This window comes from Stenotrophomonas sp. As-7 (assembly GCF_030291015.1).
In the GTDB taxonomy this organism is placed as follows: domain Bacteria; phylum Pseudomonadota; class Gammaproteobacteria; order Xanthomonadales; family Xanthomonadaceae; genus Stenotrophomonas; species Stenotrophomonas lactitubi.
In genome coordinates, this window is sequence record NZ_CP127405.1 from 760,277 (window position 1) to 872,384 (window position 112,108).

Annotated in this window: 107 protein-coding genes, 1 pseudogene and 1 riboswitch (2 of these 109 cut by a window edge); of the genes and pseudogenes, 57 read left to right on the forward strand and 51 right to left on the reverse strand. The window is 67.0% G+C overall.

Going from position 1 to position 112,108, the window contains the following annotated elements; translation table 11 throughout:
- From mraY to lpxC, 9 genes and pseudogenes are all read left to right on the forward strand, one after another.
- Positions 1–90, forward strand: the end of a protein-coding gene (gene mraY, locus QP457_RS03425) for a phospho-N-acetylmuramoyl-pentapeptide-transferase (protein WP_025876592.1). It extends 996 nt beyond the left edge of the window; 90 of the gene's 1,086 nt are visible here — the last part of the coding sequence; the start codon falls outside the window, past its left edge; its stop codon occupies positions 88–90.
- Positions 90–1,409, forward strand: a complete 1,320-nt coding sequence (ftsW, locus tag QP457_RS03430) for a putative lipid II flippase FtsW (protein ID WP_099820300.1) — start codon at positions 90–92, stop codon at positions 1,407–1,409. Before mraY ends, ftsW begins: the two co-directional genes overlap by 1 nt.
- The gene (murG, locus tag QP457_RS03435) at positions 1,406–2,494 is read left to right on the forward strand and encodes an undecaprenyldiphospho-muramoylpentapeptide beta-N-acetylglucosaminyltransferase (RefSeq protein WP_205406051.1); all 1,089 of its coding nucleotides are present in this window, start codon (positions 1,406–1,408) and stop codon (positions 2,492–2,494) included. Before ftsW ends, murG begins: the two co-directional genes overlap by 4 nt.
- 40 nt (positions 2,495–2,534) lie before the next feature.
- Positions 2,535–3,971, forward strand: a complete 1,437-nt coding sequence (gene murC / locus QP457_RS03440; protein ID WP_089238777.1) for a UDP-N-acetylmuramate--L-alanine ligase — start codon at positions 2,535–2,537, stop codon at positions 3,969–3,971.
- Positions 3,968–4,930, forward strand: coding sequence for a D-alanine--D-alanine ligase (locus tag QP457_RS03445; RefSeq protein ID WP_205406052.1), 963 nt, complete (start codon positions 3,968–3,970; stop codon positions 4,928–4,930). The genes murC and QP457_RS03445 overlap by 4 nt, the downstream gene beginning before the upstream one ends.
- Positions 4,927–5,604: pseudogene (locus tag QP457_RS03450) on the forward strand (cell division protein FtsQ/DivIB); the annotation flags it as partial. The gene QP457_RS03445 and the pseudogene QP457_RS03450, both read left to right, overlap by 4 nt.
- A gap of 68 nt (positions 5,605–5,672) precedes the next feature.
- Positions 5,673–6,908, forward strand: a complete 1,236-nt coding sequence (ftsA, locus tag QP457_RS03455; RefSeq protein ID WP_025876580.1) for a cell division protein FtsA — start codon at positions 5,673–5,675, stop codon at positions 6,906–6,908.
- Positions 6,909–7,069: 161 nt separating this feature from the next.
- Positions 7,070–8,305, forward strand: a complete 1,236-nt coding sequence (gene ftsZ / locus QP457_RS03460) for a cell division protein FtsZ (protein ID WP_025876577.1) — start codon at positions 7,070–7,072, stop codon at positions 8,303–8,305.
- A gap of 192 nt (positions 8,306–8,497) precedes the next feature.
- Positions 8,498–9,409, forward strand: a complete 912-nt coding sequence (lpxC, locus tag QP457_RS03465) for a UDP-3-O-acyl-N-acetylglucosamine deacetylase (RefSeq protein WP_025876575.1) — start codon at positions 8,498–8,500, stop codon at positions 9,407–9,409.
- 280 nt (positions 9,410–9,689) lie between these two features.
- Here lpxC and QP457_RS03470 read toward each other — a convergent pair whose 3' ends face one another.
- Positions 9,690–10,139: a DUF721 domain-containing protein gene (locus QP457_RS03470; RefSeq protein WP_162292002.1), complete on the reverse strand. Its 450-nt coding sequence runs from the start codon at positions 10,137–10,139 to the stop codon at positions 9,690–9,692.
- Positions 10,140–10,151: 12 nt separating this feature from the next.
- Between QP457_RS03470 and QP457_RS03475 the strand changes: the two genes are divergently transcribed.
- The 3 genes from QP457_RS03475 (at position 10,152) to QP457_RS03485 (ending at position 15,137) form a co-directional block, all read left to right on the forward strand.
- Positions 10,152–11,105 (forward strand): M23 family metallopeptidase, encoded by a 954-nt coding sequence (locus tag QP457_RS03475; RefSeq protein WP_099820294.1) that lies wholly within the window; start codon positions 10,152–10,154, stop codon positions 11,103–11,105.
- 264 nt (positions 11,106–11,369) lie between these two features.
- Positions 11,370–14,087, forward strand: coding sequence for a preprotein translocase subunit SecA (secA, locus tag QP457_RS03480; protein WP_180166757.1), 2,718 nt, complete (start codon positions 11,370–11,372; stop codon positions 14,085–14,087).
- Positions 14,088–14,183: 96 nt separating this feature from the next.
- The gene (locus tag QP457_RS03485; RefSeq protein WP_205406053.1) at positions 14,184–15,137 is read left to right on the forward strand and encodes a Nudix family hydrolase; all 954 of its coding nucleotides are present in this window, start codon (positions 14,184–14,186) and stop codon (positions 15,135–15,137) included.
- A gap of 132 nt (positions 15,138–15,269) precedes the next feature.
- Here QP457_RS03485 and QP457_RS03490 read toward each other — a convergent pair whose 3' ends face one another.
- Positions 15,270–15,848, reverse strand: coding sequence for a DUF4124 domain-containing protein (locus tag QP457_RS03490; protein ID WP_205406054.1), 579 nt, complete (start codon positions 15,846–15,848; stop codon positions 15,270–15,272).
- A 41-nt stretch (positions 15,849–15,889) separates the two neighbouring features.
- Complete coding sequence (metF, locus tag QP457_RS03495) at positions 15,890–16,717, reverse strand: methylenetetrahydrofolate reductase [NAD(P)H] (RefSeq protein WP_089238795.1); 828 nt, start codon at positions 16,715–16,717, stop codon at positions 15,890–15,892.
- Between the two features lie 203 nt (positions 16,718–16,920).
- Between metF and QP457_RS03500 the strand changes: the two genes are divergently transcribed.
- From QP457_RS03500 to QP457_RS03510, 3 genes are read left to right on the forward strand one after another with little or no spacing between them, the layout of a single operon-like run.
- On the forward strand, positions 16,921–17,856 hold the full coding sequence (locus QP457_RS03500; RefSeq protein ID WP_205406055.1) for an alpha/beta hydrolase: 936 nt from the start codon (positions 16,921–16,923) through the stop codon (positions 17,854–17,856).
- A gap of 37 nt (positions 17,857–17,893) precedes the next feature.
- Positions 17,894–18,943 carry a histidine kinase gene (locus tag QP457_RS03505; RefSeq protein WP_205406104.1) on the forward strand — a complete coding sequence of 350 codons (1,050 nt, stop codon included), beginning with the start codon at positions 17,894–17,896 and terminating at the stop codon, positions 18,941–18,943.
- A complete protein-coding gene (locus tag QP457_RS03510) occupies positions 18,940–19,671 on the forward strand; it encodes a LytTR family DNA-binding domain-containing protein (protein ID WP_205406056.1) in 732 nt (243 codons plus the stop codon). The genes QP457_RS03505 and QP457_RS03510 overlap by 4 nt, the downstream gene beginning before the upstream one ends.
- Positions 19,672–19,692: 21 nt before the next feature.
- Here the strand turns inward: QP457_RS03510 and QP457_RS03515 are convergent, their stop codons facing one another.
- Genes QP457_RS03515 through QP457_RS03525 form a run of 3 tightly spaced genes read right to left on the reverse strand, consistent with a single transcriptional unit; the run spans position 19,693 to position 22,795 of the window.
- A complete protein-coding gene (locus QP457_RS03515) occupies positions 19,693–20,982 on the reverse strand; it encodes a HAMP domain-containing sensor histidine kinase (RefSeq protein WP_205406057.1) in 1,290 nt (429 codons plus the stop codon).
- The gene (locus tag QP457_RS03520) at positions 20,979–21,653 is read right to left on the reverse strand and encodes a response regulator transcription factor (RefSeq protein WP_205406105.1); all 675 of its coding nucleotides are present in this window, start codon (positions 21,651–21,653) and stop codon (positions 20,979–20,981) included. Before QP457_RS03520 ends, QP457_RS03515 begins: the two co-directional genes overlap by 4 nt.
- 17 nt (positions 21,654–21,670) lie before the next feature.
- Positions 21,671–22,795, reverse strand: coding sequence for a type 1 glutamine amidotransferase domain-containing protein (locus tag QP457_RS03525; protein WP_205406058.1), 1,125 nt, complete (start codon positions 22,793–22,795; stop codon positions 21,671–21,673).
- Positions 22,796–22,900: 105 nt separating this feature from the next.
- Between QP457_RS03525 and QP457_RS03530 the strand changes: the two genes are divergently transcribed.
- Together QP457_RS03530 and QP457_RS03535 are read left to right on the forward strand one after the other, a co-directional pair.
- Positions 22,901–23,458 (forward strand): DUF3228 family protein, encoded by a 558-nt coding sequence (locus QP457_RS03530; protein ID WP_205406059.1) that lies wholly within the window; start codon positions 22,901–22,903, stop codon positions 23,456–23,458.
- Between the two features lie 138 nt (positions 23,459–23,596).
- Positions 23,597–24,223 (forward strand): TonB family protein, encoded by a 627-nt coding sequence (locus tag QP457_RS03535; RefSeq protein WP_205406060.1) that lies wholly within the window; start codon positions 23,597–23,599, stop codon positions 24,221–24,223.
- 91 nt (positions 24,224–24,314) lie between these two features.
- Here QP457_RS03535 and QP457_RS03540 read toward each other — a convergent pair whose 3' ends face one another.
- From QP457_RS03540 to ahcY, 5 genes are all read right to left on the reverse strand, one after another.
- A complete protein-coding gene (locus tag QP457_RS03540) occupies positions 24,315–24,809 on the reverse strand; it encodes a hypothetical protein (RefSeq protein ID WP_205406061.1) in 495 nt (164 codons plus the stop codon).
- Positions 24,809–25,282, reverse strand: coding sequence for a Cys-tRNA(Pro) deacylase (ybaK, locus tag QP457_RS03545; protein ID WP_205406062.1), 474 nt, complete (start codon positions 25,280–25,282; stop codon positions 24,809–24,811). Before ybaK ends, QP457_RS03540 begins: the two co-directional genes overlap by 1 nt.
- Before the next feature lie 171 nt (positions 25,283–25,453).
- Positions 25,454–26,824: a peptidoglycan-binding domain-containing protein gene (locus tag QP457_RS03550; RefSeq protein ID WP_205406063.1), complete on the reverse strand. Its 1,371-nt coding sequence runs from the start codon at positions 26,822–26,824 to the stop codon at positions 25,454–25,456.
- Between the two features lie 50 nt (positions 26,825–26,874).
- Positions 26,875–27,642: a lysozyme inhibitor LprI family protein gene (locus QP457_RS03555; RefSeq protein ID WP_240196676.1), complete on the reverse strand. Its 768-nt coding sequence runs from the start codon at positions 27,640–27,642 to the stop codon at positions 26,875–26,877.
- 245 nt (positions 27,643–27,887) lie between these two features.
- Complete coding sequence (ahcY, locus tag QP457_RS03560) at positions 27,888–29,333, reverse strand: adenosylhomocysteinase (protein ID WP_180166765.1); 1,446 nt, start codon at positions 29,331–29,333, stop codon at positions 27,888–27,890.
- Between the two features lie 36 nt (positions 29,334–29,369).
- A riboswitch (S-adenosyl-L-homocysteine riboswitch) is annotated at positions 29,370–29,452 on the reverse strand.
- A gap of 123 nt (positions 29,453–29,575) precedes the next feature.
- On the opposite strand from ahcY, the gene QP457_RS03565 reads away from it, so the two are divergent.
- Positions 29,576–32,092 (forward strand): prolyl oligopeptidase family serine peptidase, encoded by a 2,517-nt coding sequence (locus tag QP457_RS03565; protein WP_205406065.1) that lies wholly within the window; start codon positions 29,576–29,578, stop codon positions 32,090–32,092.
- Between the two features lie 232 nt (positions 32,093–32,324).
- The gene (gene ppc / locus QP457_RS03570) at positions 32,325–35,036 is read left to right on the forward strand and encodes a phosphoenolpyruvate carboxylase (RefSeq protein WP_205406066.1); all 2,712 of its coding nucleotides are present in this window, start codon (positions 32,325–32,327) and stop codon (positions 35,034–35,036) included.
- A gap of 67 nt (positions 35,037–35,103) precedes the next feature.
- Here the strand turns inward: ppc and QP457_RS03575 are convergent, their stop codons facing one another.
- Together QP457_RS03575 and metK are read right to left on the reverse strand one after the other, a co-directional pair.
- Positions 35,104–35,610 (reverse strand): acyl-CoA thioesterase, encoded by a 507-nt coding sequence (locus QP457_RS03575; RefSeq protein ID WP_089238821.1) that lies wholly within the window; start codon positions 35,608–35,610, stop codon positions 35,104–35,106.
- 185 nt (positions 35,611–35,795) lie between these two features.
- Complete coding sequence (gene metK / locus QP457_RS03580) at positions 35,796–37,007, reverse strand: methionine adenosyltransferase (protein WP_089238823.1); 1,212 nt, start codon at positions 37,005–37,007, stop codon at positions 35,796–35,798.
- 313 nt (positions 37,008–37,320) lie between these two features.
- Here metK and QP457_RS03585 point away from each other — a divergent pair, with 313 nt between their 5' ends.
- The 3 genes from QP457_RS03585 to QP457_RS03595 all read left to right on the forward strand — a co-directional run bounded on the left by QP457_RS03585 (position 37,321) and on the right by QP457_RS03595 (position 41,017).
- Positions 37,321–39,030 carry a lysophospholipid acyltransferase family protein gene (locus QP457_RS03585; RefSeq protein WP_205406067.1) on the forward strand — a complete coding sequence of 570 codons (1,710 nt, stop codon included), beginning with the start codon at positions 37,321–37,323 and terminating at the stop codon, positions 39,028–39,030.
- Positions 39,027–39,827, forward strand: coding sequence for a UDP-2,3-diacylglucosamine diphosphatase (locus tag QP457_RS03590; protein WP_205406068.1), 801 nt, complete (start codon positions 39,027–39,029; stop codon positions 39,825–39,827). Before QP457_RS03585 ends, QP457_RS03590 begins: the two co-directional genes overlap by 4 nt.
- 155 nt (positions 39,828–39,982) lie before the next feature.
- On the forward strand, positions 39,983–41,017 hold the full coding sequence (locus QP457_RS03595) for a metal-dependent hydrolase (protein ID WP_205406069.1): 1,035 nt from the start codon (positions 39,983–39,985) through the stop codon (positions 41,015–41,017).
- 90 nt (positions 41,018–41,107) lie between these two features.
- Here the strand turns inward: QP457_RS03595 and QP457_RS03600 are convergent, their stop codons facing one another.
- From QP457_RS03600 to QP457_RS03615, 4 genes are all read right to left on the reverse strand, one after another.
- Entirely contained in the window at positions 41,108–41,935 is an 828-nt protein-coding gene (locus tag QP457_RS03600; RefSeq protein WP_205406070.1) for a class I SAM-dependent methyltransferase, read from the reverse strand.
- A 10-nt stretch (positions 41,936–41,945) separates the two neighbouring features.
- On the reverse strand, positions 41,946–42,941 hold the full coding sequence (gene dusB / locus QP457_RS03605) for a tRNA dihydrouridine synthase DusB (RefSeq protein ID WP_099820273.1): 996 nt from the start codon (positions 42,939–42,941) through the stop codon (positions 41,946–41,948).
- 164 nt (positions 42,942–43,105) lie between these two features.
- Positions 43,106–43,531 carry a hypothetical protein gene (locus QP457_RS03610; protein ID WP_205406071.1) on the reverse strand — a complete coding sequence of 142 codons (426 nt, stop codon included), beginning with the start codon at positions 43,529–43,531 and terminating at the stop codon, positions 43,106–43,108.
- A gap of 112 nt (positions 43,532–43,643) precedes the next feature.
- Entirely contained in the window at positions 43,644–44,561 is a 918-nt protein-coding gene (locus QP457_RS03615) for a LysR family transcriptional regulator (RefSeq protein ID WP_180166772.1), read from the reverse strand.
- Positions 44,562–44,654: 93 nt separating this feature from the next.
- On the opposite strand from QP457_RS03615, the gene QP457_RS03620 reads away from it, so the two are divergent.
- Entirely contained in the window at positions 44,655–45,839 is a 1,185-nt protein-coding gene (locus QP457_RS03620; RefSeq protein ID WP_205406072.1) for an MFS transporter, read from the forward strand.
- Between the two features lie 97 nt (positions 45,840–45,936).
- On the opposite strand, the gene QP457_RS03625 is transcribed toward QP457_RS03620, so the two are convergent.
- Both QP457_RS03625 and QP457_RS03630 read right to left on the reverse strand, forming a co-directional pair.
- Positions 45,937–46,902 (reverse strand): ribokinase, encoded by a 966-nt coding sequence (locus tag QP457_RS03625; protein ID WP_205406073.1) that lies wholly within the window; start codon positions 46,900–46,902, stop codon positions 45,937–45,939.
- A gap of 25 nt (positions 46,903–46,927) precedes the next feature.
- Positions 46,928–48,226, reverse strand: a complete 1,299-nt coding sequence (locus QP457_RS03630) for a nucleoside transporter C-terminal domain-containing protein (RefSeq protein WP_205406074.1) — start codon at positions 48,224–48,226, stop codon at positions 46,928–46,930.
- Between the two features lie 193 nt (positions 48,227–48,419).
- Between QP457_RS03630 and QP457_RS03635 the strand changes: the two genes are divergently transcribed.
- From QP457_RS03635 to QP457_RS03665, 7 genes are all read left to right on the forward strand, one after another.
- The gene (locus QP457_RS03635; protein ID WP_205406075.1) at positions 48,420–49,391 is read left to right on the forward strand and encodes an aldo/keto reductase; all 972 of its coding nucleotides are present in this window, start codon (positions 48,420–48,422) and stop codon (positions 49,389–49,391) included.
- A 197-nt stretch (positions 49,392–49,588) separates the two neighbouring features.
- Complete coding sequence (locus tag QP457_RS03640) at positions 49,589–49,783, forward strand: hemin uptake protein HemP (protein WP_005412278.1); 195 nt, start codon at positions 49,589–49,591, stop codon at positions 49,781–49,783.
- Positions 49,784–49,935: 152 nt separating this feature from the next.
- A complete protein-coding gene (locus tag QP457_RS03645; protein WP_205406076.1) occupies positions 49,936–52,122 on the forward strand; it encodes a TonB-dependent hemoglobin/transferrin/lactoferrin family receptor in 2,187 nt (728 codons plus the stop codon).
- Positions 52,123–52,126: 4 nt separating this feature from the next.
- Positions 52,127–52,729 (forward strand): Hemin transport protein, encoded by a 603-nt coding sequence (locus QP457_RS03650; protein WP_205406077.1) that lies wholly within the window; start codon positions 52,127–52,129, stop codon positions 52,727–52,729.
- A gap of 72 nt (positions 52,730–52,801) precedes the next feature.
- Positions 52,802–53,737, forward strand: a complete 936-nt coding sequence (locus tag QP457_RS03655; RefSeq protein ID WP_205406078.1) for a DUF6607 family protein — start codon at positions 52,802–52,804, stop codon at positions 53,735–53,737.
- Positions 53,738–53,960: 223 nt separating this feature from the next.
- Entirely contained in the window at positions 53,961–54,491 is a 531-nt protein-coding gene (locus QP457_RS03660) for a hypothetical protein (RefSeq protein ID WP_205406079.1), read from the forward strand.
- Positions 54,492–54,514: 23 nt separating this feature from the next.
- Positions 54,515–54,883 (forward strand): hypothetical protein, encoded by a 369-nt coding sequence (locus QP457_RS03665; RefSeq protein WP_205406080.1) that lies wholly within the window; start codon positions 54,515–54,517, stop codon positions 54,881–54,883.
- A gap of 86 nt (positions 54,884–54,969) precedes the next feature.
- Here the strand turns inward: QP457_RS03665 and QP457_RS03670 are convergent, their stop codons facing one another.
- Together QP457_RS03670 and QP457_RS03675 are read right to left on the reverse strand one after the other, a co-directional pair.
- A complete protein-coding gene (locus tag QP457_RS03670; RefSeq protein WP_205406081.1) occupies positions 54,970–57,483 on the reverse strand; it encodes an FtsX-like permease family protein in 2,514 nt (837 codons plus the stop codon).
- Positions 57,480–58,127 (reverse strand): ATP-binding cassette domain-containing protein, encoded by a 648-nt coding sequence (locus QP457_RS03675; protein WP_180166838.1) that lies wholly within the window; start codon positions 58,125–58,127, stop codon positions 57,480–57,482. Before QP457_RS03675 ends, QP457_RS03670 begins: the two co-directional genes overlap by 4 nt.
- 75 nt (positions 58,128–58,202) lie before the next feature.
- On the opposite strand from QP457_RS03675, the gene QP457_RS03680 reads away from it, so the two are divergent.
- From QP457_RS03680 to QP457_RS03690, 3 genes are all read left to right on the forward strand, one after another.
- Entirely contained in the window at positions 58,203–58,850 is a 648-nt protein-coding gene (locus tag QP457_RS03680) for an arylesterase (RefSeq protein WP_205406082.1), read from the forward strand.
- Between the two features lie 90 nt (positions 58,851–58,940).
- Complete coding sequence (locus QP457_RS03685) at positions 58,941–59,654, forward strand: response regulator transcription factor (RefSeq protein WP_002811889.1); 714 nt, start codon at positions 58,941–58,943, stop codon at positions 59,652–59,654.
- Positions 59,655–59,804: 150 nt separating this feature from the next.
- Positions 59,805–61,076: a HAMP domain-containing sensor histidine kinase gene (locus tag QP457_RS03690; RefSeq protein WP_205406083.1), complete on the forward strand. Its 1,272-nt coding sequence runs from the start codon at positions 59,805–59,807 to the stop codon at positions 61,074–61,076.
- 354 nt (positions 61,077–61,430) lie between these two features.
- Here QP457_RS03690 and QP457_RS03695 read toward each other — a convergent pair whose 3' ends face one another.
- Entirely contained in the window at positions 61,431–62,129 is a 699-nt protein-coding gene (locus tag QP457_RS03695) for an SGNH/GDSL hydrolase family protein (RefSeq protein WP_205406084.1), read from the reverse strand.
- Positions 62,130–62,354: 225 nt separating this feature from the next.
- Here QP457_RS03695 and QP457_RS03700 point away from each other — a divergent pair, with 225 nt between their 5' ends.
- The 10 genes from QP457_RS03700 (at position 62,355) to QP457_RS03745 (ending at position 70,311) form a co-directional block, all read left to right on the forward strand.
- On the forward strand, positions 62,355–62,750 hold the full coding sequence (locus tag QP457_RS03700) for a diacylglycerol kinase (RefSeq protein WP_025877898.1): 396 nt from the start codon (positions 62,355–62,357) through the stop codon (positions 62,748–62,750).
- A gap of 32 nt (positions 62,751–62,782) precedes the next feature.
- Entirely contained in the window at positions 62,783–63,532 is a 750-nt protein-coding gene (locus QP457_RS03705; protein ID WP_100463001.1) for a TerC family protein, read from the forward strand.
- A gap of 218 nt (positions 63,533–63,750) precedes the next feature.
- The gene (locus tag QP457_RS03710) at positions 63,751–64,911 is read left to right on the forward strand and encodes an MFS transporter (RefSeq protein ID WP_205406085.1); all 1,161 of its coding nucleotides are present in this window, start codon (positions 63,751–63,753) and stop codon (positions 64,909–64,911) included.
- Positions 64,912–65,481: 570 nt separating this feature from the next.
- Entirely contained in the window at positions 65,482–66,102 is a 621-nt protein-coding gene (locus QP457_RS03715) for a LemA family protein (RefSeq protein ID WP_025877902.1), read from the forward strand.
- Between the two features lie 3 nt (positions 66,103–66,105).
- A complete protein-coding gene (locus tag QP457_RS03720; protein WP_205406086.1) occupies positions 66,106–66,990 on the forward strand; it encodes a TPM domain-containing protein in 885 nt (294 codons plus the stop codon).
- Positions 66,990–67,484: a TPM domain-containing protein gene (locus QP457_RS03725; RefSeq protein WP_205406087.1), complete on the forward strand. Its 495-nt coding sequence runs from the start codon at positions 66,990–66,992 to the stop codon at positions 67,482–67,484. Before QP457_RS03720 ends, QP457_RS03725 begins: the two co-directional genes overlap by 1 nt.
- 84 nt (positions 67,485–67,568) lie before the next feature.
- Positions 67,569–68,456: a prolipoprotein diacylglyceryl transferase gene (gene lgt, locus QP457_RS03730; protein ID WP_100551599.1), complete on the forward strand. Its 888-nt coding sequence runs from the start codon at positions 67,569–67,571 to the stop codon at positions 68,454–68,456.
- Complete coding sequence (locus tag QP457_RS03735) at positions 68,453–69,247, forward strand: thymidylate synthase (protein ID WP_180166789.1); 795 nt, start codon at positions 68,453–68,455, stop codon at positions 69,245–69,247. The genes lgt and QP457_RS03735 overlap by 4 nt, the downstream gene beginning before the upstream one ends.
- A complete protein-coding gene (locus QP457_RS03740) occupies positions 69,244–69,807 on the forward strand; it encodes a hypothetical protein (RefSeq protein WP_180166790.1) in 564 nt (187 codons plus the stop codon). Before QP457_RS03735 ends, QP457_RS03740 begins: the two co-directional genes overlap by 4 nt.
- Before the next feature lie 12 nt (positions 69,808–69,819).
- A complete protein-coding gene (locus QP457_RS03745) occupies positions 69,820–70,311 on the forward strand; it encodes a dihydrofolate reductase (RefSeq protein WP_205406088.1) in 492 nt (163 codons plus the stop codon).
- A 93-nt stretch (positions 70,312–70,404) separates the two neighbouring features.
- Here QP457_RS03745 and QP457_RS03750 read toward each other — a convergent pair whose 3' ends face one another.
- From QP457_RS03750 to QP457_RS03795, 10 genes are all read right to left on the reverse strand, one after another.
- On the reverse strand, positions 70,405–71,049 hold the full coding sequence (locus QP457_RS03750) for a DUF1287 domain-containing protein (protein WP_205406089.1): 645 nt from the start codon (positions 71,047–71,049) through the stop codon (positions 70,405–70,407).
- Positions 71,046–72,089 carry a symmetrical bis(5'-nucleosyl)-tetraphosphatase gene (locus QP457_RS03755; RefSeq protein ID WP_205406090.1) on the reverse strand — a complete coding sequence of 348 codons (1,044 nt, stop codon included), beginning with the start codon at positions 72,087–72,089 and terminating at the stop codon, positions 71,046–71,048. Before QP457_RS03755 ends, QP457_RS03750 begins: the two co-directional genes overlap by 4 nt.
- A gap of 15 nt (positions 72,090–72,104) precedes the next feature.
- The gene (gene apaG / locus QP457_RS03760) at positions 72,105–72,488 is read right to left on the reverse strand and encodes a Co2+/Mg2+ efflux protein ApaG (RefSeq protein WP_025877914.1); all 384 of its coding nucleotides are present in this window, start codon (positions 72,486–72,488) and stop codon (positions 72,105–72,107) included.
- A 13-nt stretch (positions 72,489–72,501) separates the two neighbouring features.
- On the reverse strand, positions 72,502–73,305 hold the full coding sequence (gene rsmA / locus QP457_RS03765; RefSeq protein WP_089238873.1) for a 16S rRNA (adenine(1518)-N(6)/adenine(1519)-N(6))-dimethyltransferase RsmA: 804 nt from the start codon (positions 73,303–73,305) through the stop codon (positions 72,502–72,504).
- The gene (gene pdxA, locus QP457_RS03770) at positions 73,302–74,282 is read right to left on the reverse strand and encodes a 4-hydroxythreonine-4-phosphate dehydrogenase PdxA (RefSeq protein ID WP_205406091.1); all 981 of its coding nucleotides are present in this window, start codon (positions 74,280–74,282) and stop codon (positions 73,302–73,304) included. The genes rsmA and pdxA overlap by 4 nt, the downstream gene beginning before the upstream one ends.
- 3 nt (positions 74,283–74,285) lie before the next feature.
- Complete coding sequence (locus tag QP457_RS03775) at positions 74,286–75,629, reverse strand: peptidylprolyl isomerase (RefSeq protein WP_099820249.1); 1,344 nt, start codon at positions 75,627–75,629, stop codon at positions 74,286–74,288.
- Positions 75,626–78,106 (reverse strand): LPS-assembly protein LptD, encoded by a 2,481-nt coding sequence (gene lptD / locus QP457_RS03780; protein WP_286041188.1) that lies wholly within the window; start codon positions 78,104–78,106, stop codon positions 75,626–75,628. The genes QP457_RS03775 and lptD overlap by 4 nt, the downstream gene beginning before the upstream one ends.
- An 89-nt stretch (positions 78,107–78,195) precedes the next feature.
- Entirely contained in the window at positions 78,196–79,134 is a 939-nt protein-coding gene (locus tag QP457_RS03785) for a histone deacetylase family protein (protein ID WP_100551605.1), read from the reverse strand.
- 6 nt (positions 79,135–79,140) lie between these two features.
- Positions 79,141–79,695, reverse strand: coding sequence for a cob(I)yrinic acid a,c-diamide adenosyltransferase (locus QP457_RS03790; RefSeq protein ID WP_180166797.1), 555 nt, complete (start codon positions 79,693–79,695; stop codon positions 79,141–79,143).
- An 8-nt stretch (positions 79,696–79,703) separates the two neighbouring features.
- The gene (locus tag QP457_RS03795; RefSeq protein ID WP_180166798.1) at positions 79,704–80,288 is read right to left on the reverse strand and encodes a hypothetical protein; all 585 of its coding nucleotides are present in this window, start codon (positions 80,286–80,288) and stop codon (positions 79,704–79,706) included.
- Positions 80,289–80,397: 109 nt separating this feature from the next.
- Between QP457_RS03795 and ubiH the strand changes: the two genes are divergently transcribed.
- Positions 80,398–81,603 (forward strand): 2-octaprenyl-6-methoxyphenyl hydroxylase, encoded by a 1,206-nt coding sequence (ubiH, locus tag QP457_RS03800; RefSeq protein ID WP_205406093.1) that lies wholly within the window; start codon positions 80,398–80,400, stop codon positions 81,601–81,603.
- Positions 81,600–82,781 carry a UbiH/UbiF family hydroxylase gene (locus QP457_RS03805; RefSeq protein ID WP_205406094.1) on the forward strand — a complete coding sequence of 394 codons (1,182 nt, stop codon included), beginning with the start codon at positions 81,600–81,602 and terminating at the stop codon, positions 82,779–82,781. The genes ubiH and QP457_RS03805 overlap by 4 nt, the downstream gene beginning before the upstream one ends.
- A 236-nt stretch (positions 82,782–83,017) precedes the next feature.
- Here QP457_RS03805 and QP457_RS03810 read toward each other — a convergent pair whose 3' ends face one another.
- The 5 genes from QP457_RS03810 to QP457_RS03830 all read right to left on the reverse strand — a co-directional run bounded on the left by QP457_RS03810 (position 83,018) and on the right by QP457_RS03830 (position 87,785).
- Positions 83,018–83,416, reverse strand: coding sequence for an EF-hand domain-containing protein (locus QP457_RS03810; protein WP_205406095.1), 399 nt, complete (start codon positions 83,414–83,416; stop codon positions 83,018–83,020).
- Complete coding sequence (gene rlmM / locus QP457_RS03815; protein WP_205406096.1) at positions 83,416–84,483, reverse strand: 23S rRNA (cytidine(2498)-2'-O)-methyltransferase RlmM; 1,068 nt, start codon at positions 84,481–84,483, stop codon at positions 83,416–83,418. Before rlmM ends, QP457_RS03810 begins: the two co-directional genes overlap by 1 nt.
- Positions 84,467–85,027, reverse strand: a complete 561-nt coding sequence (locus QP457_RS03820; protein ID WP_033830398.1) for a nucleoside deaminase — start codon at positions 85,025–85,027, stop codon at positions 84,467–84,469. The genes rlmM and QP457_RS03820 overlap by 17 nt, the downstream gene beginning before the upstream one ends.
- 96 nt (positions 85,028–85,123) lie before the next feature.
- Positions 85,124–85,855: a DUF6348 family protein gene (locus tag QP457_RS03825; RefSeq protein WP_205406097.1), complete on the reverse strand. Its 732-nt coding sequence runs from the start codon at positions 85,853–85,855 to the stop codon at positions 85,124–85,126.
- 181 nt (positions 85,856–86,036) lie between these two features.
- A complete protein-coding gene (locus QP457_RS03830; RefSeq protein ID WP_205406098.1) occupies positions 86,037–87,785 on the reverse strand; it encodes a glutamine--tRNA ligase/YqeY domain fusion protein in 1,749 nt (582 codons plus the stop codon).
- A 196-nt stretch (positions 87,786–87,981) separates the two neighbouring features.
- Here QP457_RS03830 and QP457_RS03835 point away from each other — a divergent pair, with 196 nt between their 5' ends.
- The 3 genes from QP457_RS03835 to QP457_RS03845 all read left to right on the forward strand — a co-directional run bounded on the left by QP457_RS03835 (position 87,982) and on the right by QP457_RS03845 (position 90,532).
- Positions 87,982–88,245 carry a DUF2007 domain-containing protein gene (locus QP457_RS03835; protein ID WP_089238899.1) on the forward strand — a complete coding sequence of 88 codons (264 nt, stop codon included), beginning with the start codon at positions 87,982–87,984 and terminating at the stop codon, positions 88,243–88,245.
- A gap of 30 nt (positions 88,246–88,275) precedes the next feature.
- Positions 88,276–88,941 carry a peptide-methionine (S)-S-oxide reductase MsrA gene (gene msrA, locus QP457_RS03840; protein ID WP_205406106.1) on the forward strand — a complete coding sequence of 222 codons (666 nt, stop codon included), beginning with the start codon at positions 88,276–88,278 and terminating at the stop codon, positions 88,939–88,941.
- 676 nt (positions 88,942–89,617) lie between these two features.
- A complete protein-coding gene (locus tag QP457_RS03845) occupies positions 89,618–90,532 on the forward strand; it encodes an IS110 family transposase (protein ID WP_286041606.1) in 915 nt (304 codons plus the stop codon).
- 217 nt (positions 90,533–90,749) lie between these two features.
- Here QP457_RS03845 and QP457_RS03850 read toward each other — a convergent pair whose 3' ends face one another.
- The 5 genes from QP457_RS03850 to ahpC all read right to left on the reverse strand — a co-directional run bounded on the left by QP457_RS03850 (position 90,750) and on the right by ahpC (position 95,742).
- The gene (locus QP457_RS03850; RefSeq protein WP_100551613.1) at positions 90,750–91,706 is read right to left on the reverse strand and encodes a transaldolase; all 957 of its coding nucleotides are present in this window, start codon (positions 91,704–91,706) and stop codon (positions 90,750–90,752) included.
- Between the two features lie 58 nt (positions 91,707–91,764).
- Complete coding sequence (gene rnk, locus QP457_RS03855; protein WP_089238903.1) at positions 91,765–92,169, reverse strand: nucleoside diphosphate kinase regulator; 405 nt, start codon at positions 92,167–92,169, stop codon at positions 91,765–91,767.
- A gap of 123 nt (positions 92,170–92,292) precedes the next feature.
- Positions 92,293–93,258 carry a LysR substrate-binding domain-containing protein gene (locus QP457_RS03860; RefSeq protein ID WP_205406443.1) on the reverse strand — a complete coding sequence of 322 codons (966 nt, stop codon included), beginning with the start codon at positions 93,256–93,258 and terminating at the stop codon, positions 92,293–92,295.
- A gap of 80 nt (positions 93,259–93,338) precedes the next feature.
- Positions 93,339–94,931: an alkyl hydroperoxide reductase subunit F gene (gene ahpF, locus QP457_RS03865; RefSeq protein WP_205406444.1), complete on the reverse strand. Its 1,593-nt coding sequence runs from the start codon at positions 94,929–94,931 to the stop codon at positions 93,339–93,341.
- 247 nt (positions 94,932–95,178) lie between these two features.
- Positions 95,179–95,742 carry an alkyl hydroperoxide reductase subunit C gene (gene ahpC / locus QP457_RS03870; protein ID WP_025877950.1) on the reverse strand — a complete coding sequence of 188 codons (564 nt, stop codon included), beginning with the start codon at positions 95,740–95,742 and terminating at the stop codon, positions 95,179–95,181.
- 330 nt (positions 95,743–96,072) lie between these two features.
- On the opposite strand from ahpC, the gene prmC reads away from it, so the two are divergent.
- Both prmC and pip read left to right on the forward strand, forming a co-directional pair.
- Positions 96,073–96,930, forward strand: a complete 858-nt coding sequence (gene prmC / locus QP457_RS03875) for a peptide chain release factor N(5)-glutamine methyltransferase (protein WP_205406445.1) — start codon at positions 96,073–96,075, stop codon at positions 96,928–96,930.
- Positions 96,931–96,979: 49 nt separating this feature from the next.
- Complete coding sequence (gene pip / locus QP457_RS03880; protein ID WP_180166807.1) at positions 96,980–97,921, forward strand: prolyl aminopeptidase; 942 nt, start codon at positions 96,980–96,982, stop codon at positions 97,919–97,921.
- A gap of 176 nt (positions 97,922–98,097) precedes the next feature.
- Here the strand turns inward: pip and QP457_RS03885 are convergent, their stop codons facing one another.
- A complete protein-coding gene (locus QP457_RS03885; protein ID WP_191078612.1) occupies positions 98,098–98,982 on the reverse strand; it encodes a LysR family transcriptional regulator in 885 nt (294 codons plus the stop codon).
- 106 nt (positions 98,983–99,088) lie between these two features.
- On the opposite strand from QP457_RS03885, the gene QP457_RS03890 reads away from it, so the two are divergent.
- The gene (locus QP457_RS03890; RefSeq protein WP_205406446.1) at positions 99,089–100,507 is read left to right on the forward strand and encodes an MFS transporter; all 1,419 of its coding nucleotides are present in this window, start codon (positions 99,089–99,091) and stop codon (positions 100,505–100,507) included.
- A complete protein-coding gene (locus QP457_RS03895) occupies positions 100,504–101,175 on the forward strand; it encodes a hypothetical protein (RefSeq protein WP_205406447.1) in 672 nt (223 codons plus the stop codon). The genes QP457_RS03890 and QP457_RS03895 overlap by 4 nt, the downstream gene beginning before the upstream one ends.
- A 71-nt stretch (positions 101,176–101,246) precedes the next feature.
- Here QP457_RS03895 and QP457_RS03900 read toward each other — a convergent pair whose 3' ends face one another.
- The 4 genes from QP457_RS03900 to QP457_RS03915 are packed head-to-tail and all read right to left on the reverse strand — an operon-like array spanning position 101,247 to position 104,107.
- On the reverse strand, positions 101,247–102,044 hold the full coding sequence (locus tag QP457_RS03900; protein WP_205406448.1) for an N-formylglutamate amidohydrolase: 798 nt from the start codon (positions 102,042–102,044) through the stop codon (positions 101,247–101,249).
- Entirely contained in the window at positions 102,037–102,591 is a 555-nt protein-coding gene (locus QP457_RS03905) for an NUDIX hydrolase (RefSeq protein WP_100551621.1), read from the reverse strand. The genes QP457_RS03900 and QP457_RS03905 overlap by 8 nt, the downstream gene beginning before the upstream one ends.
- A complete protein-coding gene (locus tag QP457_RS03910) occupies positions 102,588–103,529 on the reverse strand; it encodes a 5'-3' exonuclease H3TH domain-containing protein (RefSeq protein ID WP_100551622.1) in 942 nt (313 codons plus the stop codon). Before QP457_RS03910 ends, QP457_RS03905 begins: the two co-directional genes overlap by 4 nt.
- Positions 103,526–104,107 (reverse strand): nitroreductase, encoded by a 582-nt coding sequence (locus QP457_RS03915; RefSeq protein ID WP_205406449.1) that lies wholly within the window; start codon positions 104,105–104,107, stop codon positions 103,526–103,528. The genes QP457_RS03910 and QP457_RS03915 overlap by 4 nt, the downstream gene beginning before the upstream one ends.
- A 332-nt stretch (positions 104,108–104,439) precedes the next feature.
- Here QP457_RS03915 and QP457_RS03920 point away from each other — a divergent pair, with 332 nt between their 5' ends.
- Together QP457_RS03920 and QP457_RS03925 are read left to right on the forward strand one after the other, a co-directional pair.
- Positions 104,440–106,761 carry a DUF1631 domain-containing protein gene (locus QP457_RS03920; protein ID WP_180166814.1) on the forward strand — a complete coding sequence of 774 codons (2,322 nt, stop codon included), beginning with the start codon at positions 104,440–104,442 and terminating at the stop codon, positions 106,759–106,761.
- A gap of 52 nt (positions 106,762–106,813) precedes the next feature.
- Positions 106,814–107,893 carry an NAD(P) transhydrogenase subunit alpha gene (locus tag QP457_RS03925; protein ID WP_180166815.1) on the forward strand — a complete coding sequence of 360 codons (1,080 nt, stop codon included), beginning with the start codon at positions 106,814–106,816 and terminating at the stop codon, positions 107,891–107,893.
- A gap of 72 nt (positions 107,894–107,965) precedes the next feature.
- Here QP457_RS03925 and QP457_RS03930 read toward each other — a convergent pair whose 3' ends face one another.
- Genes QP457_RS03930 through QP457_RS03940 form a run of 3 tightly spaced genes read right to left on the reverse strand, consistent with a single transcriptional unit; the run spans position 107,966 to position 109,342 of the window.
- On the reverse strand, positions 107,966–108,430 hold the full coding sequence (locus tag QP457_RS03930; protein WP_205406450.1) for a DUF3106 domain-containing protein: 465 nt from the start codon (positions 108,428–108,430) through the stop codon (positions 107,966–107,968).
- A 4-nt stretch (positions 108,431–108,434) separates the two neighbouring features.
- A complete protein-coding gene (locus QP457_RS03935; protein ID WP_205406451.1) occupies positions 108,435–108,761 on the reverse strand; it encodes a hypothetical protein in 327 nt (108 codons plus the stop codon).
- On the reverse strand, positions 108,758–109,342 hold the full coding sequence (locus tag QP457_RS03940; RefSeq protein WP_205406452.1) for an RNA polymerase sigma factor: 585 nt from the start codon (positions 109,340–109,342) through the stop codon (positions 108,758–108,760). Before QP457_RS03940 ends, QP457_RS03935 begins: the two co-directional genes overlap by 4 nt.
- Before the next feature lie 97 nt (positions 109,343–109,439).
- On the opposite strand from QP457_RS03940, the gene QP457_RS03945 reads away from it, so the two are divergent.
- Together QP457_RS03945 and QP457_RS03950 are read left to right on the forward strand one after the other, a co-directional pair.
- The gene (locus QP457_RS03945) at positions 109,440–109,760 is read left to right on the forward strand and encodes an NAD(P) transhydrogenase subunit alpha (RefSeq protein ID WP_089238935.1); all 321 of its coding nucleotides are present in this window, start codon (positions 109,440–109,442) and stop codon (positions 109,758–109,760) included.
- Positions 109,757–111,217 (forward strand): NAD(P)(+) transhydrogenase (Re/Si-specific) subunit beta, encoded by a 1,461-nt coding sequence (locus tag QP457_RS03950; RefSeq protein WP_205406453.1) that lies wholly within the window; start codon positions 109,757–109,759, stop codon positions 111,215–111,217. The genes QP457_RS03945 and QP457_RS03950 overlap by 4 nt, the downstream gene beginning before the upstream one ends.
- Before the next feature lie 157 nt (positions 111,218–111,374).
- Here QP457_RS03950 and QP457_RS03955 read toward each other — a convergent pair whose 3' ends face one another.
- Positions 111,375–111,794: a hypothetical protein gene (locus QP457_RS03955; protein ID WP_099820223.1), complete on the reverse strand. Its 420-nt coding sequence runs from the start codon at positions 111,792–111,794 to the stop codon at positions 111,375–111,377.
- A gap of 121 nt (positions 111,795–111,915) precedes the next feature.
- On the opposite strand from QP457_RS03955, the gene sufT reads away from it, so the two are divergent.
- Positions 111,916–112,108: the start of a putative Fe-S cluster assembly protein SufT gene (gene sufT, locus QP457_RS03960; protein ID WP_025877975.1), read on the forward strand. 359 nt of this gene lie beyond the right edge of the window; the window shows 193 of its 552 coding nt (coding positions 1–193); it begins with the start codon at positions 111,916–111,918; the stop codon falls past the right edge of the window.

Genomic DNA, 112,108 nt, shown 5'->3' on the forward strand with positions numbered 1-112,108 from the left:
GGCTGGCCGGAGCCGCGCGTGATCGTGCGCTTCTGGATCATCTCCGTCGTGCTGGTGCTGATCGGCCTGGCCACGTTGAAGGTACGCTGATGAATGACCTGTCGCACCAGGCAACACGCCTTGAGGCCATCGGTGGCAGCTACGACAAGTGGCTGCTCGGCGCGATGATCGCGCTCACCGGGCTGGGCGTGGTGATGGTCGCGTCCAGCTCGATCGCGTTGATGAGCAGCCCGTTCTACTACCTCAACCGCCACCTGATCTTCCTGGCGGTCGGCATCGTGCTGGCCATCATGGCCGCGCGTACCGAGCTGAAGACCATCGAGCAGTACAACCAGATGCTGCTGCTGGGCTGCTTCGCGCTGCTGGTGGTGGTGTTCGTCCCCGGCCTGGGCAGCAGCGTCAACGGCGCCCGCCGCTGGATCAACCTGGGCATCTCCAAGTTCCAGACGGTCGAAGCGGTGAAGGTGCTCTACATCGTCTGGCTGTCCAGCTACCTGGTGCGCTTCCGCGACGAGGTCAACGCCACCTGGCCGGCAATGCTCAAGCCGCTGGGCGTGGCCGGTGCGCTGGTGGTGCTGCTGCTGCTGCAGCCTGACTTCGGTTCGTCCACCCTGCTGCTGGCGATCACCGCCGGCATGCTGGTGCTGGGCGGGGTGAACATGCCGCGCATGTCGATGCCGGTGGTGATCGGCCTGGTGGGCATGAGCGCGCTGGCGATCATCGAGCCGTACCGCATGCGCCGCATCACCTCCTTCCTCGACCCGTGGGCCGACCAGCAGGGCGACGGCTACCAGCTGTCCAACGCGCTGATGGCGGTGGGCCGCGGCGAGTGGACCGGCGTCGGCCTGGGCAATTCGGTGCAGAAGCTGTACTACCTGCCCGAAGCGCACACCGACTTCATCTTCTCGGTCACTGCCGAGGAATTCGGCTTCCTCGGCACCTGCACGATCGTGGCCCTGTACGCGCTGCTGGTCGGCCGTACGTTCTGGCTGGGCATGCGCTGCGTGGAAATGAAGCGCCACTTCTCCGGCTACATCGCCTTCGGCATCGGCCTGTGGATCAGCATGCAGACCTTCGTCTCGATCGGCGTGAACCTGGGCATCCTGCCGACCAAGGGCCTGACCCTGCCGCTGATTTCGTCGGGCGGTTCGTCGGTGCTGATGACCTGCGTGGCGATGGGCCTGCTGCTGCGCGTGTCGTATGAGCTGAAGCGTGCCGAGCGCCGCCAGGCCGTGCGCATGGGCGCCGCCGACGACGTTGCTGGCCCGGCTCCGGCCGAGGCGCCAGCCGCACCGGTGGCGAAGAAGGTGCCGATGGCCGCCGAACCGGCCGCGGCCGAGTCGGCCGCCGTGCGCGGCACCAGCCGCCTGCAGTCGCGCGTCGAACCTACCTTCGGGAGGCTCGGATGAGCACAGTCCAGAACAACGCCCGGCCGGTGATGATCCTGGCCGGTGGTACCGGCGGGCATATCTTCCCGGGCCTGGCCGTGGCCCGGGTGCTGCGCGCGCGTGGCGTGCCGGTCACCTGGATGGGCGCCGCTGGTGCGATGGAAACCCGTCTGGTTCCGCAGCACGACATCCACATCGATACGCTGGCCATCACCGGTCTGCGCGGCAAGGGCAAGCTGGCCCTGCTGGCCGCGCCGTGGCGCCTGATGCGCGCGCTGCGTGCCGCCGGCCTGATCATCCGTGATCGCCAGCCGCGCGCGGTGGTCGCTTTCGGTGGCTTCGCCTCCGGCCCCGGTGGCATGGCCGCGCGCCTGCACGGCCTGCCGTTGATCGTGCACGAACAGAACCGCGCGCCGGGCCTGACCAACCGCATCCTGTCGCGCTACGCGCGCCGCCTGCTGACTGGTTTCCCGGGCACCTTCGCTGCACGCGAGGAATTCGTGGGCAACCCGGTGCGCGCCGAAATCGCCGCCGTCGCGCCGCCGCAACAGCGGCTGGCTGATCGCAGCGGTCCGCTGCGCCTGCTGGTACTGGGCGGCAGCCAGGGCGCACGCGCCCTCAACAGTGGCGTGCCGCAGGCACTGGCCGCGCTCGGTGCGCAGGTGCCGGTGGTGGTGCGTCACCAGAGTGGCGAGAAGCTGCACGCCGAAGCGGTGGAGGCCTATGCCAAGGCCGGCGTGCAGGGCGAAGTGACGCCGTTCATCGCCGACATGGCCGAAGCCTTTGCCTGGGCCGACTTGGTGGTGTGCCGTGCCGGCGCGTCCACGCTTGCCGAACTCTGTGCGGTCGGCATCGGCAGCGTGCTGGTGCCATTCCCCGCTGCCGTCGACGATCACCAGACCCGCAATGCGGAGTATCTGGTCGAGCGCGACGCGGCCGTGTTGCTGAAGCAGGACGAAACGCTGGCAGACGGCATTGCCGCGCTGCTGCGTGATCTGTCCGAAAATCCCGCCCGCCGCATGCAGATGGCGCAAGCCGCGCGTGCCCTGGCCAAGGTCGATGCCGCCGAGCGCATCGCCGATATCATTCTCGAGGAAGCTGTATGAAGAAGGCACGCTCCAGCGCCTGCCCTGCGCGAGGCCGCGCATGATCCGCCGCCTGCATGACACCAACGATCTGGTGCGCGCGTTCCCGCGCGTGCATTTCGTCGGCATCGGTGGCACCGGCATGAGCGGCATCGCCGAAGTGATGCTGACGCTGGGCTATGAAGTGTCCGGCTCGGACAACGCCGACAACGCTGCCACCCGGCGCCTGGCCGGCCTGGGCGCGCGCATCATGCGCGGCCATTCCGCCGCCAACGTGCTGGGCACCGACTGCGTGGTGGTCTCCAGCGCGATCCGCGAGGACAACCCGGAGCTGATGGAAGCGCGCAGCCAGCGCATCCCGATCATGCCGCGCGCGGCGATGCTGGCCGAACTGATGCGCTTCCGCCGCGGCATCGCCGTGGCCGGTACCCATGGCAAGACCACCACCACCAGCCTGACCGCTGCGGTGCTGAGCGAAGGCGGGCTGGACCCGACCTTCGTGATCGGTGGCCAGCTGCTGGCGGCAGGTGCCAACGCCAAGCTCGGCGGAGGCCAGTGGCTGGTGGCCGAGGCCGACGAGAGCGATGGCAGCTTCCTGCGCCTGAATCCGTTGATGTCGATCATCACCAACATCGATTCCGATCATCTGGAGAACTACGGCAACGACTTCGCCCGCGTGCAGGCGGCGTTCGCCGAGTTCCTGCAGCGCCTGCCGTTCTACGGCCTGGCGGTGCTGTGCATCGACGACCCGGAAGTGGCCGCACTGGCCGCCAAGACCCCGCGCCACGTGATGAGCTACGGCATGAGCCCGCAGGCCGACGTGCGCGCGGAGAACGTGGTGCAGGAAGGTTCGCGCATGCGCTTCACCCTGCGCCTGCCGCAGGGCACCAGCCAGGAAGTGGTGCTGGCGCTGCCGGGCAAGCACAACGTGCTCAATGCGCTGGCCGCTGCGGCGGTGGGTTGGCAGCTGGGTGTGTCTCCGGACACGATCGCGCGTGCGCTGGCCAGCTTCGCTGGCGTCGGTCGCCGCTTCAACGATCTGGGCGAAGTGACCACCGCCACGGGTGCAAAGGTCCGCATCATCGACGACTACGGTCACCATCCGAGCGAGCTGGAAGCCGTGTTCGCCGCCGCGCGCGGTGGCTGGGCCGACAAGCGCCTGGTGGTGGCCTTCCAGCCGCACCGTTACAGCCGTACCCGCGATCAGTTCGACAAGTTCGCAGCGGTGCTGTCGAGCGTCGATGCGCTGGTGCTGAGCGAGGTCTATCCGGCCGGCGAAGAGCCGATCGCCGGCGCTGATTCGCACGCGCTGGCCCGCGCCATCCGTGCGCGTGGCCGCAGCGAGCCGGTGGTTGTCGGCAAGGCGTCCGAACTCGCCACCGTGCTGCCGGACGTGCTGCAGGACGGTGATCTGCTGCTGATGATGGGTGCCGGTGACATCGGCGCCGTCGCCAGCCACATTGCAGTGGAAGGTTTCAAGGCGGAGGGCGAGGCGTGAGCACGCTGACCTTCCCGTCGCTGCGCAGCACCGACCCGGCCGTGTTCGGCCGCGTTGCCGTGCTGCTCGGTGGCAGTTCCAGCGAGCGTGAAGTGTCGCTGGATTCGGGCCGCAACGTACTTGAAGCACTGCAGTCGCGTGGTGTCGATGCGATCGCCATCGATGGCATTCCGGCGCTGGCCAAGGCGCTGGCGGCCGGCGGCATCGATCGCGTGTTCAACATCCTGCACGGCCACAACGGTGGTGGTGAGGACGGCATCGTGCAGGGCCTGATGGACGCGTTCGGCGTGCCCTACACCGGTTCCAACGTACTGGGCTCGGCCTTGAGCATGGACAAGATCCGCACCAAGCAGGTGTGGCTGTCGCTGGGCCTGCCGACCCCGCAGTACCGGAAGGTCGATGCATCGACGGTGCATGCGCTGGCGGCCGAGCTCGGCTTGCCGGTAGTGGTCAAGCCGGCCAACGAAGGCTCCAGCGTGGGCATCAGCCGGGTCACCGACGACGCCGGCCTGGACGAAGCGGTGGCCCTGGCCGCGCGCTACGACGGCCAGCTGCTGATGGAACAGATGGTGGTCGGCGATGAACTGACCGTGGCCATCCTGGGTGATGTCGCGCTGCCGTCGATCCGCATCGTGCCCAAGGGCCAGTGGTACGACTACAACGCCAAGTACATCGCCGAAGACACCCAGTACCTGTGCCCGGGCCTGGATGGTGATGACGAAGAAGAGATCCGCCGCATCGCGCTGGCGGCCTTCCGCGCCGCGGGTTGCCGTGGCTGGGGTCGCGTGGATGTGATGCGTGATCGCGCCAGCGGCCGCTTCTTCCTGCTGGAAGTGAACACCGCGCCGGGCATGACCAGCCATTCGCTGGTGCCCAAGGCGGCCGGGCAGGCTGGCATCAGCTTCGAGGAGCTGGTGTGGCGCGTGCTGGAACAGACCCTGGAGGCATCGCACGCATGAATGCGGTGCTGCGCATCTTCGTCTGGCTGTTGGCCCTGTCGGTGGTTGCACTGCCGGTGGTGGCCGTAGTCAATGGCTGGGTCGGCGCCGAGCGCTGGCCGCTGGCGAAGCTGCGCGTACACGGTGAGTTCAAGCGGGTGCCGCCGGAACAGCTGCAGCAGGTGCTGCTGCCGTATGCACATGCCGGTTTCTTCGCGGTCAAGCTGCAGGACGCGCAGGACGCGCTGGAAAAACTGCCGTGGGTGGAAAGCGCGCAGGTGCGCAAGCAGTGGCCGGACGTGCTGGAAGTGACGCTGGTCGAGCACAAGCCGTTCGCGCGCTGGGGCGAAGGCCGCCTGCTGTCCGAGCAGGGCAAGCTGTTCCCCACGCCGAAGAAGCTGGCCGACCTGCAGCTGCCCGAGCTGGATGGCCCGGACAGCCAGACCGAAGAAGTGGTCAAGCTCTACAACGATTCGCGCGCACTGTTCGCGCCGGCTGGCGTCGATGTGCGCCGGCTGACCATGGACGCGCGCGGCAGCTGGTCGCTGCTGCTGAGCAACGGCACTGAAGTGGTGGTCGGCCGCGATGACGCGCGTTCGCGCCTGCAGCGCTTCGTGCGCGTGCTGCCGCAGCTGGCCAACCAGGCCGCGCCGATCGAGCGCGCCGACCTCCGATATACCAATGGTTTCACGCTGAGCTGGGGCACTCCGGCCGCCCCCGCCAATGCACCGGGCACCCCGGCAAGAAGGACGCAGGAAAGAACATGAATCGCAAGGGTGACAAATCGCTGATCGTCGGCCTGGATATCGGCACCTCCAAGGTGGTGGCGCTGGTGGGCGAGTATTCGCCGGGCAACCCGATCGAAGTGATCGGCATCGGCTCCCATGAGTCGCGCGGCCTCAAGCGCGGCGTGGTGGTGGATATCGAATCGACCGTGCAGTCGATCCAGCGCGCGGTTGAAGAAGCCGAGCTGATGGCCGGCTGCGAGATCCGCTCGGTGTATGCCTCCATCTCCGGCAATCACGTGCAGTGCAAGAACTCGCCCGGCATCGTGCCGATCCGCGACGGCGAAGTGACCTGGGGCGACCTGGATCGCGTGCTCGATGCGGCCAAGGCGGTGGCGATTCCGGCCGACCAGAAGATCCTGCATGCGATCCCGCGCGAGTACGTGCTGGACGATTCGCAGGAAGGCATCCGCAACCCCGTCGGCATGACCGGCGTGCGCCTGGAAGTGCATGCGCACCTGGTGGTGTGCGCGCAGTCGGCCGCCGCCAACATCAGCAAGTGCGTGCAGCGCTGCGGCCTGCAGGTGGACGACCTGGTGCTGTCTTCGCTGGCCTCCAGCGTGGCGGTGCTGACCGCCGACGAGCGCGAGCTGGGCGTGGTGCTGGTCGACATGGGCGCCGGCACCACTGATATCGCGGTGTTCGTGCAGGGTGCGATCTGCCACACCGCCTCGCTGCCGATCGCCGGCGACCACGTGACCAACGACATCGCGCACATGCTGCGCACGCCGACCCCGGAAGCCGAGCAGATCAAGGTGCGCTACGCGTGTGCCCTGGCCCAGCTGGCCACCGCCGAGGAAAGCATCCAGGTGCCGTCGGTCGGTGATCGTCCGCCGCGCCGCATGCCGCGCCACGCGCTGGCGCAGGCCGTGCAGGGCCGCTACGAAGAAATCTTCGAAATGGTGCAGGCCGAACTGCGCCGCTCCGGCTTCGAGGAACTGGTGCGCGCCGGCATGGTGCTGACCGGTGGTGCCTCGAAGATGGAAGGCGTGGTCGAACTGGCCGAGGAAATGCTGCAGATGCCGGTGCGCGTGGGCATCCCGCAGCACGTCACCGGGCTGGGCGAAGTGGTGGGCAACCCGGTGCACGCCACCGGCGTGGGCCTGCTGCTGATGGGCAGCCAGATCGAGCATCCGCGCCGGCCGTCGCTGCCGACCGGTCGCGCTGGAAGCATGTTCAAGAAACTCAAGACCTGGTTCCGCGGCGAATTCTGACGCGGAACCTGCACTACCCGGGCTCGCCCGGCTGCAACACCGGCAATACGACGCAACACCGGCAACACATAACCCACACAGCCGCAACGACGGCATGCAGCACGAAGGCAGGACGCCCGAATGCCCATGCAATCGAAAGCGGATACAACGAGGACACGGACATGGCGCATTTTGAACTGATCGAAAAGATGGCACCCAATGCGGTGATCAAGGTTGTTGGCGTGGGCGGCGGCGGCGGCAATGCCGTGGCGCACATGGTCAACTCGGCAGTGGACGGCGTGGAGTTCATCACCGCCAACACCGACTCGCAGGCCATCAAGAATTGTGGTGCCAAGCTGCAGCTGCAGCTGGGTACCAATGTCACCAAGGGCCTGGGCGCAGGCGCGAATCCGGAAGTCGGCCGCCAGGCTGCGCTGGAAGACCGTGAGCGCATCATGGACGCGCTGCAGGGTGCGGACATGGTGTTCATCACCGCTGGCATGGGCGGTGGCACCGGTACCGGCGCTGCGCCGGTGGTGGCACAGCTGGCCAAGGAAATGGGCATCCTGACCGTGGCCGTGGTCACCAAGCCGTTCCCGTTCGAAGGCCGTCGCCGCATGCAGGTCGCGCTGAAGGGCATCGAAGAACTGAGCCAGCACTGCGACTCGCTGATCACCATCCCCAACGAGAAGCTGATCACCGTGCTGGGTCGCAACGCGACCATGATCCAGGCCTTCCGTGCCGCCAACGACGTGCTGCAGGGCGCCGTGCAGGGCATCGCCGACCTGATCGTGCGTCCGGGCCTGATCAACGTCGACTTCGCCGACGTGCGCACCGTCATGTCCGAAATGGGCCTGGCGATGATGGGTACCGGTACCGCCCGCGGCGATGACCGCGCGCAGGCCGCGGCCGAGTCGGCCATCCAGAACCCGCTGCTGGACGATGTGAACCTGGCCGGTGCCAACGGCATCCTGGTCAACATCACCGCCGGTGCCGACTTCACCATGGCCGAGTTCGACGAGATCGGCCGCACCATCGACGGCTTCGCTTCGGAAGACGCGACCGTGGTGGTGGGTACCGTGCTCGATCCGGACATGCAGGACGAAGTGCGCGTGACCGTGGTCGCCACGGGTCTGAACCGCGTCTCGGCCAGCAAGACCCAGCGTCCGGGCGAGCGTGCACCGATCAAGCTGGTCCGCAACGCCACCACCGGCCAGCCGGAGTTCGGCGAGTTCGACAACGGCGGCGATGCGGTGTCCAAGGCCGTCGGTGGCATGGGCCTGGGCCTGCGTCGGGCCAGCAGCGACAGCGTGGCGGCTTCCACCCCGTCGGCTCCGGCCTCCTCGGCCCCGGCTGCTGCGGAACTGCCGAACGATTACCTGGACATCCCGGCGTTCCTGCGCCGCCAGGCGGACTGATCGACGCTGCCCGGGGCTTGTCCCCCCCGGGTTGCGCCACCATGTCCTGAAAACGCGGGCGCCGGGCCAGGATGGGCCCGGCCGCCCTGCTTCACGCGCGTCCTACCGGCGCGCCGGTGTGTCCTGCCGGCGTTTCAGCCGGGGTAGGGGACCCTGCGTGTTAATCTAATGTGTCACTTCCGGTCGTCCCCCATGATCCAGCAACGCACCCTCAAGAACACGATCCGCGCCACCGGCGTAGGCCTGCACAGCGGTGACAAGGTCTACATGACCCTGCGTCCGGCGCCGGTCAACCATGGCATCGTGTTCCGGCGCGTGGACCTGGACCCGGTGGTGGAAGTACCTGCGAAGGCCGAACTGGTCACCGAAGTGACCCTGTGCACGGGCCTGACCTGCAACGACGCCAAGATCCAGACCGTCGAACACCTGATGTCGGCCCTGGCCGGCCTGGGTGTGGACAACATCATCGTCGAACTGTCCTCGGCCGAGCTGCCGATCATGGACGGTTCGTCCGGTCCGTTCGTGTTCCTGCTGCAGTCGGCAGGCATCGTGGAACAGGATGCGCCCAAGCGCTTCATCCGCGTGCTGAAGACCGTGGAAGTGACCGAGGGCGACAAGATGGCCCGCTTTACCCCGTACGAGGGGTACAAGCTGGGCTTCACCATCCAGTTCGACCACCCGATGATCCCGGCCAAGCAGTCGCGCCAGGAAATCGAGTTCTCGACGATGGCCTACACCAAGGAAATCTCCCGCGCGCGCACCTTCGGCTTCATGCGCGATCTGGAATACATGCGCGAGCGCAATCTCGGCCTCGGCGGTTCGATGGACAACGCCATCGTGCTCGATGAGTTCCGCGTGCTCAACGAAGACGGCCTGCGCTACGCCGACGAATTCGTGCGCCACAAGATCCTCGATGCGATCGGCGACCTCTATCTGGCCGGCGGCCAGGTGCTGGGCGCCTACGAGGGCTTCAAGTCCGGCCACGCGCTCAACAACAAGCTGGTGCGGGCGCTGATGGCCGATGCCACTGCCTGGGAATGGGTCACCTACGACTCGCCGGCGGTGCCGGACCCGGTGGTGTACGCCACGCCGGCCTATGCCTGATTTTGCAAGTTGTTGAATTTTAATGCAAAAACGCCGCCTTCCAGGGCGGCGTTTGCGTTTCCGACGTTCCGTGAGGCGCTGGCGCAGCCGGTGACGCGACGGCCGGGCCGAAGTCACGGTTTTGTGAACCTGTTGGATCGGAAGCCTGAATTTAACGTTGTTTTAACAACAATCTAACGACTGCCCCACCGGGGCCAGCTAGGATGCGACCCGGCCCCCGAAATGTTTCACGCTGCGGTGACACGCGCGACGGGGAGTGGAGCAGGACGCTCCGCTGCTTTCAGGTTTCCCGCTTCGGTTTCGAAGGAAGGTCCTGCAGAGCTGCCAAGGCGTCGCGTAGCCCTTTGTGCGTGGCGGCTGAAACTGCGTGGGGTCCATTCCGGTTGTCGAGCGCTGGGGAGCGCGTGGGAGTGGGAGACGCAGTCTTGACGGTCACCTTGGTGGCCTTCAGCCCGATGGACCGGGCCGCGTCGAGCAACTGGGCTTCGGCAAGCCGCAACTTGGCATGCCAGACCGGGGACTCGACGAGAAAAACGAGGTGTTCCCCGTCCACATTGGCCAGCCGGCAACGGCTGCGCAGAGGTGGCGGCAACTGGGGGCGCAACTGACGGTCCAGCGCGTCGAGCCATAGGGCACGCCGCAGCGGGTTCCCGCTTTTGTCCGCCATCACTACATCCAGGGCCGGTTTCGGTCTGGATGCGGGACGAACGCTGGATTTCGGCTCAGACATGAAAACTCACTGATGGCATTCAAAAAGATCGTAATCAAAACGCGTGAAGGACAGGCCAAATCGGCGCTCACGCGTTTGCGGTTCTACTTCGAGGACCGCCCCCGAGCCCTGCTGGGCAGCGTGCTCGGCGCAGGTTGCATTATCGGCCTTGCCGGCGGCATTGGCGCCAGTGCGCTCAATGATTCGCGCCTGCAGGCCAAGGTCGACCGCCAGGAGGCCGAGCTGGCCAAGGTCCAGCGCGATGCGCAGACCCAGGTCAACGCGCTGGCCGCCCGCCTCGGCGAGCTGCAGGCACAGGCCACCCGCCTGAACGCCCTGGGCGAGCGGCTGACCCAGATGGGCAAGCTGGAAGACGGCGAATTTGACTTCAACGAGACCCCCGGCCTCGGTGACGGCGATGCCGGCGGCCCGACCGCCGACATCCCGGTGAAGGACGTCAACGCCGACTTACAGGTGCTGGAGCAGCGCTTCGCTGCTTCAGGCCGCCAGTTGTCGGTGATGGAATCGCTGATGTTCGACCACCAGCTGCAGCAGAACGCCGTGCCCTCGCGCATGCCGATCCGCAACAGCTATGTCACTTCCGGCTTCGGTACCCGCGCTGACCCGTTCGGTCGCGGTGCTGCCACCCACAAGGGCATGGACTTCCACGCCCGCGTCGGTGACCCGGTGATGGCCGTGGCCGATGGCGTGGTCAGCTTCTCCGGGGTCAAGGGCGGCTACGGCAACGTGGTCGACGTCGACCACGGCAATGGCTACGTCACCCGCTACGCGCACAATTCGCGCCTGGTGGTGAAGGTCGGCGACCTCGTCCGCGCTGGCCAGGAAGTGGCCAAGGCCGGTTCCACCGGTCGTTCGACCGGCGCCCACGTGCACTTCGAGGTGTGGGAGAACGGCAACGTGGTCAACCCGCGCAAGTTCCTCGGCGATGGCGGCAATACCCCGGTCGGCCGCATCACCCGCGGTTGATTGCGACGCCGGGCATGGCCCGGCGCTACCGGCGCGCCGTCGGATCCCGGCGGTAGCGCGGGGCCATGCCCCGCGAGCGCGAAGCGCGGCCGCCAGGACCCCGGTCCCGGCCGCCTGGACGACCGCAAAGGGTTGAAACCCCTGCCGCCCATCCCAAGCTACAATGGGTGTTGCCATCGACAGGGCGCCAGGCGCCCTGTTTCGTTTGCGGCGGACGGATCCTCCCGGAGCCGTGCGGCATTCCCATCCAACCCGGTTCCTTCAATGATCAACAGCCTGCTTACCCGCGTATTTGGCAGTCGTAATGAACGACAGCTGCGCCAGCTCAACCGCATCGTCGCCAAGATCAATGCGCTGGAGCCGGAGATCGAGAAGCTTTCCGACGAGCAGCTGCAGGCCAAGACGCCGGAGTTCAAGCAGCGCATCGCCGGTGGTGAAGCCCTGGACAAGGTGTTGCCGGAAGCCTTCGCGGTCTGCCGCGAGGCCGGTCGCCGCGTGCTGGGCATGCGCCACTACGACGTGCAGCTGATCGGCGGCATGGTGCTTCACCTGGGCAAGATCGCAGAAATGCGCACCGGTGAAGGCAAGACCCTGGTGGCAACCCTGCCGGTGTACCTCAACGCGCTGGAAGGCAAGGGCGTGCACGTGGTCACCGTGAACGACTACCTGGCCCGCCGCGATGCCGCGCAGATGGGCAAGCTGTACAACTGGCTGGGCCTGAGCGTGGGCGTGGTCTACCCGGGCATGCCGCACAGCGACAAGCGTGAAGCCTATGGTTCGGACATCACCTACGGCACCAACAACGAATTCGGTTTCGACTACCTGCGCGACAACATGGCGCTGTCCAAGGCCGACCGCTACCAGCGCGGCCTGCACTACGCCATCGTCGACGAAGTCGACTCCATCCTGATCGACGAAGCGCGTACCCCGCTGATCATTTCCGGCCCAGCCGACGATTCCCCGGAGCTGTACATCCGCGTCAACCGCATCGTGCCGAACCTGGTCAAGCAGGAAGCGGAAGACGGTGAGGGCGACTTCTGGGTCGATGAGAAGGGCAAGCAGGTGCACCTGTCCGAAGCGGGCATGGAGCACGCCGAGCAGCTGCTGGTCGACGCCGGCATCCTCGATGCCGAGACCGAAGGCCTGTACGCGGCGCAGAACCTGACCGTGGTCCACCACCTCAACGCCGCCCTGCGCGCGCACGCCATCTACCAGCGTGATGTGGACTACATCGTGCGCGATGGCGAAGTGGTCATCGTCGACGAATTCACCGGCCGTACCCTGGCTGGCCGCCGCTGGTCCGATGGCCTGCACCAGGCGGTGGAAGCGAAGGAAGGGGTGCCGGTCCAGCGCGAGAACCAGACGCTGGCCAGCATCACCTTCCAGAACCTGTTCCGCATGTACAAGAAGCTGTCCGGCATGACCGGTACGGCCGATACCGAAGCGTTCGAATTCCAGAGCATCTACGGCCTGGAAGTGGTGGTGATCCCGACCAACCGTCCGACCATCCGCAAGGACAGCCCGGACCAGGTGTTCCTCAACCGCAAGGGCAAGTTCAATGCGGTGCTGGCCGACATCGAAGAATGCGCCAAGCGCGGCCAGCCGGTGCTGGTGGGTACCACCTCGATCGAAACCTCGGAAATGCTGTCCGAGCACCTGCGCAAGGCGGGTGTGAAGCACGAAGTGCTCAACGCCAAGCAGCATGACCGCGAAGCGACCATCGTCGCCAACGCTGGTCGTCCGGCCGCCGTGACCATCGCCACCAACATGGCCGGTCGTGGTACCGACATCGTGCTGGGTGGTTCGCTGGAAGCGGAAATCCACGAGCTGGGCGAAGGCGCGACCGACGAGCAGAAGGCCGCGATCAAGGCCGAGTGGCAGAAGCGCCATGACGCGGTCAAGGCGGCGGGCGGCCTGCACATCGTTGGTACCGAGCGCCACGAATCGCGTCGTATCGACAACCAGCTGCGTGGCCGTTCGGGCCGCCAGGGTGACCCGGGTTCGTCCCGTTTCTACCTGTCGCTGGAAGACAACCTGATGCGCATCTTCGCCTCCGACTGGGTGCAGAAGGCCATGCGCATGATGGGCATGAAGGAAGACGACGTCATCGAGGACCGCCTTGTCAGCCGCCAGATTGAAAAGGCGCAGCGCAAGGTCGAGGCCCATAACTTCGACATCCGCAAGAACCTGCTGGATTTCGACGACGTCAACAACGACCAGCGCAAGGTGATCTACGCCCAGCGCGATGAACTGCTTGACGCTGAGTCGGTGAAGGACAACGTCGATGGCATCCGCGACGACGTGATCTTCGACATCGTCGCCCGCTTCGTGCCGCCGAACTCGGTGGACGAGCAGTGGGACCTGCGTGGCCTGGAAGCCACCCTGCAGTCGGACTTCGGCGTGGACATGTCGCTGACCGATCTGGTCAAGTCGCACGAGGAACTGGACGCCGAAGGCATCACCGCCAAGGTGCAGGAACGCATCAACCAGCACTTCGCCGAGAAGGAAGCGGGTGTGGGCGAAGAGACCATGCGCGCGCTGGAGAAGCACGTGATGCTGACCGTGCTCGACCAGAGCTGGAAGGAGCATCTGGCACGCATGGATTACCTGCGCCAGGGCATCTACCTGCGTGGTTACGCGCAGAAGCAGCCGAAGCAGGAATACAAGAAGGAAGCCTTCGAGCTGTTCTCGGACATGCTGGAGAACGTCAAGCGCGAAGTGGTGACCCTGCTGGCCCGCGTGCGCATCCGCAGCGACGAGGAAGTGCAGGCACTGGAAGCGGCCGAGCGCCAGCAGGTGGAAGCCCGCCTGAAGCAGTCGCAGTTCCAGCACCAGGACGCAGGCGGCTACAGCGCCGACGAGGAAGCGGCGCAGGTCGAGGCCGCCCAGCTGCAGCGTGACGAGCCGAAGATCGGTCGCAACGATCCGTGCCCTTGCGGCAGCGGCAAGAAGTACAAGCACTGCCACGGCCAGCTGAGCTGACCCCCGGAGAGCCCCGCGAAAGCGGGGCTTTCCTGTTATGGGCCTTGAAGCGTTCGGCGATTGCGCCGGTGCCCCGGTTTTCGGCATGCTCCCCCCATGCCTTCCCCGAAACGATCGATCCACGTCGTAGCCGCCGTCATCACCGACGCCCGCGGCCGCATCCTGCTCAACCGCCGTACCGAAAGCCGCGACATGGCCGGCCTCTGGGAATTCCCGGGCGGCAAGCGCGAGCCCGGTGAGACCTCCGAACAGGCGCTGGCGCGTGAACTGCATGAGGAGCTGGGCATCGAGGCCGAGGTGGGCGAGTGGATCATGGACGTGCCGCAGCGCTACCCGGACAAGGACCTGATCCTGGAGGTGCGGCACGTACGCAGCTGGAAGGGCAGCCCGCGTGGACGCGAGGGCCAGGCCATCACCTGGGTGGCGCCGGACAAGCTGGCCCGCTATTCCATGCCGCCGGCCGACCTGCCGGTGGTGGCTGTGCTGCGGCAGCCGGACTGCTACCTGATCACCCCAGCGCCGGACACGGATGAGGGTGCCCTGCAGCGTTGGCTCGGCCAGCTGCAGCAGGCGGTCGCTTCGGGGCAGCAACGCATCCAGCTGCGCCTGCCCGCCGAGCATCCGCAGCGGCAGGGCATGATCGAGCAGGCTGTGCGCACGCATCGGCGCGGCGTGCAGTGGCTGCTCAACCGCGATATCGAGCTGGCACGCACCCTCGGCGTCGGCGTGCACCTGGGCAGCGAGCAGCTGCAGTCACTGCAGGAACGGCCGCTGCCGGCCGGGCAACTGGTGGCCGCCTCCTGCCACGATCTTGAACAGCTGTTGGCGGCACAGCGGCTCGGCTGCGATTTCGCGGTCCTGGGGCCGGTGCAGGCTACTGCGAGCCATCCCGATGCAGTGCCGTTGGGGTGGGAAGCCTTCGCCGCGATGCGCGCGCAGGTCTCGCTGCCGATCTACGCACTCGGCGGCATGACGCCGCAGCACGTGGCCGAGGCACGGCGTCATGGCGGGCAGGGCATCGCGGCCATCCGCGGCCTGTGGCCGGCCTGATGCCCTGCACGGGTACCGATCCGACGCCATACAGGGACGAGTAGATCCACGCCATGCGTGGATGAGCAGACCCCCGCCGCGCAGGGACCAGTAGATCCACGCCATGCGTGGATGGCGGTTCCGCAGCACCGCTCACAACGTAATCCAGAAACACCCATATTGCCGCCGCAGCCCAAGCACGGTCGCCGCGCGCGTGGCGCTGCCCGGCAGGGTCTGCTCCAACCGCAACCCGACCGGATGGCGCCGCGCCGTCGGTTCCGATTCCAATTCCGGTACCTGCGCAGCAGTGCCCGCGCCTTCATCCAGATCCTGCCGCGGATACACCGGCACCACATCCACCAGTGGCCGCCGCACCACCGATTCCAGCTGGCCAAGAATCCGCTGTGCGCCCGCATCGGACACCGCGCCCCACAGGTACAGCGAAGAGAGCCGGTTCACATCACCGATGGCGACCGCCGTGTGCAACGCCTGCACCAGTTCACTCAGCCGACGTGGGCAGCTGCTGCCGAGGCTGTCGCGCTGCAGGGTGTTGCCGGAAGGCGCCGGCGGCGGACGCCGGGACTGCGCACCCAGGCTGTCGCAGGGGCGGTCGGTGTAGACACTTTGTCCCTGCGGATCGGTGCAGCGATTCAAGCGCGTGGGTTGCGCCTGTGCGACGGCGCAGACGCCGGGCAGCAGCAGGAGCAGCAACAGGGAGAGGACGAGCTTCATCGACGCAGCGTAGCGCCGATTGCGATAACGCAGCGTACTTTTCAGCCGCGCAGCAACGTCAGTACCGAGACCGTCGGCTTGGCCAGGTTCAACGTGTAGAAATGCAGGCCCGGTGCGCCCCCTTCGATCAGGCGTTGGCACAGCTTGGCTACCACTTCGGCGCCGAAGGCGCGCACCGATTCGGCATCGTCACCGTAGGCCTGCATCTTGCGGCTGATCCAGCGCGGGATTTCCGCACCGCACTGTTCGGAGAAGCGGCGCAGCTGGCTGAAGTTGGAGATCGGCATGATGCCCGGGGTGATCGGCACCTGCACGCCAAGCCGCTGCACTTCGTCGACGAAGTGGAAGTAGGCATCGGGGTTGAAGAAGTACTGGGTGATGGCCGCATCGGCACCGGCGTCGATCTTGGCCTTGAAGTGCTTCAGGTCGAGCAGTGCGTCCTGTGCCTGCGGGTGCGTTTCCGGATACGCGCCCACTTCGATGCGGAAGGCATCACCGTGTTCGGCGCGGATGAAGGCGATCAGTTCGGAGGCGTAACGCATGTCACCAGGGAAGCCCATGCCCGACGGCAGGTCACCGCGCAGCGCGACCAGGCGCCGGCAGCCGATGGCGCGGTACAGCTTGAGCAGCTCGCGGATCTCCTGGCGGGTGCCGCCCACGCAGGACAGATGCGGGGCCGCCTCGAAGCCGTGGTGCTGGTTGAGATGGCGCACGGTCTCGGAGGTGTAGCTGAGGGTCGAGCCACCGGCGCCGAAGGTACAGGACACGTACTCGGGGGCATACGCCTTCAGCTTGGCCGCGGCACGGTCCAGCTGGGTGCGCTGTTCGTCGGTCTTGGGCGGATAGAACTCGAAGCTGATGGCGGTCATGGCAGGGGCAGCGGCGGCGGGTGCGGATCAGTATATCGCTTCATCAAGATGGATGTGCAATAGGTGCGTGAGATCGGCCGTCCCATGCGGGCGACCGTTCGCCCCGCTGACGGGCCGTTGCTCCGTAATCGCAACCGGGGCACCGGAAGCGGAGCCACGCTGGCCCCATTCCCGGCACCACCCACCTGATGAAGGAGCAGACGATGAAGATCTTCCTGGCGTTCTGGTACGCGATGAAGGCAATGGCGCGGCTGGCGTTGGTCGGCATGGCGATGGCGGTGCTTGGCTCGGGCCCGGCCCATGCCACCGCCGTCGACAAGGCCGCCGTTCCAGGCGCAGTGCAGGTCGAGGTGGTCGGCAAGGGGCGTCCATTGCTGATGATTCCCGGCCTGAACAGCAGTGCCGAGGTCTGGCGCGAGACCTGTCTGGCGCTGAGGGACGTGCAGTGCCATCTGGTGCAGCTGCCGGGTTTTGCCGGTGCGGCGCCTGCCGATCCGCGCCCGGCAGATTTCCTGCCGGCGATGCGCGATGAGCTGCTGGGCTATCTGCAGGCGCAGCACCTGCCGAAGGCTGCCGTGATCGGCCACAGCCTGGGAGGCGTGCTGGCGATGCAGATGGCACTGAAGGCACCCGATGCCGTCGGTCCGCTGGTGATCGTGGATTCGCTGCCGTTCTATGCGGCCGTGATGAACCCGCAGGCCACCGCGCAGAACGTGGGGGTGATGGCCGGGCAACTGCGCGAAGGCCTGCTGGCGGCCGATGAGGCCAGCTTCAATGCACGCAACGACGCGACCGCCAAGGTCCTTACCCGCAGCACGCAGCATCTGCCGGAGCTCCAGCGCTGGGGGCGCGACAGTGATCGCACGAGCATGGCTGATGCGATGTACTCCATGCTGGTGCGCGATCTGCGTGAGGACATCGCCGGTATCCACACGCCGGTGCTGGTGCTGGGCAGCTGGGCCGCTTACCAGTCAATGGGTGGTACGGAAGCCAGTACCCGTGCGCAGTTCCAGGCGCAGTACGCGAAGCTGCCGGGCGTGCAGATCGAGATGAGCGCACAGGGCTACCACTTCCTGATGTGGGATGATCCTCGCTGGCTGCAGGCGCAGCTGCGCCGCTTCCTTGCCGCGCATTCCTGATCGTTGCATGCCCTTCCTTCCACCGCTGAGGCTGCCTTTGGACGCAACCACGCCATCCCGCCGCTTCTGGACCCTCAACGCGCTGGCGTGGGCAGGCTATGCGGCGTACAGCCTGTGGCTGGGGGTGCGTATCGGCGGCGGCACGCTGTTCAGCGGCGTGGTGTTGATTTCCCTCAGCATCGCCGTGTCCCTGTGGTTGTGCAGCGGCGCGCTGCGTTCGGTCGCGCTGCGGCAGCGCTGGTGGGATGGCAGTCTGGGCAGCCTGGTACTGAAGCTGGCCGCTGGCGTGGTGGTCGGCGCCAGCATTGCACAGGGGCTGACGGCGGCCTTGCTGCTGCCGGCACTCACCATGGGCTGGGTCCAGTTGCCCGGTGGACATGCCGACTATCAGCTGTCGTCGGTCGTGCTGTACTGGATGAACACCGCCTTGTTCCTGGTGATGTGGACGGGCCTGTGGGCGGGCCTGCATGGCTTGCGCCGCGCGCGCCACAGCGAGCTGGCGCGGTTGCGCGTGGAGGCGGAGCGCAGCGCCCTGGAGCGCGATGCGTTGCGTGCGCGGCTGAATCCACACTTCATGTTCAACGCATTGAACAATCTGCGCGCGCTGATCCTGGAGGACCCCGAGCGTGCCCGCGACATGGTCACCCGCCTGTCGCGCACGCTGCGCCACGCATTGGCCCACAACCGCAGCGAGCAGGTGACCCTGGCCGAGGAACTGGCGGTGGTCGATGACTATCTGGCCATCGAGGGGATCCACTTCGAACAGCGTCTGCAGGTACGGCGGGAGATCGCCGCAGAAGCTGTGCAGGCACAACTGCCTGCAATGGCACTACAGCTGTTGGTGGAGAACGCGATCAAACATGGCATTGCCAGCCGCGCGGGCGGCGGAGAGGTACATATCCACGCGTCGCTGGAAGATGGCCTGCTGCGCCTGCAGGTGGACAACCCGCTTGGCAACGCCAATGAACCCACCCTTGGCCATGGTGTCGGCCTGGCCTACCTGCGTACGCAACTGGGTACGCGTGGCCGTTTCGCCCTGCAGCCGATCGGCGACCGTATGCAGGCCCTGCTGGAGATTCCGCAATGACGGCCGTGCTGCGTGTGTTGATTGTCGACGATGCACGGCTGGCGCGGCAGGAGCTGCGTACGCTGCTCTCGTCGTTGCCGTGGGTGCAGTGCGTGGGCGAGGCCGACGACGTGCCGGCCGCGCGCGAGGCCATCGCCACGCTGGCACCGGACCTGGTACTGCTGGACGTGCAGATGCCCTCCGGCAGCGGTTTCGATGTACTGGACGGGCTGGAAAGGGTGCCCGCGGTGGTGTTCGTCACTGCCTATGACACCTACGCAGTACGCGCATTCCAGGCCAACGCGCTGGACTACCTGGTCAAGCCGGTGGAAGCCCCGCGCCTGCTGGAGGCGCTGGAGCGTGCCCGCCAGCATGTGCAGCTGAATACCGAAGCTCCAAGCGGTCACGGCGCGTTGGGCGCGCACGACCAGGTGTTCGTGCGGGAAGGCGAGCGCTGCTGGTTCGTGGCCGTTGCCGAGATCCGCCGGTTGGTGGTGGATGGCAACTACACGCGGCTGTGGTTCCGCGACCAGAACGCATTGCTGGCCCGCAGCCTGAGTGCGTTGGAAGCGCGATTGCCGCCGGATCTCTTCTTTCGTGCCAACCGCAACACGCTGGTCAACCTGCGGCGCATCCGTGCGGTCACGCCGAGCATCGGCGATGGTTACGATCTGGCGCTGGATGATGGTAGCGAAGTCGAGGTATCGCGCCGGCAGGCACGGGAGCTGCGCGAGCGGATGGCGCTGTAGGCGGTACCACACGGTTGGCGATCATCCCGGCATCGGCAATCCGCGCAGGATCGCCCGCACGCCAAGGGTGTGTCGTTCGATCCGCAGCTGCAGGCCATGGTGATCGCACAGGCGACGCATGATGTCCAGGCCGAGACCGTTGCCCAGGCTGTCTTCGCCTTTTTCAAAAGGGCGTGGATCGGGCCAGTGACCAAGGGATGCGTCGCTGCCGGTGCTGTTGTACACCGACAGTTCGCCTGCTTCCATGCTGATACGCACATGTCCCAACGGTGTATGGGCGAAGGCATTGCCGATCAGATTGGCCAGCACCACGCGCAGAGCCGGCTCCGGCGCGCAGAGCGCCGCATCGTCGGCCAACGTCATCTGCACCTCCACCGGCCGTGCGCCAAGCAACGGCGCCTGTTCAACGATGACCCGCTCCAGCAGTGGCACCAGACGTACCTGCGCGGCGGGGGGCGCCTCGTCCTCGCGGGCCAGGGCCAGCAGTGCCGCCACCGCCTGCTGAAGCTGCAGCGCGGACAGGCGGATATGCTGCAGGTGCTGCTGCCCGCGCTCGGACAGCCCGGGTTCGTGCAGCAACTGGCCAGCGGCGCTGGAAATCACTGCCAACGGTGTGCGCAGTTCGTGGCTGGCATCGCGGGTGAAGGCGTGTTCGCGGGCAACAAAGGCGGCCACCCGGGCGGACAGCCGGTCCACGGCACGCGCCAGCACACCGATCTCGTCATCGTCGAAGTGAGCAGCCAGGGCGGTGTCTTCCCGTGGCAGCAGTGGCAACGCCTCAACGTGCGCCACGAGCGAATACAGAGGGCGCGTGCCACGGCGCGCAAGCCACACGCCCAGCAGGATCGCCAGCAGCACCATCACCAACGCGGTGCCGGCCAGCAGGGCCACTACTTCATCGCGGATCGGGCGCACCGCCAGTTGAGAGCTGACCTCGGCGATCAGCCAGGCAGGCCGTGACGGCGGTGGCGGATCCATGCGTCGCACGTGGTAGTGCCGGCCCTCCTTGCCGCTGAATTCAGAACGCCACGGCTCCTGGGTGAATGTGGTCTGCAGATCGCTTGGGAACGCGCTCGTGTCCTGATAAAGGCGGATGGCCGCATCACCCGGCGCCCGCCATCGACCCGTAGCTGCATGGACGGCGAGCTGCGCCGTCGCTTCACGGGCCAGCTGTGCATTGAAAACGCTGTCTTCCACGGCGTACATGAAGACCAGCGAATACAGCCCGAACACCGCAGCAATGAAGAGGGTGAAGGACGTAAACGCGACGACCAGGCGGCGGCGCAGGCGCTGGATCGGCCGCCGCTTCATGGCGAAGCCTCCAGCCGGAAGCCGACGCCGTGCACGGTACGCAGCATCTCACCGTCGAATGGCCGGTCCAGTACCTGGCGCAGCAGGTACAGATGCGAGCGCAACGGATCGGAGGGAGGCGCTTCATCTCCCCACAGACGTTGCACCAGTTCGCTGCGGGTGACGGTGCGCGGCCAGGCTTCGGCCAGCGCCAGCAGGATGCGTTGTGGAACCTGCTGAAGCTCCAGCGCTGTGCCCGCGCGCCAGGCCTGGCCACTGCGCCGGTCGATGCTCAACGCACCGATCTGCAGCAGGTTCGGTTGACCCACGCGATGGCGCCGGGCGAGGGCAAGGCAACGGGCCAGCAGCTCTGCGTCGTCGAACGGCTTGACCAGGTAGTCGTCCGCGCCGGCAGCGAACCCCTGCAGCTTGTCGTCGATCGCATCGCGTGCAGTCAGCATCAACACCGGCACATGGCGGTCGCTGCATTCACGCAACCGCTGGCACAAGGTGATGCCGTCGATGCCAGGCAATCCCACATCGAGCAGCAGCACGTCCGGTGGTGTTGCCAGCGCCAGCCGCAGGCCGACCTGGCCGTCGGCGGCGAAGTCGACCTGATGGCCCTGGGCCTGCAGCAGGTCGACGATGGCCGAGGCCAGCGGCAGGTTGTCTTCGATCAACAGCAGGCGCAGGCGCTCGGCGTCCATGATCAGGGCTGCATGCGGGCCAGGAGAGCCTTAGCTTCGTCCAGCTGCGGCTGCTTTTCCAGCAGTGCCAGCAACTGCTCGCGTGCCTGGGTCGTCCTGCCGAGGCGCCAGTGCGCATCGGCGATGGCCACGTCCAGTCGCGGTTCCTGCATGTGCGGGCGGGCCAGTTGCATGATGGCCAGTGCATCGGACACCTGAGTGCCGTCGGCTGCGCTCTGCAGCTGCACGTACCCCAACATGCCGATCAGCTCCACATGGAAATCGGTGCTGCGCTCTGCCAGCTGCCGCGCTGCGCTGTCATCGCGCCGCTGCAGGTGCTGCTCGACCAGGGCCATGCTGCGTTCGTCACGCCAGGGCTCGCGCGCTGCAGGAGTGCGACCGCTGGCGCGCACGAAGGCATCGGCGAGGGCCGCGGTTGAGAACGGGTTCTGCCCGGTCAGCAGCCGGCCATCAACCACCACCTTGGGCATCATCAGCGGTGCCTCCTGCCAGTGTGCCCCCAGTTCGCGCATGCGCGGCTCCAGCTGGAAGCTGAACTCCTTCGCCCAGCGCTTGCCGAACTGGGTTTCCTCTTCCTCGGTGAAACCGGTCATCGTCCGGCCCTGCACAAGCGGGCGTCCATTGTTCAGGCGTACCTCCGCCAACGCGGCGGGGCCGTGGCAGACGGCCGCAACGACGCCGCCCTGTTCCCAGATGCTAGCGATGGTCTTCTGCAGGGCGATATCGCGTGGCAGGTCGAACATCGCGCCCTTGCCGCCGATCACCAGCACGCCCTGGTAATCGGCGGCACGAAGCTGTTCTGTGGGAAGCGTGGCAGCCAGTTTGGCAACGGCCTGCTGATCGGCAAGCAGCGCGGCATTGAATGCTTCGGCGGGGTTGTACTTGTCTGCTTCCACGGCACCGCCGCGGGGGCTTGCCACATCGATGGCAAAGCCGTTGCGCTTGAGGATCAACCAGGCTTGGGCGAACTCGTCCATCTCGAAACCGGGACGGCTCTTGCCCTGGTCGCGGCCCTCGCTGCTGACCACCAGCAGCACGCGCGGCGGCTCTGGGGGAGCGGGGGCCGCAACAGCGGTCAACGGCAGCAGGACCAGCGCCAGCAGGTGGCTCGGGTTGAATCGGAACATGCTCGTCTCTCCTGGGGTGTGCGGCGCAGTCTGCGCGGCAGATGTGAAGCAGACTTCAAGCACGCCGGCGGTTAACCTGAGTCCCTGTTCCCGCATCACATCACCATGTCCATCGTCCTCACCGATTTCGCCCGCCCCCGCCTGTTCCCCCGCGTGCCGCGCGGCAACACCATCCAGGACTGCAGCGCCGAGCAGTTCGAGGCGCATCTGAACGCGCATCCGCCGTTGAAGATGCTCGATGGCTACGCGCCGTTCTGCAAACTGTTCGTGTACGAGAACTGGACCAGCACGCGCTGCCTGACGGTGCCGATCACCGAGGCCAACCGCCACCAGCTGCGCAGCGGCTACGAAGCGCGCAACCGCGAGGAACTGCCGGTGCTGGTGCGCTGGTTCGAGGGCGTGGAATCGCCGCGTGCCAACTACCTGGTGGTGATCCTGTACAGCGCCGAGCAGCTGGCGAAGGAGGGATCGCCGATTGCGGCGGACTGGGGCATCGTCGGCTGCATCTACACCGCCGAACCGGAAGAAGTGCCGATGGCACCGATCACGATGATGCGCAATGCGCTGGGTGTGGAGGAAGGTGGTTCGGGCGTGCCGCTGGACCGCGAGGCGTACCAGCACGCGGTGGCATTCTGGGAGAGCAACGCCAACTGGCGGCCGTGAGAACGCAACGTCGCCAAGCGCAGTGCGAGGCCGCCCGGTAGTGCCACGCCATGCGTGGCATCGACAGCGCGTCGGGATGTGAATTCGCGCCGGATGCCGCGCGATACGATGCAGTCTCCATCACAGCAGGAAGCAATGATGATCAGGACGTGGATGCCGTGGGCGTTGGCACTGGGCGCCTTGCTGGGTTCATTCGACAGTTCGGCCCAGCGTTACAATGCGGCCGCGGCATGCGGTGGATTGACGGACGCGACATCCATCCAGGATGTGGGCGTCACCGCGCTGCAGGCACGTGTCCAGCAAGGGCGCTGCACACTGCACGTGGTGGCTGTTGATGTGGACGCATTGGCGCGCCAGCAACGCATGCTGGAAGCGGTGTCGATGGCCGCATGCAAGGCCGCCGTGGAACCGCAGCCATCTGCGCAGCCGCTCTCTCTGGAGCTGCGTATGCCTGCACGTTGTCCGCTGTCGTCCAAGACCACGTTGTTCCCTGCCGCCAGCGGCAACTGGAAGCCCGGCATTCCGGAATATCCGGCTACGGCTGTCCGTGACGGGTTGCAGGGCAAAGTGCGTCTGAGGGCGCTGGTGAACGAGAACGGCCGGGTTGTTGCAGCGGTAGTACGCGTGTCCAGCGGTCACGCGGTGCTGGACACGGCAGCGGCCAAGGGGGTCCGCTCGTGGACCATGCAACGCGACGTGCAACAGCCTGCACTGCCCGCCATGAGTGTGATGGAAGTGCCGGTGACCTTCGCCCTCAACGAATGATGGATGCGCCTGTTTGGCATCCGTAACCGGAACCGGCGCAACCAGCTTGGCGTAGACCCACCTTCGCGGCGGAGCCACGCCATGCGTGGCTTCAATCATCGGCGACCACGATCCACTCCCACCAAGGGTAGTGGTACTCGCGGTCAGTGGCGTCCCATTGCTGGCTGCAGTTTGTGCAGGCCACTCGATGCCGGTCACCCCAGCCGTCCTCGGCCACGCCCAGTTGCAGCAGCTGCACATGCCCCTGTTCAATCAGACGGCGTGGGTCGAAGAACAGGTAGTCCGGATACAGCGCGCACAGGCAGCCGCTGCGTTCTCGCCAATAGCGCAGGCGGCGCAGTGCGGCTTTCAGGTGCACGTCGTTGCTCACCAGCGCACCGCCGAGCTGCATGCCCTGGCAGGCCTGCTCGATCCGTTCGGCATGTGGCGCCAGTGCATCAAGCGTAGCGGCGCTGAACAACCGAGCCAGGCGGCTGCTGGCGGCATGGATACGACTGGCATCGCGCGACAGCAGATCCTGCAGCAGCACGTCAGCCTGCGGATCATCCAGCCGCGGTGGCGGCGATGCGGACCATGGCCAGCGCATCAACGGGCCCTGCCGATCGCGGCGTAATGGCCGCCGGTCAGGCGCAGCAGGTCGGCCGGTGCCAGCTCCACTTCCAGGCCACGCCGCCCCGCGCTGACGTGCAGGGTTGGCAGCGACCGCGCGCTGTCATCAAGGAAACTGCGGAGGCGCTTCTTCTGCCCCAGCGGACTGATGCCGCCAACCAGATAGCCGGTTGCGCGCTGCGCGGTATCGACGGCGGCCATCTCGCATTTCTTGCAGCCGGCGGCTTCGGCCAGTGCTTTCAGGTCGAGCTGGCCGGCCACCGGCACGATCGCCACGAGCAGTTCGTGGGTTTCGGTGCTGGCCAGCAGGGTCTTGAATACCTGTGCCGGGTCCAGGCCCAGCTTTTCGACAGCCTCGCCGCCGTAGGATTCGGCATGGACGTCGTGCACGTAGCTGTGCACGGTATGGGCGATCTTCTCGCGCTTGAGCAGGTTGATGGCCGGGGTCATGGGGGAATCGTAGCGCGGCCTTTCCCTGCTGACTTGACCGAGACTACTGCTGCATCGGCTGGTGATGCGAACCGGCTTTCCGGCATCCCGGGGCGGGAAGCTCATCACTTCCACGATGCCCTGCGGTAGATGGATCCACGCCATGCGTGGATCCACCCGATCCATCGCAGATCAGCGCGACATCGGCTGCTGCGCTTGTGCCTGTTCCTGCGCCTGCCTTTGTGTCTGTTCGGCGTTCAACGCTTCGCTCTGGCGTGTGCTGGACGGCAGGTCCTGGCCGACCGCCTGCGCAAGGTCGATGTAGGTGCGGTGCGCTGCAGGATCACCCAGTTGGCCCTGCACCGCGAATACGCCCTGTCCATCCGGGCGCGCCACTACGGTGTCCACCTGTGACATGCCGACGACCTTGGACTCGTAGGCGACCTGCCCAGCCGCGTTTTCCAGTTGGTTGCGGTCATGGAACAGCGGCGACAGCCCACCCTGGCTGCGCTGCTGTTCAAGGGCTTCCAGTTTCTCCACCACCTGCTGGTAGCGCGGATTGTCGGCGTGCCCGGGCGTGGCCATGCTCGGTGCTGCTGCGGGCGCCGCAGGTTCGGCCTGCTGTTGACGCTGCTGGCTTGCCGCGTCCAGCGCACCCAGGGTGCCGTTGCCGGCTTTGCCGTCCACCGTCAGCTGATGATCGCGCTGGAACTGCTGCACTGCCTGCAGCGTGCCTGGGCCAAAGTGACCGTCGGCCACCAGCGGTGCACCGTCCTTGCCCGTGTAGCCGAGGTCGGCCAGTTTCTGCTGCATGGCCTGCACTTCATCACCCTTTGCGCCGTTTACCAGCACGCCACTACCAGCCTGCGCACCGGGCGTGGTGGGCGAGCCGTGCGAGGGGGCATGGGTCTGGGCGATGCCCAGCTGGCTCATGGCCGTGTCGAAGCGTTCATCACGGCTGGTCACGGCCGCAGGCGACTGGATGCCGTACTTGGTTGCATCGACGAAAGTCTGTACGTCGGCCCGGGTGGGTGGATCGCCGGCCTGGATGGTACCGCCCTGCAGCTTTTCCGCATTGCCGGACAGATAGTTGATGAACTGCGGGCCCATGCTGCCGAACTGGTTGTCATAGTCGGCCATGGCCAGCTGCAGTTCCGGGTTTGCCACGATGGCATCGGCGGCGGCCGGGTTGGTCGCACGCACCTTGGCGATGGCTTCGTCGACGCGCCCGATGGCGCTGTCCAGCTTGGCGTTGGTGAGCTGATCGATGTTGGCCTGCGGAATGGCCTGCAGCTTGGCGTCGAGCGCAGCCAGCTGCTGCGTGCTCAGCCCCCCCTGCTGGGACAGCAGTTCGATGTCACCATTGGTGAAGCCGTTGTCGCGCAGGAAACGCCTGGCCTGGGGGTTGCCGCCGACGTCGAATTGCACCAGGCCGAACGAGTAGGTGCTGGTGCCTTCCTTGGCGTACGCGAAATGGTCCAGATGGCGGGTGTTGCCGCCCAGCTCGGTGTTGAGGAACAGCGTGGACAGCTGCTCGCGGGTGAGGGTGGAATCCGTTGCCATGATGATCGTCCTTCACTGAGGAAAAAGGAGCCGGGCCTGTCCGGCGGATATCAGCCGGCGCAGTGCTGCTGGGTGAAGCCGAGCAGCTGGCGTGTGGCCTCGGTGCCGTAGGCGGCCGGCGCCGGTTCGATGGCGAACTGGCCGACCATCTGGTTGCTGCACAGCTGCACGCTGCGCTTGCCGCTGGCGGTTTCCTGGGTGCAGTTGGCCGCCAGCTGGGCGTTCTGCCCGCCGCCGATGTTGGTAGCCGCCGTGCAGCCCAGCAGGCGACCTTCCTGGCCGTTTTCACCCAGCAGCGTGTTGAAGGTCGCCAGCTGGCTGTTGGGGTCGCGCAGCACCAGCATGTCCACGCACTGCTGCTGGCCGTCGGGTACTTCGCAGGCGTCCTGGTCGACCAGGCCGTCGCGCGTGGCCGACAGCACCTTGAGGCGGTCGGTAAATACCTGTTGCAGGCAGTGCGCGTCGCTGCACAGATCGCGCGTGTGCTGGATCCAGCGCTGCTGCTCGGCCTGCAGCTTGGCCTTGCCGGCGGTATCGAGGGTCTGGCTTGCGGTGGCTTCGGCCTTGGCCAGCTCGCCTTCCTGCTTCAACAAGGCGGGGTCGTTGCAGATCAGGGCCTGCACCGGCGATGCCGAATCGGCGCAGGCGGTGCTGCTGCCGGCGGCCGCTGCCGCAGCGCTGGCCGCCTTGCCGTCGGTGTTGGCCTGTCCGGTGGCTGCTGCAGGCGTCGTGGCCTGGGCATCGCCGGAAGGCGGGGTGCAGGCGGCCAGCAGGGCCACGCAGCACAGGGTCATCAGGGGCTTGATGGTTCGGGTCATACGTTCACTGCTGCGCTGCATGTCTGTCCTTTGATGTCTGCGTCCTGGCGCATGGCCTGCGGGCGGCGGGGGCATGGGTCGAAAATCGTAGCAAGCGGCTTCTTAGGGCTCTGTGACAGGGCGCGCGGATCGGGCTGGCGGGTGCCGGAACGCAGAACGGGCGCCCGAAGGCGCCCGTCCGTGTGCATCCGTTGCTGGGGCCAGAGCCCTTTCCTGCGGAAAGGGATCCGACCCCGCGCACGGCATCAGTAGCGGTAATGATCCGGCTTGAACGGACCTTCCACCGGCACGCCGATGTAGTCGGCCTGTTCCTGGCTCAGGGTGGTCAGCTTCACGCCGATCTTCTCCAGGTGCAGGCGGGCCACTTCTTCGTCCAGCTTCTTCGGCAGCAGGTACACCTTGTTCTCGTAGCTGCCCTTGTTGGCCCACAGGTCGATCTGGGCCAGGGTCTGGTTGGCGAACGAGTTGGACATCACGAAGCTCGGGTGGCCGGTGGCGCAGCCCAGATTGACCAGGCGGCCTTCGGCCAGCAGGAAGATCGCGTTGCCGTTCGGGAAGATGTACTTGTCCACCTGCGGCTTGATGTTGACGTGCTTCACGCCCGGGAAGGCGACCAGCGCATCGACCTGGATCTCGTTGTCGAAGTGGCCGATGTTGCAGACGATGGCCTGGTCCTTCATCGCGCTCAGGTGCTCGATGCGGATGATGTCCTTGTTGCCGGTGGTGGTGACGTACAGGTCGGCACGGCCCAGGGTCGACTCGATGGTGTTGACCTCGAAGCCTTCCATCGCCGCCTGCAGGGCGCAGATCGGGTCGATCTCGGTAACCACGACGCGCGCGCCGTAGGCACGCAGCGAGGCGGCGCAGCCCTTGCCGACGTCACCGTAGCCGCAGACCACGGCGACCTTGCCGGCCAGCATCACGTCCATCGCGCGCTTGAGGCCATCGGCCAGCGACTCGCGGCAGCCGTACAGGTTGTCGAACTTGCTCTTGGTGACCGAGTCGTTGACGTTGATCGCCGGGATCAGCAGGGTGCCGGCCTGCGCCAGCTGGTACAGGCGGTGCACGCCGGTGGTGGTCTCTTCGGAGACGCCCTTCCAGTCCTTGACCACGCGGCCCCAGTAACCCGGGCGCTCCTTGGCCACGCGCTTGAGCAGGTTCTTGATCACCTGCTCTTCGTGCGAGGCGGCCTTTTCGTCGACCCAGGTGCTGCCGTTTTCCAGCTCGTAGCCCTTGTGGATCAGCAGGGTCACGTCACCGCCGTCGTCGACCACCAGTTCCGGGCCGGTCAGGGTGCCGTCGGGAAGGGTGAAGGTCAGCGCGTCCAGGGTGCAGTCCCAGTACTCTTCCAGCGACTCGCCCTTCCAGGCGAACACGGGGGTGCCGGTGGCGGCGATCGCCGCAGCGGCGTGGTCCTGGGTCGAGAAGATGTTGCACGAGGCCCAGCGCACGTCGGCGCCGATGTCCTTCAGGGTCTCGATCAGCACCGCGGTCTGGATGGTCATGTGCAGCGAACCGGTCACGCGCACGCCCTTCAGCGGCAGCTCGGCCTGGTACTTGCGGCGGATCGACATCAGGCCCGGCATTTCGTGCTCGGCGATGTCCAGCTCCTTGCGGCCCCAGTCGGCCAGGGTGATGTCGCGGATCTTGTAATCACCTTCGGTGGAGAAGGTCTTGGCAACAGCATTCATGCAGTAGCTCCGGTTGTGGGCGAGCGGATGCTCGCATCTGGCCGGGCGCCGTTGTTGCAAAGCCACCTGGCCGAGCCTGGCCGGTCTCAGGGGATCCGGTCGCAGCGCCCCTCGGCAGGGGAGGATGCCCATTATATCGCGCCTCCGCTGTGACACAGCGATGACCCAACCATCGGCAGATGGGCGGATGTGCATGGCCTGTTAAGGTCGAGGGCTTCACGCAGCGAACAGGTGGAACAATGATGAGCACGCACGCACGCCGCAACCGGCGCTTGACTGGCCTGGTCCTGTCGATGGCCCTGCTGGCGGTGGTCCCGCAGGCCTTGGCTGCGGCCCCGCAGGCGGCACAGACCCAAGCGCAGGGCGTGACCGGCTATGAGCTGCCCTCGGCCGCACTGCAGGCGGTGGTCGACGCGCCGCGGGCACCGTCGCTGTACCTGTCGCCACGCCGCGACGTGGCCGCGCTGATGCAGATGCCGTCGCTGCCGTCGATCCAGGTGGTGGCGCAGCCGGAACTGAAGCTTGCCGGCCTGCGCATCAACCCGCGCACCTTCTCCGACAGCCGCTTCAGCTTCGGCCAGAAGCTGTGGCTGATGAACGTGGCCGACGGCAAGGAGCGGCAGATCAGCGGGTTGCCGGCCTCGTTGTCGATTGCCAGCCTGACGTGGTCGCCGGACCAGAAGTGGCTGGCCTTCAACCAGGTCGATGCCGCTACCGGTGCCAACGAGCTGTGGCTGGTGGACGTGGCCGGCGGCAGTGCCCGTCGTCTGGTCGCCGGCCTGAACACCGTCCTGGGCAGTGGCTACCAGTGGTTGCCGGACAGCCGTGGGTTGGTGGTGTTCACGCGCCCGGCCAACCTGGGCGCCGCGCCGGCCGCAGATGGCATCCCGACCGGCCCGGCCGTGCAGCAGACCAGCCAGGGCGGGGGCGTGGTCTCCATCCGTACCTACCAGGACCTGCTGAAGAACGAGGCCGACGCGCGCCAGTTCGATTACTACGCCACCACCCAGCCGGTGGAGGTCAGCCTGGACGGGCAGAGCCGTGCCATCGGTGCGGCCGGCATTTTCATGGGCTTTGCGGTGTCGCCCGATGGCCGCTTCGTGCTCAGCCAGCCGGTGCAGCGCCCGTACTCGTATGTGGTGCCGGTGAGCAGTTTCCCGCGCCGCATCGAAGTGCTCGACCGCAGCACCGGCAAGCTGGTGCACACGGTAGCGGTGCGTCCGCTGGTGGAAGGCCTGCCGACCGGCAACGATGCCGAAGTGACCGGCGTGCGTGACATCAGCTGGCGCGGCGACGCCGATGCCACCCTGGTGTGGGCCGAAGCGCAGGACGGCGGCGACCCGAACAGGGAGGCCAAGGTGCGCGATGCGGTGTTCATGCAGGCCGCACCATTCGACACGCCGCCGGTGACCCTGGCCCAGCTCGGCAGCCGCTACGCCGGCATCAGCTGGGGCCGTGGCGACCTGGCCCTGCTCAACGAATCGTGGTGGAAGACCCGCCGCAGCAAGACCTGGCTGATCGCACCGGACAACGCCAGCGCCGATGCCAGGCTGCTGTGGGACCGCGATGCGCAGGACCGCTACGCCGATCCGGGGCGTCCGCTGATGACCAGCGATGACCGCGGCCGCTCGCTGCTGCAGACCACCGCCGATGGTGGCAGCCTGTATCTGGCCGGTGCCGGTGCATCGCCGGAGGGCGACCGTCCGTTCGTTGATCGCTTCGAGGTGGCCAGCGGCAAGGCGACGCGCCTGTTCCATTCGCAGGCACCGACCTACGCTGCGCCGGTGACGCTGCTGGATGCGCAGGCCAGTTCGCTGCTGATCAGCCGCGAGAGCCCGGACGAGCCGACCAACTTCTACGTGCAGTCGCTGGCCGACACCAACGCTGCACCGCGTGCACTGACCCACTTCGCCCATCCGCTGCCGCAGTTGAAGGGTGTGCAGAAAGAGCAGATCCGCTACAAGCGCAAGGACGGCGTGGACCTGACCGCGACCCTGCTGCTGCCGCCGGGATACGACCCCAAGCGCGATGGTCCGCGGCCGCTGCTGATGTGGGCCTACCCGGGTGAGTTCAAGAGCGCCGCAGCCGCCAGCCAGGTGACCGATTCGCCGTACCGCTTCAACGCGATCAGCTACTGGGGCCCGCAGGCGTTCCTGGCCAAGGGCTATGTGGTGCTGGCCAGCCCGTCGATGCCGATCATCGGCGAAGGCGACAAGGAACCCAACGATACCTACATCGAACAGCTGGTCGCCAATGCGCAGGCCGCGGTGGACGAGGTGGTGCGTCGTGGCGTGACCGATCGCGAGCACATCGCCATCGGTGGCCATTCCTACGGTGCGTTCATGACCGCCAACCTGCTTGCGCATACCCGCCTGTTCAAGGCCGGCATCGCCCGCAGCGGCGCCTACAACCGCACGCTGACCCCGTTTGGTTTCCAGGCCGAAGAGCGCAATTACTGGCAGGCGCAGGACGTGTACCAGAAGATGGCACCGTTCAATTACGCCGACCGGATCAAGGATCCGATCCTCTTCATCCATGGCGTGGACGACAACAACTCGGGCACCTTCCCGCTGCAGAGCGAGCGCATGTTCGCTGCGGTGAAGGGGCTGGGCGGCACGGCCCGCCTGGTGATGCTGCCGAACGAGTCGCATGCCTACCGCGCCCGCGAATCGATCATGACCATGCTGGCCGAAAGCGAGCGCTGGCTGGAACAGACCATCGGCCCGGCCGAGCAGGGCAAGGCCAGGAAGAAGCGCTGACGCGCATGACGGCGGCCCCCGCAACGGGGCCGTCTGTGCGGCTGCGCCGCCGCCCGAGCATGGGCTCGGTCGCTACACGGTATGGCGCGTGATGACGTGTAGAGCCGAGCCCACGCTCGGCTGCTTCTGCTGCGGATACGTGCAGATGAAACCATTTCCGCATCGCAGCATCGTGCGTAATCTGGTTTAGGCTTGGGGTCTGGATCCGTTGACCGAGGCCTGTGCGTCGCCGATGAACGAGTACCGCAGCAGTATCGAGTTCGCTTCTCCCGATCTTCCCCTGCGTGACGACGTGCGCCGTCTCGGTGCACTGGTCGGCGACCTGCTGGTCGAGCAGGTGTCGGCCGCTTTCCTCGATGACGTCGAGGACGTGCGTACGCGTGCCATCGCCCGCCGCGAGAACCAGGCGCCGCTGTCCGAACTGGCCGATGGCCTGGCCGGGCGTGCGCCGCAGCAGGCCGAGACCATGGTGCGTGCGTTCAGCACCTACTTCCAGGTGGTCAACATCGCCGAGCGCGTGCATCGCATCCGCCGCCGCCGCGACTACCAGCGCGCCGTTGCCGCCGCACCGCAACCCGATGGCCTGCAGGACGCCCTGCAGCACCTGAAGGCACAGGGCGTTGGCCTGGACGAACTGGCGCAGTGGCTGCCACGCATCGATATCGAGCCGGTGTTCACCGCGCACCCGACCGAGGCCGTGCGCCGCGCGCTGCTGGAAAAAGAGCAGCTGATGGTGGCCAGCCTGGTCGACAACCTCGACGGCCAACGCACCCCCGGCGAAGCCGCCGCCGACGCCGCGCGCTTCCGCATGGCGTTGACCGCATCGTGGCAGACCACCGATTCCTCGCCGGTGCGTCCGACCGTGGACGACGAGCGCGAGCACGTTGGCTTCTATCTGGTGCAGGTGCTGTACCGGGTGATTCCGGTGCTGTACGAATCGCTGCAGCAGGCACTGCGCGATACCTATGGCGAAGAGGTGCCGTTGCCACGCCTGCTGCGTTTCGGCACGTGGGTGGGCGGCGACATGGACGGCAATCCCAATGTGGATGCGCACACCATCCGCAACACACTGGATGCACAGCGCGTTGCCGTGCTGGGCCAGTACCAGAAGGAACTGCTGCAGCTGGCCAGCCTGCTCAGCCAGTCCACCGAACGGGTGGGGGTGAGCGATGCACTGCAGGCGCGTGTCGCGCGCTATCAGCAGTTGCTGCCGCAGGTGCAGTCGCGGCCACGCCATGCCGACATGCCGTACCGGTTGCTCAACGACCGCATGCGCGCGCGCCTGCAGGCCACGCTGGATGATGCCGACGGCGCTTATGCCGGCCCCGACGAGCTGATCGATGACCTGCAGCTGATCCTCGACAGCCTGCGTGCGAACCGTGGCGAACATGCCGGCGGCTTCGCCGTGCAGCGCCTGCTGTGGCGGGTGAAGACCTTCGGCTTCCATCTGGCGCGGCTGGATGTGCGCCAGGAATCGAGCGTGCATGCGCGCGCGCTGGCGGAAGTGTTGGGTGGCGACGCAGCATGGGATGCGTTGGATGCAGCCGGACGCGCACGCCTGTTGGCGCCCCATGCCAGTGGTGAAACACCCTTGCCCGTTGGCGATGATGAGGGCAACCAGCGCTTGGATGCGGTGTTCGCTGCATTGGCCGATGCGCGTGCGCGGCATGGTGGCGACGCGCTGGGCAGCTACATCATCTCGATGGCGCACGACCGTGGCGATGTGCTGGCGGTGCTGGCGCTGGCGCGTCGTGGTGGCCTGGTCGATGACGCCGGCGACGTGCCGCTGGATATCGCGCCGCTGTTCGAAACCGTGGACGACCTCAAGCGTGGCACTGCAACACTGCGCGATCTGCTGGCCGATCCGGTGTACCGCGCGCATCTGCGTGCACGTGACGACGTGCAGATGGTGATGCTCGGATACTCGGACAGCAGCAAGGACGGTGGCATTGCCGCCTCGCGCTGGGGCCTGCAACGCGCACAGGTTGAACTGCTGGAGGTAGCGGCCGACGCAGGCCTGCGCCTGACCTTCTTCCATGGCCGGGGCGGTTCGATCAGCCGCGGTGGCGGCAAGACCACGCATGCGGTCGATGCCTCGCCACGCGGCAGCATCGATGGCCGCCTGCGGGTGACCGAACAGGGCGAGGTGATCCACCGCAAGTACGGCATCCGCGCGCTGGCGTTGCGCTCGCTGGAGCAGGCCACCGGTGCGGTACTGCGCGCCAGCCTGCGCCCGCGCGCCGCCGAGCCGCGCGAGGACGCATGGCGCCCGGTGATGGACGTGGTCGCCGGCTCCAGCAGCGAGATCTATCGGGCGTTCGTCGGCCAGCCGCGTTTCATGGATTACTTCCGCACCGCTACGCCGATCGATGTGATCGAACGGATGACACTGGGGTCGCGGCCGTCGCGCCGGCTCGGCCAGGATGCGGCGTTGACCAACCTGCGTGCGATTCCGTGGGTGTTTGCCTGGAGCCAGGCGCGCGCGGTGATTCCGGGCTGGTATGGCGTCGGCAGCGGCCTGCAGGCGGCGGTGGACGCCGGCCATGAAGCCACGCTGCGCGAGATGGCGCGTGACTGGCCGTTCTTCCGCACGTTCCTGGATGACATCGCGATGGTGCTGTCCAAGGGCGATATCACCATCGCCGAACAGTTCTCGCGCCTGTCAGGCGAGCTGCACGATGCGTTCTTCCCGCAGGTTGAACGCGAACTGGAACTGACCCGGCATTGGCTGCTGGCGCTGATGGAGCAGCAGACCCTGTTGGACCACGACGCGCGGCTGGCGCTGTCGATCCGCCTGCGCAACCCCTATGTGGACCCGATCAGCGTGCTGCAGGTGGACCTGCTGCAGCGCTGGCGCGAAAGCGGGCGCGAGGACGATGACCTGCTGCGTGCGCTGGTGGCCTGCGTGAATGGTGTTTCGCAGGGCGTGCAGAACACCGGCTGACCCGTATCCGCCGGGCATGGCCCGGCGCTACCGGCCTCGGTAGGTGCGGGGCTTGCCCCGCACGCCTTCATTCTTCCGGCGACGGCGGATTCGACGCCAGCAGTTCCAGATGCCGCTGCTCCATTTCCTGGCGCAGCTGGCGGCGGATCAGCGCTGCGGCCTGGCGGCGCTTCTCGTCTGAACTGGCTGGCTGCAGCGACGGAACCGGCGTTGGCCGGCCTTCCTCGTCCACCGCCACCATGGTGAAGAAGCAGCTGTTGGCGTGGCGCACGCTGCGCTTGAGGATGTCCTCGGCCACCACCTTGACGCCGATTTCCATCGACGAGGTGCCGGTGTAGTTCACCGAGGCCAGGAAGGTGACCAGTTCACCCACCGCGATCGGCTGGCGGAACACCACCTGGTCCACCGACAGGGTGACCACGTAGCGGCCGGCATAGCGGCTGGCGCAGGCATAGGCGACCTGGTCGAGCAGGCGCAGGATCGCGCCGCCGTGGACCTTGCCGGAGAAGTTGGCCATCTCCGGCGACATCAGCACGGTCATGGACAGCTGGTGGGATTTGAGTTCGGTCGACATGGAGCGATTGTATCGACGTGGCGTGGCTCGTGTAGAGCCGAGCCCATTGCTCGGCTGCTCTTGGCGCAGACAAAAAGAAAGCCGAGCATGGGCTCGGCTCTACAGGAAGCAGAAGGGCCGCTTGCGCGGCCCTTCTTGAAGGTCAGCCGACTAACAGTCGGCTCTACAGCGGCCCTTCGTCTGTCTTACTTCAGCTTCGCATCGGCGCGCAGGGCGGCGGCGCGATCGGTCTTCTCCCAGGAGAAGGCCGTGGCGTTGACGGTCTCGCCTTCACCGTTGATGTAGCTGAACTCCTTCGGCTTGCGGCCGAAGTGGCCGTAGGCCGCGGTCTGCTGGTACATCGGGTGGATCAGGTCCAGCATCTTGATGATGCCGTACGGGCGCAGGTCGAAGTGCTTGCGGATCAGCTTCTCGATCTTGTCGTCGCTGATCTTGCCGGTGCCGAAGGTGGTGACCGAGATCGAGGTCGGCTCAGCCACGCCGATGGCGTAGGAGACCTGCACTTCGCAACGGTCAGCCAGGCCGGCGGCAACCACGTTCTTGGCAACGTAGCGGGCAGCGTAGGCGGCCGAACGGTCGACCTTGGACGGATCCTTGCCGGAGAACGCGCCACCACCGTGACGGGCCCAGCCGCCGTAGGTGTCGACGATGATCTTGCGACCGGTCAGGCCGCAGTCGCCCACCGGGCCGCCGATCTCGAACTTGCCGGTCGGGTTGATGTGGAACTTGGTGCCCTTGTGCAGCCACTTGGCCGGCAGCACCGGCTTGATGATCTCTTCGCGGACGGCCTCGATGAGGTCCTTCTGCTTGATGCCCGGGGCGTGCTGGGTCGACAGGACCACCGCGTCGATGGCCGAGACCACGCCGTTTTCATAGCGCAGGGTGACCTGGCTCTTGGCATCCGGACGCAGCCAGGACAGCGGCGAGTTGCGCTTCTTGCGGATCTTGGCCTGCTGCTCGACCAGGCGGTGCGACAGGTGGATCGCCGCCGGCATGTAGCTGTCGGTTTCGTTGGTGGCATAGCCGAACATCAGGCCCTGGTCGCCAGCGCCCATTTCTTCCGGCTTCTTGCGGTCAACGCCCTGGGCGATGTGCGGGGACTGCTTGCCGATCAGGTTCAGCACGCCGCAGGTGGCGCCGTCGAAGCCGACTTCGGAGCTGTCATAGCCGATGTCCACGATGACCTTGCGGGTCAGCGCTTCCAGGTCGATCCAGGCGCTGGTGGTGATCTCGCCGGCAACGATGGCAACGCCGGTCTTGACCATGGTCTCGCAGGCCACACGGGCGCGCTGGTCCTGGGTCAGGATCGCGTCCAGCACCGCATCGGAGATCTGGTCGGCAACCTTGTCCGGATGGCCTTCAGAGACCGACTCGGAGGTGAAGAGGTAGCTGGACATCAGGCTTAATATCCTTTGATTCGGATGGAAAGATGGGCGCGAATGATACACGGGGTGCGCCGCCTGTGCATTGTGAACCCGTATGGGTTGCCGGTGGTTAAGGTGTTGTGCCCGGCAGGGCAAGGCCTGGCGGGCATTGCGGGGGCATCGTGCGCAGGCAGTGTTCCACTGGCGTGACCATTGCCGCCCCCGCCGGGCCCGGATGGGCCGGTGCAGGCGCCGTCATCATTCTGCCGCCAAATCGCCATCTGGCTGCCGCGTCCTGGGCGCAGGCTCTCGGCCAACCCGGCCGCCGGGCAGGAGTGGACACGCCATGCAGGAACTCGAACAGCGTCTGCAGCAACGCTATCCCGACTGGTTCCATGGCCGTCGCGGCCAACTGGCCCGGCCCCTGCTGCGCAGCGTCGGACGCTGGTCGCGGCTGGACCGGATCGAAGAGTTCCTGCGCCGCAACGCCAACGTGCGCGGTTTCGACTTCGTCGCCGCCGGACTGGAGTTCATCGAGGGCCGCTACCACGTGGACCCCGCCGCACTGGCGCGGATTCCGGCCACCGGCCGCCTGTTGATCGTGGCCAATCATCCTTCCGGCGCGCTGGATGCCTTGGCACTGCTGGATGCCGTCGGCCGCATCCGCCGCGACGTACGCATCGTGGCCAACGATCTGCTGGGCGCGATCGGGCCGCTGCAGGACCTGCTGCTGCCGGTGCGCATCCTCGGTGGCAAGGTCCAGCGCACCAGCCTGCAGGCGGTGGAGCAGGCGCTGGCGGCCGAGCAGTGCGTGATCGTGTTCCCGGCCGGCGAGGTCTCGCGGTTGTCGCTGCTCGGCATCCGCGATGGTCGCTGGCAGCGGGGTTTTGTCCGCTTTGCCCGTGCCGCCGCTGCACCGGTGCTGCCGGTGCGGGTGGAAGCGCGCAACTCCGCGCTGTTCTACGGCGCCTCGACCCTGTTCAAGCCGGCCGGTACAGCATTGCTGGCACGCGAGATGTTCGCCCGCCGTGGCCGGCCACTGCGGCTGCGCATCGGCGAACCGATGCAGCTGGGGCAGGGTGACCCCGGCGCGCAGCTGTTGGCTGTGCGCCGCGCCGTATACGCCCTGGGGCGCACTACGCCGGTCGCCGAAGGCTGCCCTGCAGGACCCGAGCCGCTGGCCGCACCGGTGCCGCCTGCACAGGTTGCCGCTGGGATTGCCGCTGCCACCGTGCTGGGGCAGACCGCCGATGGCAAACAGATCCTGCTGGCCAGTTGCACGGCTGATTCGCCGTTGCTGCACGAGCTGGGGCGGCTGCGCGAATTGACCTTCCGCCAGGTGGGCGAGGGCACGGGGCGCAGTCGCGACCTGGACGACTTCGACCTGCACTACCAGCACATCGTGATCTGGGACGGCACCGCCCAGCGCATCGCCGGTGCCTACCGGATCATGCGTGGCGCGCAGGCGTTGGCGCGCCGGGGCCTGGCCGGGCTCTACAGTGCCTCCCTGTTCCGCTATTCCGACGATGCCATTCCACGCATTGCCGAAGGCCTGGAACTGGGCCGCAGTTTCGTGGTGCCCGATTACTGGGGCAGCCGCAGCCTGGATTACCTGTGGCAGGGCATCGGCGCCTATCTGCAATGCCAGCCCGGCATCCGTTATCTGTTCGGTGCGGTGTCGATCAGCGCCGCCTTGCCCCGCGATGCGCGCGAGCAGCTGGTGGCCTATTACCAGCGTTACTACGGCGCGGCCGATGGTCGGGTGCAATCGAACCGGCCGTTCCAGTACTTCGCCGCGCCACCGTGCTTCGGTGAACTGGATGCGGCGGCCGCCTTCGACGTGCTCAAGGCCAACCTCGCCGCGCTTGGCACCGGCGTGCCCACCTTGTACCGGCAGTACACCGACCTGTGCGAACCCGGCGGTGCACGGTTCCTGGCGTTCGGCGTCGATCCGGATTTCAGCGACTCGATCGACGGCCTGATCGAAGTCGACCTGCACGCGATCCGGCCACACAAGCGCAAACGCTACCTGCGCGAAGCGGGGATGCCGGCATGAGCACGCTGGCGAACCTGGCACCGCATCGTCGCGCCGTGTTCGTCTCCGATGTGCATCTCGGGTCGCGGCATTGCCACGCCACCGAGCTGGCGCGTTTCCTCGGCACGCTGCGCTGCGAGCGCCTGTACCTGGTCGGCGACATCATCGACCTGTGGTGGATGGCACACCGGCGCGCCAACTGGCGGCAGTCGCACAGCGAGGTCATCCTGGCCCTGCACGCGCTGCGGCGCGCCGGTACCGAGATCATCTACATCCCCGGCAACCACGACGCGTCGCTGCGCCAGGTATGTGGGCTGATGCTGCCGGCGATGCAGGTGCGCCGCCGCGCGATCCACACCACGGTCGATGGCCGCCGGCTGCTGGTGGCGCATGGCGACGACTATGACGGCGTCACCCACTTCGGTGGCCTGCAGGAGCGCTTCGGTGACTGGCTGTACTACCGCATCCTCACCGGCAACCATCTGTTGAACGCGGTGCGGCGTCGACTCGGAATGCGCTACTGGTCGCTGTCCGAATTCCTGAAACGGCAGAGCAGTGCGGCCGAACGCTACATCGAGCGCTTCGTGCAGGCCGGTCTGGATGATGTGCGCCGGCGTGGCCTGGATGGCATCGTCTGCGGACACATCCACCGCGCCGCGCTGATCGAGCGTGACGGTCTGGTCTACGCCAATGACGGCGACTGGGTGGAAAGCCTGACCGCGTTGGCCGAGGACCACGACGGCGCGTTGCGGCTGCTGGACCACAACGGGCAGACACTGGTCGAGCTGCCCGGGGCGCGGTTGTCGCAGGCGGCATAAACCGCTCCTGTAGCGTCGAGCCATGCTCGACGGGCGGGCAAGGTGGTCCCCCTGTAGCGCCGAGCCCATGCTCGGCTGTCGTGGCGCCGAACGAAGCGCAGCCGAGCATGGGCTCGGCGCTACATACACCGCGCGCAACCCGCTAGCATCGGCCGATGGACTCATTGACCCAGATCGTTCTCGGCGGCGCCGTCGCTGCCGCCATCGCCCCGCCTGGACACCGCCGTGCCGCTCTGCTGGCCGGTGCCGCGCTCGGTACCCTGCCGGACCTGGATGCCCTGTGGCTGGGCGTTGCCGCCGCCGACCCGGTGGCGAACATGACCGACCATCGCAGTTTCAGCCATTCGCTGCTGGTGCTGCCGTGGGTAGCCGCGTTGATCTGGTGGCTGTTCAAGCGCTTCGGCAAGGGCAGGGTGGCGCAGTCACCGGTGCGCTGGTTCTGGGCGATCCAGCTGGCGCTGGTCACCCATCCGGTGCTGGATGCGTTCACCGTCTACGGCACGCAGCTGTGGTGGCCGTTGCAGCCGCATCCGGCGATGGGCTCGAGTGTCTTCATCATCGATCCCGGCTACACGGTGTGGCTGCTGCTGGGCTGCGTGCTGGCCTGGTTCGGTCGGGCGCGGCCGTGGGCGGGCAAGGTGCTTGGTGTTGCGCTGCTGCTCAGCAGTGCGTACCTGGGCTGGGGGCTGATCGCCAAGGCCCAGGTCGACCGTGCCGCGCAGCAGAGCCTGGCCGCGATGGGCCTGGGCGACGCGCCGCGGTTCTCGGTGCCGATGCCGTTCAATACCCTGCTGTGGCGGGTGGTGGCGATGACCCCCAATGGCTACGTGGTGGGTGACCACTCGGTGGTGGCCGACCACGCGCCGATGCGTTTCGAGGGGCATCCGTCCAACGTGCAGGCATTGCGCGAAGCGGCGGGAATTCCGGCAGTACAGCGTCTGCAGTGGTTCAACCGTGGCTTCATGCGCGCACAGGTGGTTGAAGGCCGGCTGGTGCTGAGCGACCTGCGCATGGGCCTGGAGCCGGACTACACCTTCAACTTCGCGGTGGCCGAGCAGGTTGACGGCCAGTGGCGCGCGATCGTGCCCGAGCAGCTGCGGGTGGACTACAGCAGCCCGGCCGCGCGTGCCGATGCCGGCCGCCGGTTGTCGGCCATGTGGCAGCGCATCTGGCACGAACCCGAACAGTAGATCCACGCCACGCGTGGATGGGGTGTGCATCGGCGGCGGCAGCCACGCATGGCGTGGCTCTACTGCCTCAATCGGTAGTGCCGGGGCCGCTCAATACACCGTCGCGCGGCCCTGCACGAACGAATAGAAGAACACCGCGTTCGGATCGTTCTGCACCAGCCGGAACTCGCGACGCATGCCCTCCACCGCTTCTTCGTCCACCGTGCCGGCCTGCAGCAGCTGGTCAGCCGCTGACAGCAGCAGCTGTTCCCAGAACGCGATCATCGTCTTGCGACGTGCCGGTTCGCGGTTGTCCAGGTGGATGGTCTTGATCTCGGTGTGCACATCGCGGAAGCCGCCGGCCAGCAGCAGATTGCCCAGCTTGGCGCCGACGAACGGGTCACCGCCATGGTCGTACTGGAAGTCATTGAAGGCCATCCAGTAGCGCCAGATGTGCGGCGAATACGGATCAAGCAGGAACGAGGCATTCATCACCTCGGTGATGTACACCGGCGAGCCCGGGGCGAGTACGCGGCGTACTTCACTCAGCACGCGCGCGGGCGAGGGCACGTGTTCCAGTACCCAGCACAGGAAGGCCGCATCGAAGGTGCGCGCCTCGAACGGCAGTTCGCCGGCATCGGCCTGCTGCAGCGTGTAACGGTCGCTGCACCACGGCGTACGCGCCAGATTCTCGCGTGCGGTTTCCAGCTGGGTCTCGCTCAGGTCCACGCCGGTCACGTGCAGCTCGGGAAAGCGGCGCAGCAGGATCTCGGTCTGTGCACCCACGCCGCTGCCGACTTCCAGCAGGCGCTTTGCGCCGCTGTAATCGATCTGGCCGAAGATGCTCGATTCCAGCAGGCGCGCCTGGGTCATCAGGCGCTGCTGCTCGGTGCCGGAGAACCCGTGCAGGTAGGTCGGGGAAGAAATCGGCGGGGTCATGATGGCGGGCTCAGGCAGCAGAAGACATCGCCGGTTCCCCGGCGATCAGGCGGTCGAAATAGTCGGTGGTCAGTGCGATCTGGCTGGCCGGATCTTCAGCACGGTTGACCACCGCGCGGAACGCGGCATTCTCCGGCCGGTCCTTGGCGTACCAGCCCAGGTGCTTGCGTGCGATGCGCACGCCCTGCGGTTCGCCATAGAAATCGTGCAGTGCGTGCAGGTGGCCGAGCAGGATGTCGCGCACTTCGGCCAGCGACGGCGGCGGCAGTTCCTCGCCGGTGGCCAGGTAATGCGCCACCTCGCGGAAGATCCACGGCCGGCCCTGTGCGGAGCGGCCGATCATCACCGCGTCCACGCCGGTCTGCTGCAGTACGAAGGCGGCCTTCTGCGGCGAATCGATATCGCCGTTGGCGATCACCGGAATGCGCAACGCGGCCTTGATCTCGCCAATCGTGGCGTACTCGGCCTGGCCGGTGTAGTGCTGGTCGCGGGTACGGCCGTGCACGGCCAGGGCGGCGATGCCACTGGCCTCGGCGATGCGGGCGATGACCGGGCCGTTGCGGTGGTCGCAGTCCCAGCCGGTGCGGATCTTCAGCGTCACCGGTACGTCCACCGCGTTGACCACGGCTTCCAGGATGCGCGCGACCAGCTGCTCGTCGCGCATCAGCGCAGAGCCCGCCCAGGCGTTGCACACCTTCTTGGCCGGGCAGCCCATGTTGATGTCGATGATCTGCGCGCCATGGTCGACGTTGTAACGCGCCGCCTCGGCCAGCTGCTGCGGCTCGGTACCGGCAATCTGTACGCTGATCGGCGCCGGTTCACCGGCATGGTCCATGCGGTGGATCGACTTGCGCGTGTTCCAGAAGCGCGGGTCGCTGATGGTCATTTCCGAGGCAGCCAGACCCGCGCCCAGCCGTTTGCACAGCAGGCGGAAGGGCTTGTCGGTGACGCCGGCCATGGGTGCCAGCACGACGTTGGGGGCAATGGAGTACGGGCCGATCTGCATGCGCCCATTGTAGGGCGCGGCCGGCGCCCCGGCGGGGTTGCCGGCCTGCCGGTTCAGGCCGATCCGGACCGACCTCATGCCGCACGGGCATCAGCAGATGCTTGACGGTTGCTTCCGTCGCCCCCAAGGGCAGGCGATGGTGGTCGGCTGGGTGAACCGCTGCCCTACAGGGATTGCCAGGTTTGGGCGGCGCCGAACGCGAACGCCAGCCCGAGGCCGAGGCAGACCAGCGAACTGGCCACCCAGAAGCGCTTGCCGTTGTAGCCGGGGCGCAGCACCGCCAGCACGAACCCCATCGCCGCGCGCAACAGCAACAGGGCAGCGATGCCGGGCAGTACCCAGTGACTGCCGACCATCGGCGCATGCCTTGCTGCCGCCAGCGCATACAGTGCCCAGACCAGCAGCACGGCGGTGATGCCAGTTGTCATCAGTGGCGGCCACCAATGCCCGGCCTCGGCCAGCTGGACCACGCGCCGACCGGCACCGAAGCGCTCATACCAGGGGGCACCGAAAGCGATGCAGCCGATGTGCAGCAGGGCCGCGATGGCACTGCCGGTGGCCGCGACCAGCAGCCAGGGGAATCCGTTCATGTCGCGCCTGAGCAGAGAAGCTGGGCGGATGGTGGGCGAGGGCCAGGGCGCGGGCAATGCGGCAGGCAGTCGCACCTGCATCGACGGCACGACACCACGCGCGGGAGGTGGTTCAGCGCGGTGGATCGATCCGCAGCCCAGCCGCCAGCCGGTCCAATGCCACATCCACGCGCGGTAGCAATTGTCGGCCTTGCGACCACAGCAATCGCAGCGGCAGGCCGCGGCAGTCCAGTTCCGGCAGGATCGAAACCAGGCTGCCGCGTGCCAGTGCGTCATCGAGCAGCCAGGTGGCGAGTTGGGCGATGCCGAAGCCGGCTTCGACCGCCGCCACCTGTGCTTCGGCACTACCGACCACCAGCCGAGCTCGGGCCTGCAGCGGTGCGATGCGCTGCCCGGCATCGGCGACCTGCCACGGCCCAATGCTCCCATCGGCACGGCCGAACAGTACCCCATCATGGTCGGCCAGCTCGGCCGCCGAGCCGGGCAAACCGTGCCGCTGCAGATAGGCTGGTGACGCACAGAAGCGCAGGCATTCGTGGCCAAGCAGGCGGCTGCCGAGGGTGACCGGCAGTGGTTCCGGGCCACCGATGCGTACAGCCAGATCGACGCCTTCCTCGGCCAGGTCGATGAAGCGGTCGCTGAAGGTCACCTGCGGCCACAGCTGCGGAAACTCGGCGGCCAGGTGCAGCAGGATTGGCCAGACCTTCACGCGCCCGAAGGTGGCCGGTGCATCCACCCGCAGGCGGCCCACGGGGGCGTCTGCGTGTGCGGCCAGTACCGATTCGGCATCGGCCAGTTCGCCCATCACGCGGACACAGGTGCGGTAGAAGCCCTCACCGGCTTCGGTTAGGCGCAGGCGCCGCGTGCTGCGCTCGAACAACCGCACTCCCAGCCGTGCCTCCAGCCGGGCAACGGTCTTGCCGATCGCCGAACTGGTCAGGTGCAGGCGCTCGGCGGCAGCGGTAAAACTACCTGCATCGGCGGTGGCGACGAAGGCCTCGATGCCACGCAGCCGCTCGGTGGGAAGCATTGGCGAATATCTGTCCGGAATTGGCCGAAAATATAGCAACAATCGGAATGGATGCAGGGAATAGGCTGTCGACTCCTGACCTGATTCACCTGAATGTCCTCTCTCGATTCTTCACTGGCTCTTGGCCACAGCGTTGCCCGCGCACGCCTCTCGAGCGTGTTGCTGGCAATATCCGCGTTCGTTATCGTCACCACCGAATTCCTGATCGTCGGCCTGTTGCCTGCGCTGGCACGCGACCTCGGCCTGAGCATCGCCCGCGCCGGACAGCTGGTCACCCTGTTTGCGTTCACCGTCATGCTGGCCGGGCCGCCGTTGACTGCGCTGTTGTCGCACTTCAACCGACGCCGCTTGTTCGTGGTCATTCTTGTGCTGTTCGCGGCCTCCAATGCGCTGGCCGCCGTGGCCGAGCAGCCGTGGGTGCTGGCGCTGGCGCGGGTGTTGCCGGCGTTGGCGCTGCCGGTGTTCTGGGGCACTGCCAGCGAGACCGCCGTGCGGTTGGCGCCCGCTGGTCAGGGCGGACGTGCGGTGGCACGGATCTATCTGGGCATAACCGCCGCGATGCTGTTCGGTATCCCGCTGGGTACGCTGGCCGCCGATGCCATTGGTTGGCGCGGCAGCTTCTGGCTGTTGGCCGCGTTGTCGCTGCTGATGGCCGGGGCGCTGGCGCTGTGGATGCCGGCGGAAACGAGCGTTGAACCGCGGCGAGCGCTGGGTGAGCAGGCGCGTGTGCTTCGCCAGCCGTGGCTGTTGGGCAATGTGCTGTTGTCGGTGCTGGTGTTCACCGCCATGTTCGCCGCCTACACCTATCTGGCCGACGTGCTCGAACGCTTGTCACGCGTCCCTGCCGGGCAGGTGGGCTGGTGGCTGATGGGCTTCGGTGTGGTGGGGCTCCTCGGCAATGCACTGGGCGGGCGCTGGGTTGACCGCGCACCGCTGGGTGCGACCATCGCGTTCTGCACGGTGCTGGCGGTGGGAATGCTGGCGAGCGTCGGCTGGGCCGGGCAGGGGGCATTGACAGTCATCGCACTGGCGCTGTGGGGGATTGCGCATACCGCGTTGTTCCCGCTGTGCCAGGTGCGGGTGATGCGAGCCGCGCCGCAGGCGCAGGCGCTGGCCGGTACCTTGAATGTCTCGGCGGCCAACGCTGGTATCGGTCTGGGCGCGCTGCTCGGTGGCGGCGTCATCGAACGCTTCGGCCTGGCCTCGCTGGGCCTGGCTGCGGCCGCCGTGGCGGTGCTGGCGATTGCCGCTGGCCTGTTGCTGCGGCGTTGGCAGTAAATCCACGCGGTGCGTGGATGGAAGACAAAAAAAAAGCCCGGGCATCTGCATGCCCGGGCCCTTCATCCACGCGTGGCGCAGATCTACTTCACTTCATTTACTTCACTTCGGCATCGGCCGGGGTGAAGCGCGGCATTGCCGCGGCCGCGCCTTCCTTCTCGGTCGAGCGGCCGGCGAACTGATTGGCGAAGCGCACGTGGCGGGCGAACGGAGCGTCCGGCACCTGGGCGAGCGAGGCCACCAGTGCACCGTTGAAGGCATCGCCGGCACCGGTGGTGTCGATCGCCTGCACCTGTTCGGCACCCACGCGATAGTACGGCTGGGTGTCACCACGCAGATGCTCGTCGGCATGCGACACGAACACGCCCACCGAACCCAGGGTCACCACCACCGTGCCGTTGCCGACCAGCTTGCGGCACAGCGCATGCAGGCTGGCGCCGTCCAGCGCGGCGACGTCGTTGGCATCCACGCGCTCGCCGACATGACGGCCGAGCAGGGCAGCGAATTCGGTCTCGTTCGGGGTGATCACGTCGGCCAGCTTGAGCAGGCCGATGGTCGAGGGTGCGTCGGCCGGTGCGGTGTTGAGCACGGTGGTGACACCGGCCTCGCGGGCCACGGCCAGTGCCGCTTCGATGGTCTGCACCGGCGATTCCAGCTGCACCAGCACCACCTTGGCGCCGGTCAGCAGGGCCTGCTGTTGCTGCACGAAGTCGGTGCTCAGCGCCGCATTGGCGCCCGGGCCGATGACGATGGTGTTGCGGCCACGGGCATCGACATAGATGCCGGCGGTGCCGGTCGGCTCGCTGCTGGCTTCGGCGATCAGCGCGAAACCATCCTGCGCGGCCAGGTCACGGGCGGTGGCACCACCCGCATCGTCGCCCAGCGCACACAGGAAGCTGGTGTCAGCGCCGGCACGGCAGGCGGCAACGGCCTGGTTGAAGCCCTTGCCACCCGGACCGGTGCTGTAGCGGCCGGCAATGGTCGCACCCGGTGCCGGCAGCGACTCGCACCGCCACACGTGATCGACATTGAAGGAACCGACGACAACGACACTGCTGCTCATAGGGAATCTTTTCTCAAACAAGGGTTCAGCTGAAATGCGTCAGCACGCCGGCGATGGTAGCCGTCATGAAGGTTGCGATGGTACCGCCCAGCACCGCGCGCAGGCCGAACTTGGCCAGATCGTGGCGACGTTCCGGTGCCAGACCGCCGATGCCGCCGATCTGGATCGCAATCGAACTGAAATTGGCGAAGCCGCACAGGGCGTAGGTGGCGATCAGGCGACCTTCTTCCGACAGGCTCATGCCCGGCACCTGGCCATTCACGATCTTCGACAGTTCGGTGTAGGCGACGAATTCGTTGATCACGACCTTCTGGCCGATCAGCGAACCCACGGTGGTGGCGTCGGCCCACGGGGTACCGATCACCCAGGCGATCGGCGCCAGCACGTAGCCAAAGATGGTCGACAGGTCGGTCGGCTTGCCGATCGCAGCCGCCAGGCCGGTGACTTCACCAATCCAGGTCAGCGGCGCATTGAGCAGGGCGATCAGGGCGATGAAGGCCAGCAGCATCGCACCGATGTTCAGTGCCAGCTTCAGGCCGTCACCGGCGCCGGCAGCGGCCGCGTCGATGATGTTGCTGGAGGTCTTCTCCACTTCCATCTTGACAGTGCCGCGGGTCAGCGGGGTACCGGTTTCCGGAATCAGCAGCTTGGCCACGACCAGGGTGGCCGGGGCCGCCATGATGCTGGCCGCCAGCAGATGCTTGGCGTAGAACGCCTGCTGCACCGGATCGCCGCCGCCGAGCATGCCCACGTACGCGGCAAGCACGCCGCCGGCGATATGGGCCATGCCGCCGATCATCATCGTCAGCAGCTCGGACTGGGTCATCTTGGCGATGTACGGACGCACCGTCAGCGGTGCCTCGGTCTGGCCGATGAACACGCTGGCGCAGACGCTGGTGGTTTCCGCACCGGACACGCGCATCACCTTGGTGATCGACCAGGCCATTACCCGCACGATCGCCTGCATGACGTTGAGGTGGTACATGACCCCCATCAGCGCCGAGAAGAAGATGATCGTCGGCAGCACCTGGAAGGCGAAGATGAAACCGTAGTTCTTGACGTCCATCAAGGAGCCGAAGATGAACTTCGAACCTTCGTTGACGAAGCTCAGCACCTTCACGAAGCCCTGGCCCAGCGCATCGAATACGTCGCGCCCGCCCGGTACCAGGATCACCAGTGCCGCAAAGGCGATCTGCAGGGTGATGCCGGTGGCGACCAGCTTCCAGTCCACCGCGCGCTTGTTGTTGGAAAACAGCCAGGTGATGCCGATCAGCACCGCCAAACCGAACAGGCCGAAGCCGATCCTGCCCAAACCTTCGACCATCTGAGTGACTCCCCTGGGGCGTCGCGAAAAACGGGAAGCCTAGTGCAGGGCAGGTGCCGGAGCAAGGAAAAGCGGTCTGCGCGCGGCCATCGGCTCCGATCAGGCCAGCAACAGCAAGGGGTTGCGCCTGCCGGGACAGGTAGAATGGTGGCTTGATCCCGGCCCGTATGCGGGCCCGCAGCAGGAGAATCGCATGCTCTACCGTCGCCTTGGCTCCACCGGCCTGCCGATGTCCGCCCTGTCCTTCGGCGCCTGGGTGACCTTCGGCGACCAGGTGCCGCGCGATGAGGCGCGCAACCTGGTGGCGGCGGCCTGGGACCATGGCATCAACTTCTTCGACAACGCCGAGGGCTATGCCAACGGCCGCGCCGAGCAGGTGATGGGCGATGTGATTGCCGACCTGCGGCTGCCGCGTGATGGCTTCTGCGTGTCCAGCAAGGTGTTCTTCGGCAGTGCCAAGGACCCGCGGCCGACCCAACGCGGCCTGTCGCGCAAGCATGTGACCGACGCCTGCCACGCTGCGCTCAAGCGCCTGCGGGTGGACTATCTGGACCTTTATTATTGTCATCGCCCGGATCCGGACGCCCCGATCGCTGAGACGGTGCATGCCATGGATACCCTGGTCCGGCAGGGCAAGGTGCTGTACTGGGGCACGTCGGAATGGTCGGCCAACCAGATCCAGCAAGCGGTGGACATCGCCGCGCGCCACAACCTGCAGGCACCGTCGATGGAGCAGCCGCAGTACAACCTGCTGCATCGGGAGCGGGTGGAGGTGGAGTACGCGCCGCTGTATGCCACCGCCGGGCTGGGCACCACGATCTTCTCGCCGCTGGCCTCGGGCCTGCTGAGCGGCAAGTATGACGACGGCGTGCCGGCCGATGCGCGGCTGGGCCGCGAAGGCATGGGCTGGTTGCAGGACCTGGTGCTGGGCGACAACGCCGATGCGCGCCTGGCCCAAGTGCGACGCTTCAGTGCGGTAGCCCGCGAGCTGGGCCACGCCCCGGCCAGCCTGGCCATCGCCTGGTGCCTGCGCAATCCCAACGTCTCCAGCGTGATCCTCGGCGCCAGCCGGGTCAGCCAGCTGCTGCAGAACCTGCAGGCGCTGGACGTACTGGCGCAGGTGGATGATGCCGGCTGGGCGCAGGTGGAAGCCGTATTCGCCTGAGGGCCGAGGACAGGTTGTAGGGCCGAGCCCACGCTCGGCCGGCCTTACCGCGCCCAATTGCACCTATTTCGATAGGCAAAGGCTATCGAAATTGAAATTTCGATCATTAATTCCATCAATTAAGTTGAGAATGATTGTTGATTGTCAACTGAGAATCATTATCATTTAACTCGTCCCTCGCACGAGTCCAGATGCTCATGAATGCTCAACCTGTACTGCTGCGCCCCGAAACGTTGACCCTCCGCGACCGCCCGGTTCGTGTCGTGCCGCCGGAAGAGGTCATCGACAGCGAAGCCCTGCTCAAGGGCCGTCGTGAAATCCTGATCCAGCACGGTGACCGTTTCTACCGTCTGCGTCATACCAGCAACGACAAGCTGATCCTGACCAAGTAACGCGGTCTGGTCGCCCGCCTCCCTCCCTCCTGTCGGCCGCGCCGGCAGGGTGGGCGACCCGTCCGCTCCTGCTCTCTCCCCCTCGGTCTACCGTTCATGCCTGCTTGGCGTGGCGGTGTCCGGGGGTTCCCCTGCCTGACCGAACGATGCCGATGACCCGCCCGACTGCCCTTTCCATTGCCCTGTGGATGGCCCTGCCGCTGTCCGCCCATGCTGCTGCCGACGCCGCGCCTGATGCGCGCGAGTTCGATCGCGTGCAGGTCACCGCCACCCGTACCGAACGTGCGGTCAGCGATGTCGCTGCCACCGTCGATGTGATCGACCGCGAGCAGATGGACCGGCAGCTGGTGCAGGACATCAAGGATCTGGTGCGCTACGAGCCGGGCCTGTCGGTCAGCCGCAGCGCCACCCGCTTCGGCATCGGCAGCATCCGAATCCGCGGCCTGGACGGCAACCGTGTGCGCATCCAGACCGACGGCATCGCCATGCCGACCAGCTTCAACATCGGCTCGTTCTCCAACGCCAACCGCAACTTCACCGACCTGGACACGCTCAAGCGCGTGGAGATCGTGCGCGGACCGGCCAGCTCGCTGTACGGCTCGGACGCACTCGGTGGCGTGGTTGCCTTCGTCACCAAGGACCCGGCCGATTACCTGAAGGATGGCAAGGACAGCTATGTCGGCCTGAAGTTCGGCTACGACGGTGAGTGGAAAGGCCTGCTCGGCGGTGTGACCAGCGCCTTCGGGGGGGAACACTGGAGCGGCATGGTCAACATCAACCACCGCCAAGGCCAGGAAACCGACAACAAGGGGGATGTGCGCAGCAACGACAACACGCGCACCGCGGCCAACCCGCAGGACCGCGATGGCCGCAGCGGCCTGGCCAAGCTGGTCTATGCGCCCAGCGACGACCAGCGTTTCCGCCTGACCGTGGAAGGCAACGAAGACAACACCGATACCAACGTGCTGTCCTCGATCGACCGCACCACCACCACCGGCATGAAGGCGCGCGACACGCAGAACCGCACCCGCGTGTCCTTCGCCCACGAGATGGATGCGCTGGACAAGGGCTTCGCCGACAGCCTGCACTGGCAGGTCTACACGCAGGACAGCGAAACCAGGCAGCGAACCAATGAGGCGCGCGCAAATGGCAGCACCCGCCATCGCGAGTTCAGTTTCGACCAGCGCGTGTATGGCCTGCAGGCGGTGTTCAACAAGGCCTTCAGCACCGGCAGCGTCGAACACGCGCTGACCTATGGCTTCGATGGCGCCCGCACCGAGATCCGCCAGAAGCGCGATGGCTACCAGGTCAGCAACCGTGGCGTGGTCAGCACGACGATCCTGCCCGACGCGTTCCCCGTGCGCGATTTCCCGATCAGCAAGACCACCGAGCTGGGCCTGTACGCACAGGATGAAATGCGCCTGGCCGACGGCAAGCTGTCGCTGGTGCCGGGCGTGCGCGTGGACCGCTACGAACTGAAGCCGGACGTGGACAGCATCTTCGCCGAGGACAACCCCGGCGTGGCCGTGTCGGAACTGAAGAAGACCAGCGTGTCGCCGAAGTTCGGCCTGGTCTATCGCTTCACCGACGAGTGGTCGCTGTTTGCCGGTTACTCGCGTGGCTTCCGCTCGCCGCCGTACAACGACGTCAACCTCGGTTTCACCAACTTCGCTTTCGGCTACACCGCCATTCCCAATCCGGACCTGAAGCCGGAAACCAGCGACGGCGTCGAACTGGGCATGCGCTTCCTGTCGCCGGCGGCGTACGTGAGCCTGAGTGGCTACTACAACGACTACAAGGACTTCATCGAGTCGCAGACGCTGGTGGGCACCAACGCGCAGGGCCTGATGGTGTTCCAGTCGCGCAACATCGCCGACGCACGCATCTACGGTGCCGAACTGAAGGCCGGTGTCGACTTCGGCCAGATCAGCCCGGCGCTGCAGGGCTGGGCGCTGCGCAGTGCAGTGGCGTGGTCGCGCGGCGACAACAAGACCGCCGATGTGCCGCTGGATTCGGTCGATCCGATGCGCGGCACCGTCGGCCTGATGTACGACACCGATACCTGGGGCGTAGAACTGGCCGGCACCTTCGTCAAGCGCAAGGACCGTGTGGCCTCGACCGCCATCTATCGCCCAGCCGGCTATGGCGTGGCCGACCTGATGGCGCACTGGAACTTCGCCCCGGGTGCGACCTTCAACGTCGGTATCTTCAACCTGGGTGACAAGCGTTACATCGACTGGTCCAACGTCGGCTCGACCCTGTCGGCCAGCAGCACCGTTCTGGACCGCTATACCAGCCCCGGCCGCACTCTGTCGGCCAGCCTTGCCGTGTCCTGGTGATTCCATGAGCCGAGCCCTGTCTGCACGTCGCCTGCCGTCCTCCCTGTCGCGTTTGTCGCTGCGGGCCTGGCCTGCGCCGGCACAGCTGGCAGCGCTCGGCACCGTGTTGTGCCTGTACCACGCCGATGGCAATGAACTTGGCGGCTGGCGCCAGGCAGTATCGGTGCATGCCTGCCAGGGTGTGGACAGTGAGGGCCTGCGCGAAAGCCTGTGCTTCCTCGATGCGCGCGGCCGCTGCGTGTGGCGCCTGTACCTGTTGCCGGACAGTGATTTCCTGGCCTGGGACCGGCTGGTGGCGACGCTGCCGCCAGGCCCGGAACACGACAGCGACGCCAGCGTCGGCGAGCGGCTGTGGCGGCGCCTGGCCGGGCACCTGGGCGGCCAACGCTGGCGCCTGTGCACGCTGCGCCTGCACGCCGCCGACGAAGGCCGCACGCTCGCCGCCAGCCTGTCCACGTTGTCGTCGCTTGGTGCCGCCACCGCGCGCCGGATCGCGCGCATCGAAGGAGCCGAAGGCGAACTGGCGATCGACGACTGTTGTTGTGCCGATGCCGCACGCCGCCCTGCCGCACGCGCTCCCGGCGACCTGCCGCTGGTCCGCCTGTGACCTGATTGCGATGGATCGACTGCTGGCCAGGATGGCCTTTCCACGAAACCTGCAACCCCGAAGGAAGACCCGATGAAGTTCCAGACAGCCAGCGTGATGGTGCTGCTCGCCGCCAGTGGCGCCGCCAACGCGCAGCCCTCCGACATCGCCCGTGACCACGACAGCATCCTGGCCATGCAGGGTGAGTACACGGTGGATTTTGCCTTCGATGAGACCGTGCTGCTGAAGCCGGGCTACGAGCGCGCACCGGCCATGCGCAGCGGTGGCAACGAAGTGGTGATCGTGGTCGAGGACAGCCCGAAGCGCATCGTGCTGCAGCACCTGCTGCTGGACGAGAAGAGCGGCCATGTGACCAAGCACTGGCGTCAGGACTGGGTGTACGAAGCGCCGAACCGTTTCGAGTTCAGCGCCGACCAGACCTGGCAGGTGCGCACGATTCCGGCGGCGACCAACCAGGGCGCCTGGACCCAGTGCGTGTACGAAGTCAGCGATGCACCGCGCTACTGCGGCACCGGCACGTGGACCTACGGCAACAACGTGCCGACCTGGACCAGCGACATCAGCTGGCGCCCGCTGCCGCGGCGTGAGTACACCAAGCGCAGCGATTACAACGCGCTGGCCGTGGTCAACCGCCACACCCTGACCCCGAACGGCTGGACCCACGAGCAGTTCAACACCAAGGTGCAGCGCAACGCGGATGGCAGCCAGGTCGAAATCGCCCGCGAATTCGGCTTCAACGACTACATCAGGACCACCGAGGTCGACTTCACCCCGGCGCGTGATTACTGGAAGGCCACTGCCGGTTACTGGAGCAAGGTACGCCAGCGTTGGGACGGCTTCCTGACCCAGGCCCCGGGCGTGCACCTGAAGACCAAGCTCGATGGCATGGCAATGATCATCCCGTTGTTCACCCAGGCTGAGGATGTGCAGGCCGGCAAGAAGGTGAAGGACACGCAGATCGACGAAGTCTTCGCCAAGTTCGTGGAAAAGGCGCCGAAGGAAGGGTGATCGGCGCGGAGGGTGTCGGCCGTGCACTGCACTGGTGGGTGCCGAGCTTGCTCGGCACGCTCTCCGGCGGTGATTGCACCCGGCATCCACGCGTCGTGCCGCGTTGTTTGGCGCCGAATGCGCCTGGCTATGACGCGTTTCACCGCGATTTTCCTCGCATTTCTGCGTGAGGCTGGCACGCGATAGGATGGGCAACCTGTGCTGTCCACGATCTTCCCCATCGATGAAACTCTCCACTCTCTGCAACCAGCTGCTGCCCGGCGAAGCCTGCGATGACATCGAGAGCTTCTTCCTCGAAATCGATGATTTCGAGGAGGTGCCGCTTGTTTCGCGCTTGAGTCGAATCGATGACTTGCTGGAGCGATTGGGGCCTCGATGGACATCGGCCTATCTGCTCAGTCTCTGCAGCCACGTGCTTTCAACCGTGCGTATTGCTGGCAGGGTGCGCAGTGCGACGGGCTCGGAAATGTTCCTCGCGTTGAGTTTTACCGAGTTCGAGCTGCATGCGGAGGAGGGTGTGCTGCTTCCTCACGTCTTCTACTACCCAGGCCCCGAGGGCGTCGCCCTGGGGCATCGCCTTCGGCACGAATGCGACACGACCGCTTTGGCAGAAATCGCGCTGGTGCGCTCCGTGTTCGAAGATGCGGATATGCTCGCGGGCTTTCGCTTCTGCGGGAGCCGGACGGATGGTCCGCCGGGTCACGACGTCGTCCGTGTCTTTGCGATTCCAGTGGCGGAAGGCAGCGAGTGCTGAGGGCGATCGTGCCAGATCTCCCGATGTTCGATGGCTACCTGACCAACCCGATAACCTACGACCGTCTCGAGCAGCATTTCCTCGACCACTTCACGGCCGGAATCCAGGCGACCAAGCTGCGCGCTGAAGACTTCCGTAACCCACATTACAACGTGTTCTTCGAGGATGGCACGAAGGATCGCGAAGCCAACCCGATCTTCTCCGCCAAGCACCTGCCCAGCGGCAACATCGTCCGTATCGTCATTTTCGATAGTTCGCCTGAATACAGCGAAGTCCATAAGCGGGTGGGAGACAACGACGAAAAGGACGAGCTCTGCCTGTTCATAACGTTGCCGGGCATGCAGCGCGCGATGGGCACGGCCCTGGCCTGGGCGCAACAACAGGCGTCGTGACCCGAATCCACGCACGGCGTGGATCTACTGGGGCTATCGCTGGTAGATCCACGCCATGCGTGGATGCCTTTGCTTTCACAACGGTGTCAGGCCTCCCGCAATGCCAATGCCGGCGGCGTGTGCAGGATCCGCCGCGTGCCCAACCAGCCGGCCAGCAGGCTCAGCGCAATACCGAGCAGCCCACCCAGCAGCAGACCCGGCCACGGCGGCAGCAGCGGCAGCTCGAACACCTTCTGCGACACCGCCACGCCGATCACCGCTGCCGCGCCCACCGCCAACAGCGCCGCCAACGCGCCCAGCGCACCGAACTCGACCAGTACCGCGCCACGCAGCTGGCGCCGCGTTGCACCCAGCGTGCGCAGCACCGCGCTGTCATAGCGGCGCTCGCCAGCCGTCGCCTGCAGCGCCGCCAGCAGCACCAGCACGCCGGCCAGCAGGCTGAACACCATCACCAGCTGCACCGCCTGCGCCACCCGTTCCATCACATCGCGCACCTGCGAGATCACCGCATCCACGTCCAGCAGTGACAGGTTCGGCTGCGCGCGCACCAGGGCCCCGAGACCCGCCGCCTGTCCCGCAGGCAGGTGGAACGCCGACAGCAGGTTGTGCGGCGTATCGCCCACCGCATTCGGGTTCAACAGCACGAAGAAGTTCGGCCGGAAGGTGTTCCAGTCGGCCTTGCGCACGCTGGTGACGGTGAACTCGCGCTCCTGTTCGCCCACCGCAATGGTGATGCGATCACCCGGGTACACGCCATAGCGCTTGGCCCAGCCGATCTCCACGGATGCCTCGGCGGCGGTGCTGTCCGGTTTCCAGAACGTGCCGTTGACCAGTGTGTTGGCCGGCGGGAACGTGCTGCGCCAACTGAAGTTCAGTGGCCGGTTCTCGTCATCGTCGTCGCGCTGGCCTTCGCCCTGCGGCCGAGTGTCGTCGGCCGGCGTGCGGTCCACCCGCAGCGGTGGTTTGCCGTTGATTGCGATCAGGCGGCCGGTGGCCATCGGTTCGATGCTGGCATCATCCGCACCCAGGCCCTGCAGTGCGGCCAGCACGCTGTCGCGCTGCTCGGGCTGGATGTTGATCAGGAAGTAGTTCGGCGTGTCCGCGGGCAGGCGCTCGCGCCACTGCTGCAGCAGGCCGGGGCCGATCACCGCCAGCAACAGCAGGGCGCACAGCGACAGTGACAGCCCTACCAGCTGCATCACCGCCAGCATCCGCCGCCGCGTCAGTGCGGCCAGGCCCAAGCGCCAGTTGCCATGCAGACGATGCTGCAGGCCACGCAGCAGCTGCAGCAGCAGGAACCCGACCACGCCTGCAGCGACCGCCAGCCCGGCCAGGCCACCCAGCACCCACAGGGCCAGCTTCAGATCGCCGGTGACCTGCACCGCCAGTACCAGGCTGGCCGCCAGTGCGGCCACATAGGCCAGCAGCGAAGCAGGCGGCAGGGCGGCGAACGAGCGGTTGAGCACACGCATGGGCGGCACCCCACGCAGGCGCAGCAGCGGCGGCAGTCCGAAGCCGAACAGCAGCAACAGGCCGATCCCCGCGCCGGTCAGCGCAGGCATTGCTTCGGGCAGCGGCAGGCGTTGCGGCACCAGGCTGCCCAGCACCTGCACCAGTCCTTCCTGCGCCGCCATGCCCAGGCCGATGCCGATCGCACAGGCCGGCACCGCCAGCATCAGCAGCTGCAGGGCCAGGCCAGCCAGGATGTCGCGCTGGCGTGCGCCCAGGCAGCGCAGGATCGCCACCTGGTCGATGCGACGCAGGGCGAACCGGTTGGCCGCCAGTGCGGTGGCCACGCCGGCCAGCAGTACCGCCAGCAGTGCGCTCAGGCCGAGGAAACGGCCGGCCAGGTCGAAGGCCTGGCGCACCCCGCGCTGGGTATCGTTCACGCTGAGCAGGCGCATGCCTTTGACCTGCGGCAGCAGCCATTGCCGGAATGCAGCGATGTCGGTGGCCGGGCCGGCGAACATCAGCCGGTAATTGATGCGGCTGCCGGGGCCGAGCAGGCCGGTGCCTTCCACATCGGCGCGGTTGACCAGCAGGGTCGGCGACAGCGTCAGCAGGTCGCCGCCGGCATCCGGTTCCGATTCGATGATGCCGGCGATGCGCAGCGTGCCTGCACCGAATTCCAGATCGTCGCCGGCCTTCAGGCCCAGCGCCTGCAGCAGGCGTGGATCGGCATAGGCCTGGCCTTTGGCCGGCATGCCGGCGTCGGCAATCAGCGTGCCGCCGGGCGTGGCGCGCACACGCAGCGCACCACGCAGCGGGTAGCCTGCTTCCACGGCCTTGATGCTGGCCATCTGGCTGGCATCTCCCTGGAACAGCACGCTGCCGAAGCTGGCCAGCCGTGTGTACGCCAGGCCGCGTCGCTGCGCCTCGTCGGCAAATGCCGCAGGCGGGTCATCGCGCCCGGCCACGCCGAGGTCGCCGCCGAGCATTTCCGCTGCGCTGCCGGTCAGGGCCAGGTTGACCCGGTTGACCAGCGTGCCCACCGCCGTCATCACCGCCACGCCCAGTACCAGGGCGGCGAAGACGGTCAGCAGGTCACCGGCCAGGGCTTCGCGGCGCAGCGCGCGCCACGCATGCCGCAGCAGGTTCATGCGTCCACTCCATGTTCCACCGGCTGCAGGCGGCCGTTGTCGATGCGATGGATGTACTGGCAGCGCTGCGCCAGGCGCAGATCATGGGTGACCAGCACCAGCGTGGTTCCGCTGCCGGCATTGAGTTCGAACAGCAGATCGCTGATGTGCTGGCCGGTGGCCTGGTCCAGCGAGCCGGTGGGCTCATCGGCGAACAGGATGCGCGGGCGGCTGACGAACGCGCGGGCGAGGGCCACACGCTGCTGCTCGCCGCCGGACAACTGCCGCGGATAGTGGCGGGCGCGGTGCGAGAGCCCTACCGCAGCCAGCACCTCATCCACCCGCGTGCGGTCCTCGCGCCCGGCCAGTTCCAGCGGCAGCGCGATGTTCTCGGCCGCCGTCAACGCCGGCAGCAGGTGGAAGCTCTGGAACACGAAGCCGACGTCGCGCGCGCGCAGCTGTGCACGCGCTTCTTCATCCAATACGGTCAGATCCTGGCCCGCCAGCGTGATGCGGCCGCGGCTGGGCAGGTCCAGCCCGGCCAGCAGGCCGAGCAGGGTGGTCTTGCCGGAACCGGAGGCGCCGACGATGGCCACGCTGGTCCCTTCATGGACGGTCAGGGTGATGTTGTCCAGTATGTGGACTTCACCCTCCGGGCCATGCACGGATTTGCCGACCTGGTCGACGGCGATGGCGACGGGCGCGCTGCGGGGGGACAGGCTGTCGATGAGGAGACTCCAATGCACAAGACGGGATGGAGCCGGCAAGCCGGCGCAATGATGATGCTGTTGCTAGGGTTGCTGCTGTTGCCGGCACTGGCGTGTGCCAAAGGTCCGGCCACCGGTACCGTGCTGGTGCTCGGTGACAGCCTCAGTGCCGCCCACAATATCCCGGCCGACGCAGGCTGGGTCAGCCTGCTGCAGCAGCGGGTCAGGCAGCAGTCGAAAACTCCGCCGCGCATCGTCAACGCCAGCATGAGCGGGGAAACCACCGCCGGCGCGCTGACCCGGCTGCCGGGCCTGCTGGGGCGGGAAAAGCCCACGGTGGTGGTGATCGCCCTCGGTGGCAACGATGCGCTGCGCGGCCTGACCCCGGCGCAGGTGCAGGGCAACCTGGAAAAAATGGTGCAGGCCAGCCAGAAGGCCGGTGCCAAGGTGCTGCTGCTGGGCATCGACGTGCCGCCCAACTATGGGCCGGGCTACCGCCAGCGCCTGGCGGCGGCGTACCGGACGCTGGCCACGCAGTACAAGGTGCCGTTGCTGCCGTTCCTGCTGGAAGGCGTGGCCCTGCAGCCGGGATTGATGCAGGCAGACGGCCTGCATCCCACCGCGCAGGCGCAGCCGAAAGTGCTGGACAACGTATGGCCGCTGCTGAAACCGCTGCTGTGAGCACGCCATCTTCTTTTCATTGACGCAACTTCACATCGCGTGCACCGTCGATCGGGCATGTTTCACAAAGCTGAAGAAAGAGGGATTCTCATGCGTCAGACGAAGGAGACTTCCGGCTTGGTGCTGGTGGTCGAAGACAACCGCAATATCTCCGAGATGATCGGTGAATACCTGGAAGGCCGTGGCTTCGAGGTGGACTATGCGCAGGATGGCCTCGACGGCTACCGTCTGGCTGCCGAGAACAGCTACGACGTGGTCGTGCTGGACCTGATGCTGCCGCGGCTGGATGGCATCGAAGTGTGCCGCCGGCTGCGCAACGATGCGCGCAAGTCGACCCCGGTGCTGATGCTGACCGCGCGCGACACGCTGGATGACAAGCTCACCGGCCTCGGTTTTGGTGCCGATGATTACCTGACCAAGCCGTTCGCGATCCAGGAACTGGAAGCCCGCCTGCGCGCGCTGATCCGCCGTGAACGTCGCCAGGTCGGTTCGGAAGTGCTCAAGGTCGCCGACCTGGTGCTCGATCCGGTCAGCATGCGTGCCACGCGTGCCGGCACCGAGCTGCAGCTGTCGCCGATCGGACTGCGCCTGCTGACCATCCTGATGCGCGAATCGCCGCGTGTGGTCACCCGCCAGGAAATCGAACGCGAAATCTGGGGCAACGGCCTGCCTGATTCGGACACGTTGCGCAGCCATCTGTACAACCTGCGCAAGATCATCGACAAGCCGTTCGACCGGCCGCTGCTGCACACCGTGCAGAGCGCGGGCTATCGCATCGCCGATATCGCCCAGCCGATGGCCTGATCGACGTCGTGCCGGTGTTGCAGCAGAACCGGCACGGCCGTGGTCGGCAGGGAAGGGGTGAACGTTCCGGATGCCCGGTCGTCATCGTCCATGCACGATCACGGCACAGCGCGCTGCCTATAATCGCAGCGCTCTGACCGGGACACCGCAATGCCGCACGGCCTGCCGCGCAAGATCCGTATCGCCTTCATCCTGCAAGCCGTGCTGGCCAGCCTGGGTATCCTGCTGGGTGCCTGGCTGGTTTCGCTGGTGATCAAGCACAGCCTGGTCGGCGCTGCCCTGCGCGAAGAAGCGGCGTACTACTGGACGCTGCACGAGGCCTCGCCGGTGCAGCCGCCGCCCAATACCCAGAACATCCGTGGCTACCTGCTGGAACGCGGGCAGTCCAGCCTGTCACTGCCCGCCAACCTGCGCACGTTGGAACCGGGTTTCCACGAACTGCCCGACGATGATCAGCTGGTGCTGGTCGACGCCCGCGAACAGGGGCGCCTGTACCTGGTGTTCCTGCGCTCGCGCGCGGAGATGCTGGCGTTCTGGTTCGGCATCGTGCCGGTGCTGCTGACCCTGCTGGCGGTGTATGGCGCCTCCTGGATCACCTACCGCGCCTCCAAGCGCCTGGTGTCACCGGTGAACTGGCTGGCGCGCCGCGTCTCGCGCTGGGATCCGGGTCATCCGGAAGCGGCCGATCTGGAACCGAACAAGCTGCCCGCAGACATGCAGGGCGAGACCCGGCAACTGGCAGCGGCGCTGCATTCGCTGGCCAACCGGGTCACTGCGCACGTGGCACGCGAGCGCAACTTCACCCGTGATGCCAGCCATGAACTGCGCACGCCGCTGACCGTCATCCGGGTGGCCAGCGACATGGCGCTGGGCGATGAAAGCCTGGAGCCGCGCCTGCGCCGCAGCCTGCAGCGCATCCAGCGTGCCGGGCGGGACATGGAAGCGGTGATCGATGCGTTCCTGATCCTGGCCCGCGAGGCCGACGTCGAGCCGCAGGTGGAACTGTTCGACGTCAACGACATCGTCCGCTACGAAGTGGACAACGCCAACGAGCTGCTGGTGGGCCGGCCACTGGCGGTGCACCTGCACAGTGACGCGGCCGTGCAGCTGCATGCACCGCCGCGGGTGCTGCAGGTGGTGGTCAGCAACCTGGTGCGCAACGCCTGCAGCTACACCGACGAAGGTCGCATCGACGTGCACGTGCACAACGACCGGGTGGTGGTAAGCGATACCGGCATCGGCATGTCGGCAGACGCGCTGTCGCGTGCGTTCGAGCCGTTCTATCGTGCCGATCCCAGCCGCCCGCAGGGTACAGGTCTGGGGCTGTCAATCGTGCGTCGCCTGTGTGACCGCTTTGGCTGGAAGGTCAGCTTGACCAGCGAGCTGGGCAAGGGCACCGAGGCGACGGTGATTTTCCGCTGAGCGCCGGGCTGCGCCCGGCACCCGCAACCTCAACAGCAACAGCGCGCATTCCGTGGGACGGCGGGGCGCTGTGGGTGTGCGGGGCCGCCGTGAACCCCCAGGCCGGCCCAGCCGCTGGCGGCTGGGCGTTCGGGCGCTTGCGAAGCAGTGCTTCGCAAGCAAAGCGCCCTCACCCATGGGGGCTTGGTCGCCGCATCCATGCGGCTCACACCCCGCAAACCAACAGCGCCCCGCCTTCGACAGGTTCCCGCTGCTGTTGGTAGGTGTCGACCTTGGTCGACACGCAGATCCACGCCATGCGTGGATGGAGCTTTTCCGGTAGTGCCGGCCGCTGGCCGGCAACCCCAGCATCACTCAGTTGCAGTTGACCTTCGGCGCCAGCGCCTTGGTCCAGATCGCATAGCCGGCCGGGGTCATGTGCAGCATGTCCTCGCGGAACAACGCGGCATCGGGCTGGCCATCGGCCCCCAGCATCGGCGTGTAGATGTCGGTGTAGCCGGTGTTGGGCAGCTTCGCCAATGCAGCCTTGATCTTCGCGTTGGCGTCGTTGATCGCCGGCAGCAGGTGCGCCCGCGACGGGCTGGGCTTGATGGAGACGTACTCCACCTTCGTCTTCGGCAGGTCGCGCTGCACGCGCTGCACGAAGGCCACCACGTCGTCGCGTACCTGGGTTGCGCTGCGGCCGCTGTTGAGGTCGTTGTCGCCGGCGTAGAAGAACACCTTGCACGGCGCGTACGGCACGATGGCCTGGCCGGCATACCAGGTGCTGTCGCGGACTTCCGAGCCACCGAAGCCGCGGTTGAACACCGGTTGCCCCGGGAAGTCCTGGGCCAGGCTGTCCCACATGCGGAAGGACGAGCTGCCGATGAATTCGATGCCACCGCGCGGCGGCGGATTGGTGCGGTCGGCGGTGGCGAAGGAGGCCATGTCGGCGGCCCAGGCCACGTTGGAGACCTGCGCGGGTACCTGCGGCGGCGCCGTCGGGCTCAGCGCCTGGGCCAGCGGCGCGGCCAGCAGGCCAAGCAGGATCAGGCAGGTGCGGGGACGGGTCATCAGGCACTCCGGCAGGGCAGGGGGGCATCCATCATAGAAGCTGGTCCGGCCCTGCGCTTGGCTGTGCTGGGCCGTTCGCAGGGCCTTGCGGCGCGGCGTCCGGGGGTGCCGTGGCCGCCCTTGTGGCAAAATGGGGGCTGTCTGCCTATCCCTGTGCACCCATGATTCCCTGCCGTGCGTCTGAGCGGTCGCTGCGCCGCGCCCCTGTTGCTGGATGCTTCACCCGTGGCTGATCAGTTCGGCCACATGCCCCGCGGCCCACGTCGCATCTTCCAGGCCGCCCGTTGGTCCTGGCAGGGCCTGCGAGCCGCCTGGCTGCACGAGTCCTCGTTCCGGCTGGAGGTCTACCTGCTGGTGCTGCTGACGCCGCTGGCGATCTGGCTGGGCCAGACACCGGTGGAGCGCGCGCTGATGATCGGCTCGATGCTGCTGGTGCTGGCGATGGAGCTGGCCAACTCGGCCATCGAGGCGGTGATCGAACGCTATGGCGCGGAAATCCATGAACTGGCCGGCCGTGCCAAGGACATGGGCTCGGCGGCGGTGTTCGTGCTGATGATGAACGTGCTGCTGTGCTGGGCCCTGGTGCTGGTGCCGCGGTTGTTCCCGGCCAGCGTCGGCTGATCCTTCTTCCTCCCCCTTGTTGAAGACTTCCCATGTCCCTTGAGTTTCTCGCCGATCCGAATGTCTGGTTGACCCTGTTCACCCTGAGCGCGCTGGAGATCGTGCTCGGCATCGACAACCTGGTGTTCATCTCCATCGCCGTCAGCAAGCTGCCCGAGAACCGCCGGCCGTTCGCGCGCCGCCTCGGCATCGCCGTGGCCTGCATCACCCGTATCGGCCTGCTGGTGTCGCTGGCGTACCTGGCGCACATGCAGGCGAACCTGTTCACCGTGGCCGGCATGGGCATCTCCATCCGCGACCTGGTGCTGATCGTCGGTGGCCTGTTCCTGATCATCAAGGGCTGGATGGAGATCAAGGAAATGATCTCCGGTGGCGAGGACGAGGATCCGACCACCACCAAGACCTCGGCCGTGTTCGGCTATGTGATCGCGCAGATCGCGATCATCGACATCGTGTTCTCGCTGGACTCGGTGATCACCGCCGTCGGCATCGCCGACCACGTGCCGGTGATGGTCGCTGCGATCCTGCTGTCGGTGGCGGTGATGCTGCTGGCGGCCAACCCGCTGGGCCGTTTCATCGATGCCAACCCGACCGTGAAGATGCTGGCCCTGGCCTTCATCCTGCTGATCGGTGCCGTACTGATCCTGGACGGCCTGGACGTGCACGTGCCCAAGCCCTACATCTACGCCGCGATGGGCTTCTCGGTGCTGGTGGAGTGGCTGAACCTGCTGATGCGCCGCCGAGCACGGGAACACCACGTGCCGGGTGCCGGCGACTGGTAAGCACTACCCCGAACCCCCGGCCAGCGCCGGGGGTTCTGTTTTCCGGGCCCCGCTGCGCTCGCCGGGCATGGCCCGGCGCTACCCGGCTGGCCGACCTGCCCGACACTTGTGAATCGGGGTCAACACTGTTTTCCCGCGCCGAGGCTTACTCCCGGCCGGCAATGCGCGCAGGCTACGCGCTCATTTTCCACAGGGCCTGCCCCACGCAGGCAACCCCCATGAATTCCAGAGCCGCTTTGCTGGCACTCGCCGTCGGCGCCTTCGCCATTGGCACCACCGAGTTCACCCCGATGGGTCTGTTGCCGGTCATCGCCAACGGAGTGGGGGTCAGCATCCCCACTGCCGGCATGCTGATCACCGCCTACGCGGTGGGCGTGATGCTGGGCGCGCCGGTGATGACCCTGCTGATGGGACGCTTCGGCAAGCGCACCGCGCTGATGCTGCTGATGTCGATCTTCGTGGTCGGCAACGTGCTGTCGGCGCTGGCTCCGAACTACGGCCTGCTGTTGCTGTCGCGGCTGGTGACCAGCCTCAATCACGGCGCGTTCTTCGGCATCGGCGCGGTGGTCGCCGCCAGTCTGGTGCCCAAGGACAAGCAGGCGGCGGCCGTGGCAACGATGTTCATGGGCCTGACCATCGCCAACATCGGCGGCGTGCCGCTGGCGACCTGGGTCGGCCAGCAACTGGGTTGGCGTTTGGCTTTTGCCGGCACTGCCGTACTCGGCGTGGTGGCGATCACCGCATTGGCGATGGCGCTGCCGCCGTCGGCCGCAGGTGCACGCCCGGATGTTCGACGTGAACTGAAATCGATCATGCAGCCGCAGGTGCTGCTGGCGATGGCGACCACGGTGCTGGGCGCAGGCGCGATGTTCACCCTCTACACCTATGTGGCGCCAGTGTTGACCGAGCTGACCGGCGCCTCGAACGCCTTCATTGCGTTGTCGCTGGCACTGATCGGTATTGGTTTCACCTTCGGTAACGGCATCGGTGGACGCATGGCCGACTGGTCGCTGGACGGCGCCACGCGCATTTTGCTGGCCATCCTGGCGGTGCTGATGTTCGTGCTGCCGTTGGCCTTCATGAGCCACGCGACCGCAGCGCTTGGCGTGTTGCTGTTCGGCGCGGCGACCTTCGCCATCGTGCCGCCGCTGCAGATCCGGGTGATGCAGGCGGCGAGCGAGGCGCCGGGACTGGCGTCGTCGATCAACGTCGGTGCGTTCAACCTGGGCAATGCACTGGGCGCGGCGCTGGGTGGTGCGGTGATCAGCCTTGGGCTGGGCTACGCGGCGATTCCGGTGGCCGGTGGCCTGCTTGCGGCGTCGGCGCTGCTGCTGGCGTGGCTGGGGCGTGCGCGCGTGCCGGCTGCTGAGGCTTGCTGAGGGGTTTGGCGGCAGGGCTGCGCCCTGCACCCGCCTAGGCAACGACAACAGGCCGGAGTAACGGCAAAAGCTGGCTATCCGTGGGATGGCGGGGTGGATCCGGTTGCGGGGGACGCCGTAAACCCATCCCTGGGGGCTTGGCCGCGGCATCCATGCCGCGGACACCCCCGCAACCGGACCCACCCCGCCTTCGACAGTCTCCCGCGATCTGTCGGGACGGCGTTCTGTGCTGCTGGTAGATGTCGACCTTGGTCGACACAAATGTCTGAAGAATCGGTTTTTGCTTTTGATTTTTCTTTTGATCTTCCCGCGGTGCGCAGGAAACCGTCCGTGGCCGGGAGGGTGGGTTGGCTGGGGGCGTAAGCGCCAAGGATGGCGCGCCCGAGCCTACAAGGACGTATTCACGGCGTCCCCCAGCCAACCCACCCTCCCGGCCCACCCTGATATCCAGCAGACACAACCACCGCGGAGGGGGCGGCGCCCGATGGCCGACGATGGCCGACACTCTCCACACGTCCGTTAACACCGACCATGGCATGCTCGGCGCTCAGTCCACCCGGAGCCTTGGCCATGCGCCTGTTGACCCGCCTCATTCCCCTGTTGCTGCTGGCCTCCCTGCTGTCCGGCTGCGGCTACAACGCCATCCAGCAGAAGGACGAAGCGGTCAAGGCCAGCTGGTCCGAAGTGCTCAACCAGTACAAGCGCCGCGCCGACCTGGTGCCGAACCTGGTGCAGACCGTGAAGGGTTTCGCCAGCCAGGAAGAGCGCGTGCTGACCGAAGTCACCAACGCCCGCTCGCGCGTTGGCCAGATCAACGTCAACGCCGACGATGAAGCCTCGCTCAAGCAGTTCCAGCAGGCCCAGGGCGAACTCGGCAGCGCGCTGTCGCGCCTGCTGGTGGTCACCGAGAACTACCCGGTGCTGAAGTCCGACCAGAACTTCCGCGATCTGCAGGCGCAGCTGGAAGGTACCGAGAACCGCATCACCGTCGCCCGTGGCCGCTACATCCAGCAGGTGCAGGACTACAACACCTACATCCGCTCGTTCCCGCAGCTGATCACCGCCAAGATCTTCGGCTACCAGCCCAAGCCGAACTTCACCGTGGAAAACGAAGCGCAGATCTCCAACGCGCCGGCGGTTGATTTCGGCAACGCGCCGCAGCAGCAGCCAGCCCCGGCCCCGGGCCACTGACCGATGCGCCTGGCCACCACGCTGCTGGCCCTGTTGCTGTGGCTGCCGTTGGCCGTGCAGGCGCAGACGCTGGCGCCGATCCCGGCGCTGGATTCGCCGGTGGTCGATACCACCGGCACCCTGGATGCCGCGCAGAAGCAGGCGCTGGTGCAGCAGGCGCTGGACCTGCAGCAGCGCAAGGGCAGCCAGATGCAGGTGCTGGTGGTGCCGACCACGCAGCCGGAAGACATCGCCCAGTACACCACCCGCGTGTTCGACCAATGGCAGATCGGCCGCAAGGGCGTGGATGACGGCGTGCTGCTGGTGGTGGCCAAGGACGATCGGCGGGTGCGCATCGAACCGGGCTATGGCCTGGAGGGTGCGATTCCCGATGCGATCGCCAACCGGGTGATCCAGGAGTACCTGGTGCCACGCTTCCGCGCCAATGACTATGCCGGTGGCATCACCGACGCCACGGCGATGCTGGTGAAGATCATCGACGGCGAGCCGCTGCCGGCGCCGGTCAGCGGCCAGCAGGGGCGCGCGCCTGACGGCGGCGGCGATACCTGGTTCCTGGCGTTGTTCATCGGCGTGTTCGCCGGCAGCATCCTGCGTGGCGTGTTCTCACGCGTGCCGCGCCCGCTGCGCGGCCTGCTGGGGGGCGCCGGTGCGGCCGTTGCTGCCTTCCTGTTCACCTCCACGCTGCTGGCCAGTGGCCTGGCCGGCGTGGTTGGCCTGGTGGTGGCGATGCTGTCCGGCCATCCGGGGCGCTTCGCCGGCGGTGGCGGTTGGGGCGGAGGCAGTTGGGGTGGCGGCGGCTTCGGGGGTGGTGGTGGATTTGGCGGTGGCGGCGGTTGGGGCGGCGGTGGTGGCCGTTCCGGCGGCGGCGGCGCGTCGGGGGGCTGGTGATGATCCAGCGTCTTTGTCGGCATCTGTTTTCGCCATCGGTACGGCGGGCGTTCCCGCCGGCCACGCTGCAGGCGATCACCGAGGCAATCGCCGCAGGCGAGCAGCGCCATGGCGGTCAGGTGATGTTCGCGGTCGAGGCCGACCTGCCGCTGCACGCGCTGTGGCACAAGATCACCCCGCGGCAGGCCGCCGAACATGCCTTCGCCCGCTTGCGCACCTGGGATACCGTCCACAACAACGGCGTGCTGATCTACCTGCTGCTGGCCGACCATGCCATCGAGATCGTCGCCGACCGCGGCCTGCAGGGGCGGGTCGCGCCCGAGCAATGGCAGCGGGTCTGCACCCACCTGCGTGAGGGCCTGCGCGGTTCGCAGCCGGTAGCGGCGCTGCGCGACGCCATCGATGAGGTTTCCACCCTGCTGGAAGGGCACTTTCCGGCCTCGGCGCGGTCCGATCAGGACGGCCTGCCGGACACGCCGCAGATCCTGGGCTGAAGCCCGGCAATCGCGTGACCGGGGCCGCCGCGAGGCCGCTCCCGGGCGGCGCTAGAATATCGGCATCCCTGCAAGGCGCCCTTCATGATCTATTTCCACGACATCGACCCCATCGCCCTCTCGCTGGGACCGATCAAGGTGCACTGGTACGGCATCATGTACCTGCTCGGCTTCACCGCCGCCTGGCTGTTGGGGCGCAAGCGGATCGCCGACGGGCGCCTGCCGGGCGTCGATGCCAACGGCTTCTCCGACCTGCTGTTCTACGCCATGCTCGGCGTGGTGCTGGGCGGACGCATCGGCTACATGCTGTTCTACGCGCTGGGCGATTTCCTGCACAACCCGCTGCTGCTGTTCAAGGTATGGGATGGCGGCATGAGCTTCCACGGCGGCCTGCTCGGCGTGATCGCGGCCTGCTGGTGGTGGTCGCGCAAGCATGCGCTGCACTTCTTCGACACCATGGATTTCATGGCGCCGCTGGTACCGCTGGGCCTGGGTTTTGGCCGCATCGGCAACTTCATCGGTGCCGAACTGTGGGGCAAGTACACCGACGGCAGCTGGGGCGTGGTGTTCCCGTCCGGCCTGCCGGCGCCGCTGAACCAGCTCGACCACGCCACCCTGCAGTCGCAGTTCGCCAGCGGTGCGCTCAACCAGTTCGCCCGCCATCCGTCGCAGTTGTATGAAGCGCTGCTGGAAGGGCTGGTGATGTTCGTGGTGTTGTGGACGGTGTCGGCCAAGCCGCGCCATCGCTATCTGATTGGCGGCCTGTTCGCGCTGCTGTACGGCATCTTCCGCTTCGCCGTCGAGTTCGTGCGCATGCCCGACAACGGCGTCTATGTGGCGTTCGGCTGGCTGACCAAGGGCCAGATCCTGTGCGTGCCGCTGATCGCCTTCGGCCTGGTGCTGCTGGTGATGTCGCGCCGCGCGCCGGTGCTGCAGCCGCAGCCGCTGGTGGTGGCGGAGGGCAAGGCATGAAGGCCTACCTGGACCTGCTTTCGCACGTGCTCGAACACGGCGCGGAGAAGAGCGACCGCACCGGCACCGGCACCCGCAGCGTGTTCGGCTGGCAGATGCGCTTCAACCTCAACGACGGCTTTCCGCTGGTCACCACCAAGAAGCTGCACCTGCGCTCGATCATCCACGAGCTGCTGTGGTTCCTGAAGGGCGATACCAACATCGGTTACCTCAAGGACAACCAGGTGCGCATCTGGGACGAGTGGGCCGACGACAACGGTGACCTCGGCCCGGTGTACGGCAAGCAGTGGCGCAGCTGGGCCACGGCCGACGGCGGCAGCATCGACCAGATGCAGTGGCTGGTGGACGAGATCAAGCGCAACCCGGATTCGCGGCGGCTGGTGGTCAGTGCCTGGAACGTGGGCGAGCTCTCGCAGATGGCGCTGATGCCGTGCCACAACCTGTTCCAGTTCTACGTGGTCGACGGCAAGCTCAGCTGCCAGCTGTACCAGCGCAGTGGCGACATCTTCCTCGGCGTGCCGTTCAACATCGCCAGCTACGCGCTGCTGACCCACATGGTGGCGCAGGCCACCGGCCTGGGCGTCGGCGATTTCGTGCATACGCTGGGTGACGCGCACCTGTATTCGAACCACTTTGAGCAGGCCCGCGAGCAGCTGACGCGTGAACCGCGCGCGCTGCCGAAGCTGTGGTTGAACCCGGAGGTGACCGATCTGTTCGGCTTCCAGTTCGATGACATCCGCATTGATGGCTACGATCCACATCCGGCGATCAAGGCGCCGGTGGCGGTATGAGCGCGCGCGCGCGCGTTGTGGCGCTGCTGGCGTTGGCTGGCCTCGCGCCGCTGAGCCTGGTCCAGGCGGCGCCTGCAGACACCCTCGCATTGGCCCGGCAGGTCAACGAGCAGATCGTGCACGAGCACATGCGCGGGGAATTGCAGTCCTTCGTCCGGTCGCTCGATGGCAGCGCCCCACTGCCCAGCGACATGCCGGCCGGCTGCCAGGCGCAGGTGCGCGAGGCGGTGACCGGCATGTACGCGGCGATGGCCGAGCACCTGAAGGCTGGCATCGAAGAGCCCGCCTACCAGCATGAGCTCGAGCAGCGCCTGGCGGTGGTCTATTCCAGCAAGGATCTGCAGGGATTCCTGGCGCGCAGCGGCAGCACCGACGTTGCCACGCTGTCCCGCGACATCCTGTCGGGACCGGGCCTGGAGGAGATCAAGGACGCGCAGATGCAGAGGATCCTCGAAGGCCTGGACGAGAATTCCACGTCGGACCCGGCGCTGGCGGCGGCGCTGCGCGCGGCCAGTGCCGCCAATGAAGCCTGTACACGCCTGCAGATCGATGCCGGCTGAGGAGGCCGCACCATGAAACTGTCGATGATCGTTGCACTGGATCGCAATCGTGGCATCGGCCAGGGCAATGCCATGCCCTGGCACCTGCCGGACGACTTCATGCACTTCAAGGCGCTGACCCTGGGCAAACCGATCCTGATGGGGCGCAAGACCGCCGAATCGATCGGACGGGTGCTGCCGGGGCGGACCAACCTGGTGCTGACCCGCAGCGGCCAGGTGCCGTTCGAGGGCATGCGTGCGGTGGCCTCGCTGGACGAGGCGCGGGCCATTGCCGAAGGCGAGGGTGCCAGCGAGCTGTGCATCATCGGCGGTGGTGAGATCTTCCATCAGCTGCTGGACCAGGCCAGCGACCTGTATCTGACCTGGGTGGATGCCGAAGTGCCGGCCGACACCCATTTCCCCGAGGTGGACGCGCAGGACTGGCAGGAAGCGAGCAGCGAGCCGCACCCGGCTGACGAACGCCACGCGTACGCGTTCCGCTTCGTGCATTACGTGCGCAGCTGAGCGCGGAGTCCTGTAGAGCCGAGCCATGCTCGGCTGCTTTTGGCGGACACAAATCGCAGCCGAGCATGGCTCGGCTCCACAGCACCGCCTCACTCACGGCATGCGGTAGTGCCCGATGATCGCGTGCTGGAACAGCAGGTTTTCTTCCCGCGTACCCCGCGCGATGTTGTGCAGCACCAGCGGCGTGCCGTCGGACAGGCGCCGGTCGGAGACGATGCCCACGTGCAGCAGGCCGTTGCCGTTGAGCTTCCAGGCCACGATGTCGCCGGCAGCGAAGTCGCTGGCAAGCGCACTGATCGGCTGCTGCCAGCCCTGACGATCGAACCAGCGCATCAGGTTGGGCACGCGCCGATGATCGATGTTCCGATCCGGTCGTGACAGGCCCCAGAGCGCCGGATAAGCGCTGAAATCAGCGCGCATGTCTTCATTCACGCGGACCTGCAGGTCCAGCCCTTGTGTACGCAGGGCGCGGACCACTACGTCGGTGCATACGCCGCGATCCGCGGGCACATCGCCACCGGGGTAGGCGAGCACCCGATAGGCAGGGTCGTAGCGGGTGGTGACGCCGATCTGCGCGCGGGCGGCAGCGACCAGCGGTGGTGAAGGTGTCGGTGCCGTTGCTGGGGCGGCGGACTTGTCGGCGCCGGCGGTCGCTGGCGACGACGTGGGATGGCAGCCGCTGGCCAGGGCCAGCGTCAGCAGCAGCACCGTCCATGGTGCGCGGTTGCCTGGCTTCATGCCGAAGGAGGCGTGCCGTTGTTGTTGCCGCCACCACCGCCACCGCCACCGCCACCGCCACCGCCACCACCACCACGGCGGCGGCGCCGACGCGGACCACGGTTGCCGGGGGCGCCGGCCGTTGCAGCGTTGCCGTTGCCCTGGCCGCTGTCCTTGCCTTGCCCTGCCGCGCGCTCATGGGCAGGCCGCGCAGGCGGCCGCGCGTTGGCGACGGGTGCCGGCACGTCACGTCCCGGTACCTGCACCACGCGCAGCTCATCGGTGTCGAGCTGGATCGCGGTGAGCTTGCCGCCCCACACTGCACCGGTGTCGATCGCGTGGATGCCCTGGGTGATGGTCAGGCCGAGTGCGGACCAGTGGCCGCAGACCACCTTCAGGTCGCGCTCGACCCGGCCCGGCACTTCGAACCAGGGATACAGCCCCTGTTCCTGGGTGCCCGGCGTGCCCTTGTCCTCGATGCCGATACGGCCGCGCGAGGTGCAGTAACGCATGCGCGTCAGCACGTTGATGATCGCCCGCGAGCGCTCGTAGCCGGTCAGGTTGGGCGCCCAGCTGGGCTTGTCGCCGTACATGTTGCGGAACAGCTTGCGGTAGCCGGCACCGTGCAGCTGCACTTCCACTTCGGCCGCATGCTTCTCGGCCATCTGCGTGGTCCACTTCGGCGCCAGGCCGGCATGCACCATCATCCAGCCCAGTTCGCGGTCCACGTGCACCAGTTTCTGCAGGCGCAGCCAGTCCAGCAGCACGTCACGGTCTTCGGCCTGCACGATGCGCAGCAGGTCCGGGTTGACCTTGCGCTGTTCTTCTTCGGTGCGCGCACCGACGGCCAGCAGGGAAAGGTCGTGGTTGCCGAGCACCACCACGCTGTGTTCGCGCAGCGAATGCACCAGCCGCAGCGTTTCCAGCGACTGTCCGCCGCGGTTGACCAGGTCGCCACAGAACCACAGGGTGTCCTGCGCCGGATCGAACCGGATCTTTTCCAGCAGGCGCTGGGTTACGTCATAGCAGCCTTGCAGGTCGCCGATCGCCCATACACTCATCGTTCGGCCTCCGTGTCAGTGCAGGGTGCGCGGGATGGCCAGCACGAAGGGTGCGACCGGCGCGGCGAATTCGGTGCCATCGTCGGCCACCATGTCGTAATGGCCCTGCATCGTGCCGTGCTCGGTGCCGAGCATGACACCTGAGGTGTAATGGAAGTCTTCACCCGGACGCAGGCGCGGCTGTTCGCCGATCACGCCATCGCCATCGACATGCTCGACGCGGCCGTTGGCATCGGTGATGCGCCAATGGCGTGCGACCAGGCGGGCGGCAACGCGGCCCTGATTGTGGATGCGGATCGTATAGGCGAACGCATAGCGACCGTCTTCCGGTGCGGATTGGTCGTCGAGGAAGCGCGGCGCGACTTCGACGGAGATGGCGTAAACGTCAGCGTCTTCCATACCAGCAGTGTAATCAGGAGGCATTGGCCAAAGCGATGAATTCAGCCACGTCCAGCTGTTCGGCGCGGGCGTCGGGACGCACGCCGGCGGCCACGAACTGCTCGGCGCTGACCACGTTGTTCAGGGCATTGCGCAGGGTCTTGCGGCGTTGGCCGAAGGCGGCCCTGACCACGTCGGCGAAGCGCTTGTGGTCCTTGATGTTGATCGTGGCCGGATCGCGCGGTATCAGCCGCACCACGGCCGAGTCGACCTTCGGCGGCGGCCTGAACGCACCCGGCGGCACCACGAACAGCGAGGTCACCTCGCAGTAGGCCTGCAGCATCACGCTGAGGCGGCCGAACACCTTGCTGCCGGGACCGGCAGCCATGCGATCGACCACTTCCTTCTGCAGCATGAAGTGCATGTCGGAAATCACCGCAGCGTGTTCCAGCGCATGGAACAGGATCGGCGAGGAAATGTTGTAAGGCAGGTTGCCGACCAGACGGATCGGCTGGCCATCGGCAAGCTCGGTGAAGTCCACCCGCAGCACGTCGCGGTTGACGATGGTCAACTCGCCCAGCGGTTCGGCGGCGGCGGTCAACGGCGCGATCAGGTCGCGGTCGAACTCGATCACCGTCATCTTCGGGTGCACGCGCAGCAGCGGCAGGGTGATCGCACCCTGGCCCGGGCCGATCTCGACCAGGCGGTCGCCGTCCCTGGGATTGACCGCCATCACGATCTTGTCGATGTAGTAGCGGTCGGCAAGGAAGTGCTGGCCGAGCTGCTTCTTGGCCGGGGCGGAAAACACCGGGCCGGAGGGGGAATGCGGGGAAGTCATGTGCTCAGTGTACGTTGCCGCGCCAGCCGCGCACACAGCGTCGTGGCGGCCTGCAGGCTGGAAGGATCGGCAATGCCGCGGCCGGCAAGATCCAGCGCGGTGCCGTGGTCCACCGCCACGCGCGGGTAGGGCAGGCCCAGGGTCAGGTTCACCGCCTGCTCGAAGCCGGAGTACTTCAGCACCGGCAGGCCCTGGTCGTGGTACATGGCCAGCACGGTGTCGAAGCCGGCCAGCTTGGCCGGCAGGAACGCGGTATCGGCCGGCAGCGGGCCGATCAGGTCCATGCCCTCGCTGCGCAGGCGCTGCAGCAGCGGGATGACCAGATCCAGTTCCTCGCGACCGAGGTGGCCGTCTTCTCCGGCATGCGGGTTCAGGCCAAGCACGGCGATGCGCGGTGCGGCCAGGCCGAACTCGCGGCGCAGCGCGGCATGCACGGTGCGCAGGGTGTGTTCCAGGCCGGGGCCGGTGATCGCATCGGCGACCTCACGCAGCGGCAGGTGGGTCGTGGCCAGGGCAACGCGGACGATGTGGTTGGCCAGCATCATCACCACCTTCACTCCGGCCTGGTCGGCCAGCAGTTCGGTGGTGCCGCTGTAGACGATGCCGCCCTGGTTGATCACCGCCTTGTGCACCGGGCCGGTCACCACGCCGTGCAGTTCACCGGACAGGCAGGCTTGGCCAGCACCCAGCAGGGCAGCGATCACTGCGCCTGCGTTGGCAGAGTCGGTATGGCCAAAACGGCTGGGGGTGCTGTTGGCGACGGCGCGCAGGCGCAGGTCGCCGGGGACGCGGGCATGCGCGTCCTCGGGCAGCAGTTGCAGGGGCAGGTTCAGCGCGGCAGCGGCCGCGCGCAGGGTGTCCGGATCGGCAAATGCCAGCAGCCGGCAATCATCGCGCGGCTGCTGGACCAGTCGAACACACAGCTCCGGGCCGATCCCGGCGGGCTCGCCCGGTACCAGAGCGAGCTCGGGGAGCATGGCTCAGGACTGCGGCGGCGTGGCGGTATTTTCCGCCCGGTCACCGCTGCGGAAGCTGACGTAGGCTTCGCCACGCAGTTCCTGCAGGAAGCGGTTGTACTCGTCTTCCAGCTTGCGGCGGCCGATGGTCTCGCGGACCTGGGCGCGCTGGTTGTCGCTGCCGACGTCGGTCTGGCGGGTGCCCACGCGCTGCACGATGTGCCAGCCCGCATCGGTGCGGAACGGCTGGCTGACGCCGCCGTCCTGGATGCCTGCCACCTGCTGGCCGAAGGCCGGGCCGAATGCGTCGGCCGGGAACCAGCCCAGATCGCCGCCCTGGCCCTTGCTGTTGGTGTCCTCGGACGATTCCTTGGCCACCTGCTGGAAGTCGGCACCGCCGGCAATGCGGGCGCGCAGGGTATCGATCTTGGCCTTGGCGGCCGCGTCGGACTGTGCATCGTCCACGCGCACCAGGATATGGCGGCCGTGGTACTCGGTGACGGTGTGGGTGCCTGCCGCCGCGCTGGCGTCACGCACTTCCACCAGCTTCAGCAGCTGGAAGCCGCTCGGGCCGCGGATCGGGCCAACCACTTCGCCAGGCTTCATCTGCTGCATCGTCTGTGCGAACGCCGCCGGGATTTCATCCAGGGTGCGCCAGCCGAGGTCGCCGCCTTCCAGTGCATTGGGGCTGTCGGAATAGCGCACGGCCGCCGCATTGAAGTCCAGTTCGCCCTTGTCCAGCAATGCCTTCACGCCGTCGGCCTTCTTCTGGCCGGTGGCGATCTGCTCGGCGCTGGCGCCATCGGGCAGGGCGACCAGGATGTGGGCCAGGTGGAACTGGTTGCCGGCATCGGCCTGCTGCTTCAGGGCCGCATCGACCTCGCCTTCGCTGACGCTGATGCGGCTCTGCGCAAAGCTCTGGCGCAGGCGCTGCACGGTGATCTCGTCACGCACCGAGGCGCGGAAATCGTTGAAGTCGATGCCGTCATGGGCCAGGCGCTGACGCAGGGCATCCAGGGTCGAACCATTCTGCTGGGCGATGGCGTTCATCGCCTGGGTCAGTTCCTGGTCGCTGACACGGATACCGCTGCCCTGGGCGCGGGCCACCTGCAGCTTGACCAGCACCAGGCGCTCCAGCACCTGGCGGCTGAGCACATCATCCGGGGGCAGCTGGGCCTCGCGGCCGGCGTACTGCGCCTTGATGTTGGCGATCGCACGCTGGAGCTCGCTCTGCAGGATCACGTCCTCATCGACGACAGCAGCGATGCGGTCCAACGGCTGGGCCTCCTGCGCAATGACCTGCAGGGGGGCGGACACGCTGGACACCGCCAGAAGCGATGCGAGGAGAACGGGGAAGCTCTTGGTCATGGGATCTGATTCGGATCGTAGTCATCGCGGGCCGCTCCGGTGTTGCTGGGCGGCACGAGATAGAGGTCGTCGCGGTTGTAGCCGAGGATAGCACGGCGCAAAGTGCGGTCCGTGTCCTGGCCGAGGGAGCTCAAGCCCTTGAGCACGAACTCGAGCTGGATGGAGTTGTTCATTTCGCCTTCGCGGTTGCGTACGTAGCGGCGGGCCACGGCGCGCACGGCCAGGCAGCAGCTGTCCCACTGTACGCCACCGATGATCTCCAGCGGTTCCTTGTCCTGCAGCGAGTAGTAATAACGACCGACCAGGCTCCAGCGCTCGTTCAGCGGGTACAGGAACGACAGGTCGGCCTGTTCCAGCAGGGTACGGTCGTGCTTGTTGGCGTTGGCCGGGGCACCGGAATTGATGCGGTAACGGTAGCTCAGGTTGACCACGCCATCGTTGGACATCAGGTAGCGGGCACGCACGCTGGCCAGATCCTCGCGCTTGTACTTGGGATCCCACTGATAGGTGGCGCCCAGCGTCCAGCGGTCGTTGATCATGTAGTTGCCGTCGGCGATCCAGGCCGACTTGCCCTTCTCCACCGGCGCACCGCCGGGAGTCACGCTCACCCGCGATTCGTCGAAGTACTGGATCTGGCCGATGGAGGCCGAGAAGCGTTCCTTGCCGGTGGTCTGGTCGATGAAGCGGGTGCCCAGCGCCAGGGTCAGCTGGTTGGCGTCGTTCTGGCGATCGGCACCGGTATAGCGCGAATCGCGGAACAGCTGGCCCCAGCTGAAGGTGAAGTCGCGGGTATCGAAGATCGGCAGTTCGTCCTGGTTGCGATAGGGCGTGCGCAGGTAGAACAGGCGCGGTTCCAGGGTCTGCAGGAACGACTTGCCACCGATCTTCGTCTCACGATCGAAGAACAGGCCGGCGTCGAGGCTGGCGATCGGCAGGCTGCGACTGGGCGAGGTATTGCCGCGCAGCTGTTCCGGCGTGGCCGTGTTCGGATCGATGCCCTGCGAGACCAGGATGCTCCTGCGGGTGGCATCGGCCAGCCCGCGGTCCAGCTCGTAGCCGGTGTAACGGTAGGCCAGGGTCGGGGTGACGTACCAGGCCGCGCCGCTGATCGGGAACGACACGTAGGGCTTCACATCCAGGCGCGAGCCGCCGTAAATGCGCTGGGTCTGGCCGTTGCGCGTGTACTGCAGGTCGGGACCGGCACTGGCGTCGTACTTGAAGTTGATGTCGTCGTGGGTGAAGCGCACGGCCTCGGCATAGACACCGGTCTCCAGCCACGGCAGCAGCGGCTTGTCCCAGTTGAGGAACAGGCGTGGCTGGCGGTTGTACGGCAGCGCGCTCTCGTTGAGGGTGTAGTCGGTCAGCTGCCAGCGGTCGGCCATGATGCCGGCCGTCCAGTTCTTGCCGGTGCCGTACAGGCCGACGGTGCTCTGCAGGTTCGAGGCGGTGACACCCACCAGGCGGTTGGCGAAGTCCTCCACGTAGCGCTCGTCGCTGACCCAGGCCAGGTTGGCGCGTGCCTGCCAGTGGTCGTCGAGGTTGTGGTAACCGCCGAACATCACCCGGCCGCGGTCGCGGTCGCGCAGCTTGTCGTTAGGCATGAACGCGGTCAGCAGTTCGCCGCGGCCGCCTTCGTAGAGGTAGCGGAACTCGTTGTCGAGCATCAGGCCGCGCCGGCTCATGTAGCGCGGGGTCAGCGTGTCGTCGTAGTTCGGCGCCAGGTTGAAGTAGATCGGCTGTGCGTAATCGAAACCGTTGCGGCCGGACATGCCCAGCTGCGGGAACAGCAGGCCGGTCTTGCGCCGGTCATCGATCGGGAACTTGAAGTAGGGCGCCCACAGGATCGGCACCTTGCCGATCCGCAGTACGGCGTTGCGGGCGGTGCCGAAGCCTTCGTCGTTGTCGACTTCGATTTCCGGCGCCGTCAGCCGCCATACCGGCTGCGACGGGTCGCAGGTGGTGTAGGTGGAGCGGTGCATCTGCCCGACCGCGCCCTGCAGGTCGACCGATTCGGCTTCGCCATTGCCGCGGCGGGACACCAGCTGGTACTGGATGTCGGTGATCTTGTGGGTGTCGCTTTCCTGGTTGCCCTCGGCGCGCTTGGCGACCATCCGGATCGAGGCATCCTGGTAACGGACGTTGCCGTCAGCGACGTAGTTGCCGCTTTCGGTATCGAAGCTGAGCTTGTCGGTACCCACGAACTGGTCGCCCCGGCGCAGCGCCACGTTGCCCTGGTACTGCGGCACGGTGGTGGTGCCCAGCAGCTGGTCGCCCTCGATGTCGGTGGGCTGTTGCTCGCGCGCAGCGCTGGCGGCAGCCTTGTCCTGGCCGGGCACCGGCGTCGGCGCGTCGGTGAACGCAGGGATCACGTCCGTGGCCGGGCAAAGGCCCCAGTTGAGCGGCTTGTCATCAGCCCATGCCGGAAGGCAGACGGCGATGCTCAGGGGCAGGGGAAGCAGGCGGAGGGCTCGGCGCACGCGGTTCGGATTCGGGCGAAAACGGACGGTAGCTTGCCCCATCCCTTGCATAGGGGCAATGAAGGCCTCCCCGGATTGCCGGTTCGGGTTCATCCAGGCCCGTTGCCGGAAGGCGTCGCCATCAGTGCCTGCAGATGGGCCACGCTGCACTCGGCCAGGGCCTGCAGGTCGTATCCGCCCTCCAGCATCGACACCACCCGGCCAGCGGCATGGCGGCGTGCCAGCGCGTGCAGTTCGCGGGTGATCCAGGCGAAATCGTCGGTCTCCAGCATCAGGTCGGCCTGCGGATCGCGCAGGTGGGCATCGAAGCCGGCCGAGATCAACAGCAGCTGGGGGCGGAAGTCGTCGATCGCCGGCAGCATCTCGTCGGCCCAGACGTTGCGGAAGCGGAAGCCACCACTGCCCGGTGGCAGCAGGATGTTCATCAGGTTGCCGGCGCCGCGGTCACGGCGCAGGCCGGATTCGGGGAACAGGCCTGCCTGATGGGTGCTGTAGTAGGACACCCGGGCGTCGTGCTGGAAGATGTCCTGGGTGCCGTTGCCGTGGTGGACATCGAAGTCGACCACCGCGATCCGCTCCAGACCGTGCCGGTCGCGGGCGTAGGCGGCGGCAATGGCGATGTTGTTGAGCAGGCAGAAGCCCATCGCGGTACTGCTGGTGGCATGGTGGCCGGGCGGGCGTACTGCGCAGAAGGCCAGTGGATCCTCACCCAGCATCACCGCATCGACGGCCGCGACCCCTGCGCCGGCGGCATGCACCGCGGCGCTGGCCGAGCCTGGCGAGGTCCAGGTATCCATGTCCAGCTGGCGCAGCGGCGCGGTCTGCGGTTGCAGCACCAGATCCAGCAGCGCGCTGTCGTGGACCCGGGTCAGTTCGCCGAACTTCGCCGGTGGCGCTTCGCGCCACTCCAGTTGGCCAGGGAAGGCCTCATGCAGCGCATCGAGCACCACCTGCAGGCGTTGCGGGCATTCAGGATGGCCAGGGCCGGGATCGTGCAGCAGGCAGGCGGGATGGGTGAAGACCAGCATGGCGGCTCAGCGCTGGCGATGCTGTGGTTGCCACAGCGCTTCGCCGTGGCCATCGGCCCGTGCCAGTACCCGGGCCAGCACGAACAGCAGGTCTGACAGCCGGTTGAGGTACTGCAGCGCTTCGCTGCGTACCGGTTCCACCCGGGCCAGGGCGACCGTGTCGCGCTCGGCGCGGCGGACCACGGTACGGGCCATGTGGCAGCGCGCGGCGGCCTCGCCACCGGCTGGCAGGATGAACTCCTTCAGCATCGGCAGGTCGGCGTTGTAGTGGTCCAGCTGCTGTTCCAGCGCCGATACGTCGGCGGCGTGGATCGCAGCATGGCCGGGAACGCACAGTTCGGCGCCCAGATCGAACAGCTGGTGCTGCAGGTGCACGACCAGCGCGCGGACGTCTTCCGGCAGCGGCACGGCCAGCAACAGGCCGAGCGTGGCATTGGCTTCGTCGACGGTGCCATAGGAGGCAACACGCAGATCGTCCTTGCCGACCCGGCTGCCGTCACCCAGGCCGGTGCTGCCGTCGTCGCCGGTGCGGGTGTAGATGCGCGAGAGGCGATGACCCATGGCGCGGCTCAGTGATGGATGTCGCGGCGGGCCTGCAGGAGCTTGAGCACCTGCTCCACGGCCAGCTGCAGTGCGGCGGCCAGGGCCACGTAGATCGCGGTGGTGCGCAGGTAGGGGCCGAACCACTGTGCGTAGTTCTGCGCCCAGCCGGCCATGGTGGGCTCGGCCACGTTCTGGCTGGTCCAGTAGAAACCACCCTGTGCCAGCAGATGGCACAGCGCCACCGACGTCACCAGCAGCAACGCACCCTTGCCCAGCACCGACCACTGCGCACTGCGGTAATTGCGGCCCAGCAGCATGCCGCCGGCCCACATGGCGAAGTACGCCGGCAACAGCAGCCAGTAGCCCGGCGACACGCAGTAGTGCTGCCAGAAATCGAGGCCGCTGCTGCGGATCACGATCCAGTCGACCAGCACCGCGAACACCATCAGCAGCGGGAACGCCCAGCGGGTCCAGCGGGCGAGGTAGAAGCCGCCGATGAAGAACACGGCCCAGGAGGCGTCCGGGATTGCCGCGAAGTGATTGACGCGGGTCGCCGCCAGCAACAGCACGAGCACTGACAGGACGAAGGCGCGGGGTGCGGAGTCGGACATGGCGGTGGGGGCCGGAGCGGATTCAGGTTTCATTCTAGCCCGGCGCGACGCTTGGCGCAGGCGGGGCCGTGCCGGGCATGCAGGCGCGGCGAGCGCGTATCATGCGCCCATGAGTGAACGACATGACGTGCTGATCGTCGGTGGGGGTCTGGTGGGTGCCAGCCTGGCCATCGCCCTGGACCGGCTGGGCCGCGACGTGGGCCTTCTCGAGGCCAGTCCGGCTGGCGAACTGCCAGCAGTGTTCGACCAGCGCAACCTCAGTTTTGCCGCAGCCACCATCAACGCGCTGACCGCGCTGGGGGTCATGCAGAAGCTGTCGATGGCGCCAGGCCCGATCCGCCGCATCCATGTCAGCCGCGCCGGTGATTTCGGCCGCGTGCAGCTCGATGCAGCGGACTACGATCGGCCATGGTTCGGCCAGGTGGTAGTGGCGCGTGATTTCGGCCAGGCGCTGGAAAGCCGGCTGCAGGAGCTGCCACGGCTGCGCCGCTACCGGCCGATGCGTTTCCTTGGCCTGGGCGAAGTGATTGACGGCTACCGCCAGGTGCGGGTGGCCGACGACAGCGGCGAGCGCATGCTGTTGGCGCGGCTGGTGGTCGGTGCCGACGGCACCAGCAGCGGCGTGCGCGATGCGTTGGGCATCGAGGTCGATCGCCACGATTTCCAGCAGACGCTGTTCGTGGCCCGCGTGCGCAGCCAGCGTGCCCCCGATGGCACTGCGTGGGAGCGCTTCACCGATACCGGGCCGACGGCGTTGCTGCCGCGTGGCGACCGCCATTTCGGCACCGTGCACGGCGTTGCCCGTGACCAGGCCGAGGCGGTGATGGCGCTGGACGACACAGCTTGGCTGCAGCGCCTGCAGCAGGCCATCGGCTGGCGCGCGGGTCGCCTGCTTGACTCTGGTCCGCGCAGCGCCTATCCGCTGATCCAGGTACTGGCGCGCGCGCTGGTGGGGGAGCGCACGGTGCTGCTTGGCAACGCCGCGCAGACCATCCACCCCCTGGGTGCGCAGGGCTTCAACCTCGGCCTGCGCGATGCGTTGACGTTGGCCGAGCTGCTGGAAGTGGAGGGCGACGCCGGCAGTGATGCGCTGCTGCGGTCCTACGTAGCCCGCCGCGAGGAGGACCGCCGGCAGACGGTGGCGTTCTCCGGTGGTCTTGCCCGGCTGACCAGCAATCCGGCGCCGCTGCTGCGCCCCCTGCGCAGCCTGGGCCTGGTCGCCGCACAGCGCGCCTCGGTGCAGTCGATGCTGGTTGGCGGTGCAATGGGCTTCCGTGGCGACGTGCCGCGCCTGTGCCGTGGAGAAGCTGCATGAACCGCCGCGCACGCCTGGACGTAGTAATTGTGGGCGGCGGTGTGGTCGGTGCTGCCTGTGCGCTGGCCCTGGCCGATGCTGGTCTTGCAGTGGCATTGGTGGAGGGCCGTGAACCTGCGCCGTGGCAGGCCGTACAGCCGGATCTGCGGGTGTTCGCCTTCGCCGCCGACAACGTGCAGTTGCTGCAGCGACTCGGCGTGTGGCCGACGATCGCGCAGGCGCGCGCCTGGCCGTACCGGCGCATGCAGGTGTGGGATGCGGCCGGTGGCGACGACCTGCTGTTCGACGCGGACCGCTTCGGCCGTCGCGAACTGGGTTTCATCGTCGAGAACGGCTTGCTGCAGGATCGCCTGTGGGCGGCGCTGCCGGCCGCCGGCGTGGAGCTGCATTGCCCGGCACGCGTGGAAGCGCTTGAGCAGGACGAGCACGGTGTGCGCCTGCGCCTGGATGATGGCCGTCGCATCGAAGCCGCGCTGGCCGTGGCCGCCGACGGTGCGGAATCGACCCTGCGCGGACTGGCCGGGATCGAGGTCGAGCGCCACGATTACCAGCAGCGCGGCGTGGTCGCCTATGTGGACAGCGAGCTGCCCAACCAGGCGACGGCCTGGCAGCGCTTCCTGCCGACCGGCCCGCTGGCGCTGCTGCCGGTGGCCGAGCGTCGCAGCTCCATCGTCTGGACGTTGCCCGACGACGAAGCGGCACGCGTACTGGCGCTGGACGAAGACGCATTCAATCGTGAACTGACCCGTGCCTTTGCCGCGCGCCTGGGTGAGCTGCGGCTGGCCTCGCCGCGCGCGGCGTTCCCGCTGCGCCGGCAGCTGGCCCGCCACTACGTGGCCGGTCGCGTGCTGGCGCTGGGCGATGCCGCCCACGTAGTGCATCCGCTGGCCGGGCAGGGCGTCAACCTCGGCCTGCGCGACGTCGCCGCCCTGCAGCACTGGCTGGCGCCGTCCGCCGCACGTCGTGGGCAGCCACGGTTGTCGCCGCAGCGTCTGCAGCGCTGGGCGCGTGAGCGTCGCAGCGACAACCAGATCGCTGCTTACAGCTTCGACGCGATCAACCGACTGTTCTCCAACGACGAGATGCACCTGACCCTGGCGCGTGGACGCGCGCTGGGCTGTGCGGGCAAGTGGCCGCCGCTGGTGCAGGCCTTCTGGAAGCGCGCCGCAGGGGTATGACCGCGGGGTGCCAACCAAGGTTGGCAAGTACCAACCACGGGTGATGCGGGCCCGCGCCGAATCGCTTCTGGTAGACGCCAACCTTGGTTGGCGCGCGTGCCCCGGATCATCCACCGGTAGCGCCGGGCCATGCCCGGCGAGCGCGCAGCGCGGTTCATGGATCCCGCCGGGCATGGCCCGGCGCTACCGCCGTCGGTAGATCCACGCCATGCGTGGATACCGTTACCGCAGCGGCGTCAATCCACCAGCCAACCGGCCAGATCGGCGCGGTCCAGCTTGCCGCGACGCTTCACGTCCAATGCGTTGAACTCGTCGGCAAGCGCCGGGTTCACCTGCGCCTCCTCACGGCTGATGAAGCCATCACCGTCCACGTCCAGCTCGGCGAAACGCATGCGGTACTGGCCGACCACGCTGGCCGGCGCCACCGAACGCACCGTTACCGGGGTTTCGCCCAGCGGCACCACGATGTCGACGCTGCCGGTCACCCGGCCGGCCGACAGCGACTGCTGGCGGACCACGCCACTGTCATCGCGCAGCGGAGCACTCTGCGCCGGCTGCGGGCGCACCGGCTGTGCCAGTGCCGGCGATGCCAGCAACGCGGTACACAGCAGCAGGGAAATGCGCGGGGTGTTCATCAGCGCAGCGGCGACGCCAGCACCGTGATTTCCTCACGGTCGTGGTACAGCTGCTTGGCACGCACCACCAGCGGCTTGCCGGCCTGGTCCTGGAACAGGTCCAGGCACAGGCGCGTTTCGTCCCAGCGCTTCTTCATCGGCAGCTTCAGGTTGAAAATCGCGTGCTTGCACCAGCCTTCGCGGAACCAGGTGGCCATGCGTTCGGCGACGCGACGCGGTTGCTCGACCATGTCGCAGACCATCCAGTCCAGCGGCTGCTCCGGGTGCCAATGGAAGCCATCGGCACGCAGGTGTTCGACCAGGCCGGTGTCCAGTACGTGCTGGCGCAGCGGGCCGTTGTCGATGCTCAGCACATGCACGTGCTGGCGGGTCAGCACCCAGGTCCAGCCGCCCGGCGCTGCGCCGAGGTCGGCCGCACGCATGCCCGGGCGAACCAGCGCTTCGCGTTCTTCCGGGGCAAGCAGCGTCAGCAGTGCCTCATCCAGCTTCAATGCCGAGCGCGAGGGTGCGTCGGGCAACAGCTTCAGGCGCGGAATGCCCAATGCCCAGGGTGCACTATCGTCCGGGTTGGCCACGCAGATGAAAGCGTGCGTGCCATCGACGAACACCACGTGCAGGCGCGGCAGGCGTGCGTTGGGTTTGTCGCTGAGTTTGCCGGCCTTGCGCAGCGCCGGGCGCAGGGCATTGCCGAACGCACGCGCCAGTCCGGACAGCGGTTTGCCAGCGTCCGAATCCGGATGCTCCACCCACAGATCACCAAAGCGCGGCGCATCGGCCAGCACGTCCAGCATCGGGGTGATGCGGTCGGCGGGGTCCAGCTGCGGCAGCTCGGCCAGCACCACCAGCTTCTGGCGGGCGAAGATCAGCTCGCGCCACGGCAGTCGCGGTGCAAGCGCTGCGGCTTCGTCGCACATGAAGAGCACGTAGCCATCATTGCGCTGGGTACGGGCGTAACCGGCAAAGCCGGCGGCACCTGCGCGGAACTGCAGTTCGCCGGCCAGCTCCGGCTCGAAGCCCTGCCGGCACAGGCACAGCAGGCCGATGCCGGCCTCAGTAACGGGCGCCATCGCTTTCCCCATAGGCACGCAGCACGCTGCGCGCCGCATCGCGGTTCAGACCCTGCACCACCTCGATGCCGCGCTTGTTGAGCTCACCCACCCAGTCGGCCGGCAGCGGGCCTTCATCGAACGGGGTCAGCTCTTCCACGTCGGCCGAACTGGCACCGATCAGCAGGCGGTCGATGCCGGCCCACACGGTGGCGCCGTAGCACTGGCAGCACGGCTGCGAGCTGGTGGCCAGGGTGATCGGCGACAGCACCGCGTTCAGGCGCGGGGTCTGCAGGCGCTGCTGGGCCAGCATGTAGGCCATGTTCTCGGCGTGCGCCAGCGAGGTCGAGTGCGGCATCACCCGGTTCACGCCGGCGGCGATCACCTTGTCATCCGGCCCGAACACCACGGCGCCGAACGGGCCGCCACTGGCGTGGTCGACATTCAACCGCGACAGCTCGATCGCCAGCGCGACCTTGGCCTCGTCGCCCGGATATCGACGATCCAGGTCGATCTGGTCGTGGATCCAGGCGGGAAGGGTCAGGTGGACTTGCGCGTACAGCATCGCGGGGGTGCCTCGTTGGGAGTGAAAGGAACAGGTGCAGCAGATGTCGGCGCGCAGTGTAGCGGCAGTGGCATGTACCGGGCGTGCGCGCTGGATTCAGGCCGGTGACGGTGAGCCGGTGCGGATCACCACGTACTGCTTGCGGAACTCCAGCCCCGCCTGCGGCCAGCGCGCGGCGTAGGCGCGCAGCAGCGGCAGGGCAGGGGCGAAGTCATGGCCGTTGACCCGGCAGTCGGCTTCGCACTGGCCCTGCTCGTCGCGCGACGCGAACAGGCGGATGGCCAGGAAGTGGTGGGCCTTCAGCAGGTCGTCGAAGGCGTCGATGCTCTTGGTGAACAGGCAGCAGGGGCAGGAACCGTGGTCGTCCTCGCTGCACGCGGCAGCGTCGTCCAGTTCGCGGGCGCGGTAATGGGCCAGCGGCCCCAGCACCACGGTGCGCTCGTGTTCTTGGCCTTCGTCGCCGGTCGGATAGGTCAGCCCCATCATCGGCAGATCCGGTGCGTCTTCGGCGCCGACGGCGGCCTGCAGGGTCGCCAGATCCACGCGCACCCAGGTGTCGAAACCGGACAGCAACGACTCCTGTTCGGTCGCGCCATTGGCGTGCTGGTACTCGAACAGGCCATCGGCGAACAGGCCGGCGTGGCGGGTCTCGATGACGGTGGAGGTCTGCCAGCCGCCGTTGTCGCGTTCGTTGCTGGCGACGCTGTGTGGCGTCAGGTACAGGCCGCTGTCGAGTCGCAGGTCGTCGCCCTCGACGGTGCAGGCGATGTCACGGCCCAGCAGGACCTGTTGCAGCAGCGGCAGAAGTGCACTCGGGGCAGCGGACATGGCAGGGCCTGACAGGGGCAAGGAGGGGATGATGATGCAGACAGCGGTTGCGCGGTGGCATTGCGTGCCTGCGCTCGCGCAGCAGGGCCCGCCGTTACCGCAGGTCGGCTACGCGGGCTTCAGCAGAGGATGAGGCAGTAGCGAGATGACGCGGGCGCCTTTGCGGCGCCCGCGCAGGTGCTCAGGCCGACCAGGTGTCGCGCAGGGTCACGCTGCGGTTGAACACCGGCTTGGCTTCGGTGTGGTCGCGGCGGTCGGCAACGAAGTAGCCGGTGCGCTCGAACTGGAACGATTGTTCCGGCGCAGCGGTGGCGGCAGCCGGCTCGACATAGCCGGTGACGGTGCGGCGCGATTCCGGGTTGAGGTAGTCGCGGTAGGTCTTGCCTTCCGATTCGTCGTCCGGGTTGGGCACCGAGAACAGGCGGTCGTACAGGCGGATCTCGGTCGGCACGCCATGCACGGCGCTGACCCAGTGGATGGTGCCCTTGACCTTGCGGTTGGCGCCTTCCATGCCCGGGCGCGATTCCGGATCCAGCCAGCCGCGCAGCTCGGTGATGGTGCCGTCGGCATCCTTGATCACGTCATCGCAGCGGATGATGCCGGCGCCGCGCAGGCGCACTTCGCCACCAGGAACCAGGCGCTTCCAGCCCTTCGGCGGCACTTCGGCGAAGTCCTCGCGGTCGATCCACACCTCACGTGCGAATGGCACTTCGCGGGTACCGAAGCTTTCGTCCTTCGGGTGGTTGCTGAAGGTCAGCTGCTCTTCGTGGCCTTCGGCCAGGTTGGTCAGCACCAGCTTGACCGGGTCGACCACGGCCATGCGACGCGGCGCGGCGCTGTCCAGGTCTTCGCGCAGCGCGCCTTCCAGCACGCTGAAATCGATCATCGAATTCTGCTTGCTGATGCCCACGCGCTCGGCGAACAGGCGCATCGCCGCCGGCGTGTAGCCACGGCGACGCAGGCCCTGCAGGGTCGGCATGCGCGGGTCTTCCCAGCCGTCCACCAGCTGTTCGGTGACCAGCGCCATCAGCTTGCGCTTGCTCATCACCGTGTAGTTGATGTTCAGGCGCGAGAACTCGATCTGGCGCGGCTTGGCCGCTTCGCGCGGCAGGCCGGCGTCGACCAGCGGCTGGGTCAGCGCGTCATCGTGGGCGAAGTCGACGTTGTCCACGCACCAGTCGTACAGCGGGCGATGGTCTTCGAATTCCAGCGTGCACAGCGAGTGGGTGATGCCCTCGATCGAATCGCCCAGTGCATGGGCGAAGTCGTACATCGGGTAGATCGGCCACGCGTTGCCGGTGTTCTGGTGCTCGACGTGCTTGATGCGGTACAGCGCCGGATCACGCAGGTTGATGTTGCCGCTGGCCATGTCGATCTTGGCGCGCACGGTGCGCGCGCCATCGGGGAACTCACCGGCACGCATGCGGCGGAACAGGTCGAGGTTTTCCTCGACGCTGCGGTCGCGGTACGGCGAGGGACGACCCGGTTCGGTCAGGGTGCCGCGGTAGGCGCGCACTTCCTCGGCCGACAGGTCGCACACATAGGCCTTGCCGTCGGCGATCAGCTTCTCGGCGGCCAGGTAATAGGTCTGGAAGTAGTCCGAGGCGTGGCGCAGCTCGTTCCATTCAAAGCCCAGCCAGCGCACGTCGTCCTGGATCGCGGCCACGTACTCCGGGTCTTCCTTGGCCGGGTTGGTGTCGTCGAAACGCAGGTTGCAGACGCCGCTGAACTCACCGGCGATGCCGAAGTTCAGGCAGATCGACTTGGCATGGCCGATGTGCAGGTAACCGTTTGGCTCCGGCGGGAAGCGGGTCTTGATCGCCTGGTGCTTTCCGCTGGCCAGGTCCTCGCGCACGATCTGGCGGATGAAATCGCGCTTCTCGTGGCTGTCGGCGGGGGTCTCGGGGCTGGCGGGGGTGTGCTCTGACATGAGTCGGCGAAAGAAAGGCAGAAAGATTGCCAGTCTAACGCTTACCGGGAAGGGCTGCCCGGGTTGCCGCTACGCTCGCCGGGCATGGCCCGGCGCTTCCATCCCGCACCGGTAGCGCCGGGCCATGCCCGGCGAGCGCAGCGGCACCATTCAGCCCCCGGGCGTATGCTGGAATCCTGTCCCACGGAGCCGCCCCATGCACATCGTGTACAAGGCCGACAATCTGTTCGACGCCCACCTGGTCAAGCACGCGCTGGAAGACGCCGGCATCCCGGCCTTCGTGTTCGGTGAGTCGCTGCTGGGTGGCATGGGTGAGCTGCCGCTGTTCGGCGTTCTGCGGGTCGGTATCCCCGACGCCGCGCGCCCGCAGGCCGAGGACATCGTCGCCGCGCTGGACTTGGGCCACGCCCCCGGCGACCCCATTTCAGATGCTGACGACATTGCCGGCCTTCCGGCGTAGGAGCGCATCATGTTGGGAATCGGACAGGGCATCCTCGGCATCGGGGCCTTCAAGCAGCGCCTGCCGCGCCCGGAAGAAGCGCTGCCGGGCCGCGAGCAACCGCTGCCGCTGCACAGCAACCAGCACTTCGTGAACAGCCATCCGCTGAAGGACCGGTTCGCCGGCCTGCAGCAGATCCGCTTCGCCTTGGGCTGCTTCTGGGGCGCCGAGCGCAAGTTCTGGAGCGAACCGGGCGTGTACAGCACCTCGGTGGGCTATGCCGGCGGCATCACCCCGAACCCCACCTATGAAGAGGTCTGTTCAGGCCTGACCGGCCACACCGAGGTGGTGCAGGTGGTGTTCGACCCGGCGGTGGTGAGTCTGGAGCGGCTGCTGCAGCTGTTCTGGGAGAGCCACGACCCGACCCAGGGCATGCGCCAGGGCAACGACACCGGCACCCAGTACCGTTCGGCGATCCACGCCACCGATGAGGCGCAGTACGCGGCGGCGCTGGTCAGCCGCGAGGCCTACCAGGCGCAGTTGGCTGCAGCGGGCTATGGCCCGATCACCACCGAGATCGTGTACCCGGCGCCTGAGTACTACTACGCCGAGGATTATCACCAGCAGTACCTGGCGAAGAATCCGAACGGTTACTGCGGCATCGGCGGTACCGGCGTGAGCTGCCCGATCGGGCTGGATGTGGAGGTGCCGCGCTGACGCGCGGTGGTCCGCCTGCGGCGGGCAGAAGCTGAAAGCAACGGCCAAAGCCAAAGCCAAAGCCAAAGCGGCTCTGGGTTGCTGTGGGTTTGGCGGGACGGGTACAGATGGCGGGACACGCCGTAAACCCATCCTTGGGGGCTCGGCCACGGCATCCATGCCGTGGACGGTCCCGCCATCTGCACCCGTCCCGCCTTCGACAGATTCCCGGTGACGGTGGGCAAGAGCATTGGTTACTGACGAACTGATGGAAAAGAAAAAGGACGCGGCCTTCGCCGCGTCCTTTTTCTTTGGTTCTGCAGTGCCCTTTGTAGAGCCGAGCCATGCTCGGCTACGAGCAAGCAGAGCGCGCGACCCGCTTTTGCTCTTCTTTTCCTTCTTCCGTGGCGGACCGCCGCAGGAAACTGTCAGAGGTCGGGCGGGTTGGGTTCGCGGGGGTGTCCGCCGCATGGATGCGGCGGCCAAGCCTTATCTGATTGGAATCTGGCAGCGTAGGTGTCGAGAGCCGGCGTGGGCCGCCGTGTAAGCCTGGATCTCGACGATCGCCTTGGAGCTTGGCGCCCACGCCGGAATCTCCCTTGATCCGCCCGAACAGTTGCTGGAGCTGACACTCGCAGTAATAAGACTGGGCAAGCGGGGGAGCTCTCGACCCTTCCAGACTATACGGAGTCCGGTGATGAACGGGATCGGGATTGATGTCAGCAAGCGCCAACTGGATGTCGGCACGACGGACGGAGAGGTGCTGCAGGTCAGCAATAGCGCTTCGGGTTTCGCTGAATTGGATCTCTGGTTGAGGAAACATCCGGTGAGCCAGATCGTGCTGGAGGCCACTGGGGGCTACGAACAGTCAGTACTGAACTTCCTGCACAACGCCGGTCATGCGGTGGTCCGTGCCAACGCGCTGCGGGCTCGCAGGCTGGCCCAGGGAATGGGCCAGGTGGCCAAGACCGACCGTCTGGATGCCTATGCATTGGCGCAGATGGCGGCCTTGGTGAAACTGCCCGCTTATCAGCCACTGGAGCCCTGGCAGCAAAAGCTGCGGGAATTTGTGCGGGCGCGTCGACAGACGATGGAAGCCCTGACCGTAGCGCGCCAGCAGCAGGAGATGGTGACCGATCGTGAGTTGCGCCGACTGCTGCAAGCCAACATCAGCCGCCTGCAGAGGATGGTTGGGCGTTTGGGACAGCAGATTGCCGAGCAGGTTGCCCAGCAACCTCAGCTGGCGGTACTGAAGTCGATCAAAGGCGTGGGCCCTGTCCTGCAGGCGGTATTGGCCAGCTATCTGCCGGAGCTGGGCAAGATCAGCGGCAAGGCCATCGCCAGTCTGGTCGGTGTAGCACCCATGTCCCACGACAGCGGAACCATGCGCGGCAAACGAAGCATCCATGGCGGCAGGGCCGAGATCCGTCAGGTGCTTTACATGGCCAGCATGTCGGCCATGCGGCATGAACCTCAACTGCGCGATTTCTACCAGTCGCTGCGAGCCCGAGGCAAAGAAGGAAAAGTAGCCATCGTGGCGGTGATGCGGAAGATGCTGGTGATTCTCAACGCCCGCATGCGTGACGCTCAAGGCGGATCGATCCCCGCCTGAAGCCAGTCTGCGCGTGCCCCAAAAGGCTGCCGGCCAGCGGCCGGCACTACCGTGCGTGACTGTCGGAGGGGCCGAGGCCCCTCTCTCAACACAGTTGCTCCAGGGACGGATTCACGGCGTCCCCCGCGAACCCAACCCGCCCGACCCAGCACGGCTGTTGCTTCATGCTTTTCGCGACCAACCGATCCGCCACGAGGGGCTCAGCCGTTGGCCGGAATCACAGCGCCTCGCGAATCCGCTGACGCAGCGCTTCCAGATCCTTGGCAAACGCATCGATACCCGTTGCCAGCTTCTCGGTTGCCATCGGATCGGCCGCCAGGTCCGCAGCGAACGTCGCCGCGTCGATCGGCGTCACCTGCACCGCCTCAGCGGCACCGGCCACCAGCTTGCGCGGCAGCACGCCGTGGTCGGCATCCAGCTTCTCCAGCAGGTCCGGCGAAATGGTCAGGCGGTCGCAGCCGGCCAGCGCTTCGATCTGCGCGGTCGAACGGAACGAGGCACCCATCACCACGGTCGGCGAACCGCGGCGCTTGAATTCGGCATACACACCACGCACGAACACCACGCCCGGGTCCTCGTCGATGTTCGCCGGGGTCTGGCCGTTGGCCACGTACCAGTCGAGGATGCGGCCGACGAACGGCGAGATCAGGAACGCGCCGGCTTCGCTGCAGGCGAGTGCCTGGGTCGGGTTGAAGATCAGGGTCAGGTTGCAGTCGATACCTTCGGCCTGCAGCACGCGCGCGGCTTCCACGCCTTCCCAGGTCGCAGCGATCTTGATCAGGATCTTCTCGCGCGGCACGCCGGCATCGGCGTACATCTGGATGAACTGGCGGGCTTTGGCCACGGTCGCGGCGGTGTCGTGGGCCTGGTCGGCGTCCACTTCGGTGGACACGCGGCCTGGTACCAGCGTGCTCAGCAGCGCGCCGACGCCGATGGTCAGGCGGTCGGCCACGGCGTGCACCACGGTCTCGCGGTCGCCGCCCTGCTGACGGCCCCAGGCCAGTTCGCGTTCGATCAGTTCTGCATAGACCGGCAGGTCCAGTGCCTTCTTCACCAGGGTCGGATTGGTGGTGCAGTCCACCGGCTGCAGGCGCTTGATCGCCTCGTAGTCACCGGTATCGGCAACGACCACGGACAGTTCGCGCAGCTGGGACAGTTTGGACGGGGTACTCATTACGGCTCCTGGTGCGGGGATTGCAGGGAAACTGATCGCGCGCGGTACGCAGCGCAGGTCAGGGACGGTCGTTGTGGACCGCGCTCACGCGCAGCCGCAGCTTGCGGCCGCCGGGGGCGGTCCAGTCGATGCTCTGGCCCACGGCCAGGCCAAGCAGGGCGCTGCCGACGGGCGCCAGCACGGACACCTTGCCTTCATCGACATTGGCTTCGCGGGGGAAGACCAGGGTCAGGACATGTTTCTCGCCCGACACTTCATCTTCGCACTCCACGCGCGAATGCATCATGACGATGCCTTCGGGAATCTGGTCTGGCGGCAACACGGTCGCCCGGTTGAGTTCGTCGGCAAGCGCACGCGCGGCCGGCGTCTGGCTGTTTGCCGGAGATTCGAGCATGGCGTCCAGGCGGTCCATGTCGAGGGTGGAAACGGTGATCGACGGCGGCAGGCCGCTGGCGGTGTTCATGGTGACGCTCCTTGGTTGAAAGCCATGCAAAAGGCGGCACCTGCTGGCGCCGCCTGACTGTATTGTGGGGACAAATGCGGCCGGAATCGACTCCCGGCGGTTTCGAGGCCCGGCTGCGGTGTCTCAGCCGTTCAGCACCGGCGTGGGCGGGGTGGCAGCATCGCCGTTGGCCGGGGCCAGCGCCTCCAGCGTGAACAGCGCATCGGGCAGGCGCTTGAACTGCTCGGCCAGCTCCATCAGGAACTCGTTCATCGCCGAGCTGCGGCGCCAGATCATGGCGATGCGCCGGCTGGGACGGCCCTCGCCGACGAAGTCGAGCAGGCGGATGTTGTTCGAGCGCGGCACCGGCGGCTGCACCGACAGGCTGGGCAGCAGGGTGATGCCGACGTCGGCAGCGACCATCTGTCGCAGTGTTTCCAGGCTGGTGGCGCGGAATTCGGACTTTTCATTGGCGCCGAACAGGCGACAGACTTCCAGCGCCTGGTCACGCAGGCAGTGGCCGTCTTCCAGCAGCAGCAGCTTCTGCGTGGCCAGTTCCTGTACGTCCAGATGCTCGCGCGTGGCCAGCGGATGGCGGCCGGACACGGCCAGCAGGAACGGCTCCTCGAACAGGAATTCGGCATGCAGCTGGTCGTCGATCACCGGCAGCGCCAACAGTGCGGCGTCCAGTTTGCCTTCGCGCAGGCGCTCCAGCAGCACATCGCTCTTTTCTTCCACCAGCAGCAGTTCCAGCTCGGGGAAGCGCGTGCGGATGCGCGGAATCACGTGCGGCAACAGGTACGGGCCCAGGGTGGGGAAGATCCCCAGGCGCACGGTACCCGCTTCCGGATCACGGCTGCGCCGCGCCGCTTCCTTCAGTTGTTCCACCTCGGACACGATCACCCGTGCCCGCGCGGCCGCTTCCTGGCCTGCAGGGGTCAACATCACCTTGCGCGGCGCGCGTTCCACCAGCGGCAGGCCCAGTTCTTCTTCCAGCTTGCGGATCTGCGTCGACAGCGTGGGCTGGCTGACGAAGCAGGAGGCGGCGGCCCGGCCGAAGTGCTTGTGATCGGCCAGGGCCACCAGGTATTTCAGGTCACGCAGGTTCATCCTCAGACCTCTCGGGGTACTGCACCGGCAGGGCGTGCCCAGTCGGTTGATGGTGCTCCCGATGGCCTGGGAACGTTGGATCAGGCCGCTTCGGCCACCGCACCGCTGCTCTTGGGAACCGAGGAGCGGATCAGGTGATCGAAAGCGCTCAGTGCGGCGGTCGAACCGGCGCCCATCGCGATGATGATCTGCTTGTAGGGTACCGTCGTGCAATCGCCCGCGGCGAACACGCCCGGCAGATTGGTCTGCCCGCGGTCATCGATGACGATCTCGCCACGCGGCGAAAGGGCCACGGTGTCCTTCAGCCATTCGGTGTTCGGCAGCAGGCCGATCTGCACGAAGATGCCTTCCAGTTCAACGCGATGGGAGTCGCCACCGACACGGTCCTTGTAGACCAGGCCGGTGACGCGGCTGCCGTCGCCCAGCACTTCGGTGGTCTGCGCGCTGGTCAGCACGGTGACGTTGGCCAGGCTGCGCAGCTTCTTCTGCAGCACTTCGTCGGCACGCAGGCTGGAATCGAATTCCAGCAGGGTCACATGCGACACGATGCCGGCCAGATCGATGGCAGCTTCAACGCCGGAATTGCCACCGCCGATCACCGCCACGCGCTTGCCCTTGAACAGCGGGCCGTCGCAATGCGGGCAGTAGGCCACGCCCTTGTTGCGGTACTGGTCTTCGCCGGGCACGTTCATCTGCCGCCAGCGGGCGCCGGTGGACAGGATCACCGAGCGCGACTTCAGCGCCGCGCCGTTTTCCAGCTGCACCTGCACCAGGCCGTCTTCACCGGCCGGCACCAGCGCAGTGGCGCGCTGCAGGTCCATGATGTCGACCTCGTATTCGCGCACGTGCTGCTCCAGGGCCGTGGCCAGCTTCGGGCCTTCGGTCTCCTTCACTGAAATGAAGTTCTCGATCGCCATGGTGTCCAGCACCTGGCCACCGAAACGCTCGGCGGCGATGCCGGTACGGATACCCTTGCGCGCGGCGTAGATCGCCGCAGCGGCGCCGGCCGGGCCACCACCGACCACCAGCACGTCGAAGGCGTCCTTGGCGCCGATCTTCTCGGCATCGCGCTTGCTGGCATTGGTGTCCAGCTTGGCCACGATCTGCTCCAGCGTCATGCGACCCTGGTCGAACACCGCACCGTTGAGGTAGACGGTGGGCACCGACATGATCTCGCGCTGCTCGACTTCTTCCTGGAACAGCGCACCGTCGATGGCCACGTGCTGGATGCGCGGGTTGAGCACGGCAGCCAGGTTCAGCGCCTGCACCACGTCCGGGCAGTTCTGGCAGGACAGCGAGAAGTAGGTTTCAAACTTGTACTCACCTTCCAGGTTCTGCACCTGCTCGATCAGCTCGGCGGTGGCCTTGGACGGATGCCCGCCGACCTGCAGCAGGGCCAGCACCAGCGAGGTGAACTCGTGGCCCATCGGCAGGCCGGCGAAGGTCAGGTGGATGTCCTGGCCCGGCGTGCCCAGGTCGAAGGACGGCACGCGGCCCTGGCCATCGCGCAGCACCTGCAGCGAGATCTTGTCCGACAGGCTTTCCAGGGTCTGCAGCAGGTCCAGCATCTCCTGCGACTTGGCACCGTCGTCGGCATGCGCGGTGATCTGGATCGGGCGGGTCACGCGCTCCAGATAGGTCTTCAGCTGCGACTGCAGGTTGGCGTCCAACATGGTCTTCTCCTGGCTTCAGGCAAAACGAGGGCGTGGCACCGCTGTAGAAGGTAGCGGACCAGCGAGGGGTAGGGGTGAACCCAAGGCAGCAGAGGCAGCTGGAGACAGCTGTGGAAGGGGCTGGCGAGCGGTGGCTTGCGGGCTCGGCTGTCTTGGGTTCACCCCCACGCCGGCGGGGGGACCGGCACGGGGATGAAAGGCGCGCCGCAGCGTGGGGCTGCGGCAGGCCGGTACTGCGGGTACTGCTTTAGATCTTGCCGACCAGGTCCAGCGACGGGGTCAGGGTCTTTTCGCCTTCCTTCCACTTCGCCGGGCAGACCTGGTTCGGGTTGGCGGCGGTGAACTGGGCAGCCTTCAGCTTGCGCAGGGTCTCGGAGACGTCACGGGCGATCTCGTTGGAGTGGATCTCCAGGGTCTTGATCACGCCTTCCGGGTTGATGATGAAGGTGCCGCGCAGGGCCAGGCCTTCTTCTTCGATGTGCACGCCGAAGGCGCGGGTCAGCTGGTGGGTCGGGTCGCCGACCAGCGGGAACTGGGCCTTGCCGACGGCCGGCGAGGTTTCGTGCCAGACCTTGTGCGAGAAGTGGGTGTCGGTGGTGACGATGTAGACCTCGGCGCCGGCCTTCTTGAACTCGGCGTAATGGTCAGCGGCGTCTTCGATCTCGGTCGGGCAGTTGAAGGTGAAGGCTGCCGGCATGAAGATCAGGACCGACCACTGGCCCTTCAGGGTGCTGTCGGAGACCTTGATGAACTCGCCATTCAGGTAAGCATTGGCTTCGAACGGCTGGATCTGGGTGTTGATCAGGGACATCGTTTTTCCTCTGGGTGAAGGGGAGTGGGTGAATCGACAGGACCTAGATTACTGGTTCCGTTTCGATAAGGACAATGCATTGATTGCATCTATTTAATAGATGGAGACTATCAAAATCCAATGAGCAGGCACTGAACCCGGCCACGTCCATCCTGCAACTGCCTGTGTGACAAGGAAAATCTTCCTGGACGTGTGAAGAGGGCTGATAGCCCCTCCTTATCCCCTCTGGCGGAACCTGAACGAATTCCAGCATCCTCTAGCGTCGAGCCATGCTCGGCTGGGGCTACCGCGAACAGCAGCCGAGCATGGGCTCGGCTCTACAATTGCCGGATGTCTCTACAACCCGAACCCACCCTGCGCCAAGTCGTGACCGACGCGAGTACCCGGCTGGGCGGCGTCGACGCCCGCCACGAGGCCGAGCTGCTGCTGCTGCACGTGCTGGAGCGCCCGCGCAGCTGGTTGTTCGCGCATGCCACCGATCCGCTGCCGGCCGCCGAACAGACCGCCTTCGAGGCCCTGCTGGGTCGCCGCCTCGCAGGCGAGCCGGTGGCCTACCTGACCGGTCGCCGCGGCTTCTGGACGCTGGACCTGGAGGTGGACCCGGCCACCCTGATTCCGCGCCCGGAAACCGAACTGCTGGTGGAGCTGGCGCTGGAGCGCCTCCCCCCGGACCTGGCGCTGCACCTGGCCGACCTCGGCACCGGCAGCGGTGCGATTGCACTGGCACTTGCCAGCGAACGGCCGCTGGCGCAGGTACTGGCCACAGATGCCAGTGCCGCTGCGCTGGCGGTGGCCGCCCGGAACGCCGCGCGCCACGAGCTGGGCAACGTGCGTTTTGCCGAAGGTGGTCACGACTGGTATGCACCGCTGCGCTGCGAACGCTTCGATCTGATCGCCAGCAATCCGCCCTACATCGCCAGCGCTGATCCGCACCTGCAACAGGGCGACCTGCGCTTCGAGCCGGCCACGGCACTGGCCTCGGGCGTTGATGGGCTGGACGACATCCGCCGCATCGTCGCCGGCGGCGGCGACCACCTGCAGCCCGGCGGCTGGCTGCTGATCGAGCACGGCTGGGACCAGGGCGATGCCATCCGCGCGCTGTTCGAGCAGGCCGGCTACAGCGACGTGCAGACCGTGCAGGACCTGGAGCAGCGCGACCGGGTCACCCTGGGCCGGCGACCGGCCTAGAATGGGGGTTCTCCTGCCAAGGGCAGGGCACCACCACGGAGCTGCAAGCATGCGTACGCTGTACCCCGCCATCACCCCTTACGACGTCGGCACCCTGAAGGTCGACGACCGCCACACGCTGTACTTCGAACAGTGCGGCAATCCGGACGGCAAGCCGGTGGTGATGCTGCATGGTGGGCCGGGCGGCGGCTGCAGCGACAAGATGCGCCAGTTCCACGACCCGGCCAAGTACCGCATCATCCTGTTCGACCAGCGCGGTGCCGGCCGTTCCACGCCGCATGCCGACCTGGTGGACAACACCACCTGGGACCTCGTCGCCGATATCGAGAAGCTGCGCGAGCACCTCAAGGTCGATCGCTGGCAGGTGTTCGGCGGCAGCTGGGGCTCGACCCTGGCGCTGGCCTATGCACAGAGCCATCCGCAGCGCGTGACCGAACTGGTGCTGCGCGGCATCTTCATGCTGCGCCGCTGGGAGCTGGAATGGTTCTACCAGGAAGGTGCCAACCGCTTGTTCCCGGATGCGTGGGAGCACTACCTGAAGCCGATTCCGGCGGTGGAGCGCCACGATCTGATCTCCGCCTTCCATCGCCGCCTGACCAGCGAAGACGAAGCAACGCGGTTGGATGCGGCCAAGGCCTGGGCGGTGTGGGAAGGCGCGACCAGCTTCCTGCACGTGGACGACGACTTCATCAACAGCCATGAAGACCCGCATTTCGCGCTGGCGTTCGCCCGCATCGAGAACCACTACTTCGTCAACGGTGGTTTCTTCGAAGTGGAAGACCAGCTGCTGCGCGACGCGCACCGCATCGCCGACATTCCGGGCGTGATCGTGCACGGCCGTTATGACGTGGTCTGCCCGCTGGCCAACGCCTGGGACCTGACCAAGGTGTGGCCGAAGGCCAAGCTGGAGATCACCCCGGCCTCCGGGCACTCGGCGTTCGAAGCCGAGAACGTCGACGCGCTGGTGCGCGCCACCGATAGCTTCGCCTGATCTTTGGCAATGCCGGCCGCTGGCCGGCAACGCCTTGCCGGTAGCGCCGGGCCATGCCCGGCGGCATTTGTATTGAAACGCTCATCCACGCATGGCGTGGATCTACTCCGGCCCAGTAGAGCCAGGCCATGCCTGGCTGCTCCTGCGCTTGAACCTCATCCACGCATGGCGTGGATCTACCAATCCCCAGCGAGCAACGCCTCGGCCAGCACCTGCAGCTTCGGCGAATGCTGCCGCGAAGGCGGGTAGATCAACGACAACGCGCGGCTGCGGCCTTCGAACGGCTGCAGCACGCGCTGCAGGCGACCATCGGCCAGCGCGTCGGCCACGGCGAAATCCATTACCTGCACGATGCCGATGCCCGCGATCGCTGCTTCGACCAACGGATCGCCGCAGTCGAACACCATCCGCGTCGGCGGCGTGACCTCACGCAGCTGCCCGTCCTGCAGAAACTGCCAGTCCACCAACCGGCCACTGCGCAGGTTGCGCACCGCCAGGCAGGCATGGTCCTGCAATGCCGCCACATCGGCCGGCTCGCCCTGCGCGGCCAGGTAGGCCGGGCTGGCCACGGTCACCCAGCGCAGTGGCTTCAATGGACGCGCGACCATCCGCTGGTCAGCGATGGTGCCAGTGCGCAACGCCGCATCGAAGCCTTCCTCCACCAGATCCACCAGGCGGTCGCTGAGCACCGCTTCCACCTGCAGCTGCGGATGCCGTTCCAGCAACGGCCCCAGCAACGGCACCAGCACCTTGCGCCCGAACATGGAGGGCGCGCTGATTTTCAGCACGCCCGAGGGCGTGCAGGGGCGGTCGGCCAGCAGCCGCTCGGCGTCTTCCATGCCGCACAGCAGCGGTCCCACCTGCTCGACGAACTGCTGGCCATCCGGGGTCAGCGCGACATTGCGGGTGTTCCGCTGCAGCAGCTTCACTCCCAGCGACGCTTCCAGCCGGCCGATCGCGCGTGACAGCCCGGACTGGCTCAGGCCGAGCTGGCCGGCGGCCACGGTGAAGCTGCGCGCTTCGGCTACCTGCACCAGCATGCGCACCGCATTGAGGTCCATCGAGGATCCATTCATGCCAAAAATCATGACAGAAATCGCGCGAAGGGGGTTTATTGATGCACCGGCATCAATGAGACTGCCGTCCCCCCTCCGAACCGGGCGCCGCATGCCTCCCCTGAAATACCCGCGCTGGGCGCTGACCCTGCTGGCCACCGCGCAGCTGATCATCGCCCTGGACGCCACCATCATCTTCGTTGCCCTGCACGACATGGGCCGCGCGCTGCAGATAAATGCGCAGCAGCTGCAGTGGGTGGTCAGCGCCTACACCGTGGCCTTCGGTGGCAGCCTGCTGCTGGGCGGGCGTGCGGCCGATCTGCTGGGCCGGCGCCGCTTCTACCGGCTGGGCATGCTGCTGTTCGCGCTGGCCTCGCTGCTGGGCGCGCTGGCGCCCAATGCCACGCTGCTGATCGTGGCGCGTGCGGCGCAGGGCATCGGTGCGGCACTGCTGTTCCCGGCCACCCTGGCCTTGATCAATACCCTGTATGCCGAAGGCCCGGTGCGCAACCGCGCGCTGGCGATCTGGAGCATGGCCAGTGCCGCGGGCCTGGCGCTGGGCACGCTGCTGGGCGGCGTGCTGACCCAGGCGTTCGGCTGGCCGGCGGTACTGGCGGTGATCGTGCCACTGGCCACGGCCTGTGCGGTTGCTGCGGGCGCGTGGCTGCCGGCCGATGGCCCGCGCGTGCGCGGCCGTTCCTTCGACCTGGCCGGCTGCCTCACCGTCACTGCCGGCGGCAGCCTGCTGGTCACCACCCTGGTACAGGGGCCGGAGTGGGGTTGGACGGCGCCGGCCACGCTCATCTGCCTGCTGCTGTCAGCGGTACTGCTGACGGTTTTCGTGCAGATCGAAAAGCGCAGCCGTGATCCGCTGATGCAATTCGCACTGCTGCGCCTGCCTGGCCTGCGTGCGGCACTCGGCCTGACCTTCGCGTTCATGAGCAGCTATGGCGTGCAGTACTACTTCCTGGCGCTGTATTTCCAGGATGGTTACGGCTGGAGTCCGCTGCAGGCTGGCATGGCCTTCCTGCTGCCGACGCTGGTGTGCACCTTCGGCATCCGCATTGCCGAGCGCATGCTGCAGCGCCGTTCGCCACGGCAGGTGCTGGCCTGGGGCTTCGCCGCCGGTGCCATCGGCATCACCGCAGTGGCGCTGGCGATGCCGCACGGCGCCGGCTACTGGCCGCTGCTGCCGGGCATCGTGGTGCTCAGCGTCGGCCAGGGCATGAGCTGGACGGCGATGTGGATCGTGGCCGGGCAGGGCGTGCCGGGTCCACAGCAGGGTGTCGCATCCGGCATGGCCGCCACCGCACAGCAGATCGGCGGCGCGTTGGGGCTGGCGGTACTGGTGATGGTGGCCAATGCCGCGCGCGGTACGCAGGCGGCAACCAGTGCTGATGCCCTGCAGGGCATGGTCAACGCACAGTACGGCGCTGCGCTGTTCGCTGCACTCGGCGTGGTCATCGCGCTGGGCCTGCGTCCGGCACGGGTAGACTCGGCGGCGACCGCTTGCCTGAGCAACGAAGCATGATCGAGCTGCTGGACCTGCAACAGACCCTGCACGCGTTCGCAGCCTGCAACGATGACGATGAGGTGTATGCCTCCTTCGGTTGGGTGCACGCCACCGATGACGACCTGCTGCAGGCGCGCTTCTGGTTGCCGGCCGATGAAGACGCCGCGTTCGATGATGACGGTGAGGTGCCCGAGGCCGCGCAGGCGCTGGGTCTGACGACCTACCTGGAACCGGCCACGTTCGCTGACGTCCTGGATGTGCAGAAGCGCCAGCGTCCGCTTTCTTCCCTGCACGATTACGCCGAAGCGTTGGCGTACTACGCCGAGTACGACGCCTTCCTGCAGGTGGACGGTGTCGATGAAGCATTGGGCGAAGCGGGTGCTGCGGAGCAGGCCGCTGCGCACGCAGCCGGGGTAGGGCCGGGCATCTTCGCCGTGTTCGGGTTGACGCTGGAGGGATGTGCGGACGAACAGATCAAGGCTGCGGCACAGCGCGTGGCGCACCTGCTCGACATTCCGGTGGGTGAAGCGTTGGCACGCTGCCGTGCGCTGCCGCTGGTGCTGGGTGAAGCACTGGATCGGCGTCGCGCACAGGCGATCAAGGATGATTTTGCAGCGATCGGCGCACGCGTGCAGGTGCGCGGGTTCAAGCCGTTCCCTTGGATGGATGTTCCCGTGCTGCGTTGACGAAAATCATCCACGCATGGCGTGGATCTACTTGTAGTGTCCCAGTAGATCCACGCCATGCGTGGATGCGGTCATCCGAACGCCAACAACTGCGGCTGCAACGCGGTGAAAATCCGCGCCAACCGCTCCGCCCATGCCTGCTGCCCGGCTTCATCGGCAATCAGGTCCTGGCGGATCTCCAGTTCCACATGCACCAGGCCGCGGCCTTCGCCGTGCACCGGCACCGCGTAGTCGCTGCTGCTGTTGACCGAATAGGGTTCGTTGTCGCCCACCACCAGGTCGCCTTCATCGCGCAGCGCCTGCAGCAGGGCATGGGCAAAACGGGTGTCCTGGTGGTACAGCACGCCGGCATGCCAGGGACGCTCAACGCCGTTCATCACCGGGGTGAAACTGTGCATCATCACCAGCAGCGTTGGCCGTTCCGCATCGCCGCGCGCATCCAGTTCGGCATCGATGCGTGCATGGTAGGGCGCGTGGATCGCATCGATGCGCTGCTGCCGCTGCGCGGGCGACAGCCCGGCATTGCCCGGCACCACGGTGCGGTCGCTGACCTCGGGGATCAGCGTGGGCGAAACCAGCGGGCGGTTGCAGTCGATCAGCAGCCGCGAATAGGTCTGCTCGATCGCCCACGCATCCAGCCGCTCGGCCAGTGCACGGGTGGTGCCGCCGATGCCGATGTCCCAGCCGATATGGCGGTCCAGTTCGGTCTGCGGCAATCCAAGATCGGCCAGCGCACGCGGCACCTGCTGGCCGGCATGATCGGCCAGCAGCAGGAACGGCGAGGCGCCCTGCGACTGGTGGATCGTGTAGATCGCCGGGTCGTCGGCGCCGAGCAGCGCCGGCAGCGCGTGCAGGCCGGCATCAGCCACGGGGGCGGCCGTCCAGGTGGTGCTCGATCATCCACAGGCCGGCCCACAGCTTGGCATCGGCTTCATAGCCTTCGGCCATTTTCTGCACCAGCCAGGCGGCCGCCTGCGTACGCGGAATCTCATGCACGGTGATGTCTTCGCTCTCGTCGCCGCCGCCTTCGCCGATGCGACGCAGGCCGGTGGCACGGACGAAGGCGATCTTCTCGCTGCTGGCACCGGAGGAGGTAGGACCGATCATCAGGACTTCGGCGTGCTCGGCGGTCCAGCCGGTTTCCTCTTCCAGTTCGCGTACCGCGGAAACTTCGATCGACTCGCCCGCATCGATGTCGCCGACCAGCCCGGCCGGCATCTCGATGGTCGGTGCCTGCAGCGGCACGCGGAACTGTTCGACGAACAGCACCTTGTCCTCGGGGGTGACGGCGATGATGATCGCGGCCAAGCCACCGGCGTGGGTGCGCTCGCTGTATTCCCAGGTGCCGCGCACCACCATGCGCTGGTATTTGCCTTCGTAGACGACACGCGGTGCTTCGGTGTTGCGCTGGCTCATGCGGGCTCGCTGGAAGTGGGAGAAGTGGGAACGGGGTCGGAAATGCCGGCCGCATTGAACAGCCGACGACGGGTCATGGGGCCGAAGCGCAGGGTCTGGCACAGGCCGCCAAGCAGCTCTGGATCGGCCGCCTGGCGCGGCATGCCGGGCTGGCAGCCTTCCAGTGGGGCGTCCAGGGCGATGGTGGTCAGCTGGCGCCAGAGCTGGGCATGTTCGCGCTGCTCACGCAGGCGCACCGCCATCTGGGCCGCGCCGCGCAGGCGCAGGAACGGCACTTCGTCCAGGCGTTCGTACAGCACGTCCATGCTGCCGAAATGGGCCAGCAGCACGGCTGCCGATTTGGCGCCGACACCGCTGATCCCCGGAATGTTGTCGACCGCATCGCCGCACAGCGCCAGGTAGTCGGCGATCTGGTGCGCGTGCACGCCGTGCCTGGCCTTTACCCCGGCCACGTCCCAGCGCTGGTTGCGTGCGTAGTCCCACTGCTCGTCATGGTCGAGCAGCAGCTGCGACAGGTCCTTGTCGGCGGAAATGATCACGCCGCGATGGCTGTTGCGGTGGCCATGCAGGGCGCTGCCGATCAGGTCGTCGGCTTCGTAATCGTGGTGTGCCAGCACCGCCAGGCCCAGTGCCGCGCACAGCGCCTTGCAGTGCACGAACTGGCGCTTGAGCGCCTCTGGCGCCGGATCGCGGTTGGCCTTGTAGGCCGGGTACAGGCGGTGGCGGAAGCCGCTGTCGAGCGCTTCATCGAAGGCGATGGCGATGTGCCGCGGGCGTTCGCGTTCCAGCAGGTCGAGCAGGAAACGGGCGAAACCATGCACGGCGTTGGTCGGCCAGCCCTGGCTGTCCTGGAACTCGTCCGGCAGCGAATGCCAGGCGCGGAACACATAGATGCTGGCGTCGACCAGGTACAGCGGCGGCGGTGCCGGCAGGCTCATGCCGGCGGGGTCCAGTCACGCAGCAGGGCCGCCGGGTCCGGGCGCTCGCGCTCGGGCACCTCGGCCTTGGGCGTGCCGATGTGGATGAAACCGGCAATGCCTTCGCCCTCGGCCAGTCCCAGATGGGCGTGCACGGCGGGATCAAAGGCCATCCACGCGGTCAGCCACTGCGCGCCGAAGCCCAGCGCCTGGGCCGCCTGCAACAGAGCAAAGCACACGCAGCCAGCGGTCATCAGCTGTTCCTGCGCGGGCACTTTCGGGTCCGGGCGCGGGCTGGCTACCACCACGATCACCAGGGGTGCGTGGCTGAAGCGCTGGCGGTCCTTCTCGAACACGGCGTCGCCGGCATGCGGATCGCGCTCACGGCTGCGCGCGGCCAGAAAGTCGCCCAGAGTGTGACGTGCATCGCCGGCGATCTTCAGGAAGCGGAACGGCACGCGCTTGCCGTGGTCGGGCACGCGCACCGCCGAGGTCAGCATCCGCTGCAGGGTGGCCGGGTCTGGTCCGGGCTCGCCCAGTTGCCGCGAGGGCACCGAGCGGCGGGCATCCAGGGCAAGCAGGGCAGCAGGGTCGGGCATGGAGTCTGAACCGGTCATCACGGGTCGCTGATTATAGTCGGGGAGGTAGATGACGCCGTTTGTGTCGCGTCAGACCCCTGAATAGCAAACTGTGATGAACATCATGCCACTGGCGGATCACGAAGCCCCGCTTCCCCTCGCCTCGCAGGCCCTGCACGGCTTACGATACGTAATATTGCCGGGCCGCCGTTCATGAGGTTTGAAGTGAGGACTGTTTCACTGTCCGTGATGGGCTGGCCGGCCTACCATCGAGGGACCGGTGCATGGGGTGCACCGGCCGTCGCGATGTCCATGATGTCTGTCGCACCAGAGAAGGTGGGGAGCCTTCCCGAATGATGAGCGCGCCCACTCCGATGGGATCGCCGGGCCGTGACCCGGCCCAGCTCCAGCTTGCCCGGGACATCGTCCTGCCGGCGTTGTGCCAGGCCTTTGGCGCGGCACTGGCCCGCTTCGATGATGCCCTGTTCGACCGTGCCGGCAATGCCGGCTCGTCGCAGTTGCTGTTCCTGGACGCGATGCGCGAGCTGCGCCGCCGCCGTGAGGAGATTGCCGGTGCCTTCGCCGGCCATCTCGGCCATGCCTGGGCCGGCCTGGCTGCAGGCGAGCCCGTCTCTGCCGAGCTGACCCTGTCCGGACAGGCCCAGGACGGCCTGAGCCTGGTGCCGGAACATGTACTGGAATCGCGGTTGGCGGTGCGCAACTTCGCCACCGTGCTGCTGCGCGACTTCAAGCCGGTGCTGGCGCGGCTCGACCGTCGCCTGGGCTGGCTGGGTGGCGGTATCGACCTCGATGCCGACCGCAACCCGATCAGCCCCGAGCATCTGGGCGTGGCCATCCACGAAGCCTTCGCCGGCTGTGAGCTGGCCCCGGAAGTGCACCTGGTGCTGATCAAGCTGTGCGAGCGCGACATGCGCGCGCCGGTGGGCCGCATCTACGAAAAGCTGGACGAGCACCTGGCCGCGGCCGGGGTGATGTCGCAGATGGGTGCCCCGCGCCGGCCACTGGCACCGGCCCCGACGCAGCACGTTGCGCATGGCCTGGATGATCTGGTCGAGCAGCGCACGGCACCGGGCTTCGACAACGAATTCAATGACGACGAACAGGCCGCACCGGCCTGGGCGCAGCGATTTGCCGCGCGCTGGTCGGAGCGTCGTGGCCACATGCAGCAGCACGCGGGTGGCGAAGAGAGCCCGTCCGGTGAAGCCTATTCCGGCCAGCAGGGCATGCTGCTGGAGGCCCTGCACGAACTGCTGCAGCAGACCCGCCACGTGCGCGAGGACGCGACCTCTGCGGCGCAGGTCGCGGTTGGCCAGCATCGCCCGTTGAGCCAGCGCGAAATGATGTCCGTACTGTCGCTGCTGCAGGCCACGCCCAGTGCGACCCTGCGTGCGGCGATCGGCGAGGACGGCGAATCCCTGGCGCAGCGCTTGAAGAGCGAAGTGCTGTCCAGCGCCACCCGGCTGGGTGTCGATCCGGGCCAGACGCGGCTGGACGCGCAGGACGAGGATGCGATCGACCTGGTCGGCATGCTGTTCGATGTGATGCTCGATGAGCGCGAGCTGGAAGGCCGCTCGCGTGAGCTGATCGGCCGCCTGGTGGTTCCGTTCGTGAAGGTGGCGATGCTGGATCGCCGCATGTTCGTGCAGAAGACCCACCCGGCGCGCAAGCTGCTCAATTCGCTGGCCGAGGCCTGCGAGGGCAACACCGGCGAAAGCCAGGCCGAGCGCATGCTGATGGCCAAGGTCGAAGAGATCATCGAGCGGCTGGTCGCCGAGTTCAACGAGAACCTGGCGATCTTCCTGACCCTGGAAGAAGAGTTCCGCGATTTCCTGGTACAGCACCGCCGTCGCGTGGAAATCGCCGAGCGTCGGGCCGCCGAGACCCAGCGCGGCCAGGAAAAGCTGGAAATGGCCCGTACCCGTGCCGGTGCCGAACTGGATCGTCGCATCGGCGACGCCACCCTGCCGCCGGCGATCGCCGAATTCCTGCGCCAGCCCTGGCAGCACCATCTGACCTTGGCGCTGCTGCGCGAGGGCGAGGAGGGGGCTTCGGTGGCCGAGGCGCTGACCCTGGCTGATGGCCTGCTGGAGGAAGTGGCCGAGGCGCGCCGGCAGATTGTCGGCAAGCCGTGGCTGCAGGCCTGGCAGCCGCTGCTGGCCAAGGTGTTTGCCAGCGTCGGCGTGCATGGCGACGCTGCCACCGCAGCCGTCGACGCGCTGCACGACACATTGCAGGGCATCGCCGAATCGCGACCGGAGCTGCAGCGCGCGTTGCCTGAGCTGCCGCAGGTGGTGCTGCCCGCACCGCCGGCACCGGAAACGCCGGCCGTGGAGCTGGGCAGTAGCTTCAATACCGACGATTTCGACAACGCCGATGCCGATCGCTTCCGCCGGATGGAAATCGGCAACTGGCTGGACTTCGTCGACAAGGATGGCAAGGTGCAGGCCGGCAAGCTGTCCTGGATCAGCCCGATTTCCGCGCGCCTGCTGTTCGTCAACCGTCGTGGCGTGCGCTTCTGCGTGGCCTCGCCCGAGGAGCTGGCGGTGATGGTGCGGTTGGGTCGCCTGCGTCCCCACGTCGACGATGGCGCCTTCGACAGCGCCATGCAGGGCGTGCTTGACCGCCTCGACCCGGGTGGTGCGACGCTGCACTGAGCCGCGTACGCCTGCTAGGATCGGACCCACTCACCGATCAGCGGGAATCTGCATGGCCGTGGCGTTGCTGGGGATCAAGGAGACCGCGCCGGGCGAACGACGCGTTGCGCTCACGCCGGAGACGGCGCGCAAGCTCGGTGCGCTGGGCATCACCGTGTGGTATCAGCCCGGTGCGGGCCAGGCCGCCGGTTTCACCGATGCCGCCTACGACGACGCAGGTGCCCGTGCCTTCGATGCCGCCCGTTGGGCCGAGATCGACATCCTGCTGTGCGTGCAGGCGCCAGCGGCAGAGGTGCTGGCCCAGCTCAAGCCAGGCGCCAGCGTGGTCGGTCTGCTGACCCCGGCGGCTGACCCGGCGTTGGCCGCATTGGCTTCGGATGACCGCCTGCACCTGTTCCCGCTGCAGCAGTTGCCGCGCACCACGCGCGCGCAGGCGATGGACGTACTCAGTTCGCAGGCGGGCATGGCCGGCTACAAGGCGGCATTGATCGCTGCCGAACGTGCGCCGCGTTTCTTCCCGATGCTGACCACTGCCGCCGGTACCGTGCGTCCGGCCAAGGTGCTGGTGATCGGCGCCGGTGTCGCCGGCCTGCAGGCCATTGCCACCTCGCGCCGCCTGGGTGCGCAGGTGGAGGGCTTCGACGTGCGCCCGGAAACCCGCGAACAGATCCAGTCGCTCGGTGCGCGCTTCCTCGATCTCGGGGTAAGCGCGGTGGGCGAGGGCGGTTATGCGCGGGCGCTGACCGATGAAGAACGCGCCGAACAGCAGCGTCGCCTCGGCGACCATCTGCGCAGCGTGGACGTGGTGGTCTGCACTGCCGCCGTGCCGGGACGCCGTGCGCCGACGATCGTCACCGCCGCGATGGTCGAAGGCATGGCTGCAGGCAGCGTGATCGTCGATCTGGCCGCCGAGAGCGGTGGCAACTGCGAACTGACCCAGCCCGGCGAATGCATCGAGCACCAGGGCGTGACCATCGACGGCCCGCTGGGCCTGGCCAGCCGGGGCGCCACCCAGGCCAGCGAGATGTATGCACGCAACCTGATGAACTTCGTCGCCCTGTTCGTGCGCGACGGCCAGCTGGGCTTCGATTGGGAAGACGAACTGCTGGCCAAGACCCGCTGGCAGGCATGAGTTGGTAGCGCCGGGCCTCTCCGGTAGATCCACGCCATGCGTGGATGAGGGGCCCAGCGTGCGGATGGCGGGTTACCGCGGCTTCGCCGGCGGTGGGTTGTCGCGCACCCATTCCCTGCGTTCTTCCGTGCTCATCTGTGACCAGCGCTCGCGCATGGCGTCGCGCTGGGCCGGGCTGAGGTCACGCATCTGGCCGAACAGCGCCCGGGCCTGCTCGCGCTGTTCCGGGCTCATGTGTTCGAAGCGGCGCAGGCCGCGACGGGCCTTGTCGCGCTCTTCCGGGCTCATCGACTGCCAGCGCTGGCCGTGCGACAGCATGCGCTGGCGCTGCGCGGGATCGGCGCCGTTCCAGCGGTCACGCAGCGGCGCCAGCAGCGCCTCGCGCTGGGCCGGGCCCAGCTGTTCCCAGTTTGGCAGCGGCGTGGCAGCAGGTGCCGGCCGGGTGGCAGGCACCGGTGCGGAGGCCTGCGCCAGGGCCGACGCAGCCGGCAACAGGGTCAGGGCGATCAGCAGGGGCAGGGAGGGGTATCGCAACATGGGTTCACTCCATCGCCAGGTCGTTGTCGCCCAGCCACAGGTACAGATCGGGATTCTCGTCGTACAGCGCGCCATTGTCTTCTTCTGCGGCCGCGATCGGCGTGGTGGCAGCGCCCTGATGCTCGCCCGGGCCGACGAACTGGACACCGACGCCCAGTGCGATCACCAGCGAACAGGCGCTGGCCAGCCACCAGCGCCAGCGACTGGCGTGCGCCCTGCTGGCGCTGTGACGGGCATTACGCAGGCGTGCCAGCGTGGCCGGCGACAGCGCCTGCAACGACTGCGCGTGCAGGCTGCGCAGGGCGTCTTCGGAAGGCAGGGGGCGGTTCACGGGTGTATCTCCAGTTCATTCTGCAGCGCCTGTCGGGCGCGCGCCAGATGGGTCTTTACCGCGCCCTCGCTGCAGCCCATGGCGCGGGCGGTGGTGGCGCCATCCAGGTCCTGCAGCACGCGCAGGGTGAAGGCTTCGCGCTGGCGGGCGGGCAGCTCGCGCAGCGCCTGCACCAGCTGCTGGTACTGCTGGCGCTGCTCGTGCGCCTGCGCAGGGTCCGGGCCGGGATCAGCCCAGTCGATCTCGCCCCCCTCCGCATCCTGGTTGTCGCGCCAGAACGGCAGGCGGAAGCGGCGACGGCGCTGCACGTCGATCACCCGCCGGCGCAGGATGCTCCAGAACAGCGGCGCCCACTCGGCGGCCGGCTTGTCGGCGTAGTCCAGCATGCGCATCAACGCGTCCTGCACCGCATCCATGGCGTCGTCGCGCTGGCGCAGGCCGGCTTCGGCGAAGCGGAACGCGCGGGGGCCGACGCTGGCCAGGAACGCTTCCAGCGACGCCGGCAGGGCATCGGTCTCGGCGCTCGGGGGGACAGGGCTGCTCACCAGCACAGGGTACGGTTCCTCGACAGGGGTCACCATCGACAACGCGTGAGTGCCGCCGTGGTTGACCGGGACGCGCGCGGGGTTCAGCCCGTGGTTATGATGGGGCGACGAAGACAGAGCAGGAGCGTTGCCGGTGAGTGACGGGTTCGTGGCGCTGTACATCTTCATGTTGGCCGCCATTGCCGGCCACGTGATCATTTCCCGGGTCCCGGTGATCCTGCATACCCCGTTGATGTCGGGCTCCAACTTCATCCACGGCATCGTGCTGATCGGCGCGATGGTGGTGCTGGGGCACGCGCAGACACCGCTGGAGAAAATCCTGGGGTTCCTTGCCGTGGTGCTCGGCGCCGGCAACGCAGCCGGTGGCTATGTGGTCACCGCGCGCATGCTGGAAATGTTCAAGCCGAGCGTGCGCAAGACCGGCAACGATGAACCGAAGGAGCCACAGGCTTGAACATCAGCACTGTCGAACTGCTCGATTGGCTGGTCAAGGCCAGCTACCTGGTTGCCGCCACCCTGTTCCTGCTCGGCCTGCAGCGCATGGCCTCGCCGATGACCGCAAGCAGCGGTATCCGCTGGGCGGGGCTGGGCATGCTGCTGGCCACGGTGGCGACCTTCTTCCTGCCCGAACTGCACAACGTGCCGCTGATCCTGGTGGCACTGCTGCTGGGTGCCGGCCTGGCCTGGTGGTCGGCGGGCAAGGTCGCGGTCACCGACATGCCGCAGATGGTCGCGTTGTACAACGGCATGGGCGGTGGCTCGGCGGCGGCCATCGGCGCGGTGGAACTGCTGCGCTATGCCTTCCTGGCCAACCGCGATACCACCCACTGGAGTGCGCAGGCGATGGCCGACCTGGCCGCGCGCCAGCCATCCGGCACGGTGCTGGTGCTGGCCGTGGTCGGCGCGGCGATCGGTGCGGTGTCGCTGTCCGGTTCGGTGATCGCCTGGGCCAAACTCGATGGCCGCCTCGACAAGCGCGTGACCTGGCCGGGCCAGCAGGTGATGAACCTGCTGGTGGCGCTGGCCGTAGTGGTGCTGGGCATCATCGCTGCCAGCACGCTCAGCACCTGGGCCATCGTCGCCTTCTTCGTGCTGGCGCTGGCGCTGGGCGTGTTGATGACGCTGCCGATCGGTGGCGCCGACATGCCCGTGGTGATCTCGCTGTACAACGCGTTCACCGGCCTGGCGGTGTCCTTCGAAGGCTACGTGCTGGGCAACGAGGCGCTGATCATCGCCGGCATGATGGTCGGTGCAGCGGGCATCCTGCTGACCCGGTTGATGGCCAAGGCGATGAACCGGCCGATCCGCAACGTGCTGTTCTCCAATTTCGGCGGTGGCGCCGGGGGTGAAGCGCAGGCGATTTCCGGTTCGCAGAAGCCCATCGAAGCGGCCGACGTAGCCGCGATGATGGGCTTTGCCGAACGTGTGGTGATCGTGCCCGGCTATGGCATGGCCGTGGCCCAGGCCCAGCACAAGATCTGGGAACTGGCACAGCGGTTGATCACGCGCGGGGTGAAGGTGAAGTTCGCCATCCACCCGGTGGCCGGGCGCATGCCCGGGCACATGAACGTGCTGCTGGCCGAAGCGGGTGTGCCGTATGACCTGATCGCGGACATGGACGACATCAATCCCGAATTTGCCACCACCGACGTGGTGCTGGTGATCGGCGCCAACGACGTGGTCAATCCGGTGGCGCGCACCGATCCGGCCAGCCCGATCTACGGCATGCCGGTGCTGGACGTGGTCAACGCGCGCAACGTGGTGGTGATCAAGCGCGGCAAGGGCACCGGCTTTGCCGGCATCGAGAATGCGCTGTTCTACGCCGACAACACGCGCATGCTGTACGGCGATGGTGCGGAGGCGGCGTCCTCGCTGGTCAGTGAGCTGAAGGCGCTCGACGGCGGGCATTGAGGCCGTACGGTAGCGCCGGGCCATGCCCGGCGGCCTTTCGTGCAGATCGCTGCGCTCGCCGGGCATGGCCCGGCGCTCCCCCCCCATCCACGCATGGAGTGGATCTACCAGACATGTCCACGCGTGGCGTGGATCTACCAGGGCATCACCGGCGCGATCAACGCGCCAGCCAGGCACCTACGGCAATGCCTACCGCCAGCCACAGCCATTCGACCACGCCATTGGCCAGGGTGATCAGCGTCCAGGCCAGGTGCGGGCCCATCCGCAGCGAGGCGTCCCACGGGTTCAGGCCCATCGAGCCGCCCATCCAGGCACTGGCGATGGCCCAGTTCGCGATGGCGGCCACCAGCAGCGTGCCCAGCACGACCAGGGCGATGCGCAGCTTGCCGGGGCCAAGCGTGCCCAGACGCAGCATGAACACCAGTTCCAGGGCGGTCAGTACCGCCATCCAGCCGACCGGACGGCCGGTGAACAGGGCGATAAGCATCCAGGCGAGGGGGGCGGTGGCCAGCGCCAGCAACAACATGAAGGGCCAGAGCCAGGTAACGGTCCTGGCACGTGCGGCATTGGAGGACATCGAAGCTCCTGAAGGTCGCCCACAGGATACTGTGGTTTGCCGCAGTGCACCGGCGAGGGCCGGGCGCCTACGTTAGAATGCCGTCTTGCGTGGCTTCGGCCGCAGCCCCATATCGGTCCCCATGTATTCCCGTAGCAGCGAACCCGTCCACTTCGAACGCGATTGCGAGGCCGTGATGGTCCCGCAGGGCGACACCGTGACCCTGCCCGCCGGCAGCTATGGGTACATCACCCAGGCGTTGGGCGGCAGTTATTCGGTGTTCGTCGAGGGCAATCTTTTCCGTATCGCCGGCAAGGATGGCGATGCCATCGGCA

Bases quoted from the DNA above. Each gene is read 5' to 3' on its own strand.
- QP457_RS03650 (WP_205406077.1), top strand. From the start codon at position 52,127: ATGAGCCGAGCCCTGTCTGCACGTCGCCTGCCGTCCTCCCTGTCGCGT.
- QP457_RS03690 (WP_205406083.1), top strand. From the start codon at position 59,805: ATGCCGCACGGCCTGCCGCGCAAGATCCGTATCGCCTTCATCCTGCAA.
- QP457_RS03735 (WP_180166789.1), top strand. From the start codon at position 68,453: ATGAAGGCCTACCTGGACCTGCTTTCGCACGTGCTCGAACACGGCGCG.
- QP457_RS03515 (WP_205406057.1), bottom strand. From the start codon at position 20,982: ATGAAGCGGCGGCCGATCCAGCGCCTGCGCCGCCGCCTGGTCGTCGCG.
- QP457_RS03715 (WP_025877902.1), top strand. From the start codon at position 65,482: ATGCGCCTGTTGACCCGCCTCATTCCCCTGTTGCTGCTGGCCTCCCTG.
- metK (WP_089238823.1), bottom strand. From the start codon at position 37,007: ATGTCCAGCTACCTCTTCACCTCCGAGTCGGTCTCTGAAGGCCATCCG.
- QP457_RS03530 (WP_205406059.1), top strand. From the start codon at position 22,901: ATGTCCATCGTCCTCACCGATTTCGCCCGCCCCCGCCTGTTCCCCCGC.
- QP457_RS03825 (WP_205406097.1), bottom strand. From the start codon at position 85,855: ATGTCCGCTGCCCCGAGTGCACTTCTGCCGCTGCTGCAACAGGTCCTG.
- QP457_RS03890 (WP_205406446.1), top strand. From the start codon at position 99,089: ATGCCTCCCCTGAAATACCCGCGCTGGGCGCTGACCCTGCTGGCCACC.
- QP457_RS03830 (WP_205406098.1), bottom strand. From the start codon at position 87,785: ATGTCAGAGCACACCCCCGCCAGCCCCGAGACCCCCGCCGACAGCCAC.
- QP457_RS03955 (WP_099820223.1), bottom strand. From the start codon at position 111,794: ATGTCCTCCAATGCCGCACGTGCCAGGACCGTTACCTGGCTCTGGCCC.
- pip (WP_180166807.1), top strand. From the start codon at position 96,980: ATGCGTACGCTGTACCCCGCCATCACCCCTTACGACGTCGGCACCCTG.
- QP457_RS03930 (WP_205406450.1), bottom strand. From the start codon at position 108,430: ATGTTGCGATACCCCTCCCTGCCCCTGCTGATCGCCCTGACCCTGTTG.
- QP457_RS03720 (WP_205406086.1), top strand. From the start codon at position 66,106: ATGCGCCTGGCCACCACGCTGCTGGCCCTGTTGCTGTGGCTGCCGTTG.
- lgt (WP_100551599.1), top strand. From the start codon at position 67,569: ATGATCTATTTCCACGACATCGACCCCATCGCCCTCTCGCTGGGACCG.
- QP457_RS03750 (WP_205406089.1), bottom strand. From the start codon at position 71,049: ATGAAGCCAGGCAACCGCGCACCATGGACGGTGCTGCTGCTGACGCTG.
- QP457_RS03745 (WP_205406088.1), top strand. From the start codon at position 69,820: ATGAAACTGTCGATGATCGTTGCACTGGATCGCAATCGTGGCATCGGC.
- QP457_RS03755 (WP_205406090.1), bottom strand. From the start codon at position 72,089: ATGAGTGTATGGGCGATCGGCGACCTGCAAGGCTGCTATGACGTAACC.
- QP457_RS03685 (WP_002811889.1), top strand. From the start codon at position 58,941: ATGCGTCAGACGAAGGAGACTTCCGGCTTGGTGCTGGTGGTCGAAGAC.
- QP457_RS03885 (WP_191078612.1), bottom strand. From the start codon at position 98,982: ATGGACCTCAATGCGGTGCGCATGCTGGTGCAGGTAGCCGAAGCGCGC.
- ppc (WP_205406066.1), top strand. From the start codon at position 32,325: ATGAACGAGTACCGCAGCAGTATCGAGTTCGCTTCTCCCGATCTTCCC.
- QP457_RS03490 (WP_205406054.1), bottom strand. From the start codon at position 15,848: ATGAAGCTCGTCCTCTCCCTGTTGCTGCTCCTGCTGCTGCCCGGCGTC.
- secA (WP_180166757.1), top strand. From the start codon at position 11,370: ATGATCAACAGCCTGCTTACCCGCGTATTTGGCAGTCGTAATGAACGA.
- QP457_RS03660 (WP_205406079.1), top strand. From the start codon at position 53,961: ATGAAACTCTCCACTCTCTGCAACCAGCTGCTGCCCGGCGAAGCCTGC.
- murG (WP_205406051.1), top strand. From the start codon at position 1,406: ATGAGCACAGTCCAGAACAACGCCCGGCCGGTGATGATCCTGGCCGGT.
- ybaK (WP_205406062.1), bottom strand. From the start codon at position 25,282: ATGACCCCGGCCATCAACCTGCTCAAGCGCGAGAAGATCGCCCATACC.
- ubiH (WP_205406093.1), top strand. From the start codon at position 80,398: ATGAGTGAACGACATGACGTGCTGATCGTCGGTGGGGGTCTGGTGGGT.
- QP457_RS03680 (WP_205406082.1), top strand. From the start codon at position 58,203: ATGCACAAGACGGGATGGAGCCGGCAAGCCGGCGCAATGATGATGCTG.
- QP457_RS03565 (WP_205406065.1), top strand. From the start codon at position 29,576: ATGAGCACGCACGCACGCCGCAACCGGCGCTTGACTGGCCTGGTCCTG.
- apaG (WP_025877914.1), bottom strand. From the start codon at position 72,488: ATGGAAGACGCTGACGTTTACGCCATCTCCGTCGAAGTCGCGCCGCGC.
- QP457_RS03590 (WP_205406068.1), top strand. From the start codon at position 39,027: ATGAGCACGCTGGCGAACCTGGCACCGCATCGTCGCGCCGTGTTCGTC.
- rnk (WP_089238903.1), bottom strand. From the start codon at position 92,169: ATGAACACCGCCAGCGGCCTGCCGCCGTCGATCACCGTTTCCACCCTC.
- QP457_RS03550 (WP_205406063.1), bottom strand. From the start codon at position 26,824: ATGGCAACGGATTCCACCCTCACCCGCGAGCAGCTGTCCACGCTGTTC.
- QP457_RS03610 (WP_205406071.1), bottom strand. From the start codon at position 43,531: ATGAACGGATTCCCCTGGCTGCTGGTCGCGGCCACCGGCAGTGCCATC.
- rsmA (WP_089238873.1), bottom strand. From the start codon at position 73,305: ATGACTTCCCCGCATTCCCCCTCCGGCCCGGTGTTTTCCGCCCCGGCC.
- QP457_RS03485 (WP_205406053.1), top strand. From the start codon at position 14,184: ATGCCTTCCCCGAAACGATCGATCCACGTCGTAGCCGCCGTCATCACC.
- QP457_RS03895 (WP_205406447.1), top strand. From the start codon at position 100,504: ATGATCGAGCTGCTGGACCTGCAACAGACCCTGCACGCGTTCGCAGCC.
- QP457_RS03640 (WP_005412278.1), top strand. From the start codon at position 49,589: ATGAATGCTCAACCTGTACTGCTGCGCCCCGAAACGTTGACCCTCCGC.
- QP457_RS03620 (WP_205406072.1), top strand. From the start codon at position 44,655: ATGTCCTCTCTCGATTCTTCACTGGCTCTTGGCCACAGCGTTGCCCGC.
- ftsA (WP_025876580.1), top strand. From the start codon at position 5,673: ATGAATCGCAAGGGTGACAAATCGCTGATCGTCGGCCTGGATATCGGC.
- QP457_RS03600 (WP_205406070.1), bottom strand. From the start codon at position 41,935: ATGACCCCGCCGATTTCTTCCCCGACCTACCTGCACGGGTTCTCCGGC.
- QP457_RS03925 (WP_180166815.1), top strand. From the start codon at position 106,814: ATGGCCGTGGCGTTGCTGGGGATCAAGGAGACCGCGCCGGGCGAACGA.
- ahcY (WP_180166765.1), bottom strand. From the start codon at position 29,333: ATGAATGCTGTTGCCAAGACCTTCTCCACCGAAGGTGATTACAAGATC.
- QP457_RS03850 (WP_100551613.1), bottom strand. From the start codon at position 91,706: ATGAGTACCCCGTCCAAACTGTCCCAGCTGCGCGAACTGTCCGTGGTC.
- QP457_RS03525 (WP_205406058.1), bottom strand. From the start codon at position 22,795: ATGTTCCGATTCAACCCGAGCCACCTGCTGGCGCTGGTCCTGCTGCCG.
- QP457_RS03920 (WP_180166814.1), top strand. From the start codon at position 104,440: ATGATGAGCGCGCCCACTCCGATGGGATCGCCGGGCCGTGACCCGGCC.
- QP457_RS03820 (WP_033830398.1), bottom strand. From the start codon at position 85,027: ATGCTGTACGCGCAAGTCCACCTGACCCTTCCCGCCTGGATCCACGAC.
- murC (WP_089238777.1), top strand. From the start codon at position 2,535: ATGATCCGCCGCCTGCATGACACCAACGATCTGGTGCGCGCGTTCCCG.
- prmC (WP_205406445.1), top strand. From the start codon at position 96,073: ATGTCTCTACAACCCGAACCCACCCTGCGCCAAGTCGTGACCGACGCG.
- metF (WP_089238795.1), bottom strand. From the start codon at position 16,717: ATGACCGCCATCAGCTTCGAGTTCTATCCGCCCAAGACCGACGAACAG.
- QP457_RS03860 (WP_205406443.1), bottom strand. From the start codon at position 93,258: ATGAACCTGCGTGACCTGAAATACCTGGTGGCCCTGGCCGATCACAAG.
- QP457_RS03795 (WP_180166798.1), bottom strand. From the start codon at position 80,288: ATGTCCGACTCCGCACCCCGCGCCTTCGTCCTGTCAGTGCTCGTGCTG.
- QP457_RS03710 (WP_205406085.1), top strand. From the start codon at position 63,751: ATGAATTCCAGAGCCGCTTTGCTGGCACTCGCCGTCGGCGCCTTCGCC.
- QP457_RS03905 (WP_100551621.1), bottom strand. From the start codon at position 102,591: ATGAGCCAGCGCAACACCGAAGCACCGCGTGTCGTCTACGAAGGCAAA.
- QP457_RS03655 (WP_205406078.1), top strand. From the start codon at position 52,802: ATGAAGTTCCAGACAGCCAGCGTGATGGTGCTGCTCGCCGCCAGTGGC.
- QP457_RS03630 (WP_205406074.1), bottom strand. From the start codon at position 48,226: ATGGTCGAAGGTTTGGGCAGGATCGGCTTCGGCCTGTTCGGTTTGGCG.
- QP457_RS03670 (WP_205406081.1), bottom strand. From the start codon at position 57,483: ATGAACCTGCTGCGGCATGCGTGGCGCGCGCTGCGCCGCGAAGCCCTG.
- rlmM (WP_205406096.1), bottom strand. From the start codon at position 84,483: ATGGCGCCCGTTACTGAGGCCGGCATCGGCCTGCTGTGCCTGTGCCGG.
- pdxA (WP_205406091.1), bottom strand. From the start codon at position 74,282: ATGCTCCCCGAGCTCGCTCTGGTACCGGGCGAGCCCGCCGGGATCGGC.
- QP457_RS03555 (WP_240196676.1), bottom strand. From the start codon at position 27,642: ATGACCCGAACCATCAAGCCCCTGATGACCCTGTGCTGCGTGGCCCTG.
- QP457_RS03510 (WP_205406056.1), top strand. From the start codon at position 18,940: ATGACGGCCGTGCTGCGTGTGTTGATTGTCGACGATGCACGGCTGGCG.
- QP457_RS03740 (WP_180166790.1), top strand. From the start codon at position 69,244: ATGAGCGCGCGCGCGCGCGTTGTGGCGCTGCTGGCGTTGGCTGGCCTC.
- QP457_RS03910 (WP_100551622.1), bottom strand. From the start codon at position 103,529: ATGAGCCTGCCGGCACCGCCGCCGCTGTACCTGGTCGACGCCAGCATC.
- QP457_RS03790 (WP_180166797.1), bottom strand. From the start codon at position 79,695: ATGGGTCATCGCCTCTCGCGCATCTACACCCGCACCGGCGACGACGGC.
- QP457_RS03635 (WP_205406075.1), top strand. From the start codon at position 48,420: ATGCTCTACCGTCGCCTTGGCTCCACCGGCCTGCCGATGTCCGCCCTG.
- QP457_RS03535 (WP_205406060.1), top strand. From the start codon at position 23,597: ATGATCAGGACGTGGATGCCGTGGGCGTTGGCACTGGGCGCCTTGCTG.
- QP457_RS03475 (WP_099820294.1), top strand. From the start codon at position 10,152: ATGGCATTCAAAAAGATCGTAATCAAAACGCGTGAAGGACAGGCCAAA.
- QP457_RS03575 (WP_089238821.1), bottom strand. From the start codon at position 35,610: ATGTCGACCGAACTCAAATCCCACCAGCTGTCCATGACCGTGCTGATG.
- QP457_RS03470 (WP_162292002.1), bottom strand. From the start codon at position 10,139: ATGTCTGAGCCGAAATCCAGCGTTCGTCCCGCATCCAGACCGAAACCG.
- QP457_RS03835 (WP_089238899.1), top strand. From the start codon at position 87,982: ATGCACATCGTGTACAAGGCCGACAATCTGTTCGACGCCCACCTGGTC.
- QP457_RS03645 (WP_205406076.1), top strand. From the start codon at position 49,936: ATGACCCGCCCGACTGCCCTTTCCATTGCCCTGTGGATGGCCCTGCCG.
- QP457_RS03540 (WP_205406061.1), bottom strand. From the start codon at position 24,809: ATGCGCTGGCCATGGTCCGCATCGCCGCCACCGCGGCTGGATGATCCG.
- QP457_RS03625 (WP_205406073.1), bottom strand. From the start codon at position 46,902: ATGAGCAGCAGTGTCGTTGTCGTCGGTTCCTTCAATGTCGATCACGTG.
- QP457_RS03805 (WP_205406094.1), top strand. From the start codon at position 81,600: ATGAACCGCCGCGCACGCCTGGACGTAGTAATTGTGGGCGGCGGTGTG.
- QP457_RS03695 (WP_205406084.1), bottom strand. From the start codon at position 62,129: ATGACCCGTCCCCGCACCTGCCTGATCCTGCTTGGCCTGCTGGCCGCG.
- lpxC (WP_025876575.1), top strand. From the start codon at position 8,498: ATGATCCAGCAACGCACCCTCAAGAACACGATCCGCGCCACCGGCGTA.
- QP457_RS03810 (WP_205406095.1), bottom strand. From the start codon at position 83,416: ATGAACACCCCGCGCATTTCCCTGCTGCTGTGTACCGCGTTGCTGGCA.
- QP457_RS03915 (WP_205406449.1), bottom strand. From the start codon at position 104,107: ATGCCCGACCCTGCTGCCCTGCTTGCCCTGGATGCCCGCCGCTCGGTG.
- QP457_RS03845 (WP_286041606.1), top strand. From the start codon at position 89,618: ATGAACGGGATCGGGATTGATGTCAGCAAGCGCCAACTGGATGTCGGC.
- QP457_RS03615 (WP_180166772.1), bottom strand. From the start codon at position 44,561: ATGCTTCCCACCGAGCGGCTGCGTGGCATCGAGGCCTTCGTCGCCACC.
- ftsW (WP_099820300.1), top strand. From the start codon at position 90: ATGAATGACCTGTCGCACCAGGCAACACGCCTTGAGGCCATCGGTGGC.
- QP457_RS03785 (WP_100551605.1), bottom strand. From the start codon at position 79,134: ATGCTGGTCTTCACCCATCCCGCCTGCCTGCTGCACGATCCCGGCCCT.
- QP457_RS03940 (WP_205406452.1), bottom strand. From the start codon at position 109,342: ATGGTGACCCCTGTCGAGGAACCGTACCCTGTGCTGGTGAGCAGCCCT.
- QP457_RS03725 (WP_205406087.1), top strand. From the start codon at position 66,990: ATGATCCAGCGTCTTTGTCGGCATCTGTTTTCGCCATCGGTACGGCGG.
- dusB (WP_099820273.1), bottom strand. From the start codon at position 42,941: ATGCAGATCGGCCCGTACTCCATTGCCCCCAACGTCGTGCTGGCACCC.
- ahpC (WP_025877950.1), bottom strand. From the start codon at position 95,742: ATGTCCCTGATCAACACCCAGATCCAGCCGTTCGAAGCCAATGCTTAC.
- QP457_RS03500 (WP_205406055.1), top strand. From the start codon at position 16,921: ATGAAGATCTTCCTGGCGTTCTGGTACGCGATGAAGGCAATGGCGCGG.
- ahpF (WP_205406444.1), bottom strand. From the start codon at position 94,931: ATGTTGGACGCCAACCTGCAGTCGCAGCTGAAGACCTATCTGGAGCGC.
- QP457_RS03585 (WP_205406067.1), top strand. From the start codon at position 37,321: ATGCAGGAACTCGAACAGCGTCTGCAGCAACGCTATCCCGACTGGTTC.
- QP457_RS03775 (WP_099820249.1), bottom strand. From the start codon at position 75,629: ATGACCAAGAGCTTCCCCGTTCTCCTCGCATCGCTTCTGGCGGTGTCC.
- QP457_RS03705 (WP_100463001.1), top strand. From the start codon at position 62,783: ATGTCCCTTGAGTTTCTCGCCGATCCGAATGTCTGGTTGACCCTGTTC.
- ftsZ (WP_025876577.1), top strand. From the start codon at position 7,070: ATGGCGCATTTTGAACTGATCGAAAAGATGGCACCCAATGCGGTGATC.
- QP457_RS03595 (WP_205406069.1), top strand. From the start codon at position 39,983: ATGGACTCATTGACCCAGATCGTTCTCGGCGGCGCCGTCGCTGCCGCC.
- QP457_RS03665 (WP_205406080.1), top strand. From the start codon at position 54,515: ATGTTCGATGGCTACCTGACCAACCCGATAACCTACGACCGTCTCGAG.